This is a genomic window from Flavobacteriales bacterium, from assembly GCA_016779935.1.
GTDB lineage: Bacteria > Bacteroidota > Bacteroidia > Flavobacteriales > UBA7312.
Map to the genome: position 1 here is coordinate 1 of JADHMQ010000001.1, position 115343 is coordinate 115343.

Here is a 115343-nt window from a genome sequence, read left to right on the forward strand (position 1 = left end):
TGGACAGACCTCTAGTGTATCTGTTGTGACGCCAGTTGCATTGCAGAGTAGCTATGTCTGGATGAGATAAGCGCTGAAAGCATCTAAGCACGAAACTCATCTCAAGATTAGATTTCTTTTAAGGGTCGTTATAGACGATAACGTTGATAGGTCATAGGTGTAAAGGCAGAGATGTCATAGCCGAGTGATACTAATTACCCTTTAGCTTTTTGTAGTTGATTTACTCTAACTAAATTGTTTTCTTTTTTACAATATATCATAATCTTATTTTGAGTTTATGGTGGCTATTGCAGTGGTGTTCCACCTCTTCCCATTCCGAACAGAGAAGTTAAGCCCACTAGCGCAGATGGTACTAGGTTAATCCCTGGGAGAGTATGTCGCCGCCAACCTTTTACAAGCCCCGTTTCTTTCGATTCGGGGCTTTTTTTTTAGCCTTTTTTGAACGTTATTTGTCCTATGAAAAAGACCCTTTTCATTTTTCTCATATTTCCCCTGTTTTCTTATTCACAATGGAGAGACTCAGTCTCTTTTCCCAATAAATTATATTTCATTGATTTTTTAAACCCAACGGAGAGCCCATTTACTTTGGACACCTCTAAACTTGGAAGTACTATACTTCAGTATCAATCGTTTTCAACCAAAGGACAATGGATTGATGTAGAGCATACTCAGTCTTTGACAAACTATTTAACATACAATTTAGACATAAGAAAATTTTCTCAGGAAGGGGTATTCAGTAGAGAAGCTCTTAAGTTTCATGATGTAAAGTCCAATATCTCATTTCATAATAAGAAATCTACTTATAACTTTGACGCTAATTTATCTTATCAAAAAATTCGAATGGATGAGAATGGAGGAGTAATTGATTATAATATTGAAGATTATGATGATCCTTTACTTTATCTGACTAATTTAGCTTCCGCAGAAAATTATTCAAAAAATAGATTTCATTCCTTTTCTCAGAATTTCAATTTTACGGACAAATGGTCAGTTGTTAATGAATTCTCAATTCTCAAGACTCATAGAATTTATAATGATAATAATATATCTACACCCTTTTACCAAAATAACTTCATTGATACCATTTCTACAAATGATTCATTATCATATTCATTATTTACCAATGTTACTGGATTAAAATATTCTGAATTTTGTTTATCTCATATTATACAAAAACGACATAATTTTATTCATCTTATAGACTCTACGGATTTTGATAATGGGGTACAATTATCATATGATAATTCAGCTAATGGATTAGCTGCAGAGTTTAAGTATTTTGAGTCTTCACAATATGAATTTTTAGCTTCAAAATTAATTCGCACTCTTCAATCAAAACACCTTTTAGGTGTTGAAATACAAAGACTTAGGGTGCCTATTTTTTACAACAGATTTTATTCTAACCACTTTGTTTATGAAAATGATTTTAATCAAAATAGTCTACAAAGGCTTAATTATCAATTAAGTTCCAAAAATTTTACACTTCATACTTCCTTGAATAATTATACTAACTATATTTATTTGAATGAGAATGCATCATATTCTCAATATACCTCATCAATTCTTCATTTTAATAATGTTGTTTCACTAGACTGGAAGCTATTAAATTTACATGCTTCAAATAGCTTTCAATATCAATGGTCAAACAATACTGAGGTTTTAAGGTATCCTGATATTAATACGAGCTTTTCTCTTTGGTTTCAAAATACATTTTTTGAAGACTTATTAGATTTCAGATTAGGAGCTAGAGTTAACTATTTTACGCCTTATTTTGCTAAGCTTTATAATCCAGCTTTAGCTTCTTTTCAATTACAAAACAATCAGGAAGTTGGCGGTTTACCATTTATTTCTACATTTATAACTTTTCAAGTTCATTCGATGAATATAAATATTCAATTTTTGAACCTGAATGAATTAATTTCTAATTCACCACACTATTTTATGCCTAACTACCCAAGTCAACCGACTAATGTTAAATTTTCGTTATTATGGAAATTGAAAAATAGTTGATATTGTTTCCGACTAATTCAAGCATATATTAGGATAAATATCGGTTTCACCTTACTTAATCGCCTTATTATTTAGATAAATGTTTTTTATCTAAATAATCATTCACTAGGTTAATATATAATTTCGCATCACTGAATTTTTCTAGCTGAAAAAGAAGATTTGCTAGAGAGTATACGATCGTGATTATGAAAAAACAAGCTTTATTTATAATAGTATTTTCGTTCTTGTGGGGTATCTTATATTCCCAAAACAAGGATGATTTGAATAAAGGTGATGATTCCTACCTTCTTTTTGAGTTAGGGATAGTCTACCCTGAACTAGAATTCATTGATTCTAAGGGTGAGCAGAGTTTGAATACTGATTTGACTAATATCTCTAGTAATAGAATTGCTATAGGTGGCGGTGGTCCAATAGTTAATAGATTAGGCTATTTACTCACTCTTTCCAGTAATCGTTATGACTTGAGGACGTATTATACCGAGTCAAATTTTGATTATTACGTACATTACTCCTTTGATTATCTAGCATTAGATGGAGGTTTAACCTTTCGATTTTTAAAGCCTACAGTAAAGTGGTCTCCATTCTTGAAAGTTGGTGCGTCTTATAATTATCTATTGTCAGGTTTTCAGGAGATGAACAATTTAACTGTTGATCTTAAAAAGAATGAAGATTATACTAATGAACATATTGACCTAAATTTTGGGCTAAACTTGAGAAGAAAGCTAGGTCGGTTTAGCCATTTTTGGTTAGGGTACAATTATAAACTTGGATTAATAGAAAATGAAAATATATCTCAACAGCAATACAATATAAACGCACATAGTGCAACATTGGGTTTTTCCATCAGCCCTGATGCATTTAAGAAAAAGGATGATGATTTAAAGCGTATCTTAAAAAAGTGTAATGATAATATTGATGATTTACGTGCGGAATTATTGTTGTTGATGGAGCAAGATGCAGATACAGCAGCAAATGAATTTAGGCAGTTTGTCACACCTGACGAAAATGAAAACTCTCCATTAAGAGATGAAATAAAAGCTTATGTAACCACTCTTTTTCCTGAAGATTCATTAGATATAAATAGTGATTCAAAGACAGTTATATTATTCCCTACAAATAAGACTGACTATTACGAAATTTTTCAGCAAGATTTAGATGATTTGATAGTGACATTAAAAAACAAAGCTGCTAAATCGATAAAAGTCGTTGGTTATGCCGATTTACGAGGGTATGACGATGACAATTTAACTCTTTCCAAAAATAGAGCAAAAACAGTTATTAATTTTTTAATTAATAATGGTATAAGTTCTGAAATAATTTCATACGATTTTAGAGGAGCAACTACTAAATTCGATGATATTGTTTTGATGAGTAATAGAAGAGTAGAAATTTTTATTGAGCGATAATTAATCCTAGAATTTGTAAGTATCAAGCCCCTTTTAACATGAAAAAAATAATTAAGTTATTACTATTGCTATTCATAAGTAAATTTGCATTAGCTCAGACTCCAGGTATTCCGTATCAGGCTGTGATAATTTTCTTAATAGTGGTGATTAGACTCCTCGGCAAGCTCGGAGTGACTATGGTAAAGAGTCAAATGAATAGACAATAAATACCCCTACATCTTGAAGAATTACTTTACCTACATATTAACAAACAAAAACAAGACAGTACTCTATACAGGTATGACGAATAACATCAGCCGCAGACTTCTTGAACATCAGCAAGGTGTAGGAGGGAAGTGCAGTTTTACATCGAGGTATAATTGTTATTATCTAGTTTATTACGAGATATTTTTTCGTCCAATTGATGCTATTGATAGATAAAAACAAATCAAAGGATGGCGGCGACAAAAGAAACTGGATTTAATAAATGAGTTTAATCCCGATTGGCGTTTCCTAAATGAGGAGGCTAGTGATGGATTCTAGTCATTGATTAGACTCCTCGGCAAGCTCGGAATGACTATGGTAAAGAGTCACTCTGAATGTAATGAAGAGTCTTTCATTAATGGTGATGATTAGACTCCTCGGTAAGCTCGCAGTGACTATTGAGAAGAGTCTATCAAGTCTTCTGCTTCTTTTTCTTAGCAGCAGGAAAGAGGACATTGTTTAGAATAAGGCGATAGCCGGGTGAGTTGGGGTGTAGCTCCAATTCCGTTTTAGGGTCACCCACTTTATGTTGGTAATCTTCAGGGTCGTGACCACCATAAAATGTCCAAGTACCTTTACCAAATTCACCATGAATGTATCTGGCTTCATTAACAGAAGCTGTTTCACCCATTATCAGCACATCGGATTTAATGTATTCTTTTTTGAAAGCGGTGGTTTGCCCCATAAAGCCTTTAATCACTTGCTCGTGGTTTTGGCACAACATTGTAGGAACGGGATCCCATTTGGCAGAGAATTCAAAAAGTGTAAAAAAGTCTAAAGACTGATTAAGCCGTCGTGATCGTGTGGCATCAATACTAGAGTATTCGTAGGTGTTGGGATTTTTTTCAATAGAAAAGTCTTTGAAAGCAAAGGTGTTGTCATAGTTCAATTTCTCTTGAGCTTGAGGGTCGGCACCATCGCCATCAAACATATATTCGCAAATATCTACGTCTTTTGCAGCAAGAGCAATGTCGTACGTATCAGTTGCCGAACACATGGCAAAGAGAAAGCCACCACCAGCAGTAAACTCTCTTATCTTTAATGCGACTTCTAGCTTAGCTTGTGATACTTTTTGGAACCCCATGGTCTGTGCTGATTTTTCAAAGTCTTGTTTTTGCTTTCTGTACCATTCGGCATTTTTATAGGCTGCATAAAATTTACCATACTGTCCTGTAAAATCCTCGTGGTGAAGGTGTAGCCAATCGTATAGGGGTAAAGAGCCTCCAATCACTTCCTCATCGTAGACAATATCATAAGGTATTTCGGCATAGCTTAGAGCCAGTGTCACAGCATCGTCCCAAGGCAATTTACTTTTGGGTGAGTAGACCGCTATTTTAGGCACTTTTTCCAACTTTACCACATCTTGATTAACTTCTGGACTGGCAATTCCTCTCAGTATTTGGGTGGATTGCACATCGGCAATGACTTCATAGGAAACACCTCTAATTTTACATTCTCTTTCAATGGCTATTTGGTATTTCAAGAGGAAGCTACCCCCTCTGTAGTTGAGTAGCCAATCGACTGTCTGTTCTTGCTCCAGTGCCCAATAGGCTATGCCGTATGATTTGAGGTGGTTACTCTGACTCTCATCCATAGGAATAAGTAAATAAGAAGCAAAAGCATTGATTTGACTAAAGCCAAGAAGAATAAGTAAAATGTATTTGTACATCTTAAAAAGGAGCATCGTTGTTCATACTAGATGGCATAACATCATCATTACTGAATCCGAAGGCATCCAAATCGGTAAATTTAGCCAAGTGAGAAATAAATCGCAGTCTGATGTTTTCCAAAGAACCGTTACGGTGCTTAGCAATAATGATTTCTCCTTGTCCTTGGCAGTCTGGGTCTTGACCTGGTGAAGTATCTGGCCATTCTGTAAAGCCATAATAGTCTGGTCGGTAAATGAAGCATACAATATCGGCATCTTGCTCAATAGCTCCAGACTCTCTAAGGTCGGATAGCATAGGGCGTTTATCGCCCCCTCTAGTTTCCACCGCTCTACTCAACTGTGATAGGGCAATGATGGGGATATTTAATTCCTTAGCAATACTTTTTAAGGAACGAGAAATGGTACTAATCTCTTGCTCTCTGTTTCCACTCTTATTGGAATTTCCAGCATGCATAAGTTGTAAGTAGTCAATAATTACCATTTCCACACCATTGTTTCTTACAAGTCTTCGGCATTTGGCTCGAAGTTCAAAGACCGTTAGGGCAGGGGTGTCGTCAATAAATAATGGCGCTTCTGACAAAGAAGATATTTGCTGGTTTAGCTGTATCCATTCGTGGTCTTCGAGGTTACCTTTTCTTAACTTTTCGGCTGGAATTCCTGATTCGCTAGAAATAAGACGGTTAACCAACTGTACGGATGACATCTCCAAAGAGAATACCGCTACGGGCTTATTGAATTGTACGGCAGTGTTACGAGCCATTGACAGTACAAAAGCAGTTTTACCCATACCTGGACGAGCCGCCAGAATGACTAAGTCGGATTTTTGCCATCCGGAAGTTACTCTATCAAGATCAGAAAAGCCTGATGGAATACCACTCAGTCCGTCTTCCTTATTTTTAATTTCTTCAATTTGCTCTAGAGCCTGACGAATTAGTGTACTCATCTTATCGTAATTCTTACGGATGTTTCCTTCAGAAATTTCGAATAAACCTTGTTCGGCAGCATTTAATAAATCAAAGACATCCGTAGTATCGTCATAGGCGTCTCTAATGGTGCTTGATGAAATTCGAATGAGTTCACGTTGAATAAATTTTTGAGCAATAATTCTGGCGTGTGTTTCAATATTGGCTGCTGATGCCACACGCTCAGTCAACTTAGAGACAAAAGCGGCACCGCCGACGTCTTTTAAATCGCCTTTTTGTTTTAGTAAATTGGTGACAGTTAGGATATCAACGGGTTGAGTGTTGTTAAATAAATCTTCAATTGCTGAAAAGATTTTTTGGTGTTCTGTTTGGTAAAAACTTTCAGGTTTTAGCAACTCAATGGAATTGGATAAAGCGTCATTATCAATCATTAAGGCTCCTAGAACGGCTTGTTCTAACTCAATGGCCTGAGGGGGTAATTTTCCGTCAGGGGAACTTAATACTGGTTTACTTATTTTTGCTTTCTTCTTTTCCATAATCTATCACTACTCCTTAAACACTCCCATGTTTCCAAATTTATCTATTCGTTCATTAACACGCTGTTCAGCAGTTTTAGTTTCTAACTGTGTTGTTAGTTCAAGAATAGATTTTTTAATTTCCCTACTCATGAAGTTGCTATCTCTGTGAGCACCTCCAAGAGGTTCGTTTATAATTCCGTCAATTAGACCGTTTTTCAGCATATCGTGTGAAGTCAGCTTCAAAGCATCTGCGGCTTGTTCTTTATAATCCCAACTTCTCCATAAAATAGAGGAACAGGATTCAGGTGATATCACCGAATACCAAGTGTTTTCGAGCATCATTACCTTATCGCCAATTCCAATGCCTAAAGCACCACCAGAAGCACCTTCGCCAATTATAATGCAGATAATAGGCACTTTTAACTGAATCATTTCAATTAAGTTTCTGGCAATAGCCTCGCCTTGCCCTCTTTCCTCTGCTTCTAAACCTGGGTATGCGCCAGGCGTATCAATAAAGGAAATGACCGGTCTATTGAATTTTTCGGCCATTTTCATTAGCCTCAATGCTTTTCTGTAGCCTTCGGGATTCGCCATCCCAAAGTTTCTATACTGTCGCATCTTGGTATTTTTTCCTTTTTGCTGACCAATAATCATAAAGGTTTTTCCATCAATCTTTGCCCAACCGCCTATCATAGCCTTGTCATCTTTCACTGACCTATCGCCGTGTAGCTCAATAAAGTCATCGGTAATGGCTTCAATATACTCTAGGGTATACGGACGTTGAGGGTGGCGTGATATCTGTACCCTTTGCCATGCTGAAAGGTCAGAATATATTTCCTTCTTTTTCTCTTCTAGTTTCTTTTTGAGGTCGGTAACGGTTTGGTTTATTTCAATGCCCTCTCTGCCCAATTGCTCGGCTTGTTTGAGATTGTGCATTAAATCCTCAATAGGTTTTTCAAAATCTAGGTATTCTATATCTGTCATTAATCGAGTAAATTTCGAATTTTAAAATAAATAAAAAGAATTTCAAGTTTAGAAAAATTTATGTGATTACTTTTGTCTTTTGACAATTAAATTTTTCAACAGTGTTATTTTTTCCAAACGCGAAAATAAATATAGGGCTAAATATCTTATCAAAACGAGAAGATGGCTATCATAATTTAGAAACTATTTTCTATCCTATTGGTTGGAAGGATGTTTTGGAAATAATACCTTCGTCTTCTCCTGGTTTTAATTGTACTGGTATTACCGTAGAGGGTGGTGAGAATCTGTGTGAAAAAGCCTTAAAATTATTGAAAGCCGATTTTGACATTCCTGATGTATTTATTCATCTTCATAAAAATATTCCAACTGGAGCAGGTTTAGGAGGGGGGTCTTCGGATGCTGCTTTTACCCTTATGGGACTTAATCAGCTGTTCGATCTAGGAATTTCAAAGCATGACTTAAAGTCTTATGCTCTACGTTTGGGTGCTGACTGTCCATTTTTCATTGAAAATACGCCTTCTTTTGCCAGTGGTGTAGGCGAGGAGCTAAAGCCAGTTCATCTTGACTTAAAAGGGCATTTTTTAGTAGTCGTTAAGGCCGATGTTTTTGTATCTACTTCTGAAGCTTTTTCTGGTGTTACGCCAAAGCCATCTGACTTTTCTTTGGTGAATGAAATTCAAAAGCCCATATCGGATTGGAGACTTAAAAATGACTTCGAAGAAAGTATTTTTGCTCATCATCCTAAATTACTAGCCATAAAAAACACCCTTTCTGAGGCTGGAGCCTTATATGCTTCAATGAGTGGTAGTGGGTCTTCAATTTATGCTTTATTCTCTAGTAAACCTTCTTTGTCTATTAATGATGAATTAGTCTTTTCTCAGCAGCTTTAAATAGTATTTTATTCTCTCGATAAGCTAATCAAGAAAAAAAGCAGTTCGAACAGTATATTTTTATACATTTGCAAACCTTTTGCGAATAATTGAGGATAAAGGATAAAAACTAAACTAATACACTTTCACGTATTTGTTCGCTAACCTCAAACAACTACAGTGAAATACAAACTGAGACATTACATTATGTCAGAAGAGAAAAAAACAGAAGCAGAAAAAACGACTAATAAAGCCGCTGCTCCTAAAAAAACTACTGCTAAAAAAACTGCAGCCAAAAAATCAGAGAAAGTAAAACCAGCCGAAGAAGTAAAAGTCACTGAAGAGGTAAAGACGACTGAAGAAGTTGTTCAGGAAGCACCAGCTAAAGAAGAAGCTGCTGTTGAAGAAACACCTGCCGCTGAGAAAGTTGTTACTGAAGAAGTAGTAGCTGAAGAGTCTAAAGCTACTGAAGAAGAAACAGTAGAAGAGGCTAAAGAAGTTGAACGTATGACTTCTGCTGAAGAAGATAAAGACTTCGATTGGGAAGTTTATGAAATGGGTACTGAAGAGTACACCAATGATGAGAGAAGTGATTTAGAGAAGGACTACGAATCGGCTCTTAGCACTATTGACACTGAACAAGTATTAGACGGCTCAGTAGTATCTATTACTGATAGAGAAGTTATTGTAAACATCAATTACAAATCTGATGGTATCATTTCTAGAAATGAATTTAGATACAATGAAGACCTGAAAATTGGTGATTCTGTTGAAGTACTTGTTGAGAAGAAGGAAGACAAAAAAGGTCAACTAATTCTTTCTCACAAGAAAGCAAGAGTATTCCGTTCATGGGAAAAAGTGAACGAAGCTCACGACAAAGATATCGTTCTTGAAGGTCTTATTAAGTGTAGAACAAAAGGTGGTATGATTGTTGAGGTTCTAGGATTAGAAGCATTCTTACCAGGTTCTCAAATTGATATTAAGCCTATCCGTGATTATGACGATTACGTTGGAAAGAAAATGGAGTTTAAAGTGGTGAAAATTAACCACGAATTCCGTAATGTAGTAGTATCTCACAAAGCTCTTATCGAGGCTGACCTTGAAGAGCAGAAGAAAGAAATTATGTCTAAACTAGAAGTTGGACAGATTCTTGAGGGTACTGTTAAAAACATTACATCTTACGGAGTCTTTGTTGACTTAGGTGGTATTGACGGATTAATCCACATTACTGACCTATCTTGGGGAAGAGTTAACCATCCAGATGAAATCGTTGAACTCGACTCTACAATCAATGTTGTAATCTTAGAATTTGATGATGACAAGAGAAGAATTCAATTAGGACTAAAACAACTTACATCACACCCTTGGGATGCTCTTGATGAGAAAATTTCTATTGGTGACAAAATCAATGGAAAAGTGGTTGTTGTTGCTGACTACGGTGCTTTTGTTGAGGTTCAACCAGGTATCGAGGCATTGGTTCACGTTTCAGAAATGTCATGGTCTACTCACCTAAGAAGTGCTAGTGACTTCTTAAAAATAGGACAAGAAATTGAAGCTCAAGTATTAACACTTGACAGAGAAGATAGAAAAATGTCATTAGGTATGAAGCAATTGCTTCCAGATCCATGGACAGAAATTATGTCTAAATTCCCTGTAGGAAGTAATCAAAACGTTATTGTACGTAACTTCACTAACTTCGGCATCTTTGTTGAACTTGAAGAAGGTGTTGATGGATTGATTCACATTTCTGACCTTTCTTGGGATAAGAAAATTAAGCACCCATCTGAGTTTACTAAAGTAGGCGAGAAGATAGATGCTAAGGTATTAGAAATCGATATGGAATCTAGAAAGCTGAGCTTAGGTGTTAAGCAATTGCTAGATAACCCATGGGATGGCTACGAAACTATTTTCGGAGAAGGTAAAGACCTCGAAGGAGAAGTTAAAGACCTTACTAAAAATGGTGCTACAATTATTCTTACTCACGGTGTAGAAGCATTTGCTCCTAAAAGACATCTTGTGAAAGAAGATGACAGCAAAGTTGAAGTAGGTGATAAGTTGAACTTCCGTGTGCTTGAATTCTCTAAAGATTCACAAAAAATTATTGTGTCTCACACCGTAATTTTCAAAGAAGTACAGATGGAAGAAGTGAAAAGCACTAAGAAAAAAGTTCAAAATGTTCAGAAATCTCAACAAAAGAGTACTCTTGGAGATATGGATGAGCTAATTGCTTTGAAAGAAAGCATGGACAAAAAAGAAAATAAAGGGAAGTAATTTTCAAATTTTCATAAAAATAAAAAAGGCCTTATGTTTCATAAGGTCTTTTTTTTATTCAGTACGATTTTTTAATTTATATTTGCTTTTTGAAATGAGCAAGCCCAAAAGCATACTCGATCATCAACAACTACAAATCATAATCAATAGATTGTGCCATCAGCTAGTTGAGAATCACAACGACTTTTCTAATACTGTACTTATTGGTTTACAACCTAGAGGTATTCATTTGTGTCAGCGCATAAAAGAATCCTTGCAAAGTAGTTTTCCAAATTATTATTTTGAAGTTGGTAGTTTGGATATTACCTTTTACAGAGATGACTTTAGAAGACGAGAAGACCCACTAGTAGCCAATAGCACATCTTTAAGCGCATCAATAGAAGGTAAAAAGATTGTCTTGATTGATGATGTCCTTTATACAGGACGATCTGTAAGAGCAGCTTTAGATGCACTACACGATTATGGTCGCCCACTATCTGTTGAGCTAATGGTGTTAATTGACCGTAGACTTAGCAGACATGTACCAATACAACCTAATTATGTGGGACACACTATTGATGTGGTAGCCGATGAAAGAGTAACCGTTGAATGGGGAGAAGATAACGAACGTGTAATTTTGAAAAGTTAATGAGTACGCTAAGTGTTAAACACCTATTAGGAATTAAAAATCTTCAAAAAGAAGATATTGAACTTATATTTAACACTGCCGACAACTTCAAAGAAGTTATAAATCGACCCATTAGAAAAGTTCCTTCATTACGTGACATAACGGTAGCGAATTTATTCTTTGAAAATTCCACTCGAACCAAGCTGTCATTTGAATTGGCAGAAAAACGATTATCAGCCGATACATTAAATTTTTCAGCATCCTCCTCATCGGTTAAAAAGGGTGAAACACTAGTTGATACAGTCAATAATATTTTAGCAATGAAAGTGGATATGCTTGTCATGCGTCACCCAGATGCTGGAGCAGCGACTTTCTTATCGAATCATATTGATGTACCTATAGTGAATGCTGGTGACGGTGCTCATGAACATCCTACACAAGCATTATTAGACGCTTATTCTATAAGAGAAAAGTTAGGCTCTGTAAAGGGTAAAAAAATTGTTATTGTTGGTGATATCCTTCATTCAAGAGTAGCTTTATCAAATATTTTTTGCCTTCAAAAATTAGGAGCTGAAGTCAAAGTTTGTGGTCCATCTACACTAATGCCAAAATATATAGAATCTTTAGGGGTTGTGTACGAGCCAGACTTAATGAAGGCCTTGGAATGGTGTGATGTAGCCAATATGTTACGTATCCAGCTTGAACGCCAAGACACTAAATTCTTTCCTTCCAAGAAAGAGTATTCTATGATGTATGGCTTAAATAAAGAACGCTTAGATTCAATTTCTAAGCAAATTACAGTCATGCACCCTGGTCCAATAAATAGAGGCGTAGAAATTACTTCTGATGTTGCCGATTCCAAGCAGTCCATAATTTTACAACAAGTAGAAAATGGGGTAGCTATTCGAATGGCTGTATTGTATTTATTAGCTAATTCTATAAAAAAGTAGAACATGCACTCTCAACGAATAGAACACGACTGTTTGATAGTCAAATTATCTGAAAATAGCGACGATTTATCCTTTTTAGTATCATTATTTAATGGTAATGCAAAGCATTTGATTTTAGACTTGCACGATATTTCTGAGCTGAATTCTTCACATTTATCAAAGTTTACTACAATTGGTAAAAATATTGTCAAAGACAATTCTTTTGTAATGATTTCAAATCAACCCCCTCAGGAAGAGTTTATGATTGTTGCTAGTATTCAGGAGGCATTTGATATCATAGAAATGGAAGACATTGAAAGAAAACTTAACATCTAAAATCCATATTTATGAAAAATATTTTACTCTTAACAATCTCATTAGTTTTCGGCTTTTCTGCATTAGCACAGCAAAACCCTTGTGAGCCGCAAGCAAACTTACAAGATTCAACGTATGGTTTGTGGCCAGATACCACTCAAAACCTCCCTTTAGCTGTTAAAGAGGTATATTATGAAGAGCATATTCAAATTAAAACACCTAACACTGTTGGTGAAGTAATGGGAGATCCATTTTATGTTGATGATGTACCCTTTGTAAACTTGGCACCTCTGAATATAGATATCATTAAGCTGATAAGTATAGAAGGCTTACCAGAATCAATGTCTGCTTATTTATCTAACCAAGACTCTATTTTTGAAGGAAATACAGTGGCATGTGTTACGCTTTACGGGACACCCACTGCTGATGAAGTGGGACAGCATGATATTGTTTTAAATATAGATGGTTGGATTAGTATCCCCTTATTTGGAACACTTTCTTTATTTGAGTCTTTAGGAGATTATGAAAAAATAGATGGGTATAAGTTAATTGTTCAATCATCAGCTTCTTTGGAAGAAGGTGAAAACACTACATTTACCTTATCACAGAATGCACCTAACCCATTTTCTAATACAACAACTATAGAGCTTTATTCTAAGGATTATTCTAATTATGAGTTTTTAGTTGTTGACCTTATGGGTAAGGTCGTTCACAAAGAAACTATCAATGCTGTTGTCGGATTAAATACAATTGAAGTAGTTGCTTCTTCCTATGAAGCGGGAATGTATTTTTACAGCATAAGAAACGGGCAAGACGTACTTACTAAAAAGATGATAATTCAAGATTTTTAATGCCTTTTGATTTAACCATATTAGGGTGTAATTCGGCAGTACCAACAAATCAAAGAAAGCCTACCGCTCAGCTATTGAATGTAGCTGGGCGTTTCTTTTTGATTGACTGTGGAGAGGGCACCCAACTGCAATTACGGAAGTATAAAATCAGGATGCAAAACATCCACCACGTTTTTATTTCCCACCTTCATGGTGACCATTATTTCGGACTTATTGGCTTCATTTCTACCATGCATTTACTAGGTAGAGAAAAGGAATTACACGTTTATGGTCCGGCCGAGCTGAAGGAGATTATTTACATTCAACTCGAGGCTTCAAAAACAACACTTTGTTTTCCATTATTTTTTCATGAATTTGGTTTCGATAGCCCCGAACTTTTATTGGAGAATAATGATGTGACTGTACAGACTATTCCTTTAAAACATTCCTTGCCTTGCTGTGGCTTTCTTTTCAAAGAAAAACCAAAGCCTAGACGTATGCGTAAAGAAAAAATTGAAGAGTTTGATATACCACTCGAAGCTGTGCCTGACATCAAAGAGGGCGGAGGCTATTTGTCTAAAGATGGAGAACTTATTCCACATCTTGAGCTGACACGTTCGGCACAAAACCCACGTTCCTTTGCATTTTGTAGCGATACTATGTATAACGAATCAATCATACCGCAAATTGAAGGTGTTGACATCTTATATCATGAAGCTACCTTCTTAGACGAATTAAAAGAAAGGGCAAAGCAAACCATGCATTCAACGGCCAAAGAAGCAGCCACTATTGCCAAAAAAGCTAATGTGAAGCGTTTGATTATTGGACATTATTCCCAGAGGTATTTTGATTTAACACCCTTACAAGATGAGGCGCAGTCGGTCTTTCCAAACACCCTATTAGCACATGAAGGTGAAACGCATGAAGTAAAACGTACTTATGATTCTGATAGCTGATAGTGGAAGTAGTAAAACTGATTGGCGTTTAATTGATGGTGAAAACATCAGTCAATTTGAATCCATTGGCTTAAATCCATTTGTAGTCAGTACCGAAGTTATTGTTGAGACTGTTCGTCAGCTTAATATTGACTTTCATTCTGTAAAACAGGTGTTTTTCTATGGTGCTGGTTGTGGAAATGTTGAAAAAGCGAATTCCTTAAAAACTGTTTTGAATACTGTATTTACAAATGCTGTCATTGCTATAAAATCAGATGTCTTGGCAGTTGCTCATGCTTTACTTCACAACAAAAGTGGAGTAGTTGGCATTTTAGGGACTGGTTCTAATGTGGCTTACTTTGATGGGAAAAATATTGAGCCTGTTATTACTAGTCTTGGTTATTTACTTGGTGATGAAGGGAGTGGTAATCATATAGGTAAGCAATTTTTGAAATTGTATTTGACCGATTCTTTAGATGCCGACTTAGAGGAAGAAATTAACCTTAACAAAGACACTTTACTAGCTGAATTGTATGCGCATTCTTTTCCTAACCGTTTTCTAGCGTCATTTTGTAAAATACTTTTCCCCTATAGGAAGCATCCGCAAATTGCAACTATTATTTCTAATGTTTTTGACGAATGGATAAGGGTGTATTTATTACCTCAAAACATAATGAATATTCACATGTGTGGCTCTATTGCATATTACTATAGTGCTGAGCTCAAAGACTGCTGTTTTAAACATGGAATAAATGTTGAATCTATAATTGAAAAACCTATTTCGGCTTTGACCTTATACCATTTAGAAAATCAATAGAAAAAAGATTATCTTTGCTCGATATGAAAAAACTAGTTGTCATACTACTTACTATAATCTGTACGAATGTCGTATTTGCACAGACTTCTACAATGAACTTGAACTTCAATCAAGGAAATTTGATTTCTAGCACTGATACATTCAAGTGTGAAGGATTATACACCTATTTTACGATAACCATAACACCTGCGGATACACCTTACACAGTTACTCTTTTAAAAAATAATCAACTCTTTGAGCAAGGGGTTTACTCTCCTTTGAATAGCCAAGCACCCGGAATATTTACTCTTGATTCCTTGATTTATGCAGGTGATTATGAGTTGACAGTTGTTACAGCTTTAAACGATACCCTCCAAGAGTCATTTTCGTTTTATGACCCAAATCCACTATCATTTTCATACACTACCGTTGGTCCAGAATCTTGTGAGCCATCAGGTGAAATTTCTATTACCAACATTTCTGGAGGAACACCACCCTATAGTTTAGGTAATATTGATGCTCTAGGAAATTTTTCAGCCGATTTTTTTCAGAATTCTTCACAGACAAATTACACAATATCGGATGTTCAGGCAGGGTATTATACGGTTTCTTTGCAAGATTCTTACGGTTGTGTTTTTACAGCTGGAAATGACACTCCTATTGAAGTAGAGCAAGGTGCAGACCCTATAAATATTGTTTCGGCTACACAAGAGGATTCCTTTAGAATTTGCATACAAGGTGGTTTAGCGCCATTTGGTTTTGTTATTGAATCAGATACTACTTTTACAAATGATTCATGCGCTTCTTTTTACTTATGTCCAGATGACTATACGGTTATTGTGTTTGATGCGGTACAATCTGTGAATTGCTCAGATACACTAGATTTTACTATTGATGATATGCAAGGCTATATTGATCAAGAAGAATCGGCAATGGTCGTTGAAAGTGGTGGATTACGCCCTTTTAGTTATTCGTGGGAGAAAGACGGAGTATTACAAGATGGTCAAACCGATTCAATTTATTCTGGTGGCTTGTGCCCTGGAGAATATATCTGTAATATTTTAGATAGGTCTAACTGTTCCTTCTTTTTCGACTTAACGATTGAAGAAATGGCTTCTGGAATGGTTGAAGAAGTAGATTGCTTTGAAGAAGGTTTTGCATCATTAGATGCAGATATCAGTGGTGGCACGCCGCCGTATGAATATTTATGGAGTAATGGCGAAACAACATCTACTATAGAAAATTTAAGTCCACAAGTGTATAAAGTAGAAGTAACCGATAATAATGGGTGTGAATTTTCTGATGAGCTTGAAGTACCTGTTCTTTTGGACAGCTGTTTGTTTAATGCCTTTAGTCCAAATGGCGATTTGGTAAATGATACCTGGAATATTAATTCTTCCTTTTTGTACGAGAATTCAGAAGTTATTATCTACAACCGTTGGGGAGCAAAAGTATTCCAATCATTGGGTTATAAAAATCCATGGGATGGTAAAAATGAATCTGGAAATATTGTAAAAGAAGGAGTTTATTTTTATTCAATCTTACTGAATAATGGACACGATAAGATAAAAGGTTCATTATCAGTCTTCCATTAACTTTCTACCCATTTAATTGGATATCGATTTAGCCAAGTCAATTGTCTTTTGGCATATCTTCTAGTATTTTGTTTGATTTGATCTACGGCTTGCTTAAGAGTAAGTTCATTATTGAGGTGCGAGAACAGTTCTTTATAGCCAACCGTTTTAAGAGCATTGAGATGTTGGAAATTCTTTAGACTCTCAACTTCACTTAGTAGTCCTTTGTCCATCATTATATCAACACGTTTATTAATTCTGTTGTACAATGTCTCTCTATCCATTTTTATAGAATAGTATTCTACTTCAAATGGGCGTATATTTTTTTGAGCCTTTTTAAAACTGCTATAACTTTGGCCACTCTGTCTACAAACTTCCAAGCACCTTAGAAGACGTTGATGATTGTGAATATCAGCAGACTTAAAGTATTCGGGGTCAAATATTTTAACCTCATTTTGTAACCATTCTAGACCATTTTTTAAATAATCTTGTCTTAGGTTTTCTCTCAGTGTCGGGGTTATCTCAGGGAATGAGTCCAAACCTTTACACACACCATCCATATATAAACCTGATCCACCAACCATAATTAATGTATCGAAGCGTTTAAATAGTTCATCAATTTTATTGATAGCATCGCGTTCAAAGAGGCCAACATTATAGTCCTCATGAATACTTTTGTGTTGAATAAAATGATGTTTTACCGACTCTAGCTCTTCTTTTTCAGGCACTGCAGTTCCTATTTTCATTTCTTTGTAAAACTGCCTAGAGTCAGCGGAAAGTATTTCAGTATTTAGTTCTTGTGCTAGTTTAATTGCATAAGTAGTTTTGCCTACAGCTGTGGGTCCATAGATTACTTTAAGTGTTTTAGTAATCGTCATAACTCTCGAACTCATTAAACTCATCGTGTTCTTCATAAAAGATGTCCTCTTCAGATGAATATGGGTCTTTTTCTGAGACAAATTGAACCTGAGGAGTTTCTTCAGGCATTTTTCCAAATGAGAGGAATAGTTCTGCTTTGTCAATTGTCTTTGACTCGTCTTTTTCGACAACTTCAATCATGAAACGCCACATGACTAAAAAGTCGTTAACATATAACAGTCTATCGTGCCCTGCGAAAATATCACTTATGGACAGCTTACCCATCTCCATAGAAGAATTAGCATCCATGGCAATTAATGGAATTTCTTCGTTTTGTTCCCAATCTTCATTTGTCAAGTAAAAAGCTGCCATTTCATCTGTTTTCAATTCAAACACTTGAACAATAAAATCATGCAATTCTTGCAAGGAAGAAGATGAGTCTACTTTTACTTCTCTAAATACATCGGATTGATGGTCCAAAATAATACTCAGTTTTACAATCATTTTTTTTATCGTTTTGTTTTGATACCCATTTCCGCTGCTTTCTTAATCAGAAAAGTATGGGCTTCTTTTTTGTTATTTGATATTTCGCCGTCTAAAATTGCCTCTTTTATGGCAGACTTTAATTGTCCAATTTCTCGGCTAGGCTTTAAGTCGAATAGTTCAATGATTTCTTCACCACTGATAGGAGGTTGCATATTTCTGATATGGTCTCTCTCTTCTACGTCTTTAATTTTTTGTCTTACGATTTTAAAATTTTCTAGGTATCGTTTTACTTTTTGAGGGTTTTTTGAAGTGATATCTGCATCGCACAAAGCCATAAGGTCGTTAATGTCTTCTCCTGCATCAAATAGTAAACGTCGGACTGCTGAATCACTTACAATTTCTTGAGCTAAAACAATGGGCCTGAGATGAACTCGAACTAGTTTCTGTACATATTTCATCTTTTCGTTAAGAGGAAGTTTCAGAGATTTAAATATTTTAGGAACCATTTTAGAACCTAAAAATTCATGACCGTGAAATGTCCAGCCATGATTTTCTTCAAACCGTTTGGTGTCAGGTTTGGCAATATCGTGTAATATAGCTGCCCACCGAATCCATAAACTGTCGGATTCTAGACTGATGTTATCTAGTACTTTTAGAGTATGGTAAAAATTATCCTTATGTCCTTTGTTATCAATAACCTCTACACCATGAAGCTCTACCATCTTTGGGAAAAATTGATGGAGTAGTTGTGTATTAAATAATAATTTAAATCCGATGGATGGCTTTTTTGACAGAATGATTTTGTTGAGTTCATCGGTAATTCTCTCTTGGGAGATAATGCTAAGTCGATGGGCATTTCCTTTAATTGCCTCTAGAGATCCTTCTTCAATGGTGAAATTTAACTGGCACGAAAAACGTATGGCCCTCATCATTCGTAATGGATCGTCAGAATAGGTTTTATTAGGCTCTAGCGGTGTTCTTATTATTTTATTTTCTAAATCCTTCAATCCATCAAAAGGGTCAATAAGCTCGCCAAAATGAGAGGCATTTAGTTGAATTGCTAGTGCGTTAATGCTAAAGTCTCTTCTGTTTTGGTCATCTTCTAGAGTTCCATTTTCTACAATGGGTTTTCTTGAGTCTGTTCGGTACGATTCTTTTCTAGCTCCAACAAACTCTAATTCTAAATCATTGTGTTTTAGCATAGCCGTACCAAAGTTTTTAAAGACCTGAACTTTGCTTTCGACATCTAAGATTGTTTTTACTTTTTGAGCCAACTCTATTCCACTTCCTACACATACAAAATCAATATCTTTAGGTTCGTTAGATTTAAGTAGTAAATCTCTAACATACCCTCCAATTACATATGTTTCATAGCCCAATTCGTCTGCAGCTTGAGAAACTATCTTGAAGATTTTATTATTTAAATGTTTTTTGAGATTCACTTATCTGATGATTTTGATTGCTCCATTGTTTTGGAGTTTTATGATGTTAGATGCTGTTTTTTTGTTGTTCTCATTTTGTCGGAAATTTACTACGAAATCCACTCCTTTCAAAATATGTTCGTCAATCTCTGAAAATGTCATAGGCGTAGGCTGTCCACTCTGATTTGCTGAAGTAGAAATTATTGGTTTTCCAAAGCGCTGAATGAGTTGTTTACAAAATGAATCATCGGTAAGACGAATACCACACGTGCCATCTTCAGCAATAGCGGCATCTGAAATTCCTTTAACCTTGTCGTAGATAATAGTTAGTGGACTTGTAGCCGCATCTATCAAATCCCACGCTATACTAGGAATATCTACAACAGTTCGTTCTAACATCACTTCAGAAGATACTAGAGTTATTAAGGCTTTAGAAGTTATCCTACCTTTCAAATCATATATTTTTTTTATGGCATCAGAATTTGTGGCATCACATCCAATTCCCCATACAGTATCGGTAGGGTATAAAATAAGCCCTCCATTCTGTAAAACTGTTAAGCATTTTGTTAAGTCTTCCTTCATTATATACTTTGGTATACTTTCATTAACTGTTCTGCAATTTTATCATCCGTAAATTTTTGAGCATGATTTTTCCCTTCTTCAATCATCTTTTTACGTCGTGTAGGATTTGAGCAAATATCTACTATTTCACTTTTCATTTCTTTGATGTTGGAAGGGTTTATGTATGCTGTGCTTGGCCCTCCTGCTTCTGAAAAACAACCGCCTAATGTTGTGATTACTGGCACTTCTGAAAATAATGCTTCAAGTATTGGAATGCCAAAGCCTTCAAAAAAGGAAGGGTAAATTAATAGTTCAGCTTTCTGGTAAATAGCTGCCATTTCCTTTAAATCTAACTTACTTAAAAAAGTGACTTGACTTGCTAGATTATGTTTTTTGATATAGCTTAAACATTTTTGCTTGTACTTTCCACCAGAACCAATAACTACTAAATTGTAATTTGGAAGTTCTTTTAAGCATTTGAGAATAGTTAAGAGGTTTTTACGATCTTCAATAGTACCAACGTATAAAAGGTATTTTGCGGCCAATTGATGTTTAGTAACCACTTCATCTTTATAGCTGTTTGGTAATTGACTTTGAAAAATAGTATTGCACCCTTGATATACAACATCAATTTTCTTTTCATCAATTTCAAAAAATCGAACAATATCTTCTTTAGTTTGTTGACTTACTGCTATTATTTTATCGGCATGCTGACAAGCATATCTGCTTTTGTTGATGTATGATATTCTATCAAAACGTTTGAAATATTGTGGAAACCTAATAGCTATCAAATCATGTATACTTACGATTGACTTAATATTTGTGTTGTGGATTCCTAACGGAATTTCGTGGCTTAATCCATGAAAAAGTGTTATGTCATCTTTTTCTAAATCATATTTTAAAGTAAATGTTCTCCAAAAGGATTTAAATGTTTTAGAAAGAAAAGTATGGGGTTCGTGTATGTGGTATTGTGATTGATTATTAAGAAAATCAAGTCGATTGTTATGAATATTCTGCGGGGTATAAAGGTGGTATTCGTTTTGATTAAAATACTTTCCTAAAATACGAATAGTGTCTCTGGAATAATTTCCGAGACCTGTATTGTTAAAGAAAGCTCTTTTAGCATCAAAACCAATTTTCATTATACAGCTACATTATATTCTCTGAGGGCATCGTTAAGAGAGGTTTTTTTATCGGTGCTTTCTTTTCTTTGTCCAATAATTAATGCACAGGATACTCCATAATCTCCAGCACCAAATGTTTTATTGTATGTTCCTGGTATTACGACAGATCGTTTAGGTATTCTCCCTTTATATTCTCTAGGTTCTTTTCCTGTAACATCAAATATTTTAGTTGATGCAGTAAGAACAACATTTGCTCCAAGAACAGCTTCTTCTTCGACTTTAACGCCTTCTACTACAATACATCTTGAGCCAACAAAGGCACCATCTTCAATAATAACTGGTGAAGCTTGTAAAGGCTCTAATACGCCTCCAATTCCTACACCACCACTAATGTGTACATTTTTACCGATTTGGGCACATGATCCGACTGTTGCCCATGTATCTATCATAGTCCCTGAGTCAACATATGCACCAATATTAACGTATGACGGCATCATAATAACTCCCTTTGCTAAATAGGCGCCATATCTTGCTACTGCGTGAGGGACAACTCTAACACCCAGTTTGCTGTAGTTAGTTTTTAGTTTCATTTTATCATGAAACTCCAGTGGTCCCGCTTCTAGGGTTTCCATTTTCTGAATAGGAAAGTATAGGATAACGGCTTTTTTTACCCACTCGTTTACCTGCCATTTATCTTTTATTTTTTCGGAGACTCGAATTTTTCCCTTATCGAGATCTTCAATTATAGAGCGTATAGCTTCTTGAGTGTTATTGTCGCTTAGTAGATTACGATCTTCCCAAGCTTGTTCAATAATTATTTTTTGTTCGTTATTCATGCAGCAAAGATAGTTAAATGCTTTATTTTCGCATCATGTCAAGGTTGTTAGCAATAGATTATGGTCAAAAGCGAGTAGGGATAGCCGTGACTGATAATGAGCAGATTATTGCTTCTGGATTGACAACGGTCCATTCAAAGGATGTTTTATCATTTTTGGAGGACTACCTCAAAGCTGAAGAGGTGGAGTGTTTTGTCATTGGAGAGGCTAAAAATTTAGATAATTCTCCATCAGAAAGCGCTCGCTTTATAGAGCCTTTTGTCAAAAGACTTTCAAAAACTTTTCCCGATATTAATATTGTAAGAGTTGATGAACGCTTTAGTTCTAAAATAGCTTTTCAGACTATGATTGATGCGGGACTAAAGAAGAAAACGAGAAGAGATAAAGCTCTTGTGGATAAGGTAAGTGCCACTATTATTTTACAATCTTATTTGGAGTCAAGAGCCTAATTTTTGCAGTAGGTGTTCAGCTGTATGTGATTTTTTATTCTTCAAAATGTCTTCAGGCTTTCCTTGAAACATCAATTGGCCACCGTCATCTCCACCTTCAGGACCTAAATCAATAATCCAATCGGCACATTTTATGACATCTGAATTATGTTCTACACAAACGATGGAGTGTCCATTATCAATTAGAGCATAAAACGAATTTAATAGTTTATTGATATCGTGAAAATGTAAGCCTGTAGTTGGTTCATCAAAAATAAATAGTGTCTTTTCTGATTTATTGCCTTTGCTTAGGAAAAAAGCAAGTTTAATTCTTTGTGCTTCTCCACCGCTAAGCGTATTGGATGATTGACCTAATTGAACATAGCCTAAGCCTACCTTTTGTAGTGGAGATAATTTTTCAACGATTTTTGATGTATCATTTTCTTTAAAAAAGTCAATGGCTTCGTCAATGGTCATATTTAGGATATCGGAAATATTTTGATTAGAAAACTTGATATCTAAAGTTTCCTTTTTGAAGCGTTTACCATTACAATTATCGCATTTAAGATAGACATCCGCCATGAATTGCATTTCAATTTTTATTTCGCCTTCACCTTCGCAATGTTCACATCTTCCTCCAGGAATGTTAAATGAAAACTGTCCGCTTTTATATCCTCTTGCTTTTGCTAATTCTTGTCTAGAAAAAAGAGTTCTGATGTCATCATACACTTTTAGGTATGTGGCGGGGTTTGAGCGCGATGAACGTCCTATAGGGTTTTGATTGATGTATTCAATGTGTTGAATACTATTGTAATCGCCTTCAATATTATCGTGAGCCCCTAATTTTGAGCAGTAGCCTTGTATTGTTTTTTGAACTGCTGGAAATAGTATCTGTTTTACTAGAGAACTTTTTCCTGAACCACTAACTCCAGTAACAACGGTTAATGTCTCTAGTGGAAAAGTGACATCGATATTTTTTAAATTATTTTCTCTAGCCCCTTTTATTTGAATAGACTTGTTTACTTTTCTTCTGATTTTAGGTGTTTCTATGCTCTTCTTTTGAGATAAGTATTGAGCCGTAAGACTGTTTTCACTAGACTCTATTTCCTTTAATTTCCCTTGAAAAACAACAGTTCCACCGTTTTTTCCAGCATATGGTCCAATATCAATAATTTCATCAGCAGCCATCATTATTTCTTCATCGTGTTCAACAACGATAACTGTGTTGCCAAGTTCTTTTAAGGATTGTAGAATTTTAATAAGTTTTTGCGTGTCCTTGGAGTGAAGACCTATACTTGGTTCATCGAGAATGTACATCGATCCTACTAAACTACTAGCAAGTGAGGTAGCTAGGTTAATTCGCTGAGATTCTCCGCCAGAAAGGGTAGAGGATAAACGATTTAAGGTTAAGTAACCTAAACCTACATCTACTAGAAAATTAAGACGATTTTTAATTTCTTTGAGTATTCTTTCTGATATTTTTAACTCTTTTTCATTCAGTTTTAAGCCGTCAACAAGAGTTAACACTTTTTTCAGAGGTAAATGGACAATATCATTAATTGTTTTCCCACCAACTTGAACGAAAAGTGCTTCTTTTTTTAGACGAGAGCCATCACATTCAGTACATTTATTTTTACCTCTAAATCTAGCTAACATCACTCGGTTTTGAACCTTGTAATTTTCCCTTTCTAAAAGTTGAAAAAACTGACGGATACCTTTCACTCCTTTAGCGCCATTCCATAAAAGTTTCTTTTCTTCTTCTGATAACTCAATGTATGGGCGGTGTACAGGGAAATCATGTTCGGCTGAATTAAGTATAAAGCGTTCACGCCATCTTCCTAATTTTTCCCCTTTCCAACAGTTTATGGCCCCATCATATACTGATAGAGATTTATTAGGTACTACTTTTTCTTCGTCAATTCCTAATACCGATCCAAAACCTTCACACATTTTACATGCCCCAAATGGATTGTTGAAACTAAATAAATGTTCGGTTGGGAAGTCGAAAACCAATCCGTCTAATTCGAAAAGATTTGAAAAATGAATGAGTTCGTCTTTACCAAAATCTAAGGTACATCTTCCTTCTCCTTCATAAAAAGCAATTTCCACACTATCTGCCAAACGGCTGAGGTTGTCACTATCATGGTTAGTGGTTAGCCTATCTACGACTATCCAAATATTGTCTTCTTTGCTGAATGAACTAAAATCTGTTAACTCATCAATTCTTACAACATCGTTATTGATTTTAACTCTTGTAAAGCCTTTGAGTAGAATCTTATTTAAGGTGTTTTCTATAGGTGAATTTAATTCAACTTTTGAAAGAACCATTATGCGATGTCCTTCATTTTGTTCCCTTATATAATCAATGACGTCACTAACTTGGTGTTTTTTAACTTCTTTGTTGGAGATAGGGGAAATGGTTTTACCTATTCTTGAAAATAAAAGTTTTAGGTATTCATAAATTTCTGTAGATGTCCCAACTGTAGAACGAGGATTTTGTGTATTTACTTTTTGCTCTATGGCAATAGCAGGTGAAAGTCCATCAATTCGTTCAACATCTGGTTTTTGAAGCTTACCAAGAAACTGCCTAGCGTAGGAGGATAGACTTTCTATATATCTTCTTTGACCTTCAGCAAAGAGTGTGTCAAAGGCTAAAGACGATTTTCCAGAGCCTGAAACTCCCGTGATAACAATCAGTTTTTTCTTAGGAATACTAATATTCAAATCTTTAAGGTTGTGCATTTTTGCACCCTTTACGTGAATGAATTCTTGTTGGTTGTTTTTTTTCCTATTGGATTGCATTAATTTACCTTCGATTTATGGGAAGAGCGCAAATTTAAGTTTTTATAATTTGGATTTTTACAAAATCCGGCATATATTTGAAATAACAATACCGAATAGGTATTTCAAATTTTGTGTAATAAAATAATCTGCCTATAGAATACATATCTACTTTTTAATTATTAGTTTTTAATTTAAATTGTTTAGATATGTTATTACACAAGTCCACCGACAAAGATTTAGTTACTGCATACATTAATGGAAATCCAAATGCTTTGGATGAATTAGTTGTTAGACATCAGTCAAGAGTAATTAGCTTCATTAATTCCAAAGTTAAAAATCAGCAATTAGCTGAGGATATTTTTCAGGATGCTTTCTTTAAAGTAATCAAATCTCTAAATGCAGGTAAGTATAATGAAGAAGGAAAATTCCTTCCATGGTTAATGCGTATTTCTCATAATTTAGTTATCGACTATTTTAGAAAAAATAAGAGAATGCCTAAGGTAGCTCAATCCAAAAGTTTAGAGAGCTTTAATATTTTTGATGTTATAGGAAATGGTGAAAAATCCAAAGAGGACGATATTATGGAAAGCGAACAAGTTGATACGCTTAAACGATTAATTTCTGAATTGCCGAAAGAGCAACTCGAGGTTTTAGTAATGCGCCATTATGAAGACTTAAGTTTTAAAGAAATCTCTGAAAAGACAGGCGTTAGTATTAATACTGCTTTGGGAAGAATGCGTTATGCGCTAATAAATATTAGAAAACTGATGAAAGAGAATAATGTTGATTTGATTATTAATTAATTTTTAGGTTTATGCAATAATCGAATTAAAGGTTGCGTTACATCTATGTAACTTTAATAATTACTGTATGTATAAAACCTTTACTCACAACGATTTAATTAGATTCTTGTACGGCGAAATGGATAATAATGAAGCTCTCATGTTAAAGAAAACACTGCGTTTTGATGATGATTTGAATGCTTCATATATTGATTTTAAAAAGACTATTAATAGTATTGATTCATTAGTTTACAACACTAATTCTTCGGAATTAACCATCGCTAAAATAAAATCTTTTGCTAGAGGCTATTCCTCTACTTCTTCTAAAGTCATTAATACAATCGATCTAATATTGAATTAGTTAATAACAAGCTTTGAAGAAGACCCTTCTTAGAGATAAGAAGGGTTTTTTTATTTAAATTTGTACATGAATAAAAAAGAACGTTTTAAGTTATTTGTTGACTACTTTGATGAGTATATGCCAATAGCTGAAACTGAACTTCTTTATTCAAATGGTTTTGAGTTGTTGGTTGCTGTTATATTATCTGCACAATGCACCGACAAACGTGTAAATCAAGTAACACCAGCTTTATTCCAAGCCTTTCCTGTTCCAGAAGCGATGGCATTGTCTTCGAAGGATGAAATTTTTCATTACATACGTTCTGTAAGTTATCCCAATAACAAGTCAAAACATTTAGTTGGAATGGCTAATATGCTTGTTAATGACTTTAATTCAAAAGTGCCTATGACTGTTGATGAACTTCAATTGCTTCCAGGAGTAGGTCGTAAAACAGCAAATGTTGTCGCTTCAGTTTTGTATGATGTTCCGACTATGCCTGTAGATACTCATGTTTTTAGAGTTTCTGAAAGAGTAGGGCTTACAACTAGAGCCAAGAACCCTCTAGAAAGTGAAAAGCAATTAGTTAAGGGCTTCCCTAAAGATAAGTTGAATATAGCCCATCATTGGCTCATCTTGCACGGTAGATATGTCTGTTTAGCAAGAAGACCAAAGTGTAATGAATGTGGTATTTCATCTTTTTGCTCCTACTTTAAAAAGAATAGCTGATTTGTTAATAAAACAAGCCCTTCAATCTTGTTATTTCTGAGAATTTTTTGCTCTTTTGTTAGTCAAATATCATTATTCAATGAAAACATTATGCGAAGGCGACAATGCACCAGATTTTGGGGTCGTAAATCAAGATAACAAGTTGGTTAATTTACAGTCATTTAAGGGGAAGAAAGTCATATTATACTTTTACCCTAAAGACAGTACTCCAGGATGTACAGTTGAAAGCTGTAATTTGCGTGATAGCTATTCAGAGTTAACCGCTTTAGGTTTTGAAGTAATAGGCGTTAGTGCTGACAGTGTAGAGTCTCATCAAAAGTTTATTGCAAAAAATGACCTGCCTTTTGATTTGCTTTCTGACACAGATAAAAAAGTAATTGATGCCTACGGAGTGTGGGGTCCAAAAAAGTTCATGGGTAAAGAGCATGAAGGAATTCACAGAACAACTTTTGTAATTGATGAAAATGGAGTCGTTGAGCGGGTTTTTAGTAAGGTGAAAACCAAGGAGCATACTCAACAAATTTTAGAAACATATAAAAAATAATAAAATGAGCGATAAGGAAAAAGATGCGAAATTAAAGGCTTTACAGCTAACTCTTGACAAAATGGAGAAGTCTTACGGAAAAGGTACTGTAATGAGACTAGGAGATAAGCCAGTTGAAAATGTTGAGGCAATTCCATCAGGCTCTTTAGGTTTAGATTTAGCTTTAGGAGTAGGCGGTTACCCTAGAGGAAGAGTCATTGAAATATATGGCCCTGAATCGTCAGGTAAAACAACTCTAGCAATACACGCTATTGCTCAAGCTCAGCGTCAAGGTGGCATAGCTGCTTTTATTGATGCTGAACATGCTTTCGATCAAGTATATGCCGCTAATCTTGGTGTTAACATTGATGATTTATTGATATCTCAACCTGATAATGGAGAACAGGCTCTAGAGATTGCTGATAATCTTATCCGATCTGGAGCTATCGATATTTTAGTGGTAGACTCTGTTGCTGCTTTAACGCCTAAAAGTGAGATTGAAGGCGAAATGGGAGACACATCAGTAGGTCTTCATGCTCGATTAATGTCAAAGGCACTGAGGAAATTAACAGGTACTATTAGTAAAACGGGATGTACGTGTATCTTCATTAACCAGTTAAGAGAGAAGATTGGAGTCATGTTTGGTAATCCTGAAACAACTACAGGAGGAAATGCGCTTAAGTTTTATTCTTCAATTCGTTTAGATGTCAGAAGAAGTACAGCCATTAAAGATGCAGATGGTACTATAGGAAATAAAACTAGAGTGAAGGTTGTGAAAAACAAAGTAGCACCCCCATTTAAATTAGTTGAATTTGATATCATGTATGGTTTAGGTATTTCAAAATCTGGTGAAATACTTGATAAATCTGTTGACTTAGAAATTGTTCAAAAAAGTGGTTCATGGTTTAGTTATGAAGGTGAAAAGTTAGGGCAGGGAAGAGATGCTGTGAAACTTGTTTTACAAGATAATCCTGAATTATCAGAAGAGCTTGAAAACAAAATAAAAGATCATATTAATGGTAATAGCTAAGATTTATGCTTAGGTATGTCTTACTCTTAAGTATAATTTTTATTATTTCATGCAATAGTAATTCGTCTGAAAGCAAGCAGAAGAGAACGATTAGTCAAATAAGTAAAGAACTTTTAGATAACCCTAAGGATACAGTTCTTTTAAAAGAAAGAAGAGATTTATATTTACAAGATGATAATTGGTCTCAAGCCTTATTAGATCAGATTGAATTATTCGAACTAGACTCTTTAAACCTCAATCGTAGGTTTGATTTAGCAAATTTGTATTTTAATCAAGCTGATACTGAATCATCATATTACCTAAAAAGTTACTTATTGCTAGAGGGTAAAGATTTCGCGGCCTTTCCTAAGGCTTTATTTTTGAGAGCTAAACTCAATTATCTTTTTCAGAATTATTCAGAATCTTTGAATGATATTAATGCCTATTTACCTTCTTATCAGTTTGATTCAGAAGCTTATTTCTATCGTGGGTTAATTTACAAGGAACAAGGAGATTTAGAAATGGCACAATCACAATTTCAAACAGCCGTAGAGCAAAACCCTAACTATATTGAATCTTATGAACAGTTAGCATTTATATATTCATTTTATGGCGATACTTTAGCCGAGTTTTATTTTGATAACGCATTATATATTGATTCGTCAATCATAAGTTCATGGTACAATAGGGGAATGTATCATCAATCTTTAGGTAACTTTGAGAAAGCAAAATATAATTATATGGGTATTTTAAGAAGAGATTCTGTAAACATAGACGCAAACTACAATTTAGGTTATATCGGCTTATTGGAGAGTGACTTTGAGTCTTCTATTTCATATTTTACCTCAGTGATCATTTCAGATTCTACTAACCCTTCGGCTTATTTTTCAAGAGGACTTTCGTATAAGTTAAATGGAAATTATGAAAATGCTAGGGAAGATTTTTTAACTACATTGAATTTAGATAGTAGTTTTGAAGAAGCCAAAACAGAATTATCTAAGCTTATGCCATAAAAAAAAGGCCTCATAAAATGAAGCCTTTTTAAAATTTGAAATTTTAGTAAATTTATGCTAATCTAACATTTGTAGCGTTTAAACCTTTACGGCCTTCTTCTAAGTCAAATGTAACTTTGTCATTTTCACTAATTTTGTCGATTACTCCAGAAACGTGTACGAAGTATTCGTTGTCTGATTCATCTTCTTTAATAAAACCATAACCTTTGGTGTCATTAAAAAACTTTACTGTTCCAGTATTCATATTTGTTAATTTAATTAATTTGGCCAAAGATACAAAAAAGGTAAATCAATACTGATTTACCTTTTATAAATATTGAAAAGATTGAAGTTTTATTTTTTTACGGCGTTAACAACCGCTTTAAATGCTTCAGGATGATTCATTGCTAAATCAGCCAATACTTTTCTGTTTAATTCAATTCCCTTTTTAGAAACAGCTCCCATAAATGTTGAGTAGCTCATTCCGTATTCTCTAGCTCCAGCGCTAATTCTTTGAATCCATAGAGAACGAAAGTTTCTTTTCTTTTGTTTACGTCCTATGTATGCATACTGCATTGCTTTTTCAACAGCATTCTTTGCTACAGTATGTACATTTTTTCTACGGCCGAAATAACCTTTTGCGGCTTTTAAAACCTTTTTTCTTCTAGCTTTTGCAGCTACAGCGTTTACCGATCTTGGCATAGTTTTACAGTTTTTTGGTAGTTAGCGCCTCAATTTTTGAGAACTTGTTTGGCTAATTACCTGGTTAATAAATAATTATAGACAAAGTTGTTGCTTGATGTTTTTCTCATCAAATTCATGAACTAAGCCTGTTTTTGTCAAGTTACGCTTCTGTTTAGTCTCTTTCTTTGTAAGAATGTGACTTTTGAAAGCGTGCTTTCTTTTAATTTTACCAGTACCCGTTAGTTTAAAACGTTTTTTAGCACTGGATTTTGTTTTCATTTTTGGCATAATATATGTCCTTTTGTTGTTTTACTTCTTCTTTTTTGGAGCAATGAACATTGTCATTCTTTTACCCTCTAATTTTGGCATTTGCTCTACAACGCCATACTCTTCTAAAGCTTGAGCGAATTTTAATAAAAGGATTTCACCTTTTTCTTTAAATACTATACTTCGCCCTCTGAAGAAAACGAATGCTTTTACTTTTGCACCTTCATCTAAGAATTTTAGTGCGTGTTTAGTTTTAAAATTCAAATCATGCTCCTCAGTATTAGGGCCGAATCTTATCTCCTTAATAACTGTTTTGCTAGCGTTTGCTTTTATTATCTTTTGTCTTTTCTTTTGATCGTATAAGAATTTCTTATAATCAATAATTTTACAAACTGGAGGACTTGCTTTTGGAGAAATTTCCACTAGGTCAAGCCCCATCTGTTTAGCAATGCTTTGAGCTTTGGATAAAGGGAAGATACCAGGCTCTACACCTTCACCAACTAAACGTACTTCTTGAGCAGTAATATTATGATTTATTCTGTGCTTCATTTTCAGGTTTTCTCCTTTGAAAGTTATTTCTTCTTTTTATTGCGATATCCTTTTGTTTTAAATAAAATTAGTTATTCAAAATTACTTATTAATTTTTCAATTTCTAGGTTAATATGTTCAATAAACTTGTCCGTTTTCATACTACCCATATCTTCACTTCCGTGCTTTCTTACGGACACTTTGCCTTCGCTTTCTTCTTTTTCACCAACAATAAGCATATACGGAACTTTACTTACTTCAGCATCTCTTATCTTTCTCCCCGCCTTTTCCGCTCTCGTGTCAATGAGCCCGCGAATATCGTAATTATTTAGCAGATTTAAAATATTTTCTGCGTATTCGTGGTATTTTTCACTTATAGGTAAAATAATTACTTGGCTTGGTGTTAACCATAGAGGGAAATTTCCTGCACAATGTTCTAGTAAAACGGATACAAAACGTTCCATTGAACCAAATGGCGCACGGTGTATCATAACCGGCCTGTGTGTTTTATTGTCAGAGCCAATAAATTCTAATTCAAATCTATCAGGTAAGTTATAATCGACTTGTATAGTTCCAAGTTGCCATTTTCTTCCTAGAGCATCTTTCACCATAAAGTCCAGTTTTGGTCCGTAAAAAGCGGCTTCTCCATACTCAATAGTAGTGTCAATTCCTTTCTCCTCAGTAGCTTCTAAAATCGCTTTTTCAGCTTTTTCCCAATTTTCAATAGAGCCAATGTATTTTTCAGGAGTATTGGTATCTCTTAGAGATATTTGAGCTGTAAATTGTTCGAAACTAAGCGTCTTGAAAATATATAATACTAGGTCTATAACTTTTATAAATTCACCTTTTACTTGTTCTGGTGTACAGAAAATATGAGCATCATCTTGAGTAAATCCTCTAACTCGAGATAATCCGTGTAGTTCACCGGATTGTTCGTATCTGTAAACGGTTCCAAATTCTGCAAATCGAATTGGTAAATCTTTGTATGATCGAGGTTTCGTTTTATAAATTTCACAATGATGTGGGCAATTCATTGGTTTTAATAGAAACTCTTCTCCTTCAGCAGGTGTATTTATTGGTTGGAATGAATCAGCCCCATACTTTGCATAATGACCAGAGCAAACGTATAACTCTTTGCTGCCAATGTGTGGTGTAATTACTTGTTCATATCCAGCAGTTTTTTGTGCTTTTTTTAAGAAGTTTTCTAAACGTTCTCTCAGTGCTGCTCCTTTAGGAAGCCATAGAGGGAGGCCTTGACCTACTGTTTGGGAGAAAGCGAATAATTCCATTTCCTTTCCAAGTTTTCTATGGTCTCTTTTTTTAGCTTCTTCAAGAAGGTTTAGATATTCGGTAAGTTCCTTTTGTTTTGGGAAACTAATACCGTAAATACGAGTTAGCTGCTTATTGTTTTCATCACCTCTCCAGTAAGCACCTGCAATGTTTAGCAACTTTGTAGACTTAATGAATGAAGTATTTGGAATGTGTGGCCCTCTACACAAATCTGTGAAGTTTCCTTGAGTATAGAAAGTTATATTTCCGTCTTCTAAACCTTCTAATAATTCAAGTTTATATTCGTCACCTTTTTCTTTAAAATAGCTGATGGCGTCGGTCTTTGAAATTTCTTTTCGACTGTATTCGTTTTTCAGCCTAGCTAATTCAAGCATTTTATCTTCAATTTTCTTGAAGTCGTCAGATGAAATGTTTTGATCTCCAAAGTCAACATCGTAGTAGAAACCATTCTCAATGGCTGGTCCAATACCGAGCTTAACTCCTGGGTATAAGGCTTCTAATGCCTCTGCCATAAGGTGTGCAGACGAGTGCCACATGGTTTGTTTACCCAAATCATCGTTCCAGGTTAGAAGTTTTAGTGAGCAATCTTTCTCTAGTGGTCTGTTAGCATCCCAAACATCTTCGTCAATCTGGCACGCTAGCACGTTTCTTGCTAATCCTTCACTAATATCCTTAGCAATGTCCATTGCTGTAGTTCCTTTAGCAACACTTCTTGAAGAACCGTCTGGAAGAGTTATTTCTATCATTATATATTTTTATATACTCAAATGAGTCTGCAAATATAATCAAATGACTGATAAGATAGTAGGCATTGAAAGATGTCTTAAACCTGTATAATTCCTGGGTTATATTTGCTAGTAATTGGGGAGTGATTTGCGGCTTCTATACCCATTGAAATTATTTTTCGTGTTTCTCTAGGGTCAATGATTGCATCTATCCAGAGTCTAGAAGCAGCATAATAGGGTGAGGTTTGCTTATTGTATCTTTCAGTGATTGTTTTTAAGAGTTCTTCTTCATCTTTTTTAGCTATTTTTTTGCCTTTACTTTTTAATGATGATTTCTCAATTTGTAAAAGAACTTTAGCGGCTTGTTCGCCTCCCATTACGGCTATTTTTGCAGATGGCCACGCTACGATAAGTCTAGGGTCGTAGGCTTTTCCACACATAGCATAATTTCCTGCTCCGTATGAATTTCCCATTATTATCGTAAACTTTGGAACGACAGAATTACTCATGGCATTTACCATTTTTGCACCGTCTTTTATAATTCCTTGGTGTTCTGATCTTGAACCTACCATAAAGCCAGTAACGTCTTGTAGAAAAACAAGAGGGATTTTTTTCTGATTGCAATTAGCTATAAATCGAGCTGCTTTATCAGCTGAATCTGAATAAATTACACCGCCAAATTGCATTTCTCCTTTCTTGTTTTTGACCAGTTTTCGTTGATTGGCAACTATACCTACTGACCATCCATCAATTCTAGCATAGCCACATAATATGGTTTCGCCGTATCCTTTTTTGTACTCTTGAAATTTTGATTCATCGACTAGATGCTCTATTATTTCAATGGTATTGTATGATTTCTCTCTGCTATCTGGTAATATTCGAATTATATCATCACTGTTTTTTTGTGGCTCTGCTGGCTCTTCTCTGTTGAAACCTGCTTTTTCAAAATGGCCTATTTTATCCATTATTTCTTTGATACTCTTTAGGCAGTCTTCATCATTTTCTGATTTATAATCTGTAACGCCAGAAATTTCACAATGTGTTTCTGCTCCTCCTAGTGTTTCGTTGTCAATATCTTCTCCAATTGCTGCTTTTACCAAATAACTTCCAGCTAAAAATATTGTACCCGTTTTATTGACTATCAATGCTTCATCACTCATTATGGGTAGGTAAGCGCCACCGGCTACACATGAGCCCATTACAGCCGATATCTGTGTTATTCCCATTGAAGACATTTTTGCATTATTTCTAAAAATTCTTCCAAAATGTTCTTTGTCAGGAAAAATCTCGTCTTGTAATGGGAGGAAAACTCCTGCACTATCTACCAGATAGATAATTGGAATTTTATTTTCCATAGCAATTTCTTGTGCTCTTAAATTTTTCTTAGCTGTGATTGGGAACCATGCACCTGCTTTGACTGTAGCATCGTTGGCAACAATTACACATAGTTTTTTACTTACGTAAGCTAAAACAACAACAACTCCTCCTGAGGGACATCCGCCGTATTCTTGATACATGCCATCGCCTACAAAAGAGCCTATTTCTATAGTTTCTGATTCATCATCTACTAAAAAGTCAATTCTTTCCCGTGCTGTAAGTTTGCCCTGTTTATGTTGTTTTTCAATTTTTTCTTTTCCACCACCAATTTTGATTTTATTAAGCTTTTGATTCATTTCTGAAATCATTAGCTTCATTTTGTCTTCATTTTTATTTAATTCTAAGTCCATGCAAATTAAATTTAGTGGTTATAATTTTAATGATTCTAGATAACGTTTTGCGTTATTTCCTTCGTTAAAAAGTAAGTCCAATATACTTAGGTTTGAGATAAAGCCATGCTTTTTTTCAAAAACTTGAATGTATCGTGGAAATTCAGAGGTGACGAACTTGTGGTTTCTAAGATCATTTTGTTCAACCTCTTTGTTGTAAGTGTTTGTGAAATTAAATTCGGTTGAAATGCCAACTTTTGATGAAATAAAGTGTAGCATTTCTAGATTGAGGTCAATGAGATTTGTATGTTTTTTTAGAAACACATCTTTCATTTCGTCTTCAAAATATTCGAAAAAAGGAGAGGAGCGATAGGAACTCATTAAACTTTGCCAATGTTCCTTTTGCCACTTATGGTCGTAGTTTATTTTTATGTCTTTTAAAGCTGTTTTTGAGCTGCTTTTCCTTTCTTTTGGAACGGTCAGGTGTAATTTACCATTTGCTCCGTATACAGCACATCGATTTCTAATAGTTTGTTTGATATAGAAGTCATGTAATTCAATAGTGCAGTCAAACTGATGCAAATATGCATAGTATTCAATCGGTGCCATATAGCTACATGGCAAAAGGTATTGTTTAGTGGACGGCATTGAATAGTCTATTCCATCTGATTTTATTTATTCCTTTTTTGTTTTTGTCCCAACTCATCCAAATAAATAAGGCTTTTCCAACAACGTGATCTTCAGGAACGAAACCCCAATATCTTGAATCTAATGAATTGTGTCTGTTATCACCCATCATCCAATAGTAGTTCATGTCAAAAGTGTAGCTTGATGCTAGATTATTATTGATGTAAATTTCATCATCAATTATCTCTAATTTATTGTTTTCATAGGTTTCTATAATTCTTCTGTATAGTTCTATGTTTTCAGTATTAATTTCGACTTGACTACCTGCTTGAGGAATTTTAATTGGTCCAAAATTATCAAGATTCCAATTGAATTTGTCTTCTGGAAATATTAATTCAGGTGAGTTAACTTTTACTCCTTTATCAATAACGATTTTATCTACTTTCTTTACGTATGTAAAGCGTTTTATTGCAGCTAGGCTCTCATCATTTAACATCAGCTCGTAGTCACCATTTCTAGAGAGTATTTGCCCTTCGTAAATGTTGTATTTGTTCAGTGTTCTTTCACTAAATAGTGTGCCGTCTGTTTTGACGTAGTACCTAAACTGATTTCTCATTTTTTCAGTAATGGTCTGAGGTTCTCCATTCACATATAAATCAGTGTTTTTAATTTCTATGACATCTCCAGGAATACCTACACACCTCTTAATATAGTTCTCTTTTTTATCAATAGGTCTTTCTGGGTGTAGTGCATCATCGGCGGGATAATTAAAAACTACACAGTCGTTTCTTTCTACATCACCTAAACCTTTCATTCTGTAATAATTAAGCTGTATCCATTTTAGGTATGCAGGGGTATTTTTAGTGAATGGTAGGGTATGATGAACGAGTGGGAATGCAATAGGAGTCATAGGTACTCTTGGTCCGTAGCTTACTTTGCTTACAAAGAGAAAATCACCAATGAGTAATGATTTTTCCATAGAAGAGGTAGGGATTGTATAGGCTTCAATTAAGAATGCTCTCAGAATTGTTGCTGCAACAACAGCGAATAAAATTGCGTTGAACCAACTTTTAATCTCGCTTTTTTCTTTCTTTTTCTTTTCTTTCTTTTTCCAAAATTGCCAACTAATAGTTTCCCAAAACAAAATATCACCTACTATTAAAGGGAAAAAATAAAGCCATTCTCCTTCGATAAGGTAAACGAACAAAGACCAAAGGATAGTAAAGACTATAAACATTACGACCTTAAATGATTTGCCTAATAATTCTTTTAATTTTTTCATATTTTTTTTAAAGTTTTAATATGTCTGACATTTTAAAAATACCCTTTTTATCAACTATCCATTCGGCAGCCATAATTGCTCCTTTTGCAAAACCATTTCTATTATGAGCTTCGTGGGATATAGAAATAGTATCTATATCAGAAATATAATTTACAATATGAGTGCCTGGAACATCTTTAATACGTTGGCTATCGATGGGTGTATTTTTATCAATTTGAAACTGTAAAGAAAGTGCTGTGCCACTTGGTGCATCTAGCTTCTCGGTATGATGAATTTCTTTTATGTTAGATTTGTATTGTGGGTGAGCTTCCATTATCCTTTTTAACTTTTTATTCAATTCAAAAAAGAGATTTACGCCTATACTAAAGTTTGAAGCGTATAAAAAAGCAGTGTCGTGTTTTATGGCAAGCTTATTGATGTTCTTCATTTTTTCTAACCAGCCTGTTGTTCCACAAACTACGGGTACGCCATTAGTTAAAGCAGTTGAAATGTTATTGAAAGCTGTTTTTGGTGTGCTAAAATCAATAGCTACATCTACCTTTGAAAAGTCGATATCATACACAGTATGTTTAGAATTTGCAATGTAACTTATAGAGTGACCACTCTGAGTTGCAATTTTTTCGATGAGTTTTCCCATCTTCCCATATCCAAGTAAAGCAATGTTCATATCCTCAAAGTTAAAAATTCATTTTTAATGATAAGGAGGTATTCTTCCCATATGGAGTGTTTATAAATGAAGGTGAGTATGATAGGGTTAATTCATCGCTTATATCGAAGTCCAGTAGATGGGCATCTACACTAGCATCAACAATATTTAACAAATATATGGCTGCGGTAATTATATATGAAACGTCTCTATTTCTTTCATAATAGTCCATAATTGTGATGAGCTGACTATTATTATAAAGTTCAGAGTATTCGTCTATCTCACCATTTTCTCTTTGCAAATAGGCATTTTTATAGCTTGTGTATTTCTTTTGGTTTTCATTTATAAAATATATGCTTGTTCCTAGAGAAGTATATATAATTGGGACTTTCCAATACTTTTTATTGTAGACTTGTCCAGCACCGGGGATGATTGTAGAAAGTACTGATGCTTTATGTGCAGAATGAACTCTTGGATTCTCTGATTTTTGAGCTATGCAGTTAATGGATAAAAACAAGCAGATATAGAGTATTATAGTTTTCAACTTTCTAGCCTAGTTTTTTTATAATTTCATCTAATTCTTCTGCAGAATTGAATTTAATTTCCACTTTACCTTTTCCAGATTTTAACACTTTTAACTTCACTTCTTTTCCAAGACTATGGGATAAATCATTTGAAATTTTTTGATGTTCAAATGTAGGTATAGATTTTGTTCGATTTCTGCTAGTCTTGGTGTAATTTGTGTTGCCAAAATCTTTTACAATTTGCTCGATTTCTCGCACTGTAAATTTATTTGAAATGGCATCTCTGAAAATATTAAGTTGAGTTTCAGGATTATTTACATTAATAAGCGCTCTTGCATGTCCCATACTAATTTCTTCATTTTTTAAAGAGGATAATATTTCTGCTGGGAGTTTGAGTAGCCTCAAATAGTTTGTAATGGTTGATCTTTTTTTGCCAACCCTTTCACTCATTTTTTCTTGAGTGAGCTTACATTCATCGATTAGTCTTTGATAGCTTAGTGCAACTTCTACTGGGTTAAGTTGTTCTCTCTGGATGTTTTCAACCAAAGCCATTTCTAGCATTTCTTGGTCATTAGCAATCCTAATGTAAACAGGTATACTGTTTAAACCAGCTATTTGAGATGCTCTATATCGTCTTTCTCCAGAAATGAGTTGGAATTTATCGTAACCAAGTTTTCTAACTGTAATGGGTTGAATGACGCCGAGTTCCTTTATTGAAACTGCTAATTCTTGTAGTGTATCTTCATCGAAGTCAGTTCTTGGTTGAAAAGGGTTTACTTCAATTTGATTTAATGGAAGTTCCGAAATAGAACCTACAATTTTTGTTGAATTTTCAATTGATTCGGCGCTAGTTATGTCAGTATCAGGATTTTTTAATAATGCCGATAAGCCTTTTCCTAATGCTCTTTTCTTTTCTGCCATTTTTTTAGATTCTTTCTAATGATTTTTGCTTATTCTTTTCAAGAATTTCCTTAGCAAGATTTAAATAGTTGATAGCTCCTTTACTGCTTGCGTCATGCATTATGATAGTCTCGCCAAAACTAGGAGCTTCACTAAGTCTTACATTACGTTGTATTATTGTATCAAATACCATCTCTTGAAAATGGGTTTTAACTTCCTCAACAACCTGATTTGAAAGTCTTAAACGAGTGTCATACATCGTAAGTAGCAAACCTTCAATATCAAGTTCTTTGTTTAAACGACTTTGTACAATTTTGATTGTATTCAATAATTTCCCTAAACCTTCAAGAGCAAAGTACTCACATTGAATAGGTATTATTATCGAGTCAGCAGCTGTAAGAGCATTAGTTGTTACTATACCAAGCGAGGGTGCACAGTCAATAAAGATATAATCGTATTGCCCTTTAATCTGATCAATCATTTTCTTTATGATAAATTCTCTGTTCGGCTGATTGATAAGTTCTAATTCTGCACCAACTAGATCAATATTTGCAGGCAATAAATCTAGGTTTGGACTTTTTGTTTTTACAATTACATCACTTGGGTTAATATCATCAACAAGACATTCGTATAGACCGTTTTTGACATCTCTTGGGTCAAAGCCCACTCCTGAAGTTGAATTTGCTTGTGGGTCAGCATCAATTAGTAAAACTTTTTTTTCTAGCACGCCCATACATGCCGCCAAATTTATGGCTGATGTAGTTTTTCCAACTCCTCCTTTTTGATTTGCAATTACAATTGTTTTGTTCATAAGTATAATGTAATGTTTGATTAAATAGCTTTTAAGGTATAGCTAGCTTTTTGTTGTTCATAAAGCATAACTATTTTGTTTATATTTATGCTTTCAAAAGTAGCCTATTTTCTCGACTGTTTAAGAAGAAAAAAGGCCGTTTTTTTAACATTTACAGAAAAATGTTAATAGCTACTAACTTAAAATATTCCCTTCAAATGATTTTATCAAATTTGTCTTTAATTAATTTAGAAATTCAAGATAATGTTCTAATTATCACTCAGCTTTTAACAACCATATTTTTAGCTATTCTTTTTATTCAGTCTGGAATAGATAAGGTTACAGATAAAGAAGGGAACTTAAGTTGGTTGAGTAGTCATTTTTCAAACTCTCCACTTAAAAATTCAGTTCCTTTTTTATTGTTTACGATTACAGTACTTGAATTACTAGCCGGTTTTGGGAATTTAATTGGGGCTTTTTACATACTATTTTTGGATAATGCTATCGTTGCTTTCTTTGGCACATTGTTTTCGTCGATAAGCTTAATTATGCTATTTTTTGGACAAAGAGTAGCCAAAGACTATGCTGGTGCCCAATCTCTAGTAAGTTATTTTATATTGACTATTGTAACCCTAGTGTTACTGTGCTGGTAAGGAGGTTTAAATATCTTCGAAGTTAACGTCAGTAAAGCTGTTTTCTTCAGTTTTTGTTTCGCTACTCTCTTCCGATTCAGAAGATATAATGTCAAGACCTTTATTTTTAATAATATAGTCTAAAGTATCTCCTAAAGCATTTTTAAATTTTTCAAAATCCTCTTTATAGAGGAAAATTTTATGCTTTTTGAACGAGTGATTACCGTTATCATCGAAAATCTTTTTACTTTCAGTAATAGTTAGGTAATAATCGTCAGCTTTTGTTGCTCTAACATCAAAAAAGTAAGTCCTTTTACCAGCCCTCACTTTATTAGAATAAATTTCTTCTTGGTCTTTGTAGTTTTCCATATTTTAAAATGATTTGAATTCAAATCTATGAATATTAATCTAAGATAACAAATCAATTACTGAGAGGAAAGCTGTTGTTCGTACATGTCGAAATACACTTTTTTGTTATGGATTAGCTCTTGGTGTGTTCCTTTTTCAATAACTTTTCCGTTTTCTAAAACAATAATTTCATCAACGTGTTGAATAGAGGATAATCGATGGCTTACTACTATAGAAGTTTTATTTTGATTCTGCTTTTTTATTTCTTTTAAAATCTGTTCTTCAGTTTCATTGTCAACGGCAGACAAACAATCGTCAAAAATAAGTATTGAAGATGGCTTGATAAAAGCTCGTGCAATTGAAATTCTCTGTTTTTGTCCACCTGAAAGAGTTACTCCCCTTTCTCCAATTTTTGTATTGTATTGTGCTGGGAAGCTCATGATGTTATCATGTATTGCCGCTTTTTTAGCAACATCTTCTATTTCTTCTTGGCTTGTATTTTTGTCTGTTCCAAAGGAAATATTGTTGGAAATGGTATCAGAAAATAACAAGGCTTCTTGAGGCACTAGGCTTATGGCTGATCTGAGGCTTTTAGTACTATAGTTTTCAATAGATTTATGGTCAATTTTAATAAGTCCCTCACTCGTATTGTACATTCTGGTGAGTAACTGAATTATTGTAGATTTCCCAGCACCTGTACGCCCTACAATTGCGATTGATTTTCCTTTCTCAATTTTAAAAGAGATATTACTCAATGCATTTACATTACTATCTGGGTATTTAAAACTTACATTCTCAAACGATATATCGCCTGAAATAGTTTCTACTAAACCATCTTCGTTATCGACCTCCACTTTGGTATTTAAAAATTCATTAATTCGTTTTTGTGATGCAGCTGCTCGTTGAATGATTGATGTTACCCATCCAATTGACGCCATAGGCCATGTGAGCATATTAACGTAGATGATAAACTCTGCAATATTTCCTGTTGTAATATTTCCAGCAATGGCCTCCTTGCCACCTACATATATGGTTAACAACGTGCTTAAACCAATTAGTAAGAGCATAAAAGGGAAAAAGGCAGCATTTGTTCTAGCTAGTGAAACATTTCTTTTAAGGTATTCATCAGTTTCAGTATTAAACACATTGAAGTTCATTTTTTCATTAACAAATGACTTTAAAATTCTAATACCTGAAAAAGACTCTTGGGAAATCGTTGATAATAATGACAATTGCTTTTGTACTTTTTCGCTTTTTGAGTGAATAATTTTACTGATAAAAAATATGCTTATCGACATTATTGGTAGTGGCGCCAGTACAAAAAGACTTAATTTAACATTAATACTAAACATATGATACATCACTAAAGTAAATAGCGATATCATATTAATAGGATACATAGTAGCAGGCCCTAAGAACATTCTTACTTTACTAACATCTTCACTAATTCTAGCCATCATGTCACCAGTACGGTTTCTTTTGTAGAAGGCTCTGTCAAGTTTCTGGTAGTGGTCGTAAATTTCATTTTTTATATCGTACTCAATCAATCTAGACATTACGATTATAGTTTGTCTCATGAAAAACATAAATACTCCCTTTAGTAGAGCAAATAAGATGAGCATCATTCCAAAATAGAGTAATGTTGAGGTTAATGAGTCAAAATCAACAGTCCCATTATTTTGAGACAATTCAATGGCTTCCTTTGCAGTATCAAACGCTTTTCGAGTAAATACGGCAGGATAGAGAGCAAATAGATTAGAAACGACAACAAATACGACTCCGATTAAAAATCGCCATTTGTATTTTTTATAGAACTTAAGAAGATATTTGAGCTCTTTCATAAAATAGAAGACGTTAATTTAAATAACATAAATAAAATTGTAGATTTGCGAACTCAAAATTTTATCTTTTTTTAGGATAAATTGGGTTACAAAGTTAATTAACTTTCTTATCTAATTATGTTAGTAAAATCAAAATCTATGTTTGAGCTTAAAAATGCTAAAGATTCAAGTCAAAGTTTTCAGGTACTTGAGATGATGGATTCTATGAATCATGAACAATTGGTATTCTGTAACGATAAAGAAACTGGTTTGAAAGCAATTATTGCTATTCACGATACTACTTTAGGCCCAGCACTTGGTGGAACTAGAATGTGGCACTACGATAATGAAGTGGATGCTTTAATAGATGTGCTAAGATTATCTAGAGGGATGACTTTTAAAGCGGCAATAACGGGTTTGAATCTTGGAGGAGGTAAAGCTGTTATTATTGGCGATGCCAAAAAGCTGAAATCTGAAGCACTTATGAGAAAGTTTGGACAGTTTGTAAATAGTATTGGTGGTAAATACATTACTGCTGAGGATGTAGGTATGAGTGCCGAGGACATGAAATTTGTGAAAATGGAAACCGATTTTGTAACTGGAATTCCAGTCGAAATGGGAGGGAGTGGAGACCCTTCACCAGTTACTGCATACGGTGTATATATGGGAATGAAAGCTTCTGCCAAATACAAATGGGGGAGTGATGATTTAAAAGACAAAAAGGTAGTTGTTCAGGGTGTTGGTCATGTCGGTGAAAACCTTGTGAAACACCTTTCTGAAGAGGGAGCTAAAGTGATTATTAATGACATTAATAAGGAAAACGTAAAAAAAGTTTCTGAACTTTACAATACTGATATTGTTGATGGTGAAAGTGTTTATGACATTGATATGGATATCTACTCGCCATGTGCATTGGGAGCAACTGTTAATGACATTACAATAGAAAAGTTGAAATGTGAAATAATTGCCGGTGCTGCCAATAATCAATTAAAAGACGAAAATAAACATGCAAATATCTTGAAGGAAAAGGACATACTTTATGCACCTGACTTTTTAATTAATGCTGGAGGTTTAATAAATGTATATTCAGAGCTTAACGACTATGACAGAGAAAAAGCTCTTGAAAAAACTAGAAAAATATATGACACAACTCTAGAGATATTTGTTAGGGCAGAGGAAGAGAATATTACTACAAATGCAGCAGCGTTGAAGCTAGCAAATGAAAGAATCCAACAAGCTAAAAACTAGCTTAAAATAATTTTATGTTAAATCGAAGACATTTAAGAATTCGTGTTTTGCAGTTCGTATATTCTTGGCACAAATCCAAGGATACTGATATTGTTAAAATTGAAAAGCAATTTCTTAAATCACTTGAAAAGGTAGAGGAATTATACATTCTTTTGTTGCTTATTCTTGTAGAGATTCGTGATTTTGCCGAAGACTTTCAAGAAGATGCTAAGAAAAAGAAATTGCCATCTGATGAGGATTTAAACCCGAAAACTAAATTTATAGACAACCTATTTATTCAGAAGATTAAAGATGATACTTCATTGATGAGTAAAGCAAATGAATTGAAGTTGTCTTTTTCAGACAGTCGTTCTCTTATAAAAGCGATTTATTTAGAAGTTATTAAAACGTCTTTATTTGAAGAGTATATGGCTTCAGAAGAAATAGGATTTGAGGTTGATAAGAAGTTTATGCTGAAGTTGTTTAGCAAGCATATAATTGAAGTATCTGCTCTTCAAGATTTTCTTAATGAACAGCATATCTATTGGGATGATGATTTGCCTTTCGTCTCAAGTATGATTGTAAAAACAATAAAAGAGTCATCTGATACAAACATTTCTTTGTTAGATTTATTCAACAATAAAGAAGAAAAAGAGTTTGCATTAGACTTATTGAGGTTTTCAATAATTCATTCCGATGAGTATACTGACTTGATATCCTCCAAAACTAAAAACTGGGAGATTGATAGGGTAGCTTTGATGGACTTAATTTTAATGCAAATGGCCCTTACTGAATTACTGAAAATGCCACAAATTCCTGTTAAAGTAAGTATTAACGAATATTTAGAATTAGCTAAATATTACAGTACACCTAACAGCAAGAATTTTGTGAATGGTATTCTCGATAATTTACACATTGAGTTAAAGCGAAAAGGCTTAATCAAAAAAACAGGTAGAGGGCTTATAGAATAATTATTATTTTTGCCTTAACTAAATTTATATTTTATGTACAGACTAATTATCTTACCAGCAGTATGTTTTGTCTTCGCCTCATGCGGTGATATGGCTAAAAAAGTTGACGCAGAGGAAACAACAGTAGTTCAATCAGAAGAAACAGCTGTAAAGCCAACGCTTTCTTCGAACTTAGTAATGAATACAAATACTGCTGAATCTTCTTCTGAAAAACAGTCTGGACCAAATTTTTCATTTAACAAAGAGCTTCATGATTTTGGTCAGTTAATCGATGGTGAAAAAGTATCTTATTCGTTTACATTTACTAATTCAGGAGATGCACCATTAATTATTTCAAGTGCCAAAGGCTCTTGTGGATGCACTGTGCCAGATTGGCCTAGAGACCCTATAGCACCAGGAGAGTCAGGCTCAATTGATGTTACGTTTAATAGTTCAGGAAGATCAGGAAAACAAAATAAAGCAGTTACTCTAACAGCTAATACTAACCCAAGCAGAAAGGTGTTAAACATCACTTCTGAAGTAATCTCAAAATAATGACTTTAATAACAATATTTTTACAAGCAGAATCAAGCGGTAACCCATTAATTTTCTTTGTACTTGTTTTTGGTGTGTTCTGGTTTTTTATGATTAGACCTCAAGTTAAAAAGCAGAAGCAAGAAAGAAAGTTTAGAGAAGAAATGAAAAAAGGTGACAAGGTTGTTACTACAGGTGGTCTTCACGGAAAAATAGTAGAAATGTCGGAGAAAACAGTCAAAATTGATGTTTCAAACGGTACTATTTTGAAGTTCGAAAAAACGTGTGTTTCTGCAGATTTGTCTCAAACCAAAGACTAGTGTTGTTAGGGTTCTAATCCCTTTTTATGTTGAGTAAACTCACATTTGTACTAAATCAGTTGTTTTTACTGCTGAAAATAGAAAGAAGACATCTTCCTGTTTTCGCTTTTTTATTGACACTATCTACACTGTTTTGGATACTTACAGTTTTATCAAAAGATTACACAACTACTGTACATTATAAAGCTGATTTTGTTGATTTACCTGATGATAAGCTGCTCATTAATGAGAAGGAGGTAGATTTACACCTTCAGGTTAGTGCACCTGGATTTACAATCTTAGCACATAGATTAAGCTTTAGCAGAGAACTGCCACTTTCTGTCTCCTCATTTATTCCAAAGAAAAAGGGAAGTTATTGGAATTATTTTTTGTTGGGAGAGCAGTCCATCTCTCAAATTCAAGAAGTAATCCCTACCAGTATGCAATTATTGCATATCCAACCAAATCGAATTGATTTATTACTTGATGAAAAAGCGGAAAGAGTTGTTCCTGTAAAACTTAAATCTAATTTTTCATTTAAAGATTTATTCAGACAAAAAGAAGCCGTAAAACTAGAGCCATCTACTGTTGTTATATCAGGGCCAAAAGCAGTTGTTGAGGTGTTTGACGAAATAAATACAGAGTTGCTGTCGCTAGAAAATATTGACAATAATAAAGTTGGAGAAATAGAAATTCAGTCATTGAATCATTCTGAGATAAATTATTCTGCTAAAAAAATCAAATGGGAATTAAAAGTAGAACAATTTACTGAAGGTGAAATAAAGTTACCAATTGAAATTAAAAATATCCCTAAAGGGTATGAGATAAAATTATTTCCTGATGAAGTAACAGTAAATTATTTGATTTCTTTGGATAAGTTTGACTTAGTGAAGCCGGATATGTTTGCCACTCAAGTTTTATTTGATAAAGATTTTAAGCGACAATCAGTAAGTCTAATCAGACAAGCAGATTTTGTTGAAAATGTTCGTATTTTCCCCTCTAAAGTTGAATATTTTCTCATTAAAAAATAAAATGAAAAAAATAGGCTTAACAGGTAATATCGGAAGTGGAAAGACTACAGTTTCATATGTATTCAGAACTTTAGGTGTACCTGTATTTTATGCCGATGATGAAGCCAAACGCCTTATGCTTGAAGACGAAATTCTCAAGAGTAAACTTATCAATGCATTTGGAAGAGATACTTACAGTGATAATCAGTTAAATAAAAAATACCTTTCTGAATTAGCCTTTAAAGATGAAGGTGTTCTTATGAAATTAAATGCTCTAGTACATCCTGTTGTATTGAACTATTTTGATGACTGGTGTGTTCAACAATCCTCTGAATATGTGATTAAGGAAGCAGCTATTCTTTTTGAAAGTGGTACTGATATAGGAATGGATGCCATAATCTGTGTAAAATGCCCTAAAGAAAAACGTATTGAGCGACTAACAAATAGGGATTCGGTATCTGTTGAACACATAGAATCAAGAATGAGCAAGCAATGGGAGGAGGATAAGAAAGCTTCACTTTCTGATTTTATTATTGATAATGATGGAGTTACACTTGTGATACCTCAAGTATTAGAAATTCATAAAGAATTATTAAAATAAATCATCGATTTTGCCCAAGCCTTGGCGTATTAGTTCCATGTTTCCATTTGAACAATCTATTACTGTTGAAGGCACTAAAGAGCCAATTCCGCCATCAATAACTATGTCAACCTTATCTTTATAGCGTTCGTAAATTAATTCTGGATCAGTGCTGTACTCTATAATAGTGTCTTCGTCATGCACAGAACTTGTTAGTATTGGGTTACCAATTTTCTCAACTAATAATGGTGGGATACTATGATTTGGAATTCGTATTCCAACAGTTTTCTTTTTGCTTTTGAATAATTTTGGAACACTATTATTTGCTTTCAAAATAAAGGTGTAAGGGCCAGGAAGAGCTCTTCTCATACCTTTATATACATTTCTATTAATAGGCAAGCTGTAGTCTGATAACTGACTTAAACTTGAACAGATAAAGGAAAAGTTTTGTTTTTTCAAATCTATATTTTTGATTTTTGCAATACGTTCTACCGCCTTCTGTTGGAAGATATCGCAGCCAATTCCATAAATAGTGTCAGTAGGGTATATTATTACGCCACCGTCCTTTAGACACTCAACAACTTGAGCTATACCTCTAGGATTTGGATTGTCAGGATGAATAGATACTAGCATTATGAATTATTTGCAGAATGGTCAGCAAGAAACTTTTTTAAGCCAACTTCAGTCAATGGGTGAGGAATTAAACCTTTAATGGCATTTAAAGGAGCAGTTACTACATCTGCCCCAACTATTGCACAATCTTCAATATGTTTTTTATTTCGTATTGAAGCCGCCAGTACTTGAGTGTTATATTTTTGGACTTTAAACATTTCTACAATATCGGCAACAATATTAATTCCATCTTCACCACTATCGTCCAGCCTTCCAATAAAAGGGGAGACATAAGTTGCACCTGCCTGTGCTGCAATTAAGGCTTGACCAACAGAAAATATTAGTGTACAATTTGTTTTTATTCCTTTATCAGAAAAGTATCGAATAGCTTTAATTCCCTCCTCAATCATTGGAATTTTAATGACAATTTGAGGGTCTAGCATAGCCAATTCTTGACCTTCTTTAATCATTCCCTCATAGTCAGTTGCAATGACTTCAGCACTTACATCACCATCAACAATATCACAGATGTCTTTGTAATGTTTTAAAATATTTTCTTTTCCCTTGATGCCTTCTTTTGCCATTAGAGAAGGGTTAGTTGTAACACCATTGAGAATGCCTAGTTCTTGTGCTGATTTGATGTCGTGAAGGTTTGCCGTATCAATAAAAAATTTCATTTTTAGGAAAAGTAATAGGTTTTAAGGTAAAGGTAATAAAAAAAGGGCAAGCTACTTACATCACACCGCTCAACCACCTACCCTTGCTACCTTCCGATCCTGGGGGAGTTCAGCAGGAGCTGGTTGTGTAAGACTTGCCCAATGCAAATATATGTTAATTGCAATGTTTATCCATTACTTTAGGCTAAAAAAAGCGGCTTAAAAATTTGACTATATTTGCCTGGACTTCTTATACTAATGATATGAAAGATTACATCCTTAGCAGTGGACTAAAAATTGGTGCACTATATATTTTCCTAACCGTTTTTGCATACGTCATGGGTGTCGATTTTCACCTTAATGAAAGCTGGTCGATTATTAAGCCAATCCTACCTTATTGTTTGCTTTTCTTTTTTGTAATACGATATAAAAAGCTTGTCGGTGGGTATTTGTCATTCAAGGAAACATTTACAGTTACCATTGGAAGTATAGTGGCAGGAGCATTTATAAGCACCTTTTTCACCATTTTACTATTTAACTTCATTGATCCAGAATTTGCAATAATGCTTAAAGATGCTACCATTGAAAAGATGGTTGTTCAATTAGATGAACTGCCTGAGTCAAACGCTATGTATGGCATTATGGAGACTTTAATTGAGCAGACAGAAAAAGAAGATATATATTCTATTTCTAATTTAGCTTCTGCATTCTTTTACAGTATTTTATTCCACATTATATTTTCTTTGATAATTGCTGCATTTGTAAAAAAAGATAAACCCATTGAAATTTCTGAATAAATGAATATTTCCATAGTAGTTCCATCTTATAATGAATCTGAATCTCTTCCAGAACTGTGTTCTTGGATTGATAGGGTTATGCAAGCAAATGACTTTAGTTATGAAGTTATTATTGTTGACGATGGAAGTACGGATGACTCATGGAATATCATTCAAAAAATCAGAGAAGAGAATCCTTCCATAAAAGGTGTAAAGTTCAGAAGAAATTATGGAAAGTCTGCTGCTCTTAATATTGCATTTGAAAGGGTAGAAGGTGATGTGGTTATTACCATGGATGCTGATTTACAAGATAGTCCAGAAGAAATTCCTGAACTATACAGTATGATTGTAGAACTTGGAAATGATTTAGTGTCTGGTTGGAAGAAAAAACGCTATGACCCAATTACAAAAACAGTACCAACAAAATTATATAACTGGGCAGCACGTAAAGCTTCAGGAATCTATTTACACGACTTTAATTGTGGATTAAAATCTTATAGGAGAGCGGTAGTTAAAAATATTGAAGTATATGGCGAGATGCATCGTTATATACCTATTCTAGCCAAAAGAGCAGGTTTTCCAAAAATTGCTGAAAAAGTAGTCGAACATCAATCTAGAAAATATGGCGTTACTAAGTTTGGTTTAGAACGTTTTATAAATGGTTTTTTAGATTTAATGACGGTTACCTTTGTTTCTAGATTTGGAAAAAAACCAATGCACTTTTTCGGTGTTCTTGGAACCTTAATGTTCATTTTGGGTTTTATATTGTTTTCTTACATAGGAGGGCAGAAGCTCTATTATATGTACTTTGAAATAAATGCTACTAACATTGCAGATAAAAGTAGTTTCTATATTGCCCTGACATCCATGATAATGGGACTTCAGCTTTTTCTAGCAGGTTTTGTAGGCGAGATGATTTCTAGAAATGCTCATGATAGAAATCAATACCATATAGAAGAAGAATTATAAGTTTTGTTCCTTAATTTTAAGGTATAACTCATTTAGATTATTTAAGCAGTAGTAGTTGTTACTTTTGCCTATAAATAGACCTCTAATTCCAACATTTTCTGCAAATTCCATATCGCTAATTGAATCTCCTACCATTATGCTTTTCGAAAAATCAATTGAGGGGAATTCCTTTTTAGCTAAGTATGCCATGCCCGTATTAGGTTTTCTCATTTTAGAGTTTTCAGATTCAAGTTGTGGGGCGTGGTAAATAGCATCAATTTTTCCATTAAGATTTTCTACTTCTTTCAATAAGTGATTGTGAACTTTAGATAAATCATTCTCTGTCATTAATTGCTTACTAATTCCTTGCTGATTTGTTACCACAATAATTTTGTGAAAATATTTGGAAAAGCCTACTATCGCTTCAAGTGAATTGGGTAAAAACTCAAATTCATCAATTGTTTTGACATAATCGCCTTCAAGTTTTTTATTAATGACACCATCTCTATCTAGAAATAAAGTCCAATCATTATCTATTTTTGATATAAAATCAATCATAGTAGACTTATGAAAACAGATTTTTTTCTACTAATTCACAGATGGCATGGCCAATCATCAAGTGCGATTCTTGAATTCTTGGGGTGTCAGATGAAGGTACTTTAACAAGAACATCACAGTATTGATTAATTATCCCACCATTTTCGCCCGTAAAGCCAATAGTTGTTAATCCCGATTCTCTAGCCTGTTTGAGTGCATTTACAATGTTCTGAGAGTTTCCTGAGGTGGATAAACCTATAAGTATATCGCCTTTTTTACCAATGCCTTTTACGAGTCTTGAGTATACATTATCGAAAGAGTAATCATTAGCAACAGCCGTCATAAATGAGGTGTCAGTATGTAAAGCTTCGGCGTGAAGGGGCTCTCTATCAATATAGTATCTTCCTGAAAATTCTGCGGCTAAATGCTGTGCGTCAGCAGCACTTCCACCATTTCCACATAGTAAAAGTTTACATCCGTTTTCAAATGATTTTTGAATTAACGATGAAATATCTATTATCTGATAAATCATAGACTCATCATTAAGGATACTATTTTTTACACTAATAGAATTAGAAATACTGTTGGTTATTACTTCTCTATTTTTCATAATTAATTTTTCACTTTATCAATTAAAGAAAAAAGAACATTTGTGAAATTCGACCAACTGTAATTTTTCTTTTCTTCTTTGATATTTTCTATCATCTTCTTTTTATCCGTTGACTCATAGAACTTCAAAATAGCATCTTTTATTTTATCTGATTTAGGAGGCACTACATATCCTACTTTACCATCTGGGCACATCTCTTTAAGTCCGCCAACATCCGTTACTATCATAGGTTTATCAAAATGGTAAGCAATTTGAGTAACTCCACTTTGAGTAGCAGACTTGTAAGGTTGTACAACAATGTCACAAGCACTAAAGTAATAGTTTACTTCAGAATCGGGAATAAACTTGTCAACTTCAATTATTTTCTCTTCTAATTTAAGGTTATGAATAAGTTCTTTATAAGGTGCTTTATCGGAGTAATATTCGCCAGCAATAATAACTTTAATCTTTTTGTTTTTAATCTCAGCAAAAGCTTCTAGTAAAAGGTCGAGTCCTTTGTAGTCTCTAATAAGACCGAAGAAGAGCATATAACTGTAAGAATTATCAAGTTTTAAATGTTTTAGGGCTTTATTTCTGTCAATGCTTTCACCAAAGTTATCGTAGATAGGGTGTGGCGACAACACTTTTGGGCAAATTGTATTGAAAGATTCTAAATCTTTCATAACATTTTTCGTCATAGCCAAGAATCCATCAACATGATTTGTGAAATATTTTGTTAGCCATTTATCACCAAGTCGAGATTCGTGAGGAATGATATTATGTGCAATACTTAAGATTTTAGAGTGCTTATTCTTCTTAATGATTCGCGCCAAAGTACCAAGCGACGGCCCCATTAATGGTAGCCAAAAGGGAATAATGACAATATCGTATTTTTTCTTTTTAATTTCATTTCCAACACTTATCCAATTTAGGGGATTGATAGAGTTAACACATCTGTGAATGGTTAAGTTTTTTGGTGGATTATCAGTTGAGTATTGTGTTTTTCCAGGAAATAGAAAGCTAGGGTATTGAACGGTAAAAGTATATAAAGTTAAATCATGTCCATTTTGAATTAACTCTTTAGCCAAGCGTTCGTTGAATGCTGCTATTCCACCTCTGAAAGGATATGTTGTTCCAATAAGAGCTAATCTCATTTTAAACGTTTGATTTTTAGTCCTAAATAGCCATAGGTTATGGTCATTAGCGGACTTATAATATTAAAGAAACAATATGGCAAATAACTTAATGTAGCTACGCCTAATATTGCAGATTGTGTTGCACCACATGTATTCCACGGAATAAGTACTGAAGTTACCGTAGCACTATCTTCTAAAGTTCTACTTAAATTTTCTGGAGCTAAGCCTTTTTCTTTGAAAGTGTCGGCGTACATTCTTCCAGGAACTACAATGCTTAAATATTGGTCACTTGCAGTAAGATTGAAAAATATACACGTACAAGCAGTAGTAGCTATCACAGAGCCAGTATTTTCAGCATACTGTATAATTGATCTGCTGATTTTTTGAAGTTTTCCTGTTGATTCCATCACTCCACCAAAACACATTGCACATATGATTAGCCAAATAGTATTTAGCATACCATACATACCTCCAGTTGATAGTAGGTCATTTATTACAACGTTAGATGTTTCTATTGTCGTTTCTCCACCCATTGCATTTATAACGGTTGTATAACTTGATTGAATGAAATTTCCTTCAATTCCTGAAAGCTCAATAATTAATTGTGGCTGAAAGATAATAGCAAAAATACCTCCTAATAAAGTGCCGGCTAATAGTGAGGGTAAAGCAGGTACTTTTTTGAATATTAAAATAAGCACTCCAATTGGTACTAGGAAAAGCCATGGACTTATTACAAATCGGTTTTCTATTGCTGAAAGTAAACTGTTTACACTATCGATGTTTTGGTCATTTTCAAATGAAAGTCCTATAATTAAAAATATGATTAGAGTAATGATAAAGGTTGGAACAGTAGTATACATCATGTAGCGAATATGTGTGATTAAGTCTGTTCCCGCCATTGCAGGTGCTAGGTTTGTAGTGTCTGAAAGGGGAGACATTTTATCGCCAAAGTAAGCGCCAGAAATAATAGCGCCAGCCACTAAGCCTTCAGAAATATCTAAGGCGTTTCCTATACCTAACAGTGCAATTCCTACGGTCGCTATTGTTGACCATGAGCTTCCGGATGCAAGAGATACAATAGCACAAATTACACATGCAGCAAAAAGAAATATTTTTGGACTTATGATTTGTAAACCATAGTATATCATTGTCGGAACAATACCACTGATTAACCAAGTTCCTGCCAAGGAGCCAATAAGTAGTAAAATCAATATTGCTGGTGTAGTGGATGCTATACTTTTACTAACTCCGTTAAGGATTTCTTTCCATTTAAAGCCATTTCTTACGCCAATAATTGCAGCTAATGAAGCCGCTAATAAGAGTGCTAATTGGTTAGCGCCCCCTAAGGCATTATCGCCATACAGAAAGACGTTATATGACAGCAGTCCAATGAGAAAAATAATAGGTGTTAATGCACTAACAAATGATTGCTGTTTCATGATAGGAGTTTATTTGTGTAAATATAGTAATCCTTAGGAAACAACTCTAAAATATCTCTTAAGAGAGAATTTTGGTTTTTTTCAAGCAGTTTGTCATCTTTTCCAGCGTTCTTTCTATGTCATTGTCAAGACCAATAGACATACGAATCATTCCTTGTGAAATACCCATTTCATCTTGTTCGTCTTCTGGAATTTCAGATGATGTACTTGCGCCTGGAGCAGAGAATAGAGTTTTATAAAAACCTAGACTAACGGCTAAATATCCAATGTTTTCAATTTGCATTTCTTCCATTAACTTATAGGCATTTTCCATAGTGTCAACATCCAAAACCAACATGCCGCCAAAACCAAATTCTTGATTCATGCTTTTTTTCATCAACTCATGTTGCGGATGATTTTTAAGACCTGGGTAATGAACTTTTAAGCCAAGTTCTTGAAATTTTTGTGCTAGATAACTTGCGTTAAAGCTATGCTGTTTTATTCTTACAGGTAGTGTTCGTAGATTCTTTAAAATTCCGTTAGCTCTTATAGCATCCATAGTAGGGCCTAAGAGCATTGCAGCTCCGTCATTTACATCAATTAATTGTCCGATAAACTCTTTATCAGAACAAATGATTCCACCCAATGTGTCACTAGCACCATTGATAAATTTTGTTAATGAATGTATAACGATGTCTGCTCCTAGTTCTTTAGGTGAAAACACTAAAGGGGTGAAAGTGTTGTCAACTACAAGTTTTAGATTATTTTTTCTGGCTATTTCTGCTAATTGTTTAATGTCAGATACCTCTAGTAATGGATTGCTTACCGTTTCGCAGTAAATGATTTTTGTGTTTTTAGTAATAGCAGACTGTACAGCGTCAAGATTTGTTGTGTCTACAAAAGAGGTGCTAATTTGAAGTTTTGGAAGAAAATTTTTCATGAATGCATATGTCCCTCCATAAATTGTTCTACTACTGATAATATGATCTCCTGATTTACATATCTGTAGAATAGTTGAGCTAATAGAACCCATTCCAGAGGCAGAAACATGAGCAGCTTCAGTGTTTTCCATTTGAGCGATGGCTTCAGCCAAATAGCCTGTGCTAGGATTCATGTGTCTAGAGTAGAGGTAGCATCCTTCTCTTTCTCCGCCAAATACCATCTCCATAGTTTTACCTGCCATGTATGTAAATGTTGACGAGTCGGCTATGGAAGGGTTTACACCGCCATATTCTCCAAAATATTGAATGTCTTGTATATTATCTGCTGGCTTATGTTTTTTCATATCGTAAAATTAACTTTTTTTCCACCATTTTTTGGAAGATAAATTACTTTCAGATTCATTGTAATAACCGTATCCGTAAGTATCGCCATATCCGTATCCGTAACCGTGTGAAGATTTATCGGTTGAAATATCATTAATGATAAGGTTTATTTTTTGGAGATTGTTATTTGTGACTAAATCATTGAAACCTTTTAGCATCTCTTTGGTCGTATAATTTTGTCTAACAACATATATGTTAATATCTGAGTGCTTCATAAGAATTAGACCATCGGTAACTAATCCAATTGGTGGGGTGTCAATGACAATGTATTTGTATTCTTTTTTTAATTCTTTTATGAAGTTGCTCATTTTCTCATTATTCAGCAACTCCGATGGGTTTGGCGGAATTGGTCCTGAAAGTATGATGTCTAAATTTTCGAACTGGGTTTTATTGATAATCTCTTCCTTAGTCTTTTGATTACTTAAATATGAACTTAAGCCTACAGTATTTTTTAAGTTGAAATCATCAAAAATCTTGGGCTTTCTCAAATCGGCACCAATTAAGATTGTTTTTTCGCCAGTCAGACTGATTATTGAAGAAAGATTTATGGCAATAAACGTTTTGCCTTCCCTACTAATACTAGAGGTTATACATATAACTTTTTCAGCTTTTTCTGCAGCCAAATACTGAATATTTGTTCTGATTGCTCTAAATGATTCTGTAATGGCCGACTTAGGACTGTTTACGGTTACAATATTATTTTCGCTTTCATTGGTCATAATTTTTCCAATGACTGGAACATCAGTAATTTGATCAATATCTTTTTTATCAATTATTTTATCGTTTAATACGAAATATAAAGTAATGCTAATTATCGGAACGAATAAACCAAGTAATAATGAAAATGCATAGACTATCATTGTATTAGGCTCTACTGGTTCGTTTGAGATAAGTCTGGGGCTATCAATAATTTTATGATCAGACACATTACTCGCTTTGGTAATCGATGCTTCTGCTCTTTTTTCTAGAAGATAGTTGTAAATAATTTCATTTAAGTTGAACTTTCTTTGAATATTTAGTAAAACCCTTTCTTTACGTGGTAGTTTATTTATTTCAGTTTCTATTTGTTTGATTCTGGTATTGATATCAACGAGAGAAAGTTCAGAGTTTGAAATAATATTTTCTATATTTTCATTTAAAATATTTTTTGTGTTCTGAATTTGATTCTGAAGCGATTGTACAATTGGATGCTCGCTTCTTGAGTTAATGCTGGCAACTTCCAGTTGAGAATATAATCTGGTGAGTTCACTAATTAATTCGTTAAGAAGAGGATCATTGATGCCCATTGCTGAGGGCGCTACAATATTATCGATGTCATTATTTTCTGATAAATATTTTTGAACAGACAGGTAATATTTGTTGTTTAATTCCAAAATTGCTTTTTCTTCCTCAAGTTTTTCAATTTGAAAGTATGTGCTGTATTCATCTTTAGACAACTGAATTTTTGGATTTGATTGTTTAAAGTTTTCTAAATCATTTTCAACCTTGTTCAAAGAGTCGGAAATAGAAGTGAGTTGATCATTGATAAAGAAAATAGTGTTTGAAGCAATCTGGTTTTTTTCGTTTAGACCAATTTGTAAGTAGTGAAAATTAAATTTCTCTAAAAAGTCGTTTATTTTCTTTGGGTTTGAACCTTCATGAGTAATCTTTAAAATAGAAGATTCTTTGTCAGTTTCAATGATGTTTATTTTCTTCATGTAGGCTTGGGTAAGGTCATTGTAGTTGTTTACAATAAAATAATATGTATCCCATTCGTTTTCTACAAATAAACTTAAATCGTTTTTCTCCAATTTAAATTCAAAAAAGTCAGTTGAAACTAGCTCCCCAAACTTGTGGGTATTTTCGTATTCAAAATCGTATTCATCGTTAGAAACATAATTCTCTTCCTTTAAATCAAATAATTTAGCATCCTTAAAATCAACCTCTAATTGGTATTCATTTTCAGAAATTATTTTCACATAATATTTTTGATCTATCAGAAGAGGTGTGCTATTGATTAGATTTACTGTAAATGGAGTTTTGTCATAAATATCTTTTGAAACTAAACTGCCAGAATGAAAATAACTGATTCTTAGATTTAAATCTTCTAACGTTTTTCTAGTTAATGAAAATGATCTAAGAATTCCAATTTCATTTTTTATGTTTTTTTGTCCGCCAAATAAATCAAGTCCGCCAAACAAATCTTCTGAGCCTAAACCAGAGTTACTATCTTCCTTTATCAAAATAGTTGTTGACGATTTATAAATTTTTGTTGAATACCAATTATATAAAAAACCAATGGTTAGAAAAATGAGGATTGATAAAGCTGTTTGTTTCCAAAATACTAATAGCCTATCAAATAAAACTTTGATTTCAATTTTTTCATTTTGAGTTGAAGAATTCAAATTATTCATAATAGACTTAGTTAGAATTTAATATTCCGAATAAAATATTGGCAATTAGGGCTATACTAGATATCGCTGAAATATAAATTTGAGCATTTGAGCTTCTCAACTTCACATTTCTTAACGGTTCAATGTACAAAACATCATTTGCTTTCAATACAAAGTTTTCAGAGTATAAGGTTTCTATTTTTGTGAGGTCAATATAAATTATCTGATTGTCTCTAATGAGTTTGATTTTTTTACGATTTGCATAATCGGTTAAATCTCCTGATAAACCTAAAGCTTCTATTATGGTGATATTATCTTTGTAAACAGTATAAGTACCAGCATTTTTCACTTCACCCAAAACAGTAATTTCAAAATTTATGTGTTTAACTCTTACTGTTGAATTAATTAAATAATTGTCGGCCTCAATTTGAATTTTATCTTTTGCTTCCTCAATTGTAAGCCCTTTAATTGAAATTTTTCCAAGAGTTGGGATTTCTATAAAACCTTGACTGTCAATTGTAAAACCATTTAGGAATAAATTTGCAGAAGTAGTTTGAATGTTATTAGTGTTGGTTTCCAAATTAAAAATTTCAAACGACTCTTTTTGAACACCAATAATTTTAACGTGTAGAATATCGCCCTCTTGAAGTTTATGTTTTTGATACTTTGAAAGTGAAATTTGTTCACCTTCAATTTGTTTTTCAAACAAAACAATGTTGTTCATTGAAGAGCATGATGCTAATAATAAAACTGCTAATGCAAAATAAAGAGATTTCATAAGTTGCTCTTGTTTTTGGTGTATTGCAAAGTTACTAAAGATTTACCAGAATACTATAAAGTCTTGCCAGAGGAAATCCAACAACGTTATAATAGTCTCCTTTAATTTCTTTTATACCCACTTTGCCAACCCATTCCTGTATGCCATAACCTCCAGCTTTATCAAAAGGTTGGTAATTGTCAATGTAAAAATCTATTTCCTCTGTTGTTAGAGGTTTAAAATAAACTTCAGTTTTTTCAGAAAAAGACACTTGATTTTCAGATGAATTGATACAAACGCCAGTTACTACTTCATGTTTATTATCAGACAAAAGATTTAGCATTTTTTCAGCCTCATCTTTGTCTTTAGGTTTATTGAGTATTTCCTCATTACAAATCACTACTGTATCAGCTGTGATGAAAATTTCATTTTCCTTAGGCTCAAAAGCATTTGCCTTTTTTGTTGCTAGAAATTCTGCAACCTCATAAATATCCATTTTTGATGGAAAATCTTCGTTGATATCTTTCAACTTTATTTCAAATGAAATGCCAAGAGATTCTAGCAATTCCTTTCGTCTTGGAGATTTTGAGGCTAAAAAGATAGATTTAGAATGTAGGTTTTTTAGCATATTCTAGAAAAGAAGAGTAAAAACAAGAATAGACAGGGTACCAGTTAGCATTATTAATTTTATGAGCTGACTAAGTTGGTGGTATGTCTTTTTATCATTCGCATTTCTAAGTTTTATGAAAAAATAAATTAGAGGCAGTTCTATGCTTAGCCAAACATAAATGGCGGCATATAACCCATCGTATTGTATTTGGAAGTAACTTATCACTGCGATACTAAGAATAAGCAATATACTGATAGTTTGGACCGTGATTTTTGCTGTTTTGGCAGAAACTATAGCAAATGTATTGTAACCCATTTTACTATCTCCAAACTGGTCTTCAAAATCTTTAATAATTTCTCTAATAAAGGTTGTTACAAAAGCAAAAATTGAATAAAAACAAATGAGATAAAAAGCACTTTGTCCGTTCACTTCCGGATTAGGTATAATCTCATACATAGGAACAATAAACAGTGTCAATGCTGCCAATAAACTAATGATGATATTACCACTTAAGTAGCCTTTTTTCATGTTAGTGGAGTAAAACCACAAAGCTGTTGAGCTAAATAAATTGATAAAACCTAAATTAGCTATACCAACTCTCCATCCTAAATAAAAACCTAGAAAAACACCAATACCACTTAAGACAAAATGCAGCAAAATTGCTTCTCGTCTTTTAATAGTGTTATCAATTATCACTTTTCTTTCATTAAGTCTATCTACTTGAGTATCGAAATAGTCATTTATAATATAGCCTGCTGCTGCAATAAATAATGTAGAAAGCACTAAATAAAAAAACTGTAAATCGCTCAAGCTTCTTGAGTCCGTCATTGGAATAATGAGGGCATACCTAACTAGATACTGGCTAAGAGCAATGATTAATAAATTCTTAAATCTTATAAGGCTAAAAAAATCTACTAGTTTTACCATTTTCCTTGTACTTTTAGTGTTTGTTCAATAACATCCCTTACGCAACCTGATCCACCATTTTTATGAGATATGTAATCAGCAATAGATTTAATTTCAGCAACAGCATCTTGAGGGCATGACCCTAAACCAACTTCTTTCATTACTTCCAAATCATTGATATCGTCACCCATATACAGTATGTTTTTTGAGTCAATATTATGAATGTGCTTAAAATCTTCTAAAGCATCTTTTTTATCATCACATCCCAAATATACGTCATCAATTTTTAAGTGTTTAAAACGCTCAATTAAACCTTTGCTTTTCCCACCAGAAATAATAGCAATTTTATAACCTTTTTTAAGTGCAGTCCTTATTGCCATACCGTCTTTTACGCTCATAGTTCTTAATTGTTCGCCGCTTGGATGAAGAATTATTTTACCATCTGTAAGTACTCCATCTACATCAAAGATAAATGTGGAGATATGGTGTAATTTTTCTTTATAATTCATGAGTGTTTTTTAATACTATTACTTAGTGTTTCATAAATACGTTGTAATTCATCATTACCAACAAGAGCTGCAATATGTTTCTTTATTGTCAATTCATCACCCCTTTGGGCAGGTCCTGTTTGTGCCTTTGATGGTGGCAAGGATTGAATTTTGTTTGCAGTTTCGATGATTAGTGGCTGCAATATTTCAAAAGGAATGGAATGTTCCTTGCAAATATTTTCAGAAAAACGATACATGAGGTTGCTAAAATTACATGCAATTACAGCAGCTAAGTGTAACTGTTTTCTTTGTTCGCTATCCAATTTATAAACGCTGCTTGTTATGGAACAAGCCAGGTTATTAATTAGTTTATAAAAAGAGGAGTCGTTTGCTTCAATACATATCGGGATGTTTTTAAAATCCATATTACTATTCTTAGAAAATGTTTGAAGCGGATAAAAAACACCAATTTTACTATTACTTAGGCTGTCCATATCTTTTGTTCCTGAAGTATGAACCTTTGGGAAATAAATATGTTTTTCAACTTCTTCAATGGCATCATCTTTAACGGCGATTATAGCCAATTCTGAGCTGATGATAGAACTTAAGTCAGAAGTATATGGGCATTTTAAATCATTTGCTAGAATTGAAGCGGATTCTTCGGTACGACTGTAAACTTGAACAATTTCATGGTCAGCATGCAATAATGCACGGCTGAGATGTGTGGCTAAATTACCTGCGCCAATCATTGTTATTTTAGTCATGCCGAAATATACTTTTTTTAGATTCAAAAAGCACAAAATTAAGTAATTTTGTACTTCCAAAATAAAACCTAATGTTCGACAAATTACTTTCAGCTCTTTTATCAATGCGACTAATGGCGTTTTTGATATTATTATTCTTTGTTGCTATTGGATACGCTACATTCATTGAAAATGATTTTGGTACTCAAACTGCCAAGGCCTTGGTATACAATGCAACATGGTTTGAAATTATCATTGTATTGCTTACCATAAATATGTTGGCCAACATTAACCGATATAAATTATGGCGAAAAGAAAAATGGCCTGTTTTATTATTTCACATTTCTTTTGTGATAATAGTCATTGGCGCTGGAATTACCAGATACGTTAGTTTTGAAGGAATGATGCCTATTCGTGAAGGAGAGCAATCTGATTTAATTATTTCTGATGGCACTTTTTTACAAATAAAAGTACATGACAATGCTTATCAATATAACTATAATAAGCCGATTTTACTTGATGATTATCAGGGTCTGTTGGAGTTTTTGTCTTCCAATGAATTTAGTCAAACGGTAAAGTTTTTAGATAATGATATCTCAATTGACTATTTAGATTATGTACCCAATGCACAAGATACTCTAATAGTTGGAGAGGGAGTGCCTACACTTACTATTGTACTGGCGGGTGCTAATGGGCGTGAGACTTATTATTTGCAAGAAGGTAGAGCAGAGCGTTATTTAGGACTCAACTTCTCTTTTGGAACACCTTTGCCTGGACATGTTAATTTCTTTTATGAAAATGATGAGTTGATGCTTCAACTTCCAGAAGATGCTCAATTCATGAGAATGGCAGACCAGTTTAAAGGCTCTGTAAAAAAAGATAGTATTCAACCTCTAATGTTGAGGTCTTTATATATGGTTTCTGGTCAAAACTTTGTAGTTCCAATATTAAATGAAAAAGCGACTCTTAGCTATTACAAAGGAGTAAATCAAGAAGGAGAGGAGCTTGAAGATTTACTGAAAGTAAAAGTCAGCAGCAATGGCGAAGAACAGATTGTAGAGCTTTTCGGAGATAAAGGTATGGTTAGCAACAAAAATCATTTTCAATTGGGTGGTTTAAACTTCTCGCTGTCTTATGGCTCAATGTATTATCAAACACCGTTTTTTGTTCGTTTAAATGATTTTCAGTTAGAGCGTTACCCTGGCTCTAATAGTCCTGCATCATTTGCAAGTGAAGTAACTTTGATTGACGGAGAAGAAGAAACGGACCACCGTATTTTTATGAATAATGTTTTGGACTATAAAGGATATCGCTTTTTTCAAGCCTCCTATGATCAAGATGAATTGGGAACGGTTTTATCAGTAAATCACGATTTTTGGGGAACTTGGATAAGCTATCTTGGATATCTAATGATGTCAATAGGAATGATTGCTACCATTTTTTCTAAGAAAACTCGCTTTTCCAATCTTAGAAAAAAACTCGATGAACTAAGAACCAAAAGAACTTCTGCCCTGATGGTGTTGCTGTTCTTATCAATGAATTTAACAGCTCAAGACTCTAAAAGTGTTGATTCTCTTATCTTATCTAATCCAATAAGTATAGAACACGCTGATAAATTTGGAATGTTAGTTGTTCAAGATGAGGGTGGACGAATGAAACCATTTGGAACGACTACTTCAGAGATTCTCAGAAAAGTTAGTCGAAAAAGCAACTATAATGGTCTGAATTCTAATCAAGTAGTGCTAGGGATGCTTCAAAACCCTTACTTGTGGCAGTTAGCACCAATGATAAAGGTAAATAATGATGAATTGAGAGAGAAGTTGGGTTTAGAAGAAAAGTACACTTCTTTCTTATCATTCTTCAGTGATGAAGCTAAATATGTACTTACGAATGACGTGCAAGTAGCATATGCAAAAAAGCCAGCCGAAAGAAGTAAATATGATAAAGAGGTTATGGCTGTAGATGAAAGAGTCAACATTTCTTACATGGTGTACAATGGTTCATTTTTACGCTTCTTTCCAATTCCAGATGACCCTAACAATAAATGGGTTTCACCAGCAATGAGTGAAACTCTATTATTTGGTGACGATTCATTATTTGTGAACTCTATTTTACCAATATACTATAGAAGCCTTCAACAAGCTCAAAAGGACGGTGATTATAAAGTAGCAAATAATACCCTTACAGCAATTGGCAACTATCAGAAAAAGTTTGGAGCAGATGTTTACCCCTCAGACTTGAAATTAAAAACAGAAGTGTTTTACAATAATGCCAAAGTTTTCAATCGCCTGTCTTACTACTATGCCTTAGTAGGTTTAGTGATGATTTTACTACTTATTCAGCAGATATTAAAAGAGCGTAAATGGAGAAATAGCATTATTCGATTTGCATTGATATTAGTTGGGATTGGTTTTGCTGCACATACAATTGGTTTAATGGGGCGATGGTTTATTTCTAACCATGCTCCTTGGAGTAATGCGTATGAAAGTGTGATATATATTGCTTGGGCAACGGTTTTAGCAGGCTTCATATTCGCTAGAAAAAGTTTGATGACCGTAGCAGCAACTGCTATTCTCTCATCGTTACTGTTAATGGTAGCAGCTTTGAATTGGCTTGATCCTGAGATCACAAATTTAGTTCCTGTGCTTGATTCATATTGGTTGCTTATTCACGTAGCAATAATTACAGCAAGCTACGGTTTCTTAGCTTTAGGAGCTTTACTTGGGTTTTTAAACTTGATATTAATGATTATCCAAAATAAGACGAATAAACTAAGAATTAGTAATAGCCTTAAGGAGTTAACATATATTAATGAAATGAGTATAACTACTGGTTTGTTTATGCTTTCAATAGGGACATTCTTAGGTGGTGTTTGGGCAAATGAGTCGTGGGGAAGATATTGGGGCTGGGACCCTAAAGAGACCTGGGCATTAGCTAGTATGCTTATTTATATTTTTGTTTTACACATGCGTTTTGTGCCAAAACTGAAAGGAATGTTCGCCTTTAATTTTGCATCTATTCTTGCGTACGGCTCTATAATCATGACCTATTTTGGAGTGAACTTCTATTTATCAGGCTTACATTCCTACGCTAAAGGTGACCCAATGCCCATTCCAACATTTGTTTATTATTCAATAGCTGTAATAGCGATTGTTAGTGTACTAGCACAGTGGAGGCAAAAGCGATTCATAAAATAATGAAATACTATATTGTATTTCTATTTACTTGTTTAACATCTTGTATGAGTAATATTAACAATTCTGATTCATTTTCTATATATGATTTATCAATTAAAACCATTGATGGAACGGACTTTGATATGTCTTCATTGAAGGGTAAAAAAGTGATGATAGTAAATGTTGCTTCAATGTGTGGATTAACACCTCAATATGAACAGCTAGAGGAACTGTATAATGAGTATAAACATCTTAATTTTGAAATTTTAGCTTTTCCCACTTCAAACTTTGCTAATCAAGAATTTAGTGATAATGAACAGATATCTTCCTTTTGTTCAAGCACTTATTGTGTAAGTTTTACTATTTTTGAAAAAATAACAGTGCTAGGCAAGAATAAACACCCTTTATATCAGTGGCTGACAGAAAAAAGTAAAAATGGCATGAAAAATATTCCAGTTGTATGGAATTTTCAGAAGTTTACTGTTGATGAAGAAGGGAATTGGGTTGATTACTTTTTGCCTACTACCAGTCCTAAATCTAAAAAGATAATAAGATGGATAAACAGTTAGATATTTTAGCTTTTGGTGCACATCCAGACGACGTAGAGTTAAGCTGTAGCGGAACTATTGCCAAACACATAGCTCTTGGAAGTAAAGTAGGAATAGTTGACCTGACTAGAGGAGAATTAGGAACTAGAGGTAGTGCCGAAATTCGAGATAAGGAAGCGGCAAAAGCTGCTCAGTTGCTTGGTGTTGAGATGCGTCACAATATGAACTTTAAAGATGGTTTTTTTCAGAATGATGAAAATCATCAGATGGAGATTATTAAAACTATAAGAGAATATCGCCCTCGAATAGTTCTAGCTAATTCTATTAGTGACAGACATCCCGATCATAAAAAAGCTTCTGACTTAGTATCTCATGCTTGTTTTTTATCAGGATTACCTAAAATTGAAACCGGTCAGGACGCTTGGCGACCAGAAGTTGTTTATCACTATATTCAATTCGAAGAGCTTGAGCCAGATTTTGTTGTAGATATAAGTAATTTTATCGACAAAAAAATAGAAGTTGTAAAAGCCTTTAGTTCTCAGTTTTTTGATGCTAAATCTGATGAGCCAGAAACCATTATCTCATCCAAAGGGTTTCTTGATAGTGTGCGTTACAGAGCAGCAAATACGGGTCGACTTGCTAGGGTCGATTATGGGGAAGGTTTTACAGTAGAGCGCTTTATTGCTATTGATAATCTAGACAAGCTAAAGTAAATTATTCTTTTACTGTTTTAACATAGAATTGACGGTTAGATTTATCCGTTAATTTCACTACATAAATCCCATCTGTCAAATTAGATAAGTCTAATCTTATATTCCCTTGATTCAAAGTGGTTTTTCCGTTATCAATTTGTTGTCCTGCTATTGAATAGAGTGTATAGGAATAGCTTTGATCTTTTGAGGGTAAGGAGATTTCTAAAATTTCTTGAGTTGGTATAGGAAAGGCTCTAAGTTTTTGAAAATCTGGAGAACTAATTCCAGTAGTGTTATAGCAAGCTTTAATATCAAATTCTGCAGCTGATGACCATTCATTTCCATTTACCTCTGATAAAGCTACTAATTTTAAATACCTGCCTATTTTTGGATTATTAAAAATAAGGGTTTGAGGAGCGCCTGTATTTTCAAATTCAGCTATGGTATCGGCTTCCCCATAATCCAGTGAATTGTCGCTAAAGTAAAGTTCAAAATCTTTAATTCTACCATTTTCACCATCTTGCCTAGTCTGATATGTAAATTCATAAATTTTATAGTCTTCACCAAGGTCTATTTCCATTTGATGAGGGTAGGGGTCAGAGCCTGTACTCCATTTAGTATGCCATATTGTTGAAGGGTCGTTGTCAAAAGCCATAGTAGCATAACCTGGATAATTAACCTCTTCACTATCTACGTATTTTAATTCCCAATTTTCTTTTGGTAAAAGTGCAGGGTTATTACAATTACTTACTGAAGGACATTCTTCAGCAAAAATCATATTTTCAATACTCTTTGAATAGGTTTCACCATTTTTAGTTACGGTTAAGGTAACATCATAACTGCCTATTTCTCCAAGTACTACTTTTGGATTTCTAATATTTTCATATTCAATATACACTGGCGATGGTTCAATATTCCATGACCAATTGCAACCTTCATGGTCTATAATCGAATGATCGTTAAGTTGAATAGTATCTAAAAAGCAATTAATGACAGGTCTATTTACCCAAGGTTGAATTATAGGTAAAAAGTCAGTGTTGTCTAAGCCGTTTTCCCATATTCCACCTGTTCCTGCTACTCTAATTTTACTATCTCTGAAAAATGCTAACGCATGATTTATCTTCTTCCCAGCGGGGAAGTCAATTCCATATTGAGACCAATTGTTCTCACCATTTCTTCTTATGTAACAATTACCGTCTTGACCACTTAAGCTAGATGTTAAAAGATATACAATATCATTACCTTGCTCATCTGGTTGAACTATCAATGTTTCGCAATAGGGGTTAAGGTTTGCGGTCCAATCAATCCAACTATCACCACCATCAGTTGATTTGAATACTTTGCCTATATCAGATGACCAAATGCCATTATTTAGACAAGCATATATTGTGTTAGCGTTGTTTGGAGAGATAGCAAACTGAAGCTTACCTTCCCATGAAGATTGTCCGTTAGATCCATCTGTTAGGCTAGGTTTATGTTGCCAGCTATAGCCACCATCTTCTGATTTATATAGCCCTTCATTTACGATGTCTGCATAAATTATATTTGGGTTATTGTAAGATATTTGAAGGTAACGGACTCTTTTTTCAAAGTCGTGTAATAGCTCAAAGTTTTCTCCCATATCGTTGCTTTTCCAAAAGCCATTTCCTTCACCAAGATAAATAACTTCATAATAATTGGGATGAAATACCATATTGCCTCTTCTACCACCATATTCATCCATATTTGGGTATTTATTAAATGGAAAACGCCCTTCAGGTGAAGATTCAGCAGTTTGTGGTAATATCCATCCAGCACCTAAATCATTAAATGCTACATGTCTACTTTTCCCTTTTAACACCCAACCTGTTGGCGATTCAGCACCACCCATGTTTATGGATTTTTCTTGATAAAAGTCAGCTATTGCAGTATTTCCATTGTGGTATCGACCACCTACAACAATATCTTCATTCCAACCTTGGTCGAAGCCCCAAAAGTCAGAGCCTATAAGGTTATTGTTTTTTGATTGTGCGTTATTCGTATTAGTGAAATTATCTGATGAAAAAGTTAATCCGCCATCTGTTGCAAGCCAAGCTTTATTATTTTCTAATAGCATCATATATTGGGCGTCAGGATGTATGGGGAAGTCTCCTCCGTAACCACCAACTAATGAGAAATTATCGCCTCCATTTGTGGTCTTATATAAGCTTGAGGTTCCGGCAAACATAATATCTGCATCGTCAGGAGATACTTCAAAAACAAAATCATAAAACCCTTGCCAATTTTCTAGCGGAAAGTCATCGGTCTGTCCAGTGGCTAGTAATTCCGCGTTTTCTGAGACTAAGTCTATTTTGTATAGAAGGGGAGTTTCTTCACTACTTAGAAGTAGAATAAAAATATTGTCTGGAGAGTCATTAGATACTGCTAAAAGTCCACCAGACTCATTTGTAATATTGGGAAAATTTAAAAAAACACTAAAACTTTGTCCTCCATCATTTGATTTCAAGATTTGAAATAATCCGTTTTGTGTACTTACGGCATATACTTTTTCTAGTTCATTCGGTTTAAAATGTATGTCATAAGCTTGATATTGCCAAGGGTTTGTCCAATTAAGTCCGCCATCTAAAGAACGATATATCCCTGATGAACCAGCTGTAATTATATGGTTAGGATTGGAAGTATTTATGATGATTTTATCAGAGTAAAATGAACCGTCTGAAGGTAGTAAAGGTATCCAGTCTTGTCCTCCATTCGTTGTTTTATGAATTTGTGAATTAGCAGCAACATAGACTATGTTTTCATTTTGAGGATCAATGGCTATGGCTGTAATTCCTCCTCCAAAATTATAATTTTGACCTGTTAATGTCCAAGTATTTCCATTGTCAACCGATTTACTGACAAAAGCTGTTTCAGTACCACAGTATAAAACAGAATCATTACTTTTAGATACGTCAAAGGAGTAAATGTTAACCTGCCAAGGACAACTTGCCGTAGCTAATTCACTACCACTTTCATTCAGCCAAAAGGTTTCTTTGGGTCCTAAGAAACTCCATTGATTATTTGCTTCTGAATTTTGTTCAATTATTTCGGTGTTGCTATTAGATTGCTTTTTGATAAAAATTTCGCCGTTTGGCAATACGTAGGGTAAGGCATTTCTACTCCAAATTTTGTAGTATCTTTCAATAGCTTTGTGTTGGCTTGAGCTTTGTGCCTTCCATTTCTTGTACTTTTTCTTTACTTCATAGAAATTCAAATTCTCAGTATATAGCATCTTAGCCCAGTCTGGGTAATTTTTATTAAAAGTAGGCTTATATGACGGAATGTTCCCTTCAATAAAATCATGTGATTTATACTTTTCTTGTCCAAATAAACAGATGCTAAGTGTTAAAAATATGGAGATTAGAACTTGTTTTTTCATTTGAAAATATTTTTTTTCTTAAGTCTCAGTGAGTTTCCAATTACAATAACATCAGAGAATGCCATAAATAATGCTCCCCACATTGGGTTTAAAAATCCAAGTGCTGCAATGGGAATGGCTACAATATTGTAAGAGAATGCCCAAAATAGGTTCTGTTTTATGGTTATTAGTGTATGTTGACTAATTCTGTATGCTTGTTCTATTTGTTTTAAATTAGAGGTGTTTAGCACTACAATTTGTGCCGATTCAATGGCAACTTCAGTACTTCCTCCTAATGATATTCCAACATGTGCTTTGGCTAGCGCTGGAGCATCATTAATGCCGTCGCCAACCATTGCTGTTAAACCATTTTTATTTAAATACTCAATTTTCTCTAGTTTTTCATGTGGTAGTTGTTCTCCATAAATGGTGTCAATACCTATAGATTGCCCTAAGTCGATACATTTATGTTTTTTATCTCCACTAAGAATTGTTGTTGTAAGTCCATCATTTTTGAGGTTTTGTATGGTACTTGAAAGATTTTCCTTTTGTTCATCACTGCATTTAATAGCTGCTAATAATGAGTCATTTTTGAATAAAAACAATTGGTAGTTTTCATCGGTATAATTAACGAATTTCCCGCTACCCAATTTATAGTGGTCATTTTTCCATTTGGCTTCAATGCCCATTCCTTTAACTTCTTGTATTTCAGAAATTTCTAATAGGGAGGCTTCTTTTTCTAATGATTTACTAATGGATTTAGCAATGGGGTGTGAGGAATGTATTTCGAGAGAATAAAGTAGGTTAGTAACAGTGCTTCTTAGACTTTCTGCACAACTAATTTCATCAATTTTAAATTTTCCATTAGTAAGCGTTCCTGTTTTATCAAAAACAATGTGCTTTATTTTGGCAAATTCTTCTAGAGTACTACCACCTTTTATAAGTATGCCCATTTTTGCCGCACGACCTAATCCTACCATTACTGCTGTTGGTGTGGCTAATCCCATTGCACAAGGGCATGAAATAACCAATACAGCTATTGAACGCATAACAGCTTCTGAAATACTAATTTCAAAAACAAAGTGACTAATTGTGAATGTTAAAAGTGAAATAAGAAGAACTACAGGCACAAAAATACTACTCACTTTATCGCCAAGTCGTTGAATATTTGGCTTATCGTTTTGAGCTTGTTTTACTAGCTTAATAATGTGTGAAAGGACAGTGTCCTCGCCAACCTTTTGGGCTTTCATTTTGATGTTTCCATCCAAAAGTATAGTGCCACCTATGATATTCTCATTCATACTTTTTAGTATGCTTTCACTTTCACCAGTAATCATAGATTCATTAAAGTAGCCTTCACCAGAAATGATAATTCCATCTGTTGGGATTTTATCTCCTGAATTAACGAGTAAAATATCGTTTGCTTGAATTTCATTAAACGGAATATTCTGTATGGTTCCGTCATTGTTTTCTTTTTTGGCGGTCAGATTTTGTATAGCACTCAACTCTTTAATAGCTGAGGTAGTCTGTTTAACTGAACGGTGTTCAAGAACATTACCCAACAATACTAGAGTGATAATGGTAGCTGTTGTTTCAAAAAATAGATAGTTATGAGCCTCAGAAGTTCCATGAAATGCTATTGAACCAACTATGCTGTAAAAAAAAGCTGCAGTTGTTCCCATCATTATAAGCACATCCATATTTGGAACGCCTGTTTTGATTGAATACCATGCACTTCTTCCGAAGTAATAACATCCAATTAGATAAACGGGTAAGGCAAGAAAGAACTGAATTATTGGGTTTTGAAGGATATGCCCTTCATTGAGAAACATATGGCTAAATAACGGAATAGTGAGTATTAAGCTTATTGCAAATAGTTTTTCTACTTTGTTATCTGCTTCGCTTTCTCCTTCTTTTGCTTTGTAGCCAATTGACTCAATTTCATTGATAATTACATTAGTATCATTATGCTCGCTTTCAATAAATCGAGCTTCTGCATTTGGAAAATCAATGATTACATCTGTAAAACCTTTACTGTTAAGATGTTTTTCAATACCCTTAGCACAGTTGGCACAAGTCATGCCAGAGATATGTATGTTTTTAGAGTTGCTCATGGTTATTCAAAGTTAGTTTTTTTGTGTAAAAAACAATGCAGTAGTTTACTAAATTTATATATTTGCCGTCCCAATGGTGGTTGTAGCTCAGTTGGTTAGAGCATCGGTTTGTGGTACCGAGGGTCGTGGGTTCGAATCCCATCATCCACCCATAAAAAAAGGTCTTGTTTTTACAAGACCTTTTTTTGTATCAATACATAATTCTTATTTCTTATTGAAATTCATCAATAGCCTTTTGAATTGAGCAGGCTTTTGAAGTCCAGGAAAGCTTCTAATCTTTTCCAGTTTTGAATCAAGAATAACAGTAGTCGGCCAGTAATACCCTCCTTTATATGGTTCTACCAATTCAGCAAAAAGATTGTGTCTCCATGTTGATTTAGGGTCTTCTTCAATTGAAGCATCATTAACATATGTTACACCTTTGAACGTAATGGGTTCTTTGGTTTTACCATCTAGTAATACGGCATAATAATTATCGTTAATCATTTTAATCACGTCCGAATCTACTAAAGTGGTTTCCTTCATTTCTTTACAGTAAGGACATCCTTTTTTAGTGAATAAGAAAATGACTTTTCGAGGTTCTTTCTGTACTCTTTTCTCAAGTTCTTCTAAAGAAATCCAGTTAATTGAAGAATAAAGATTATTTGCTTTTATAACTTCTTGAAGGTTGGTCTTTTTCTTTTTTGGTTTGCTTTCGTTTTCGTTACAAGAAATTACAGCAAATGGCAAGATGATGACCAGTAAAGTGGTAATTATTTGTTTCATTTTTTAGTTGTTAACATTTTGTTTGCATTGGCGATCCAAGGAGTTGGTCCACCTGCGATATAGCCTGTCTTTCCTAGAGCAGTGATTTGAGTTTTCCCGTCAGCAATACCTACTGAGAACATGTGTAGGGTAGGGTAACCTCTAACTTTAAAGAATTGTTGAAGTTCTCTATTTTGCTTTTTTATTTCTTCAGACTGTTTAGTTCTTCTAGGGTAATCAAGCTCAAGTAAAACTACATTTTCTTTTGCCCACGTTTTAAAAGAAGGCGTATCAAATACTTCACGTTTTAGTTTAATGCACCAGCCACACCAATCGCTTCCAGTAAAGTTAGCTAAAATTGGCTTGTTAGTTTTCATAGATAATTCAGCGGCTTCATCAAAGTTAATAAACCACCCATCGTTTTTTTCTTGTGCAGAAATAGAAGTTACGCAGAATAAAAAACTGCAAATAATAAATATATTTTTCATTGTTTTAGTTTTTAGTGAACGCCGTGCATCCATTTTTTGAGTATTGGTGATATTATAAACGATAAAATTGCCATTCCTATTGCCACAACTCCAACTTGAGTGAAAACAGAAGTATAACTTAATAATGACTGAACTCCTTCGATACTAGATTCTGTGAAGCCACCAGAAAAGCCTGTAACTTTTTCTATCATTGTCGTCATAAACCCAGGTTCTGGAGCAATTCCTGCTTCGTTGCTAGTAGTAAGTTTTGCTATACCACCTGAAATATAGTGTGCATATGAAGATGAAAGGAAATAAACTCCCATCATAAATGCAGTCATGCTTTTTGGTGAAAGCTCAGTTACTTTTGATAAACCAATTGGTGAAATAAATAATTCACCCGTAGTTAATAGCAAATAACCAATCATTAAGAACATAAATGGCGTACGACCATCAGCATCCATATACTGAGCACTCATTGCGAATACAATAAACCCAAGACCTAATTGTAATATTCCCAAGGCAAACTTTACTGGCGTTATGGGGTTACGTTGTGTTTTTGATAAGTATACCCACATTAAAGAGAATGGAATTGCCAAGAAGATTATATATCCAGGGTTGATAGCGTTTGTCTGCGATGCATTAAGAAGAGTAAGATTAACATTTCTTTCAGCAAATAAAGTAATTGCAGTACCAGCCAATTCGAAGAATGACCAGAAAACGGTTATAAGTAATGTGAGTACTAATACACTTACTAATCTAAATACTTCCATTCTTGAAAGCTCCATCATTTTTTTGATGATAATTCCTAAAATAATGACTCCAAGCACTGTTAAAATAGAAGAGTGTAATTGTAGACCTTCTAATACTTCAAGAGCATTGTTCTTTACTAGGAAAGCTGAAATAGGAACCATTAACAAGGCTACTACATAGAAGAAGTAGTCAGTTCTTAGTCCATACATTTTCTTTTCTTGATATTCTTTTGGTTGTTCTCCATTATCTCCAAAGACTCCAGCACTCATACCACGCATGAAGACAACAAGTCCAGCTAACATACCTATACCAGCTGCGCCAAAGCCTGCGTGCCATCCGTATTCGTAACCTAACCAACCACAAGCTAATGGAGCTAGAAAAGCACCAGCATTAATGCCCATATAAAAAATGGTAAAGCCTGAATCTCTTCTAGAATCACCTTCAGGGTATAATCGTCCAACCATAGTAGAGATGTTTGGTTTAAAGAATCCATTACCAACAATCAGTAAGGCAAGAGCAGCGTAGAAAAAGAAATTATTTACACTTGTAACATTCATTCCTAAAACATCTGAATCAAAATAAAATGCCATAAAGAAATGACCTAGTGCCATAAGTATCCCGCCAAGCATTATGGACTTTTTAAAACCGATAAATTTATCGGCAATCATACCGCCCAATACTGGAGTAGCATAGACTAATGAGCCGTAAGCGGCAAAAATTCCAAAAGAAACTTCTTCTCTGTAAGCTTCATCGGTAATATATGTGAAAAACTCATTTACCATGTATAGGGTGAGAAGTGCACGCATTCCATAGTATGAGAATCGTTCCCATAGTTCTGCAAAGAAGAGATAAAATAAACCTCTTGGATGTCCGAAAATTTCTTGATTTTGTTGACTCATTATTTATTGGATATTGGTTATTTTAAAATTGACTTCGAATATAGTAATTTATGTTTATAAATTATCTTCAATGAAATTCGTCATTTTTTTATAAAGATGCAGTCTTGTATTACCACCATATATTCCATGATTCTTATCGGGATATATAAATAATTCAAATTGTTTATTGGCTTTTACTAGAGCAGAAACCATTTCATATGTGTTTTGAAAATGCACATTGTCATCAGCTGAACCATGAATTAGAAGGTATTCCCCCTTTAGCTTTTCAACATGATTTATCGGCGAGTTTTCATCATAACCTTCAGGGTTTTCCTGTGGTGTTCGCATATATCTTTCTGTGTATATATTGTCGTAATATCTCCAATTTGTAACTGGAGCAACTGCAATTGCCATTTTAAAATATTCAGCTCCTTTAGTAATAGCTAAAGAAGAAAGATAACCGCCATAGCTCCAGCCTTGAATGCCAATTCTCTGTTTATCAACATAATCTAAATTTCCTAAGTATTTGTTTGCTTCAATTTGGTCAATAGTTTCATATTTACCTAGTTGCTGGTAGGTGAGTTTTTTAAACTCAGAGCCTCTGCCACCAGTTCCTCTATTATCTACACAAGCTACTATATAGCCTTTTTGAGCTAAATGCTGATACCAGAAATAGTTAAACCTACCCCACGAATTTAATACTTGTTGAGAGCCAGGTCCACCATATAGAAACATAAAAACAGGGTATTTCTTTGTAGCATCAAAATCTGATGGTTTTATCATCCAACCGTTTAGTTCAATATCCTCAGAAGTTTTGAAGGTAAAAAACTCTTTTTTTGATAAATCAAATTCATTCATTGTATTTAATAGCGCAGAATTATCCTCTAGAACTCTAATTTCATTTCCATTGTTGTTGTGTAGACTAATATATGGAGGTGTGTCAGCAGTAGAGTAGGTGTTGGAATAATATTTCATCCCATTACTAAAAGTACTGTTGTGAGTTCCAATTTTAGAGGATAATTTGATTTTATCATTTCCATTAATTCCTATGCTATATAATCCTCGATTAATAGTTCCATCTTCATTAGAAGTATAAAAAAGTCTACTTTTTTCTGTATCCATTCCATGATACTTTGTAACCTCCCAATCGCCAGTAGTAATTTGTTTCCAATTTCCGCTTTCTAAGTTGATGAGATAAATATGGTTGAATCCACTTTTTTCAGATGTCCATATCATGTTTTTTTTATCCTCAGTAAAAGTTGTGTTGTCGTGAATATCAATATAATATTTATCAGTTTCTGTGAACAATAGTCGACTGCTATTTGATGATGTGTTGAAAAGAATAAAATCCAATTCATTTTGATGCCTATTCATTGCCGACACAAACAATATATTTTCATTTTTTGTCCAGCCCATTCGAGGTAAATACTCATATTCTTTATCAAATGTTACAGTATTTATTTTTTGAGTTTTGAGTTCATATAGGTGAATGCTAACTTTAGAATTTTCCTCACCAGCTTTTGGGTATTTAAATTTATACTGACTGGGGTAGAGTTCGTTTTTAAACATGTCCATAGAAAACTCCTTTACATTACCCTCGTCAAATTTATAATAGGCCAATTGTTCTCCATTAGGTGACCATTGAAATGCTTTCACTAAGCCAAACTCTTCTTCATAAACCCAGTCTGATGCACCATTAATAATTTTATTTACTTCTCCGTCAAATGTTATTTGGGTTATCTCTTTAGATTTTAAGTCTTTTATAAAAAGATTGTTCTGGAATACATAAGCCACTTTATCTCCTTTTGGTGAAAAGGAAGCATACATCACCTTTTCAGATTTTAGAGTATCTACTTTTCTTGTTATCAAATCATATATAAAGTACTTAGACTTTGAGCTGTAGCGGTAAATACCTTCTGTTTCTGTGGCAAACAACACCTTTTTTTCATCCTCAGAAAAAGTATAATTGTTAATGCTAAATTCAATACCTCTAGAATCTAGAATCTTGCGGACTTTTTTTCCAGTTCTAAAGCTGTATTTATTAATTTCTGCTATACTGTCTTTGGTGTCAATCTTACTGTAATAGTCGCCATTATTCATCGACTTAAAACCTTTTACTGATTTTGGATAGAAGTCATAAGTCTTCCATATATTTTCAAGTGTAATGTCTTTCTTTTGTCCAAATACGCAGAGCGGAAGAACAAAAAGGCTAAGTAGATATATTTTTCTCATGAATAACTATTTTAAAAGAATAGCGAATTTACTTATTTTTGCCAAAACAACTTTGATGAATTTCAACAAGATAACCCCTTCTCATTTAGACTATTTCAAAAGCATTTTAGACGAAAATTCTGTTCATTTTGATAGTGAAAGCTTAGAACATTATTCTCATGATGAGACTGAAGATTTAGTGTATTTACCTGAGGTAGTTATTAAACCCTCTACAACGGAAGAAGTCTCAAAGGTTTTGGCTTACTGTAATGCTAATAACATTTCAGTAACTCCTTGTGGAGCTAGAACAGGACTCAGCGGAGGTTCTTTGCCTGTTTGTGGTGGTGTAGCTTTAAGTATGGAAAGGTTTAATAAGATTATTGATATTGATGAACGGAACCTACAAGCTACTGTTGAGCCTGGAGTGATTAATCAAGTTTTTAAGGATGCAGTAAAAGAAAAAGGTCTTTTTTACCCACCAGACCCAGCGAGTAAGGGCAGTAGTTTTTTGGGAGGAAATCTTGCTGAAAACTCAGGAGGTCCCAAAGCTCTTAAATATGGTGTTACAAAGGATTATGTGCTTAACTTAGAAGTTGTGTTATCCTCTGGAGATATTATTTGGACTGGAGCAAATGTTCTTAAAAATTCTACTGGATACAACCTCACTCAATTGATGATTGGAAGTGAAGGGACTCTTGGTGTTATTACAAAGATTGTGTTTAAACTTATTCCTCATCCCACTCAGGATTTAACATTACTAGTGCCATTCCGTTCTGCAGAGAAGGCATGTGAAGCAGTTTCTGCCGTTTTCCGAGCGGGCATTACACCGTCTGCATTGGAATTTATGGAAAGAGAAGCATTAGACTGGACTTTAAAATTTTCAGATGTAAATATTTCTATTGACGATGATGTAGAGGCTCATTTATTAGTTGAGGTTGATGGAAATGATATGGATACATTATTCAAAGATTGTGAACAAATAACAGAGGTTATGGAGCAGTTTGATTGTGGAGAAATACTATTTGCTGACTCATCCTTACAGAAAGAGCAACTCTGGAAAATGAGAAGGGCAGTAGGTGAAGCTGTTAAAAGTAATAGCGTTTACAAAGAAGAAGATACGGTAGTGCCAAGAGCCGAATTACCAAAACTTTTAAAAGGTGTAAAAGAAATTGGTCAAAAACATGGGTTTAACTCGGTTTGTTATGGCCATGCTGGTGATGGTAATTTGCATATAAACATCATCAAAGGTAATATGACTGATGAGGCTTGGAATAATGACTTACATATTGGAATAAGAGAGCTGTTTGAACTAACCGTTAAACTCGGAGGAACCATTAGTGGAGAACATGGTATAGGATTAGTTCAAAAAAGCTATATGGATATTGCTTTTACAGATGAAAACCTTAACCTTCAGAAAGGAATTAAGACCTTATTTGACCCAAAGGGAATTCTAAATCCTAAGAAAATATTTGTCTAGCTTTACTCAAGTATAACCTTTTTGATACTTCTACCATAAGTTGAGTTTAATTCAACAAGGTAAAGCCCTTTGCTCAAAGCAGATAAATCAAATTGCTCTACTAAAACCCCATTATCGTAATTCACTTGACGTTGTTCAATTAAACGGCTTTGTAAATCAATGATTCTAATTAGATTGATTTCTTCTTTGGACGACTGGTGTTGAAGAATGAACTTACCATCACTTGGATTTGGGAAAAGCTGAGTGTTAAGGAAGAATTCATCAATAGATGTTTGGCAGTCAATAATTGAAAGTAAAAGAGTATCGACAGAAGAACATCCATTTTCATCAATTCCAACTACCGTGACTTCTTGTTCACCATTCAACAGAAAAATTTGTGAATACTCATTACCTAAATTAACATTATTCCAAACCACATTCATATTTTCAAAACTTGATGATACATAGAAATCTGCACTACTACCCCTGCATATTACTAGCGAGTCTAGGTCGTATTCAATTTCTATTTGACTTGCGGTTATTGACTCAATAGTAATTTCATCGTATAATTCGCAACCGTTTTCATCTTCAGCAGTAATAGAGTATGTGCCTGCTGAATTTATAGATATTACACTACTCGTCTCACCGGTACTCCACATGTATGAATCAAGCCCTATAATAGATTGTAAATAAATACTTGAACCTTCACAAAGAGCCTCGTTCGATGTTATTTCAAAGGAATTAATTAAAGGAATATCTATGGTGGTAGTGGCTGCACAGCCCAAAGAATCATAGGCTGTTACTTCATAAGTGCCTTCTTCATATACAGTAATGGTTTGATTTGTCGATGAAATACCCCATTCAAATGAATCAAAATTACCAGAAGCACTTAATATTAGACTGTCGTAAGGGCAATTGTTAATGATGTCAATACTTAAAGGCTCACTGCTGCCAATTTGCACTTCTACTGGAGTTCGTGCACTAGAGCATATTGTTTTTATTTTCCAGTTATAAAAGTAGTAGTAGTAGTCAGTCAAAAAACTTCCGCCATTTCCATACCAGTAGGATCCATTGACAGATACAATACCATTATATGTATATGGGAAGTTTAAATTGTTAGAGCTTGAACGTTTAAGCTGTGGGTTTTCGCCCCCAAAATTAGCGATGCTTACATCATTATCGGTAGTTAATCTGTAGCTATTTCCAGCACTAATCTGAAAGTTTAATTCAATAGTATGTGCTATATTGTCACTTTCTGGAACATCTTCAGTGTGTTCATGAACGATATTTCCTTCATTATCAAAAAGTACAATTTTTCTTTCGCCAGCTTGGTTAGTGAACACATCAACAGACTCAAGTATAAAACTTTCATTAGCATCAAATTCTAAAGAGCCAACACTTGAAGATGAGCCGCTATAATCTGAATTCCCTGAATGAAAAACTTCACCGATTTGTGCAGAATCTGAAATGGATGCTGATTCAATATAAAAAGTGGTAGTAGAATTTAATTCGTCCGTAGTGAAGCTTTCTCCAATATGAACAAGGTTTCCTCCGAATGGCGCATCGTACCAATTTATCTCGTTTGATGTACCGTTGTTATTGGCAGTAAGTGTAACACTTGTTGGGGTACAACTCTGAGTTGAAGAAGCGGTTGGAGGCTCTACTAGGTTTATATTTATTTCTTGTGTAATGGTATCAGCTCCTAAATTATTTGATACAATTAGTTCAACGGTGTAGTCACCACTTGTAGAATACTGATGAGTAGTGAAGCTTTCCGTTGATACGTTACCATCCCCAAAATTCCATTCTACATTTACGGAGTTTGAAGAGTTATTGTTAAATGAAACCAATCCAGCACATTCATTTGTAGAGCTATAGTTAAAAGAAGCTACAGGCGCTGAAGTAGGAGGTAATGACGTTACCCAAACCCCTCTGCCGTATGTTCCAGCAAATAATTTATTTGAGCTGATATGATACTCTAATTCGTTAACAATTACATTAGGTAAACCTTGGTTAAAGGTTTGCCAATTAGTCATTGAGGAGTCTTTATAAAAAACACCTATATCAGTTCCTAAAAATAGAGTCTCATTAGGACTGTAGAATAGAATAGTGTTTGCAGGTAAGTTTGGGAGATTATCTGAAATATTCAACCAATTATCACCACCATCTGAGGAGTAAAACACTTTATCTCCATCAGAGTATCCAGAAAATGTAGTCCATAACGCATTAGAATTGTCAGGGTGTACAGCAATTGAAGTAATAGTTTTACTCGGTAAGCCACCACTTATATTATACCAATTATCTCCTCCATCATTAGTTTTGAAAATATCTTCACCTTCAGCTATATAAATTAAATCATCATTAGAAGGTGATAAACATATAACGTCAATGTTTTCTGATCCGTTGAAGGTTGTAGAAATAGAATCCCAATTTTCCCCATAATCTAAGCTTTCATATACTACATTATAGCCAATGACTATTCTACTTGGGTTATTTTGGTCAATTTGGTAGGGAGTAATCCATGCACCGTCAGAGTCAGGTGCAATATTATCCCAATTAGCACCTCCGTTGTTAGATTTAGCAATATCTCCATAATATAACTCAGAATACATAATGAGGGGGTTTGTAGGGTCAATAGCACACTCCATGCCATCTCCACCTCTTACGGCATCCCAATCATTTTGTGAATTACACCTCAAGGTGCCGTTATCCTGTGCTCCTCCTAATAAAAGACCATAATCAGTTTGAGATATTCCAATTTTATAGAATTGAGTGATTTGAAGGTCATCACTAATATCTATCCAGTTTTCACCGTTATTTTCACTTTTATAAAGACCACCGTCATTACCAGCATATAAAATGCCATTTTCTGAATTATACTTCAATATATGTTGGTCAGCATGGGCATATTCTATACCTCCACCACCATACCAATGAGAGCTAATATTCCAATCTTGACCACCATTTGTAGATTTCCAAATGTTAATCCCACCAGTGAATATTATATTTTCATTTGTAGGAGATACTGTTAGCGCCAAGTCGTACCAACCTTGACCACCTTCTCCATCACCGTCAGTTTCCCAGCTTAATATATTTGGAGTTTCAGATTGAAGAGTGAAATTATAACCACCATCGACAGACTTGTAGAGACCGCCAAAGCCATCGTCATTAGAACTATACAATACATATACTACGTTTGGATTGGCTTCAGTGACACCAATAATACCTCTGTTATTTCCAGAGTTTGGAAGACCAACATCATTGGTCATGTTGTCCCAAGTTAATCCATTATCGTTTGAACGATAAAACTTACTAGTTCCTGTTGTGACTGCATATACTGTGTTTGGATTGGATACATTATACTCCATTGATATGAAGTTAGGTCCTTGTAAAACCATATCCCAATTTTCTCCACCATCAATTGAACGGTAGGTTTCACCATATCCAGACTTTCGAGTCGAAACAAGTAGAATGTTTGTGTTATTAGGATTGATTAAAATTCTATTTCCTCTATAGGCATTATTTAAGTTGAATGATAAACCGGTCGTGTTCCAGCTTAATCCGCCATCAACAGATTTCATTAATCCATATGCATAAGTATCATCAGCATCTCTATCACCAGTTAAGATGTACATGATATCAGGGTTTGTTGGATCTATTGCAATATCGGAAACACCTAAGTTTGGTAACAAATCGGTGTTACTAGTCCAATTATCACCACCATCAATTGATTTCCAAAGTCCACCACTAGGTGAGCCAACCCAAATTATATTAGGGTTAGTTGGGTTGAATTCTACAATATTAATCCTTCCAACACCTCTTTTTGTGCCATTATTTTGGTATGGCACACTAGTAGGACCAAATGCTTGCCAGTCGGCTTCGATGTCGGTCTGATTTAAGTTTTTAGGTTGGTTTTTAAGTTTACTATATTCTTCATACAGCTTTGCATAAGGGAAAATACCATCAGGATATACTCTTGGTGCCATAAAAGCTTCTCGGCGTTTAAATGGCTTCCAGCCTTTACCTTTGTCAATAGTTTTTCCTTCCCAATAACTTTCAAAACTCTCCTGAACTTCATATAAAGACTTTTCTTCATTATGAATATCATTTACCCAGCTTTTTTGACCGTAGGAATAGAAGCTAAGAAGTGTGAAAGAAAATAAACAAACTATATAACAAGGCATTTATTGGAAGTTATTAATTATAGGTACAAATTTCGTGAATTTATTCCTTATAAATAAAACGAAATAAAAAAAACTTACATAATCTGTAAGGTTTTAAGTGAAGAATTAAATTTTGTTTAGTCTCTGTTGCCCAAGTAAAGCATGATGTAATAAGCCAATTGGGTTAAAGAGGCTAGAGCAGCTACAACATAAGTTCCAGCGGCCCACTTTAGTGCATCCATTGCTAAAGGATGATTCTGTTGACTAGTTATATTTTTTTGTTTGAGCCAAATTAGTGCTCTATTACTTGCGTCAAACTCAACGGGCAATGTTACTAGTGTAAAAAGGGTAATAGCAGATTGGAATACTATAACTACAAGAAGAGCAGTATCAATTCCAAACCATCCAAGAAAGCCTGCACCTAGGAACATCATAATAAAAATGAAATTCAACATTTTTGAGCTAAATGAAACCGCAGGAACAAGAGTAGAACGTAATTGTAACCAAGAATAGGCTTGTGCATGTTGCACGGCGTGTCCGCACTCATGGGCAGCAACAGCAGCAGAAGCAACACTACAACGAGAATATACGTCAGGGCTGAGGTTTACCGTTTTATCAGAAGGATTGTAGTGGTCTGTCAATCGACCAGGAACAGAAACGACTTTTACATCACGAATTCCATGGTCTACTAGCATTTTTTCAGCTATATCTTTCCCTGTCATACCGTTAGCTAAAGAAACCTGCGAATATTTTTTGAATTTATTTTTGAGTCGACTGCTGACAATTCCACCAACAATCATGAAAAATATAATAATTAACCAAATCATAAATAATATCTATTTTAAGTGAGTACAAAATTAATTAATAATCTATAATAAAAACAAAAAAAAAGCGCATCAAATTTGATGCGCTTTAAATGTTTTATCTAAAATTTAGAATCTGTAAGCTAGACCTAATTTTAATTTACCGTTTCTTTCACCAGCAGCATCCTCTTGTACAGAAAACGTGTAGTTTGGCTCAACATAGAAACTTCCGTAAGCAGCAAAACTATAACCAGCTCCTAAACGTAAGTTGTCAGAGAAATCTTCAGTTGAAGTATTTGCAGTTAGGTAAATTGACTCATTCCAGTAGTAACGAGCGAATAATCTGAAATCTTCATCATCACCAGCTGGGATAGTAGCTCCAACTGTCCAAGTGTCATTGATCATGTAACCAAATCCGAAGTCAGTTGTTTCAGTAATACTGTCAGTACTAAAATCTTCAAGATCTAAGTCAGCAGTAACCATAAATTGTGCAGAAGCGATTAAACTAGTAAAAGCGATTGCAGCTGTTAAAAGCATTTTTTTCATAATTCTTTGTTTGTAATAAATAGATTAATTAATTTTTTGCAAATATCTGAAAAAGATATAACCTCACAATACTTTTTTGTTGAATTTTTGAAATAATAATAGCAAAACACGAAGATTACTAGATTATTTTTTTAGATATTTGCTTGTCGATAATCGTAAAAAAATGGCTAAAACACCAACAATTCCAAAGGGAACAAGGGATTTTTCTCCTTCTGATATGAGAAAAAGGAACTATGTGTTTCAAATTTTAAAACAAGCTTTTGAAAAATATGGCTTCGATCAGATTGAAACTCCTGCTATGGAAAATCTCGACACCCTTACAGGTAAATATGGTGATGAAGGAGATAAGCTAATTTTTAAGATTCTTAACTCTGGTGACTTTTTATCTGATACTCAATATAACGCTAACAGTACATATAGATCTATAGTTTCCGATATTTCAAAAAAAGCTTTACGATATGATTTGACGGTTCCATTTGCTCGATATGTTGTTCAAAATAGAAATGATATAACGTTTCCATTTAGAAGATACCAAATTCAAAACGTTTGGAGAGCAGATAGACCTCAAAAAGGGAGATACAGAGAGTTTTTTCAGTGTGATGCAGATATTATAGGTACAGAATCACTCATCTCAGAGCTTGAATTAATTCAATTATACGATGATGTTTTTGATACTTTGAAATTAAATGACTTTTCAATTAAATTAAACAATAGAAAAGTATTAAGTGGTATTGCTGAAGTCATTGGTGAAAGAGATCGACTTATTGATATTACTATCGCTTTAGATAAGCTTGATAAAATTGGGCAAGAAAAAGTAAAACAAGAGCTTATGACTAAGGGGCTTTCAGAACAATCTATTAATAAGCTAGATTTACTTTTTACTTTGAATGGAACTTCTGATGAAAAACTAAATACATTAAAACAGTTTTTGACTAATTCTGAAATTGGTCTAAAAGGTGTAGATGAGTTGGCGTTTATTATCAATTCATTCAAAAAAATCAATTTAAAAGCCGCTAAACTTGAGATAGATGTAACGTTAGCACGAGGTCTTGATTATTACACTGGAGCTATAATTGAAGTAGTTGCCAATCAGGTTAAAATAGGAAGTATTGGAGGTGGAGGAAGATACGATAATCTTACAGGTGTATTTGGACTTGATAATATGTCAGGAGTTGGTGTTTCATTTGGTTTTGATAGAATTTGCTTAGTATTAAACGAACTAAACTTGTTCCCAGAGATATCAAAATCAAATACTAGAGTACTATTTGCTAATTTTGGTAGTGCTGAAGCACTTTACGCCTATAATTTGCTAAATATTTTACGTGACAAAGGTGTAAATTCTGAAATATATCCGTCAAGCGACAAGTTAAAAAAACAAATGCAATATGCCGATAGGAAAGGCGTTGAATTTGTTGTACTCATTGGTGATAACGAGATAAAAGAGAACATATTAACAGTAAAAAATATGTTTGATGGCTCACAAAAAAACATGACCTTTGAAGACTTTATTTTAACCCTTAAACCTAATTAATTATGAAAAATGTATTTAAAATTTTAATTCTATCACTATTATTTGCTGCTTGTAGTCAAGAAAATGAAGTGCCAACAATCAATTCGTTTACACTAGATAATTCCACTATCCAAAAAGAAGAAGGTGCACTACTTAAATTTAGCTATTCATTTTCTGATGATAGCGGATTAAATCAATTTAGAGTCTCAGTAATTGATGATTTTGAAGACGCTAGATTATCTTCTGCACCTTGGAATTACGATAAAGATTATGATTTATCAGGAACATCTTCGTCAGATTCATTATCTATTGCTTTACCTTACCCTGATTTAGAACCAGGAAGATATAAGCTTACTCTTATTGTACAAGATATCGATGGAGAAGAAACGGCAGAAAGCAAAACTTTTTACATTGTCCAGCCATAATTAAGTTTTGTTTAGTTGATTTAAATGAAGGCAGATATAATAACGATAGGTGACGAAATTCTAATTGGTCAGACATTGGACACCAATTCGGCTTGGATTGGTAACGAATTGGAGAGTAACGGAATACACGTTAACCAGATTACTACCGTATCTGATAATAGTGAACATATTATATCTTGCCTTTCAGAATCTCTTAAAAAAGTAGATTTTGTTTTCATCACTGGTGGATTAGGGCCTACTAAGGATGATATTACTAAAAAAACACTCTGTAATTTTTTTGACGATGAATTGATTTTGAGCGAGGATGTTTTGAATCATATAACTCATTATTTTGATAAAAGGAGTAGAGTAGTCAATGATTACACAAGATTACAAGCTTTAGTTCCATCAAATTGTAAAATAATTCCCAATCACAAAGGAACCGCCCCAGGAATGTGGTTTGATTATAAGGGTAAAGTGGTTGTATCCATGCCAGGTGTGCCTCATGAAATGAAAAACATGATGTATAGTGTGATTGACGAACTGAAAGAAAGATATAATCTTTTGGAAATTGTACACAAGACGGTGTATACAAGAGGTATTATAGAGTCTGCTTTAGCAGAAACTATTTCTGATTGGGAAGAAGCGTTACCTAAAGAGATAAAACTCGCTTATTTGCCCTCACTTTCATGTCTAATGTTACGCTTCACCGCTAGGGGAAACGACAAGTTATACCTTGAAAATTTAATAAAAGAAAGTATCCAAAGTTTAAAACCTATCATTTGTAGCTATTATTCTCCAATTCAAAAACGACTCAGTGAAGAAGTTGTTGCTGAGGTTTTATTGGAGAAAAATGCAACAATTTCTACAGCTGAAAGCTGTACAGGAGGTAATATTGCTAAAATGCTAACGTCAATAAGTGGCAGTTCAAACTATTTTGTTGGTTCTGTTGTGGCCTATTCTAACACAATTAAAGAAGAGGTGTTAAATATAAGACCAGAAGTAATTAAAACTTATGGTGTGGTCAGTGAAGAAGTTGCAAGAGAAATGGCATTGTCATCAAAGAAAATTTTTAAAAGCGATTATGCTATAGCAACCACCGGTTTAGCATCTACAGAAGATATAGATGGTGTGACTGGAGGAACAATTTGCTACGCTATAGCTAGTCCAGAGGGTGTATTTAGTCAAAAAGTGATTTTCAACACTTCAAGGAAGGAAAACATACAAAGAGCATCCAACAAAGCACTTAATTATCTCATTAGTTTATTCTAATGATATTGATTAGTTTTTTCAATAAATAAATTTATATTTGCACCCCTAAAATGTTATAAACAAATCAAGATGGCAAGAATTTGCGATATTACAGGAAAGAAAGTAATGGTTGGAAACAACGTTTCTCACTCTAACAGAAAAACAAAGAGAAAGTTTTATCCAAATTTACAAACTAAGAAGTTCTTTATCCCTGAGTCAGGCGAGTGGATTACGTTAAAAGTATCTACAAACGCACTAAGAACAATTGATAAAAAAGGTATAAGTGCTGTATTAAAACAAGCTTTAGAAAACGACAATGTATTGATCTAAATACTGTCAAAACTATTATAGATTTAAAAAAGTTGTTACATTTGGTAACAACTTTTTTTTTAACACTTAACACCTATTGTAATATGAAGCTCAATTACAGAACATTTTTAATCTTATTTGCTACGTTTGGTTTTTTAGCAACAGCCTGTAAGAAAGAAGAGGAAGGAAATAATAACAGTGATAATACTGACCAAAATGGGGGGGATAATGTTGAGTTGGTTTTTGGTTGTATGGTAGATACTGCTTGTAACTTTAACCCATTGGCTAATCAGGAAAATGAGTCCTGTGACTATTCGTGTTATGGATGTACTGATGAAAACGCATTCAATTATAATTCTAGCGTTAACATTGATGATGGTAGTTGTGTTTATTCCAGTCAGATTATGATTGATACTTGGAATATTGATTCAGAATGTGATGGTTTAGTTTTGGGGGCAATTGTACCATCTGAATTTACTGTTGAAGAAGGGGATAATGAGGGCGATTTAATTATTGATTTCGGTATATTTGTTTTAAATGCAACTATAAATAGTCAAGGCTTTATAAATATACCATCACAAGATATTTCACTAATGGAATTTTCACTTGTTACAATTAATGGCAGTGGATTATTACAGGATGAAAATACTGTTGTTGTAAACATAACAGCTTCTGCCTTATTAGTATTAAATGAGAATTGTACATTGACTTTGACTTTATAAACTCATAAAATCTAAGCACATGAAAAAAACAGTTTTATTTTTATTTTTAATCCAATCCTTAATTGGTTCAGCCCAAGAATTTGGTAGAGCCGATAGTTTACGAGGTTATTTATCAGAATATAGAAAGTGCTATGATGTTAACTATTACCACCTTAATATCTCTGTAAAACCCTCTGATAAATCTATAAGAGGTTATTCGGAAATTCACTTTGATGCACTCACAGACTTTAATACTTTTCAAATAGATCTTTTTGAAAATATGACTATTAGTCAGATTCAATTTGAAGGAAGGGAGCAGTCATTTTCTAGAGAATTTAATGCAGTTTTTATTTCACTTGATAGAGAAGTATATGAGGGAGAGAATGTATTTGTAAGAGTGTATTATAGTGGTAATCCCAAAGTGGCAGTATCACCTCCTTGGGATGGCGGCTTTTCTTGGGAAAAAGATGCCAACGGATATGACTGGGTAGGAGTATCATGTCAAGGCTTAGGAGCTAGCGCTTGGTGGCCAAACAAAGACCATCAATCCGATGAGCCAGACAGTATGCTGATAAGCTGCCAAGTTCCAGCAGCATTACAATGTATCTCAAATGGGAATTTAAGGTTTCACGATCTAAGGAAATCAACAAAGCATTATAATACCTTTCATTGGTTTGTGTCTTATCCTATAAATAACTACGATGTTTCAATAAACATTGGAAATTACGCTAACTTCTCGGATAAGCATATTAACGGTAAAGACACTTTAGATTTAGATTACTATGTGTTAACTTACAATGAAGAGAAAGCAAAAAAGCATTTTGAACAAGTAAAGCCTATGCTTAATTGCTTTGAAAAGTATTTTGGACCATACCCATTTAAAAAGGATGGTTATGCTTTGGTAGAAACGCCATATTTAGGAATGGAGCATCAAAGTGCAATTGCTTATGGAAATCAATACAAGCAAGGATACTTAGGCAATACAAGGTACACTGCAGGTTTAAAGTTCGATTATATTATTATCCACGAAACAGGTCATGAGTGGTGGGGTAATAGTATTACAGCAAATGATATTGCTGACATGTGGATACAAGAAACATTTTGCACCTATTCTGAAGTTCTGTTTGTTGAATGTATGTATGGCTATGACGCTATGATTAAATATGTAGAAAATCAAATGTCAATGACGCAGAATAGACGTCCAATTGTGGGTATTCCTGATGTGCACTATAAAGGAAGTACAGATATGTATGCAAAAGGAAGTGCAATGCTTCACACCCTTAGAAGTCTTATTGAAAATGACAGCATATGGTTTGATATCATCAAGTCAATGACTTTAGAATTCGAGCATCAAACCGTTGACGGGAGAGATGTTTTAGATTTTATAAACGACAAAAGTGGGTATGATTTTAATAATTTTTTCGAGCAGTATCTTTATCATTCTAAATTGCCAGTACTAGAGTATGAACTAGTAGGCTGGGGCAAAAGGAAAACATTAAAATACCGATGGAATGCAATTGATGAGTTTGATATGCCAATTAAAGTTACTACCTCTAAAAACACCTATGAATGGATATACCCAAGTGGTGAATGGAAAGAGCTTGACTTTAATATTTGGCGAAAGGATTTTAAAATAGCTAGACATTTATTTTTGGTAGATGTGAAAAACCTTAAATAGTATTTGTAGATAAGATAACTTTAATTAAATTTGCAACCCAATAATTTTAAGCGAACATGGCTAAGAAAGGAAATAGAGTTCAAGTAATTTTAGAGTGTACAGAGCATAAATCATCTGGAATGCCAGGTACATCACGTTATGTAACTACTAAGAACAAAAAAAATACACCGGACAGAATGGAGTTGAAAAAATTCAATCCTATTCTTAAGAAAATGACGGTTCATAAAGAAATTAAGTAAGAAACTAAAGCTAATATACTATGGCAAAGAAGGCAGTAGCATCTTTACAAAAAAGAGGAGCAAAAGATTTTACAAAAGTAATAAAGATGACTAAGTCTGAGAAGACTGGTTCTTATTCATTTAAATCTGAAATCGTACCAAAAGATAAGGTAAACGATTATTTAGCAAAAAAATAATTCCAATATTGGAAATCACATGGGTTTAAGCTTCTTGAAAAAGAGGCTTTTTCTGTTCTAAACATTATCAGTTATGGGGATATTCGGTTTTTTTTCAAAAGACAAAAAAGAAAAGCTTGACAAAGGTTTAGAGAAAACAAAAGAAAGTGTTTTTGAAAAGCTTTCCAGAGCTGTAGGAGGTAAATCAAAGGTTGATGAAGCTTCATTAGACGACATAGAAGAAGCACTAATCACTTCTGATATAGGTGTTGAAACATCCCTGAAAATTATTGAGCGTTTAGAAGAAAGAGTAGCAAAAGATAAATATGTTGACGCTAACGAATTAAACACTATTCTGAAAGATGAAATTAGCCGTTTGCTTGAAGAAAGTCACAATACCAACGAAACAGACTTTGTAGTTCCAGAAAAACAAGTGCCACATGTCATAATGGTTGTTGGTGTGAACGGAGTAGGTAAAACAACAACTATTGGAAAATTAGCCTATCAATTAAAAAAGGCTGGCAAATCAGTGGTTTTAGGAGCTGCAGACACCTTTAGAGCAGCTGCTGTTGATCAATTAGTGATTTGGTCCGAACGAGTAGGTGTAGAGATAGTAAAGCAAGATATGGGTTCTGATCCGGCATCAGTTGCATTTGACACCTTACAGTCTGCCAAAGCTAAAAACGCCGATGTTGTAATTATAGACACCGCAGGTCGTTTACACAACAAGGTTAATCTTATGAATGAGCTAACAAAAATTAGAAACGTGATGGCAAAGGTAATTCCTGATGCACCCCACGATGTAATGCTTGTTTTAGATGCTTCAACAGGTCAAAATGCTATTGAACAAGCCAAACAATTCACTCTAGCTACTAAGGTCGATTCTTTAGCTCTTTCTAAACTAGACGGAACTGCCAAAGGCGGCGTTGTAATCGGTATTTCTGACCAATTTAAAATACCAGTAAGATATATAGGTGTGGGTGAAGGAATGGAAGATTTGCAAGTGTTTAACACCAAAGAGTTTGTGGACTCATTATTTAATTAAATATGAGAACAAAATCACTCAAAAAGAATAAAATCAACGTCATTACATTAGGATGTTCTAAGAACATATATGATTCTGAGGTGCTAATGGGTCAGTTGAAGGCTAATGATATGGAAGTTGAGCATGAATCTACTAATGATGACGCCAATATTGTAGTTGTAAATACATGTGGTTTTATAGATAATGCTAAAGAAGAATCAGTAAATACCATACTCGAGCAAGCAAATCGAAAAGCAAATGGACAAATCGAAAAGCTATTCGTTACAGGATGTCTTTCTGAGAGGTATAAACCAGATTTAGAAAAAGAAATTACCGATGTTGACCAATTCTTTGGCACAACAGATTTGCCTAAATTATTACAAGCTCTAGGTGCCGACTATAAGCATGAACTTATTGGAGATAGGTTAACCACTACACCAAAACATTATGCTTTTCTAAAAATAGCAGAAGGATGTGACAGACCATGTTCCTTTTGTGCTATTCCCTTGATGCGTGGTAAACATAAATCTAAACCCATTGAAGATTTAGTAGTTGAAGCTGAAAACTTGGCTAAAAACGGTGTTAAAGAACTTATTTTAATTGCTCAAGATTTGACCTACTACGGTTTAGACTTGTATAAATCAAGAAGGTTAGCCGATTTATTAACTGCCTTATCACAAGTGGATGGGGTAGAGTGGATTCGTTTGCACTATGCCTTCCCTACAGGCTTTCCGGAAGATGTTTTGCAGGTAATACGAGAAAACGACAAAGTCTGTAATTACATAGATATTCCTTTGCAGCACATCAGTGATTCAGTATTGAAGTCTATGCGAAGAGGAACTACACATGAAAAAACGGATGCATTATTAGAAAAATTTAGAAAAGAAGTGCCGGGAATGACAATTAGGACTTCTTTAATCGTTGGCTATCCAGGAGAAACAGAAGAGGATTTCCAAGAGCTTAAAGACTGGGTTAGCAATACAAAGTTCGATAGGTTAGGTGTATTTACCTATTCACATGAAGAAAATACACATGCTTTTTTGCTAGAAGATGATGTTCCAGAAGGAGTTAAGCATCAAAGAGCAGAGGAGATAATGGAAATACAAAGTGATATTTCATATCAACTAAATCAAGAGAAAGTAGGTAAAACCCTTAAGGTCTTATTTGATAGGAAAGAAGGAGAGTATTTTATTGGTAGAACTGAGTTTGATTCTCCTGATGTAGACAATGAAGTTTTAGTAAAAGCCAAAGACACATATGTAAGAATGGGTGATTTTGCAAATGTCAAAATTACCAATGCCGATTATTATGATTTGTATGGCGAATTAGCCTAATTTTCTTCCTTCAAAAATGTTTTTGGAGTAGGACTGACTTCGTTTATTACTCTAATCTCTGAGCCACTAATTTTTGCGTAGTAAATCAAGCTAATTTCTTTATCTTTATTTGTGAATTCAAGGTTGTAGTAGCTATTATATTTAATATAATCTGATAATTCTAAATCGTTTGCTTTACAAGAGTCAATATAGCTTAGGCTAGTTTTTCCTGTACTTTTAAAACGTTCTAAAATAATATCGTCTTCAGAAACAATCATTTTTTCCGTAACACCAGTAGAATCGGAATAGAGCCAACTGCCAAATAGCCATTCAGGAGGCGTCATGCTAGGTTCGGGTTTTACGACTTCTTTGTCTGGTTTGCAGGAAAAAAGAAAGAAAAATAGTGTTAGTAATGGAAAAAATATTTTCATGGTTAAAATGATTTAAGACTGCTAAGGTATTAAATTATTCAATTTTAACAAGATTAATTTTCCCTTGTTTATCAAATACAAAGTGACCTTTGCAAAATATTTTATTCTTCATCTTTCTATTAAACTCTGCTCTAAGTTTTGGCGGCACTTTGAATTCCATTTTATTATGGTAGCTATATTGTCCTGTTTTTATTTTTGAAATAGATTCCCCCACAGGTTCAGAAAGATAGAATTCATTGATGAGAATCATTTCAAATTTCTCTAGAGATGGTTTCTGTAAAATCACTTCAAGAAGCTCAAACTCCCTATCAGAAACATCCTGTGGTGGGTAAGCAAAAATTGTTTCTTTAACTTTCAGTTGGTAACGATTACCCCATTCAAAATCAAAACCCTTAACATAATCCACATATGGGTTATCGGAAACAAGAGTTAAATCCATAAAAAAAGCACCATTAGATAATTTCATATAGGGTTCAATTATTATGATTTGTTCACTTACTTTATCTTCTTTGTTTTGAGAAAAATTCTCTATTTCTTGAGTGAATGCTGAAAGAGAAATGAGAATCAATAATAAGGTAATGCTCTTTTTCATGATTTAATAACGTTATGTAGTCTAATCTTATTTGAATGTAAATATAAAACTCATTTTATGTACTTTTGCCTCAAGTGAGTTCAGATAACATACCATATACCAAAATTAGTATCTTTAGTAAGCTTGTGCAAGACTATTTAGTTCAAAATGAGAGTCTATCTCCATTTTATAATAGAAATAGTAGTATTGAAAATTTCCTTCCTCAAATACTAGAGAAAGAAAAGGAACTAATTAACAGAGACATATTGGTAGAAGTTTTAAATGATCAATATAAAGGGGTAGAGTTATCAGAAAATACGAAGGATAATATTTCATCCCTTTCTAATAACAAAACTTTTACGATTACTACAGGACATCAATTATGTTTGTTTTCAGGACCACTTTATTGTATCTACAAGATAATATCGGCAATAAACCTATCTCAGCAATTAAAAGAAAAGTATCCTTCCTATCATTTTGTGCCTGTATTTTGGATGGCATCAGAAGACCATGATTTAGAAGAGGTGAATCATATTCATTTATTTGGAAAAAAAATACTGTGGAACACTCCTCAGACTGGTGCGGTAGGACGAATGAAACTTTCAGGAATAGATGCTGTTATTGAAGAATTGATTCTGCTAATGGGTAAAGGAGAAAATGCTGAAGCTATGAGTAGTATGCTTACAACAGCGTATTCTGCTGAGAATAACCTAGCGCAGGCAAGTCGAATTTTTATAAATACTCTATTTAAAGAAGATGGGCTTGTTATCATTGATGGCGATGATGCTAGATTAAAAAAGCAAATAACACCCTTGATAAAAAAGGATGTTATTGAAAAGAAGTTTTATCCGCTTTTACAAGAGCAATCCAATAAATTAGGAAAGGATTATAAAGTTCAAGCATTTGTAAGAGAAATAAACTTTTTTGAATTAAACAAATCTAATAGGCAACGGATAGAAGTGCCAGTAGAAATATCTATTATTGATAAATACCCTGAGAGATTCAGTCCAAATGTATTGATGAGGCCTTTGTATCAAGAGAGCATCCTGCCAAATATTGCATATGTAGGTGGTGGAGCAGAAATAGCATATTGGATGCAGCTCAAAAGTATTTTTGAATCTGAGCGTATACCTTTTCCTATACTGGTTTTACGAAATTCGGCAATAGTGATTTCAGATAAGCATAATGAAAAATTAAAAAGTCTTGGATTTTCTTCAAATGACTTATTTAGTTCTGAACATGAGCTGCATAGTCAATACATTTCCAGACAAAGTGATGCTAAATCTATTGATGAAGTGGTGGAGCAACTAGAAGATGCTTTTGAAAGGATAAAATCTACCTATTCAGATGCTGCATATCAACAAATTATTGAAGCAGAGCAACAACGCCATAGAAAGTCAATAGATGCAATGCGTAAAAAGCTAAATAAGGTAGAAAAGCAAAAGCATAAAAGTGCATTGGATCAACTATCCAAGATTAAAGCACAGTATTTTCCAAATAATGGATTACAAGAAAGGCATGAAAATATCATTGCTTTTTATTTAAATTATGGTGATAACTTTATCAAAAAAATGAAGGTAGAGCTCAATCCACTAGATTCAAATTTTGTAGTTTTAGCCCTTTAATAAATGCACTAGATGGCTCAAGAAAAGATACTAATTTTAGATTTCGGTTCTCAATATACTCAACTCATTGCTCGAAGAGTTAGGGAGTTAAATATTTACTCAGAAATACATCCATTTAACAACCCACCAGAAATTACCGCTGATTTTAAGGGTGTTATCCTTTCAGGGAGTCCTTTTTCTGTTCGTGATGAGAACGCGCCCATACCAAATCTTGAAGGCATTAAAGGTGTCTTGCCGCTTTTAGGTGTGTGTTATGGTGCTCAACATTTAGCTAAGATAAATGGGGGTGAAGTCTTACCCTCAAAGATTCGAGAATACGGAAGAGCAAACCTTTCATATGTAAATAATTCAAACCCTTTATTTGCTAATATTTCTGAAGGGTCTCAAGTATGGATGAGCCATGGTGATACCATAACTTCATTACCAGAATCATTTGAAATAATAGCTTCAACTAAAGATGTTAAAGTAGCTGGTTATCAATGTGTTAATGAAGATACTTTTGCCATTCAGTTTCACCCTGAAGTATATCATTCTACGGATGGTAAAACCTTACTATCAAACTTTTTGCTGAATATCTGTAAGTGTTCACAAGACTGGACGCCAGACTCTTTTGTTCAACGTACAGTTGATGATTTAAAAGCCAAATTAGGTAATGATAAAGTGGTGCTTGGTTTATCGGGTGGAGTAGATTCAACAGTGGCTGGTGTGTTACTAAATAAGGCCATAGGAAAAAACCTTTATTGCATTTTTGTCGATAATGGATTACTTAGAAAAGGTGAGTTTGAAAGCGTTTTAGAACAGTATAAGGGAATGGGCTTAAATGTTAAAGGGGTTGATGCTAAAAGCCGTTTCTATGAAGTTCTTGATGGCATCAGTGATCCTGAAGCTAAACGAAAAGCTATTGGAAATAAATTTATAGATGTCTTTGATGATGAAGCCCATTTAATAAAAGACGTAAAGTGGTTAGCACAAGGAACCATTTATCCGGATGTTATTGAATCCCTTTCTGCTACTGGAGGACCATCTGCGACTATTAAATCACATCACAATGTCGGTGGTTTACCTGATTACATGAAACTAAAGGTTGTAGAACCATTAAACACATTATTCAAAGATGAGGTCAGGAGAATTGGTCGCTCTATGGATATTGATGATGAACTTTTGGGAAGACATCCATTTCCAGGTCCCGGTCTTGCCATTAGGATTTTAGGTGATATTACAGCAGAAAAAGTGAGGATTTTACAAGAGGTTGATCACATTTTTATATCTAATCTAATATCAGATGGTTTATATGATGATGTGTGGCAAGCAGGAGCTATATTCCTTCCTGTTCAATCTGTTGGAGTGATGGGCGATGAACGTACCTATGAAAACGCAGTTGCACTAAGGGCTGTTGCCTCCACTGATGGGATGACTGCAGATTGGGTTCATTTGCCGTATGAGTTTTTAGCAAAGGTTTCCAATGAAATAATCAATAAAGTAAAAGGTATAAATAGGGTGGTATATGATATAAGCTCAAAACCACCAGCTACTATCGAGTGGGAATAATATTTATTCAATAAGTTAGTTACTGAACTATGGGAGTGTTTAGGGTGATTTTAGTTTTTTCTTTTCTCTGTTTGAGTATATTTTCAAATGCACAGACTAAAGATACAATTATTGATGGAAATCCATTTATGATTCACACTGTGGAACCTAGAGAAACACTATATGGAATTTCAAGGCTATACAATGCGGAGTTAAATGATTTAGTTATTTCTAATCCAGTAGTTATTCAAGGCCTTCAAATAGGATACAGATTGTTAGTTCCTGTTAGGAAACCAATATCACAAAAAAAGGAATCCGAATTAGTACCTCCGATAAATGAAGATACGTTCGGAATAAAAAGACCTATCAAAGATTTTTTTGTGACAGATACGCTAATTCACGATAGTAATGCTATTTACATCAGTCCATATATAGATACATCATTAATGAGAGTAGCTGTAATTTTGCCCTTTTATCTTGATTTAAACGATTCTCTAAAATCCAACAACGGAAAGCAAATGATTTACCCCAAGTCTGAAACAGCACTTGATTTTTACTTTGGGTTTAAACTAGCCATAGATTCTCTAGAAAAGTTAGGCTATAACATTGACTTAAAAACATACGATGCTCCAAACGATTCTGTTTTTGAATCTATATTAAATCAAAATTTACTCTACGATAGAGAATATATTTTTGGTCCAATTTACATTAGGCAATTTGAAGAATTGGCAAAATATTACGGTTATGATGCCAATAAAAAGTTAATATCTCCATTGTCTTACAAAAGTGTGCAAGGAAATTATATTAATGTTTTTCAAACTGTGCCATTGTCAGAAGTTCAATTGGATACCTTGATTGAAAATCTATTGTTCAAATACAGGAATGACCAAATAATCATTCTAGGTAATAGCAATGAAGAAAAATTATACTCCTACTCAAAAAATAAACTCAGTAGTTATATATTACAAAAAAGGTGTGAGTCTTATATGTTTAGTGAAGACCAATTAGAAAATCGTGACTTTCTAAAAGATAAATTAAAAGAAGATCGTAACGTTATACTGATACCATCTAACAGCCGTTCTTTTGTAAGTAGAATACTACCAATGCTTGCAAGTATGCAGGATACTTCCTTTACGGTTTTTGGGCTTGATTCGTGGAATAGGTTTAACAACTTAGATTATGACGATTTAGAAAAGCTAAATGTTCATATCCCTAGAAACTTCTCTTATCAAAATAGCGATTTGTATTCGTCTTTTACCAGAAAATTCTACGATTGGTATTTTTCTTACCCCAATAAATATGCATTTTCAGCCTATCAGCAAGCACTTTATTTTTTATCAAATGACTTTCAAAAACTGATGTTCTTCAGTTCATTCAAAAATTCTAATTTGAAATCCAATTTTAGATTTGATATCACCCAATTCCAAAATTACGAGCAAATTTCATCCAATTAGTAGTTGATTTCGCGTCTAACTAACTTAGTAAAAGCTAATAATTGAGTATATTTGTACACGACCATAAGTTAACCTTAACAGTTGAACATTTTCAAATACATAACTATTGCAATGTTTTTTACATTGTCATTTGATGTAAAATCTCAGGTTTTCAGTTCAAGTGAAGTTAGTACTATTCCATATTTAAACTTCACCTATTCTGAAATTGAGGTTACTGGAATTTCTACTGTTAATTGTGATTTTACGGTTTGTATAGATGTTAGCCACGATAGAATTTCAGACGTCGAAGTTGCTTTGATTGCTCCTAGTGGCACTTATGTATATTTAGCCTTCGATAATGGAGGTTTAGGCGATGATTATATTAACACATGTTTTAGCATGGGTGCGTCTGTAAATATAACTGATGGTACTCCTCCGTTTACAGGGGATTATATTCCACAAGAAGACATGTCGGTTTTCAATAATGAATCTGCTGTTGGAACATGGCAGCTAGCTGTTTTAGATAATCAGTCAGGCGTTACAGGTACTCTAGATGGGTGGTCAATTGATTTTAGTTGTGTGACATCAGATTGTGAAGTGGGTGAAGAAGAATTTGTGTTAAATCTATTCGATTCTTGGGGTGACGGTTGGGATCATGGCTCAGGTCATTTAGTTACAATCAATGGTGTTGATTATGGAGGTCTAGAGTTTGTTACTGGAAATAACTTTACTTATGATATTTGCCTTGATACGGCTGAGTGCTATGAAATTTCATTTACTGATGGAGGGCTTTGGGAATATGAGTGTTCGTTTAACATTCAGTCAGCAGATGGAAGTATACTTTATTCTGGAGATTACACTATAGAAGATGAAATCTTTGGAGAAGGTTGTGGGTGTACTGATCCTGCAGCTTGTAATTATGACCCTAATGCCTTGCAAGATGATGGTAGTTGTGTCGTTTCTCCACTTGATGTTTCCTCTTGTGAAGAGCTTTTTTGCGGTTCTCAAGTTGGCGAGCAGGTTGCAAGTCAATACATAGGAACAAATATTAATTACTTAACTATTGAAATTGACGAAGAAGGGGTGTTAAATGAACTTTTCTACGATGTTAATTGGCATAGCCATGGGTGGGGTAGTATTAATTTTAATGTTAATAATGCAACGATTGATTTATTTGATGATAACGGAGTATTTATAGAAAACCTAGCGGTTATTGGAAATAATGTTGCAACCACTGCTTATCAAAATTTCACTTCAACAATATCTACTGCTATTGATGTTTTACCTGGCTATACAATTCAAGTGTTTATAAACAGTCCTAATTGGGGTTTAGGAACATGGGATTCATACGTTAATCAAGCAATTATTTCATTTACAATAGAAACTGAAGAACTTATCAACTTCGGAACAACCTCTGTTGAGATTTGCTCTAATGATGGATTGGTAAACCTGTATGATAACATCCCGGTACCAATGCAGAATACTGGTAGTTGGTCTCCAACATTAGCAAATGGCTCGTTAGGAACATTTAACCCCTTAGTGGATACGGAACAAACATATACCTATGAAGTAGTATCTTCTTGTATAACACAAACAATTGATATTGATGTATCAGTCATTCCATATTTGTTGGCAGGGACTAGTACCGTACTAGAAATCTGTCCAAATGATGAAGAAGTAGATTTATTCGATTTAGTAGGCAGCGATGCCAGTCAATTAGGAAGTTGGTCGCCTGCTTTGTCTAATGGATATCAAGGGACATTCAACCCTGAAACAGATGCAGAAACTCAGTACACATATACTGTAGAAAGCCAATGCGGTGTTTCATCAGCTGATATAGATGTACAATTTTTCGACCTAGCTTTCCCAGATGCTGTTGAAATAGCATTATGTAATGAAAATACTCCAACGGCTTTATTCAATCAAATTTCAACTGTAACTACAACAGGTAGTTGGTCAGGACCCTCTTCCTTATTTGATGCGTCTTCACCACAACATTTTGGATTTTTTAACCCTACTATTCATACAGAAGGCACATATATATATACTGTTGAAAACGTTTTTGGTTGTGAGGAAGACTTTCCGGTAAATGTGTCTATAATCAATGAAGAATTAAACGCAGGAACAGATACCTCAGTCCAAATTTGTTCTAACGGAGAAAGTATTGATTTGTTCGACCTTATCAACGATGCAGATGTAACAGGTATTTGGCAGCCAAATTTAGATAATGGTCATATTGGCACTTATAATCCAGCAACAGATGCCCCTGGAAGTTTCATTTACACTATAACAGGGGAGTGCTCTAGTGTGAATGCTGAAGTTTTTGTTAATCAGATACAAATTGACGCCCCAGAAATTAACTTTGATGAAGTAGGAGATAGTGATAACGTTTGTTTTGGGTCTACTTCTGAGATTTATTCTACACCTAATTCGCCTAACTCAAATTATCTATGGACGGTTTCTGGCGGTGGTATTATTGTTGGAGATGCTAACTCTTCAACAGTGGAAGTAGATTGGTCTAATTCAACTGTAGGAAGTATTTCAGACGCGATTACGCTTACAGAGTCTTACGATGGCTGTTCGTATTCATCAAGTATTGATGTTGAAATTATAGCAAACCCAATTCCTGATTTGAGTATTGACGATAACGAAATATGTATTGGTGAAAGCATTCAGTTTTCAACATCTGCCGGATATGTAGATTACGATTGGTCGAATAATACTCAAAACGTAAATTCGTTTACATACACGCCCTTATCCTTAGCCGACAATCAATTTTCAGTGACTGTGACAGGCGATGCATCATGTACTACCACCTCTACAGTTTCAATAACCATTAATGATTTACCGTTTATTGACATTTCAATATCAGACGACGAAATATGCTCAGGAGAGAGTCTTGAAGTAACAGCAACACCAGCGGCTTATGTAAGCTATGATTGGTTGCCTAATGATATCAATAACACAGGAGGAACATATTTTCCAGATGATAATCAAAATAGCTATTCAGTAACTGTTACTGATATCAATGGATGTGTAAATTCAACTTCTGAAAACATTGTGATTTTTCCTATTGCTGAAATCGGACTTGGTGTTGACCAAGATGAAATATGTATAGGAGATGATATACAGTTATCGGCTAATTTTGGGTTTGATAATTACGATTGGTCAAACACTACTCAAAATACTAATACATTTACATATACACCAAGTTCCTTAATCGATAATCAATTTTATATAACTACAACCGGAATAGGTGGGTGTACTTCAAGCGATTCAATTTTTATTACTATTAATGATTTGCCTGTCGTAGACCTAAGTCTTTCTGAAACTGAAATTTGTTTAGGAGAAAGTATAGAAGTAACATCTACGCCTTCTTTGGCTACATATACTTGGATTCCGGCTTCATTAACTGGCTCTGGAGGAACATTTACCCCTGAACTAAGTCAAACCTTCTATAGTGTAGTTGCTACTGATAATAATGGCTGTATTAACACTAATTCAGCATCTTTAACCATTAATCAGATTGACGAGGTTGATATTTTAGTAAATGGAAGTCCAACACGAACTATTTGTATCGGTGAAGAAATTCAGCTTTCAGCTACACAAGGCTTTACGTCATATTCATGGTTCCCTAATAGTGTGAGTTCAGCATGGACTACCGATTTTGAAGGAACATATGTGCCGCTTAGCTTAACAGATAATCAGTTTACACTGACAGTCACTAATGAGTTTGGATGTCAAAACACATCAAATTTAATTATAACCATAAAAGAAATACCCACTCCAGGAGCTATAGGCTTCTAAAACAAAAACAGATGATTAAAAGAATTGTATTCATAGTATTATTAGCATTTAGCTTACCGATTTTCGGTCAGCAGGCATACTTCTGTGAAGGCGATTCAATCATTGTTTTCAAAGCTTCTCCAAGCGATTCTCAGAACCTTGTAGAATGGGAATTTATTTTGGATAATGGAGCAGAGGTAGTCGGTCTCGTCAATGAGGATAGTTTGATGGTAAAGTTTAGTAATCCAGGGGATTATATACTGCAGTTTAGAGAATATGGTTCTCCAACATGTTTTACTGCAGTTGAGAAAACAATAAAAGTATTTGAAAACCCAACAGCTGATTTCACTTCTGAAGAAGTATGTATTGATGATACAGTTAATTTCATAAATACGTCATCGTATCCTGCTGGATTACAAAATTCTGTATGGAGAATTGGTAATCAAACTTTTGATTCCTTTAATTTTGATTATAGATTTTATGAGTTAGGCGACTATCTTATAGAACTTTCAATTATTGACAATAATGGTTGTTCAGATAGACAATCGTTAACTTATAGCCTACTTGAGCCACCAAGAGTTGACTTTTATTTTTCTCCTGAACATCCAACAACTCTAGATCCTGACGTTTCCTTTGTAAATATATCTTCATCAGGTAATGCTGTATGGACTATTGATGGCGATACTTTATTGACCGATTGGCAGCCAAGCTTTACCTTTGATACTGCCGGTTGGCATACTGTTGATCTTGTAGTTGTAGATGAGCAAGGGTGTATAGATTCAATTTCAAAAAATGTCCTTGTTGAGTCAGAAATTATATTCTTTCTACCAAATACATTCTCTCCTGATGGTGATGGGCTTAACGATACTTATGGCGCAAAAATATTTAATATAGAGCGTTACCAATCCTTTCAGTTTGAAGTGTACAACCGTTGGGGTGAAATCGTATTTTACTCGAATAGTCCTGAAATAGAGTGGGATGGTAAAACTACAAATGGTACTGATGCCATTATGGACAAATACAGTTGGTCTCTGAAGCTAACCGATGAGTTAGGCAAAGAAGTCAGAAGTTTTGGTACTGTAAATTTATTAAGGTAATTACCTTAAATCAATCACGTCAACATCTGGATATTTAGCTAAATCAAATTGAAAAAAGTTAGAGCTAAACGTTTTATTTGGTATGAAAGAGTTTATGATATAAGAATACAAACTTCCTTGCTTATCAACCATAACAAAAGAACTAATTTGCATTTTAGCTTTATCTATAAATAGCTCTACTCTAGAAAAAGCACCGCTTTCTTCTGGGAATAAATTGATTTGATAATTTTTAGAATCTTCTTTTATAAATTGGTATTTGTACCCTTCCTCGTAGATAGTGAAAATTTTGGACGGACTAATTTCATTTTCTTCTTCATCCTCTTCGGTGATGTTTACCTCTTCTTCGTCTTTGAGGTATATCCAATTGGTTTCACCATCAGAAATAATAGTCTGAGCGTCTAGTTCAAGTTTAAAGGCATCACCTTGTAGGTAAATAATTCCGCTTTGTGATTCGTTAATATCGGCTACAGTACTCGAAAAATTATTGGTGAAATGAGCCTCAATTGAAGAATATGCGCTTGTTTTTTCACTTAGCTTGTCAAGAATAGACTTTGCTCTTTGGTCTTGTCCTAAGGATATTATTGGTAAAAGGATTGAAAATAATAGTAGCTTTTTCATAAGTTGGGGTTGTTTATATTTCTTAATACTTCTTCTAACGCCATTTCATCACGAATTAGTACTTGGCGTGCCTTGCTTCCTTCAAAAGGACCTACAATTCTTGCAGCTTCCAGTTGATCAATGATACGGCCAGCACGATTATAACCCAGTTTTAATTTTCGTTGAATGAGTGAAGTAGAACCAGACTGATGCTGTACAATTACTCTAGCAGCTTCCTCAAACATAGAATCTCTATCATCAAGGTCAGCACCTGAAGTTCCACCTTCAGCATCACCCACATATTCAGGAAGTAAAAATGCATTTGGATACGCCCTCTGATTTCCAATATAATCTGTTATTTTTTCTACTTCTGGAGTATCTATAAACGCACATTGCAAACGTATAAGGTCACTACCCAATGAAATAAGCATATCACCACGACCAATAAGTTGATCGGCACCACCAGCATCTAAAATAGTTCGAGAGTCAATTTTAGAAGTTACTCTAAACGCTACTCGAGCAGGGAAGTTAGCCTTAATAATACCTGTAATAACATTTACAGACGGTCTTTGGGTAGCAACAATCAAATGAATTCCAATTGCTCTAGCCAACTGTGCCAAACGGGCAATGGGTGTTTCTACCTCTTTACCAGCTGTCATAATTAAATCTGCAAACTCATCAATTACCAATACAATGTATGGTAGATATTTGTGTCCGTCATTTGGATTTAGTTTTCTAGCAATGAACTTTTTATTGTACTCAACGATATTTCTACATTGGGCATTTTGAAGTAAATCGTAACGCTGATCCATTTCAATACACAATGAGTTTAGGGTATTAATTACCTTTTTGGTGTCAGTAATTATAGCTTCTTCAGAATCTGGTAGCTTTGCTAAAAAGTGTCGCTCAATTTTATTAAACAAAGTCAACTCAACTTTTTTAGGGTCAACCAAAACAAATTTTACTTCAGCAGGGTGTTTGGTGTAGAGCAGAGAGGCTAAAATGGCATTGAGCCCTACGGATTTACCCTGTCCAGTTGCACCCGCCATAAGGAGGTGAGGCATCTTAGCTAAATCAGCTACAAATGTTTCGTTTGAAATGGTTTTACCAAATGCAACAGGTAACTCCATTGATGTCTTTTGAAATTTATCAGATGAAATAACAGCTTTCATAGAAACAGTTGCTGGATTCTGATTAGGTACTTCGATACCAATTGTTCCTTTACCTGGAATAGGAGCAATAATTCTAATTCCCAAAGCAGATAGTGACAGTGCAATGTCGTCTTCTAGATTTTTGATTTTTGAAATTCGCACACCAGCTTCAGGAACAATTTCATAAAGTGTAATAGTTGGACCTATAGTAGCACTAATTGAAGAAATACCAATCTTATAGTTCCCTAGGGTTTCTACAATTCTGTTTTTGTTGACCTCTAATTCACTTTTATCAATTTCAATTTTACCACTTCCATACTCCTCAAGAAGATTGATTTTAGGTATCTTATAATTGGATAAATCAAGTTTAGGGTCGTATTCACCAAGTTCTTCTAATTTATTTGAGATTTCCTTTTGGCTAAGCGTTTCTTCTTCATTAACATGAACTTCTATGTCTAAGTCGTCAGTTTCAGCGTCTTTATTTTCAGTTTTTGGAGTAGCTATAATAGTATCAGTATCAGTTTTCAATTCTATTTTCTCTTCGCTTTGTATTGTAATAGCCTCTTCTTGAGCTTCAGTTATAACTACTGATTCACTCCCATCCTCCAAGTCTATGTTGTTATCAGTATCATTATCTGAATAGGTATTATCTTCAACTTCAATATTGCTTTTGAACTTCGGATTAAAACGTAGAATAACGAAAGAAAGTAATGATAGAAAAATTACAAATCCTGTTCCAATCTTTCCGATTAGAAGTTCAAGGTAGCTGTTCATTTCACTTCCAAAAATGCCTCCTAGTATAGATGGAGAAGTGAAAAATCCAAAAATTAATGAAATCCATGCTATTGAAAGTATGCCAAGGCTGAAGCTCTTAGCTATGCCCATTATCTTTTTATCAAATACTAAAAATACTCCCCAATTGAATAGAAGAAATGGAAATATAAATGATGAAATACCAAACCAATTGTATAAAAATAGATTTGATATTCTATGACCAAAAACACCTCCAAAATTACTAATATCATCAGAGAATTTTCCTAATTTATCTTGGTCAATATTTCCATTGATTAGAAAGGATATAAAAACAACTACTAGGTAAAGTGAAAAGAAAACAAGCAGAAAGCCAATAATCTTTTTAAATCGTTCATCTTCAATTATAAATTTTGAGCCAATGCGTTTAAAAATATTTTCCTTCTTTTTTTTCTTCATCTGCGTTTTACCAATTTAAATTTTCTTTGTTCAAAAAAGCATTAATACCCTTTTTACAATCCACACTTTCTCTAGCTAATGCGTTTTTTTTCACAGCTAAATCTAAGCCATCATCAAGTGAAAGATCTTGGATCTCAGCTAACATTAATTTTGTTGAGCGTAATGAATCTGCAGAGGCAGTCGAACATAGTTTTTGAGCTAAATGAATAACGCTTTGTTCTAGGTTTTCTTTTGCAACACAGCTATTTATTAATCCAATATCAGTAGCTTCTTGTGCTGAAATTGTTTTTCCAGTAAGTAGAAGTTCTTTAGTTTTTCCTTCGCCAATTTTTCTCAGTAAAAATACACTGACAATCGCAGGAATAAAACCAATTTTCACTTCCGAATAGCCAAATTTTGCTGAATCAGAAGCAATAGACAAATCACAAACACTTGCTAATCCACAACCACCTGCAATAGCATGCCCTTGTACACTAGCAATAACGACCTTTTTTAAATGGTAAATTTGTTTAAACAAGCCCATTAGATGGTTTGAATCAGCTATATTTTCATCCCTAGAAAAAGATTGTAAGGATTGAAGATACTCCAAATCCGCACCAGCACTAAAAACGTCACCTTTGGCTTGTAAAACGATTACTTTACAGCTATCGTCCTTTTCTGCCAGTTCGAAAAGCACTTTTAATTCACTAATCAACTGACTGTTCAAAGCATTTCTTTTCTCAGCTCGGTCTAAGGTAATAAAACCTATTCTGTCCTTTACTGAATATGTAACAAATTGGTTGTCCACGTCTTTATTTTATACCTTCCAAATATATTCAAATTTATGGGTGTAAATAATAACCCTATTAAGATTTTATTAAACCCTAAACTATAATTAAATTTGCCATTCAATTATTATTGATGTTAGAAATAAATGTACATAATGAAACCTCAAAACTTGAAGCAGTAGTTTTGGGTTTGCCAGATGATTTTGGAGGTACACCAAAACTTGAAGACTGCTATGACCCAAAGTCAAGAGAATATGTTGCAAAAGGTTTGTTTCCAACACAAGAAAGCATTACCAATGAAATGAATGCCGTTCTAGAGGTGTTCAATAAATATGCAGTGAAAGTATATCGCCCAGAAAATATAGCTGACTTAAATCAGATTTTTTCTAGAGATATAGGTTTTGTTATTGAAGATAAATTCATTGTGCCAAATATTATCTCTGATAGGTTAAAAGAAATTGACGCTTTAAACTATTTACACCGTCAGATTGGAGAAGAAGGTATAGTTAGAATGCCCCAAAATACTAGAGTAGAAGGTGGGGATGTTATGCTTTGCAATGAATATGTATTTGTAGGCTATTCAGAGGCTGAAGATTTTGAAAAATACCAGGTAGCAAGAACCAATAAAGCCTCTATAGACTTTCTACAAGCTACTTTCCCAAATAAACAACTTAAAGGTTTTGAGCTCAAAAAATCTGATATTAATCCAAAAGAGAATGCCTTACACCTTGATTGCTGCTTTCAGCCTATTGGTCGTCATTCAGCAATAGTTTACAAAGGAGGTTTTAAAAATACATCAGACGTTGATTTTTTAATCAATTATTTTGGTGAGGATAATATCATCTTCATTTCACAAGATGAAATGTATCAAATGAATTCAAATGTATTTTCCATTTCACCTGAAGTTATCGTTTCTGAAAAGGGATTTAGCCGATTAAATAACGAGCTTAGAAAAAGGGGCTTCACCGTTGAAGAGGTGCCCTATGTTGAAATATCTAAAATGGAAGGACTACTGCGTTGTTCCACATTACCATTACGAAGAAAATGAGTCAAATTACCAAACATATAATGATGATTGAGCCTGTTGGTTTTCGTTTTAACGAAGAAACAGCTGAAAATAATTATTATCAGAAAGTCATAGACGGTTTAACACCGCAAGGAACTCAAGAAAAAGCATTGTCTGAGTTTACTGACTTTGTTGATAAACTACGCTCGCACGGTGTAAACGTTATTGTTATAAAAGACACAGAATCGCCAGATACACCTGATTCCATATTCCCTAATAATTGGGTATCCTTTCACAATGATGGTAAAATAGGACTTTACCCAATGTGTGCTAAAAATAGACGAGTAGAACGCCGCGAAGATATTTTTGACATACTAGTAGACGATTATGGATTTCACATTGATGAAATTAAAGATTTTACAGAGTTTGAAGAACACGACAAATTTCTAGAAGGCACTGGCAGTATGATTCTCGACAGAGAGAATAAGATTTGCTATGCTGCTATTTCTATACGTACTGACGAGCAAGCCGTTTTACAGTTCTGCGATGAGTTCGACTATACGCCAGTTTGCTTTAATGCCTACCAAAATGTTGGAGAAGAGCGCTTGCCTATTTACCATACCAATGTGATGATGTGTGTTGCTAACGATTTTGTAGTAATTTGTTTAGATACCATTGATCAAATTGAAGAGCGTACTCATGTAATTGAAAGTCTAGAACGTACCAATAAAGAAATCATAGAAATCTCCGAAGAGCAAAAAGAACATTTTGCAGGCAATATGTTGCAAGTAATGGGGGATAAACCTTACCTTGTCATGTCAAAATCGGCATATAAAAGTTTGGATAAAAATCAGATAGAAAAAATAGAAAAGCATTGCTCTATAATTCACAGTTCTTTAGATACTATTGAGGCTTGTGGTGGTGGAAGTGCACGATGCATGATGGCGGAAATATTTTTACCTCAAACAAAATGATAGAGCAAAAGCTACATACCGTTGTTGAACAAGCAATCAAAGAACTGTTTCAGGCAGAAAATCAAACTATACAGTTTCAAAAGACCAGAAAAGAGTTTGAGGGAGACATTACACTTGTAGTATTTCCACTATTGAGAGCATCTAAAAAGTCACCCGAACAAACCGCTGATATTATCGGAGCTTATTTAAAAGAAAATGTTTCACTAGTATCAGATTTTAATTCAGTCAAAGGCTTTTTAAATCTTAGTGTAGATAATTCCTATTGGTTGTCTCAATTTGAGTCCGCTTACAAGCAATCAAATTATGGTGTCGTAGATATCTCTTCAGATGCTCCAAATCATCTAGTAGAATTTTCATCGCCAAACACTAATAAACCTCTTCATTTAGGACATATTAGAAATATTCTTTTAGGTAATTCGGTGGCAGAAATTTTACAAGCTTCAGGTAAGAATGTTAAAAAAGTTCAAATCATCAATGATAGAGGAATACACATCTGTAAATCTATGATTGCTTGGTTGGAGTTTGGTAATAATGAAACGCCAGAAAGTACTGGAATGAAAGGCGATCATTTTGTAGGGAAGTACTACGTGATTTTTGATAAGCATTACAGAGCTGAGCAAGAAAAGCTAGTAGCTCAAGGCATGAGTAAAGAAGAAGCCGAAAAAGAAGCGTCTTTGTTCAAGAAAGCCCAAGATTTATTACGAAAATGGGAAGCTAAGGATGAAGAGGTTATTGCCCTATGGGAAAAAATGAATTCTTGGGTATACAATGGATTTTCACAAACCTACAAGAGAATGGGTGTTGAATTTGATAAAAACTATTACGAAAGTGATACATACCTCTTAGGAAAAAAAGTAATAGAAGATGGCTTAGAAAAAGAAACATTTTACAAGAAAGTCGATGGTTCGGTTTGGATAGACCTCACCGATGAAGGTTTGGATGAAAAGATATTACTTCGTTCAGACGGTACAGCTGTATACATGACTCAAGATATAGGAACTGCCATACAACGACATGATGACTTTGCCTTTTCCCATATGGCATATACAGTAGGCAATGAGCAAGATTATCATTTTAAAGTCTTATTTCTAATACTTGAAAAGCTTGGGTACGATTGGGCAAAAAACTGTTACCATTTATCCTATGGTATGGTGGACTTACCCTCTGGAAAAATGAAATCAAGAGAAGGTACAGTTGTAGATGCAGATGACCTTATGAAGGAAATGGTCGATTCTGCAAAAGAAATTGCTCAAGAGTTAGGTAAATTAGATGGGATGGAAACCGAAGAAGCTAACATCTTATATGAAAATATTGGTATGGGGGCTTTAAAGTACTTCATGCTTAAGGTAGACCCTAAAAAACGTATGCTTTTTGATCCACAAGAATCTATAGATTTTAATGGGAATACGGGACCGTTTATACAGTATACCCATGCACGTATACAAACCATCCTAAAAAAGTATAATAAGGAAGTTATATTTACAACAGAAAATCTTGAATTGTTAGATAAAGAAAAGCAAATCATCAAGATTTTAAATGACTTTCCTGTAACTATTCAAGAAGCAGCAAATTCGTACAGCCCAGCACTCATTGCCAATTACATTTACGATTTGGTAAAGGAGTTTAATGGCTTTTATCAAAACGTGTCTATTTTGATAGGTGAAGACCAAAATCAGATGGCATTTAGAATTGCCTTGTGTGAGTTAGTAGGTCGAGTAAGTAAAACAGGAATGAAATTATTAGGGGTGAATGTTCCCGATAGAATGTAAAAGATATGTTTGAAAATTTATCAGAAAAATTAGAAAAAGCCTTTAAGGTTCTTAAAGGTCAAGGAAGTATTTCGGAAATCAACGTTGCTCAGACGATGAAAGAAATCAGAAAAGCCCTATTAACGGCAGATGTTGATTTCAAAACTGCCAAAAACTTCACCAACAACGTTAAGGAAAAGGCATTAGGTCAGAAGGTATTAACAGCCGTGGAGCCTGGTCAGTTGCTAACAAAAATCATGAAGGATGAATTGACCGAATTAATGGGAAGTTCACATTCAGAGATAAACATTCAAAGCAACCTATCTGTAATTCTTGTTGCCGGATTACAAGGTTCTGGTAAAACCACCTTTTCAGGAAAACTAGCCTTACACCTAAAGGGAAAACACAATAAGAAACCCCTTTTAGTAGCCTGTGATGTCTACAGACCAGCTGCCATTGACCAATTAGGAGTATTAGCAGAGCAAGTAGGTGTAGAAGTTTACAAAGAAGTAGAAAATAAAAACCCAGTAGAAATAGCCCAGAACGCCATTAAGTTTGCCAAGTCAAACAACAACAATGTGGTAATTGTTGATACTGCAGGTCGTTTAGCAATAGATGAGCAAATGATGGAGGAGATAGCCGCTGTAAAATCAGCTATTAAGCCTAGTGAGATTTTATTTGTTGTAGATTCAATGACTGGTCAAGATGCAGTAAACACTGCCAAAGCCTTTAATGAAAAGCTAAATTTTGACGGTGTAGTACTAACCAAACTAGATGGTGATACAAGAGGTGGAGCAGCACTTACAATCCGTTCAGTTGTAGACAAACCCATTAAATTCATTGGAACCAGCGAGAAGATGGATGGCCTTGATGTTTTTCACCCAGAACGAATGGCAAGTCGTATTTTGGGAATGGGAGATGTCATCTCACTTGTTGAAAGAGCTCAGCAGCAATTTGATGAAGAAGAAGCTCGAAAGGTGCAAAAGAAAATTGCGAAAAACCAATTCGGTTTTGATGATTTCCTTAAGCAAATTCAGCAAATCAAAAAGATGGGTAATATGAAGGATTTGATGGGGATGATTCCCGGTATGGGCAAAGCACTCAAAGGAGTAGATGTTGATGACGATGCATTTAAGGGGATAGAAGCTATGATTAAATCCATGACACTTGAAGAAAGAAGCAATCCAAAACTATTGAACGGAAGCCGAAGAAAGCGAATTGCTAATGGAAGCGGAACCTCAATTCAGGAAGTCAATCAGCTAATCAAACAATTTGGTCAGATGGGTAAAATGATGAAGATGATGCAAGGCGGTGGTGCAAAACAAATGATGCAGATGATGAAAAATAATGGCAGTGGAACGCCAAGAATGTAATAGAAGGCTTAACAAGTATGCAAATATTAGACGGTAAACAAACTTCACTTGATATTCAGCAAGAAATTGCTGTAGAAGTAGAAGGTATGCTTCGACAAGGAAAGAAGAAACCCCATTTGGCAGCAATACTAGTGGGAAATGATGGTGCTAGTGAAACCTATGTAGGTGCAAAAGTACGTGCCTGTGAAAAAGTAGGTTTTGATTCTACACTTATTCGTCTAGACGACACCATATCCCAAGAGCAGTTAATTGCTGAGGTAGACAAAATCAACCAAAATAATGACATTGACGGACTAATTGTACAGTTACCATTGCCTTCACACATCGATGAGTTAGCCGTTACAAAAGCCATTTATCCTTCCAAAGACGTTGATGGTTTTCATCCTGAAAATGTTGGTAAAATGACTTTAAATATCCCAACATTTTTACCTGCAACACCAGCGGGAATCATTGAACTTATCAAACGCTACAACATTGAAACAGAAGGAAAGCACTGCGTGGTTATCGGAAGAAGCAATATTGTTGGTTTGCCAATGAGTATACTGATGGCTAGAAATTCCTATCCAGGTAATTGTACAGTAACCCTCACACACAGCAGAACAAAAAACCTTAAGGAAATTTGCCAATCGGCTGATATTCTCATTGTTGCACTTGGTCGTCCAGAATACGTTACTGAAGATATGGTGAAGGAAGGAGCTACCGTTATTGATGTAGGCATTACTCGTGTAAAATCAGATAAAACAAAGAGCGGATGGAAGCTCAAAGGCGACGTTGACTATACAGCGGTAGCCGATAAAACGAGCTTTATAACACCCGTCCCTGGTGGAGTAGGTCCAATGACCATTGCTATGCTATTAAAAAATACGCTCAGTGCAGTTAATGGCTTTGATGTATGAATAAAGAACAACAAACATTAGTTGATAAAGGACTGATGCTTCCACTTATGGAAGCCTTTTATACCGTTCAAGGCGAAGGGCATTATTCAGGTACTCCTGCCTTTTTCTTGAGAATTGGTGGTTGTGATGTTGGTTGCCACTGGTGCGATGTAAAAGAAAGTTGGGATGCTAATTTGCACCCACCCACCCACATTAACGATATGTTGATTAATATACAATCTACACCTGCTAAAACAGTCGTTGTTACAGGAGGAGAACCCCTGATGTGGGATATGGGGCCACTGACAGAATTACTTAAAGAGAATGGTATAAATGTACATATAGAAACATCTGGAGCTTACCCACTCTCAGGAACTTTCGATTGGATTTGCCTTTCTCCCAAAAAAAATAGTCCCCCACAAAAAGCAATAATTCCTTTAGCCAATGAGTTAAAGGTAATAGTACACAACTTAAATGACTTTAAATGGGCAGAGGAGTTTTCTGTGCAGTGTCACGATAGCTGTAAATTATTTCTTCAGCCTGAGTGGAGCAAAGAAAAAGAAATGATGCCAAAAATCATTGATTACGTTATGAATACCCCTGAATGGAATATATCTTTGCAAACGCACAAATACATGGGCATCCCTTAAAGCTTGAATCGACATTATGAAATATATTTTTCTTTTACTTTTCACTCCTTTTATACTCTTTGGACAAAACAACACTAAATCCAAAAAAGCCTATGCCAAGTCCATTGAATTTTTTCAAGAAAATAACGATAAGAAAGCCACAGAATTCGTTCTGTCGGCTATAAGACAAGACCCTGACTTTTTACCCCCATACCTTTTACTCGGTCAAATTAAAGAAGAGGCTGGCAAAACAGAGGAAGCTATTGAGCATTATCTCAAAGGACTTTCTGATAACAACCCAGAAAATGCTTGGGGCTATTGGAAAGTGGGGATACTGTATATGCAAATTCCTAATTATGTAGAAGCAAAACGTGCATTTACCCATTTTTTAGGTTTTAAAAATCAAAGCAGCAAAAAAGTTAATTCAGCCAAACACCAACTCAAAAATTGTGAATTTGCTCTAGAAGCCATCACTAATCCTGTTGACTTCGACTTTAAGAATATGGGTGAAGGTATAAACAGTGAATGGGAAGAGTATTTACCCAGTATTTCGGCAGACGGACAATTGTTTGTTGTTACCAGAAGAGGACCGCATCAAAATAATGTTGTTTCAGAAGATTTTTATCAAAGTACTTTGAAAGATGGCAAATGGTCATTAGCTCAAAATATGGGAACGGTTAATACCTTTGGGAATGAAGGGGCACAATGCCTAGCTCCAAACGGTAAGGTGCTTTTCTTTACCGCTTGCGATAGAGAAGACGGTATGGGCAGATGTGATATTTACATCAGTTTCAAACGCGATGGTAAATGGTCAGAAGCTAGAAATATAGGGCCTAGTATAAACAGTAAACATTGGGATTCTCAGCCTACTATTTCTCCAGATGGGAGAGAGTTATTTTTTGTCAGCAACCGACCAGGAGGTTATGGCAATATGGATATTTGGAAGAGTGTGCTTACCGAAAATGGCACTTTCTCAAAACCAGTGAATTTAGGGGCTACTGTAAATACAGAGTTTGATGAGATGTCACCATTTATACATACAGATAACCAAACTTTATATTTTGCTTCTAACGGACATCCAGGAATGGGCGATTTTGATTTGTTCATGAGTCGAAGAAATTACCCCTCAGCACCTTGGCAACGTCCTATTAATTTAGGTTACCCTATAAACACGCATGGAGTAGAAAACAGTTTAATAGTAGCTTCAGATGGTAAGACGGCTTATTTTGCTTCTGATAAATCGGGTTATGGTCAAGAAGATATTTTTTGGTTTCAATTGTCTCAAGATTTCCAAGCACAACAAGTGGCTTATGTAAACGCTAAAGTTTATGATGCCAAAAGTGAAACACCTCTCAAAGCAAATATTGAAATTGTTGACCTTACTACTGGTGAAGTAATGATTTCCTCTTTTACATACACCAAAACGGGCGAATTGTTTACCTGCTTGCCTGCCAATACTAACTATGCTGTTAATGTTTCTAGAGAGGATTATTTATTCCATTCTGAGAACTTTGAGTTAAATGACCAAAGTGCTTTGCAAGCTTTAAGGTTAGATATACCTCTACAACGTTTGGATAGAGGTAATGCCGTAGTTTTGAAAAACATCTTCTTTGATACGGATGCTTATAGCCTAAAAAAGGAATCCGAAGTAGAGCTCAATACGCTCTTTGAATTTATGCAAAACAACATAGATTTAAGTATAGAGATTGAAGGGCATACCGATAATGTAGGGTCTCAAGAGCATAACCTTACACTTTCAGAAAATAGAGCCAAAGAAGTATTTAGTTTCCTAGTTGATAAAGGCATTGATGCCAATCGAATGACTTACAAAGGTTTTGGAGATTCCAAACCTATCGCTTCCAACGATAATGAAGAGGGTAGAGCCGAAAACAGACGTACTGCTTTTAGGATTAAATAGAGTTTTCTTCTACAAGATCTTTCACGACTACAGTTTCATTCTCATTTACAAAAAACACGCTAAAGCCTAGCTTTTTGACTAAGCTTAAAGCCCTTTTGTTGTCCGGCAGTGTCTTTCCAATGATACGATTGATATCAAAATCTTTCTTTGCTTGATTAATGAGTTCTTGAAAGGTGGTAATCATAATCCCTTTTCCCCAATATTCTGATAAAAGAGTACCACCAATTTCAATCGACTTAGTAATGTTATCATAGTGATGTAGTGAACAAATCCCTAAAAATTGGTTTGAATCATCATCTTTAATGATTTTCCACGTCCAACATCCTTCGGTAGTAATTTGTTGAATAAAATCATCTATCTGCTGAGGCTTTGGCAAGAGGCTTTCTGAATAGGATTGAAGTACTTTTTCATTGGTAAACAGTTGAAGTAATTCTTTGCTATCGTTTTCATTAAGGGGTTGTAGTTTTATTTCAAAGTCCACTGTCAATTATTGAGGAGGTATAGGGTTAGGTACTAGGTTATCAATTGGTTCTAAAGACTGTAAATAGTCGAAAATGTTCTCTATTTCATCATTCGTTAAACTGGCATAGCATACCCATGGCATTGGAGGTAATAACATGCGTCCATTGTCTAAGCCTTTGCTTTTGCCTTCCTTCATGGCTTTGGTGAATTGATTTAAAGACCAATCCCCTAGACCTGTTTCATGAGGCGTAAGGTTAGAAGCGAAAGACGTACCCCAAGGACCTATAGCTGCTGTGCCACTACCGCTAAATAATATCCAAGCACCAGAATTGGGTATACATGGGTCGTATTCCGATAATGGCATACTTTGAGGGTGACCCGATAGCAGTAAGTCTTCATCTGGAACAGGACCAAATTCGGTCATCTTCTTTGGAGAATGGCAGTCGTTACACCCAAGTGCAGTCACGAGCCGTTTACCTTCTTCAATGTTTGATGTTTTTTCATTTGCATCCATTTTTAAAGATGCATTATCACATGCCATAAAAGAGGCAATTGTACAGATTAGAATGAGATTTTTCATGGGTTTAGTTTTATTTTTTAATCATTTACATATTGTAATAAAGCATTGAAATTCAAAAAAAGCTGTAATCAAAGGAAACGGA

Annotated in this window: 107 protein-coding genes, 1 tRNA gene, 2 rRNA genes, 1 other RNA gene and 1 pseudogene (1 of these 112 running past the window's edge); 57 read left to right on the top strand and 55 right to left on the bottom strand. The window is 34.3% G+C overall.

Annotation, left to right across the window (positions count from 1 at the left end; all coding sequences use genetic code 11):
• The 5 genes and pseudogenes from ISP73_00005 to ISP73_00025 all read left to right on the top strand — a co-directional run.
• A 23S ribosomal RNA gene (locus tag ISP73_00005) occupies positions 1 to 214 on the top strand; the annotation flags it as partial.
• Positions 215 to 276: 62 nt separating this feature from the next.
• Positions 277 to 389 (top strand): 5S ribosomal RNA (gene rrf, locus ISP73_00010).
• 67 nt (positions 390 to 456) lie between these two features.
• The gene (locus ISP73_00015) at positions 457 to 2010 is read left to right on the top strand and encodes a hypothetical protein (GenBank protein ID MBL6656973.1); all 1554 of its coding nucleotides are present in this window, start codon (positions 457 to 459) and stop codon (positions 2008 to 2010) included.
• Between the two features lie 185 nt (positions 2011 to 2195).
• A complete protein-coding gene (locus ISP73_00020; protein MBL6656974.1) occupies positions 2196 to 3416 on the top strand; it encodes an OmpA family protein in 1221 nt (406 codons plus the stop codon).
• 216 nt (positions 3417 to 3632) lie between these two features.
• Positions 3633 to 3938 (top strand): annotated as a pseudogene (locus tag ISP73_00025) (GIY-YIG nuclease family protein).
• A gap of 133 nt (positions 3939 to 4071) precedes the next feature.
• On the opposite strand, the gene ISP73_00030 reads toward ISP73_00025, so the two are convergent.
• Genes ISP73_00030 through ISP73_00040 form a run of 3 tightly spaced genes read right to left on the bottom strand, consistent with a single transcriptional unit; the run spans position 4072 to position 7753 of the window.
• On the bottom strand, positions 4072 to 5328 hold the full coding sequence (locus ISP73_00030; protein MBL6656975.1) for an asparagine synthetase B: 1257 nt from the start codon (positions 5326 to 5328) through the stop codon (positions 4072 to 4074).
• Between the two features lies 1 nt (position 5329).
• Complete coding sequence (gene dnaB / locus ISP73_00035; protein MBL6656976.1) at positions 5330 to 6787, bottom strand: replicative DNA helicase; 1458 nt, start codon at positions 6785 to 6787, stop codon at positions 5330 to 5332.
• Positions 6788 to 6796: 9 nt separating this feature from the next.
• Complete coding sequence (locus tag ISP73_00040) at positions 6797 to 7753, bottom strand: acetyl-CoA carboxylase carboxyltransferase subunit alpha (GenBank protein MBL6656977.1); 957 nt, start codon at positions 7751 to 7753, stop codon at positions 6797 to 6799.
• A 101-nt stretch (positions 7754 to 7854) separates the two neighbouring features.
• Here ISP73_00040 and ISP73_00045 point away from each other — a divergent pair, with 101 nt between their 5' ends.
• The 9 genes from ISP73_00045 (at position 7855) to ISP73_00085 (ending at position 16900) form a co-directional block, all read left to right on the top strand.
• Positions 7855 to 8643 (top strand): 4-(cytidine 5'-diphospho)-2-C-methyl-D-erythritol kinase, encoded by a 789-nt coding sequence (locus ISP73_00045; GenBank protein MBL6656978.1) that lies wholly within the window; start codon positions 7855 to 7857, stop codon positions 8641 to 8643.
• Between the two features lie 186 nt (positions 8644 to 8829).
• Positions 8830 to 10893 (top strand): 30S ribosomal protein S1, encoded by a 2064-nt coding sequence (rpsA, locus tag ISP73_00050; GenBank protein MBL6656979.1) that lies wholly within the window; start codon positions 8830 to 8832, stop codon positions 10891 to 10893.
• Positions 10894 to 10987: 94 nt separating this feature from the next.
• The gene (gene pyrR / locus ISP73_00055) at positions 10988 to 11521 is read left to right on the top strand and encodes a bifunctional pyr operon transcriptional regulator/uracil phosphoribosyltransferase PyrR (protein ID MBL6656980.1); all 534 of its coding nucleotides are present in this window, start codon (positions 10988 to 10990) and stop codon (positions 11519 to 11521) included.
• Complete coding sequence (locus ISP73_00060; protein MBL6656981.1) at positions 11521 to 12450, top strand: aspartate carbamoyltransferase catalytic subunit; 930 nt, start codon at positions 11521 to 11523, stop codon at positions 12448 to 12450. The genes pyrR and ISP73_00060 overlap by 1 nt, the downstream gene beginning before the upstream one ends.
• Positions 12451 to 12453: 3 nt before the next feature.
• Complete coding sequence (locus ISP73_00065; protein ID MBL6656982.1) at positions 12454 to 12765, top strand: hypothetical protein; 312 nt, start codon at positions 12454 to 12456, stop codon at positions 12763 to 12765.
• A gap of 11 nt (positions 12766 to 12776) precedes the next feature.
• The gene (locus ISP73_00070) at positions 12777 to 13595 is read left to right on the top strand and encodes a T9SS type A sorting domain-containing protein (protein ID MBL6656983.1); all 819 of its coding nucleotides are present in this window, start codon (positions 12777 to 12779) and stop codon (positions 13593 to 13595) included.
• The gene (locus ISP73_00075; GenBank protein ID MBL6656984.1) at positions 13595 to 14530 is read left to right on the top strand and encodes a ribonuclease Z; all 936 of its coding nucleotides are present in this window, start codon (positions 13595 to 13597) and stop codon (positions 14528 to 14530) included. Before ISP73_00070 ends, ISP73_00075 begins: the two co-directional genes overlap by 1 nt.
• On the top strand, positions 14514 to 15326 hold the full coding sequence (locus tag ISP73_00080) for an N-acetylglucosamine kinase (GenBank protein MBL6656985.1): 813 nt from the start codon (positions 14514 to 14516) through the stop codon (positions 15324 to 15326). Before ISP73_00075 ends, ISP73_00080 begins: the two co-directional genes overlap by 17 nt.
• Positions 15327 to 15349: 23 nt before the next feature.
• Complete coding sequence (locus tag ISP73_00085; GenBank protein ID MBL6656986.1) at positions 15350 to 16900, top strand: gliding motility-associated C-terminal domain-containing protein; 1551 nt, start codon at positions 15350 to 15352, stop codon at positions 16898 to 16900.
• Here the strand turns inward: ISP73_00085 and miaA are convergent.
• From miaA to ISP73_00115, 6 genes are read right to left on the bottom strand one after another with little or no spacing between them, the layout of a single operon-like run.
• The gene (gene miaA, locus ISP73_00090; protein ID MBL6656987.1) at positions 16897 to 17757 is read right to left on the bottom strand and encodes a tRNA (adenosine(37)-N6)-dimethylallyltransferase MiaA; all 861 of its coding nucleotides are present in this window, start codon (positions 17755 to 17757) and stop codon (positions 16897 to 16899) included. The genes ISP73_00085 and miaA overlap by 4 nt on opposite strands.
• Positions 17744 to 18241, bottom strand: coding sequence for a hypothetical protein (locus ISP73_00095; protein MBL6656988.1), 498 nt, complete (start codon positions 18239 to 18241; stop codon positions 17744 to 17746). Before ISP73_00095 ends, miaA begins: the two co-directional genes overlap by 14 nt.
• A gap of 5 nt (positions 18242 to 18246) precedes the next feature.
• Positions 18247 to 19665 (bottom strand): HD domain-containing protein, encoded by a 1419-nt coding sequence (locus ISP73_00100; GenBank protein ID MBL6656989.1) that lies wholly within the window; start codon positions 19663 to 19665, stop codon positions 18247 to 18249.
• Positions 19666 to 20226: a threonylcarbamoyl-AMP synthase gene (locus ISP73_00105; protein MBL6656990.1), complete on the bottom strand. Its 561-nt coding sequence runs from the start codon at positions 20224 to 20226 to the stop codon at positions 19666 to 19668.
• Positions 20226 to 21347 (bottom strand): glycosyltransferase family 4 protein, encoded by a 1122-nt coding sequence (locus ISP73_00110; GenBank protein ID MBL6656991.1) that lies wholly within the window; start codon positions 21345 to 21347, stop codon positions 20226 to 20228. Before ISP73_00110 ends, ISP73_00105 begins: the two co-directional genes overlap by 1 nt.
• Complete coding sequence (locus ISP73_00115) at positions 21347 to 22165, bottom strand: 2,3,4,5-tetrahydropyridine-2,6-dicarboxylate N-succinyltransferase (protein ID MBL6656992.1); 819 nt, start codon at positions 22163 to 22165, stop codon at positions 21347 to 21349. Before ISP73_00115 ends, ISP73_00110 begins: the two co-directional genes overlap by 1 nt.
• 35 nt (positions 22166 to 22200) lie before the next feature.
• On the opposite strand from ISP73_00115, the gene ruvX reads away from it, so the two are divergent.
• Positions 22201 to 22614: a Holliday junction resolvase RuvX gene (gene ruvX, locus ISP73_00120; GenBank protein MBL6656993.1), complete on the top strand. Its 414-nt coding sequence runs from the start codon at positions 22201 to 22203 to the stop codon at positions 22612 to 22614.
• Here the strand turns inward: ruvX and uvrA are convergent.
• Complete coding sequence (gene uvrA, locus ISP73_00125) at positions 22603 to 25395, bottom strand: excinuclease ABC subunit UvrA (GenBank protein ID MBL6656994.1); 2793 nt, start codon at positions 25393 to 25395, stop codon at positions 22603 to 22605. The two genes, ruvX and uvrA, sit on opposite strands and share 12 nt — an antisense overlap.
• Before the next feature lie 188 nt (positions 25396 to 25583).
• On the opposite strand from uvrA, the gene ISP73_00130 reads away from it, so the two are divergent.
• The 6 genes from ISP73_00130 to ISP73_00155 all read left to right on the top strand — a co-directional run bounded on the left by ISP73_00130 (position 25584) and on the right by ISP73_00155 (position 29770).
• A complete protein-coding gene (locus ISP73_00130; protein ID MBL6656995.1) occupies positions 25584 to 26180 on the top strand; it encodes a sigma-70 family RNA polymerase sigma factor in 597 nt (198 codons plus the stop codon).
• Between the two features lie 67 nt (positions 26181 to 26247).
• Positions 26248 to 26520 carry a hypothetical protein gene (locus ISP73_00135; protein ID MBL6656996.1) on the top strand — a complete coding sequence of 91 codons (273 nt, stop codon included), beginning with the start codon at positions 26248 to 26250 and terminating at the stop codon, positions 26518 to 26520.
• A gap of 66 nt (positions 26521 to 26586) precedes the next feature.
• Positions 26587 to 27225 carry an endonuclease III gene (gene nth, locus ISP73_00140; protein ID MBL6656997.1) on the top strand — a complete coding sequence of 213 codons (639 nt, stop codon included), beginning with the start codon at positions 26587 to 26589 and terminating at the stop codon, positions 27223 to 27225.
• Between the two features lie 79 nt (positions 27226 to 27304).
• A complete protein-coding gene (gene bcp / locus ISP73_00145; GenBank protein ID MBL6656998.1) occupies positions 27305 to 27769 on the top strand; it encodes a thioredoxin-dependent thiol peroxidase in 465 nt (154 codons plus the stop codon).
• Positions 27770 to 27773: 4 nt separating this feature from the next.
• Positions 27774 to 28778, top strand: coding sequence for a recombinase RecA (recA, locus tag ISP73_00150; GenBank protein MBL6656999.1), 1005 nt, complete (start codon positions 27774 to 27776; stop codon positions 28776 to 28778).
• A gap of 5 nt (positions 28779 to 28783) precedes the next feature.
• A complete protein-coding gene (locus ISP73_00155) occupies positions 28784 to 29770 on the top strand; it encodes a tetratricopeptide repeat protein (GenBank protein MBL6657000.1) in 987 nt (328 codons plus the stop codon).
• 52 nt (positions 29771 to 29822) lie between these two features.
• Here the strand turns inward: ISP73_00155 and ISP73_00160 are convergent, their stop codons facing one another.
• From ISP73_00160 to ISP73_00215, 12 genes are all read right to left on the bottom strand, one after another.
• Complete coding sequence (locus ISP73_00160) at positions 29823 to 30014, bottom strand: cold shock domain-containing protein (GenBank protein MBL6657001.1); 192 nt, start codon at positions 30012 to 30014, stop codon at positions 29823 to 29825.
• An 89-nt stretch (positions 30015 to 30103) separates the two neighbouring features.
• Positions 30104 to 30451, bottom strand: coding sequence for a 50S ribosomal protein L20 (gene rplT / locus ISP73_00165; GenBank protein MBL6657002.1), 348 nt, complete (start codon positions 30449 to 30451; stop codon positions 30104 to 30106).
• 75 nt (positions 30452 to 30526) lie between these two features.
• Complete coding sequence (gene rpmI, locus ISP73_00170; protein MBL6657003.1) at positions 30527 to 30721, bottom strand: 50S ribosomal protein L35; 195 nt, start codon at positions 30719 to 30721, stop codon at positions 30527 to 30529.
• A gap of 21 nt (positions 30722 to 30742) precedes the next feature.
• Entirely contained in the window at positions 30743 to 31249 is a 507-nt protein-coding gene (locus ISP73_00175) for a translation initiation factor IF-3 (protein MBL6657004.1), read from the bottom strand.
• Between the two features lie 71 nt (positions 31250 to 31320).
• Complete coding sequence (gene thrS, locus ISP73_00180; GenBank protein MBL6657005.1) at positions 31321 to 33264, bottom strand: threonine--tRNA ligase; 1944 nt, start codon at positions 33262 to 33264, stop codon at positions 31321 to 31323.
• A gap of 77 nt (positions 33265 to 33341) precedes the next feature.
• Positions 33342 to 34970: an acyl-CoA carboxylase subunit beta gene (locus ISP73_00185; GenBank protein ID MBL6657006.1), complete on the bottom strand. Its 1629-nt coding sequence runs from the start codon at positions 34968 to 34970 to the stop codon at positions 33342 to 33344.
• 18 nt (positions 34971 to 34988) lie between these two features.
• Positions 34989 to 35558, bottom strand: coding sequence for a WbqC family protein (locus ISP73_00190; protein ID MBL6657007.1), 570 nt, complete (start codon positions 35556 to 35558; stop codon positions 34989 to 34991).
• 25 nt (positions 35559 to 35583) lie between these two features.
• Entirely contained in the window at positions 35584 to 36705 is a 1122-nt protein-coding gene (lepB, locus tag ISP73_00195) for a signal peptidase I (protein MBL6657008.1), read from the bottom strand.
• A 160-nt stretch (positions 36706 to 36865) separates the two neighbouring features.
• Positions 36866 to 37525, bottom strand: coding sequence for a 4-hydroxy-tetrahydrodipicolinate reductase (locus tag ISP73_00200; GenBank protein ID MBL6657009.1), 660 nt, complete (start codon positions 37523 to 37525; stop codon positions 36866 to 36868).
• A 10-nt stretch (positions 37526 to 37535) separates the two neighbouring features.
• Positions 37536 to 38048, bottom strand: a complete 513-nt coding sequence (locus ISP73_00205) for a hypothetical protein (GenBank protein ID MBL6657010.1) — start codon at positions 38046 to 38048, stop codon at positions 37536 to 37538.
• A 4-nt stretch (positions 38049 to 38052) separates the two neighbouring features.
• A complete protein-coding gene (locus ISP73_00210; GenBank protein MBL6657011.1) occupies positions 38053 to 38949 on the bottom strand; it encodes a ParB/RepB/Spo0J family partition protein in 897 nt (298 codons plus the stop codon).
• Positions 38950 to 38953: 4 nt separating this feature from the next.
• Positions 38954 to 39739, bottom strand: a complete 786-nt coding sequence (locus ISP73_00215) for a ParA family protein (protein ID MBL6657012.1) — start codon at positions 39737 to 39739, stop codon at positions 38954 to 38956.
• Between the two features lie 221 nt (positions 39740 to 39960).
• Between ISP73_00215 and ISP73_00220 the strand changes: the two genes are divergently transcribed.
• The gene (locus ISP73_00220) at positions 39961 to 40371 is read left to right on the top strand and encodes a DoxX family protein (GenBank protein MBL6657013.1); all 411 of its coding nucleotides are present in this window, start codon (positions 39961 to 39963) and stop codon (positions 40369 to 40371) included.
• A gap of 6 nt (positions 40372 to 40377) precedes the next feature.
• On the opposite strand, the gene ISP73_00225 is transcribed toward ISP73_00220, so the two are convergent.
• Both ISP73_00225 and ISP73_00230 read right to left on the bottom strand, forming a co-directional pair.
• Positions 40378 to 40719, bottom strand: coding sequence for a PUR family DNA/RNA-binding protein (locus ISP73_00225; protein MBL6657014.1), 342 nt, complete (start codon positions 40717 to 40719; stop codon positions 40378 to 40380).
• A 56-nt stretch (positions 40720 to 40775) separates the two neighbouring features.
• On the bottom strand, positions 40776 to 42539 hold the full coding sequence (locus tag ISP73_00230) for an ABC transporter ATP-binding protein (protein MBL6657015.1): 1764 nt from the start codon (positions 42537 to 42539) through the stop codon (positions 40776 to 40778).
• Positions 42540 to 42677: 138 nt separating this feature from the next.
• Here ISP73_00230 and ISP73_00235 point away from each other — a divergent pair, with 138 nt between their 5' ends.
• The 6 genes from ISP73_00235 to ISP73_00260 are packed head-to-tail and all read left to right on the top strand — an operon-like array spanning position 42678 to position 47139.
• Entirely contained in the window at positions 42678 to 43766 is a 1089-nt protein-coding gene (locus ISP73_00235) for a Glu/Leu/Phe/Val dehydrogenase (GenBank protein ID MBL6657016.1), read from the top strand.
• Between the two features lie 14 nt (positions 43767 to 43780).
• Entirely contained in the window at positions 43781 to 44716 is a 936-nt protein-coding gene (gene nusB, locus ISP73_00240) for a transcription antitermination factor NusB (protein MBL6657017.1), read from the top strand.
• 33 nt (positions 44717 to 44749) lie between these two features.
• Positions 44750 to 45250: a DUF1573 domain-containing protein gene (locus tag ISP73_00245; GenBank protein ID MBL6657018.1), complete on the top strand. Its 501-nt coding sequence runs from the start codon at positions 44750 to 44752 to the stop codon at positions 45248 to 45250.
• Positions 45250 to 45549 carry a preprotein translocase subunit YajC gene (gene yajC / locus ISP73_00250; GenBank protein MBL6657019.1) on the top strand — a complete coding sequence of 100 codons (300 nt, stop codon included), beginning with the start codon at positions 45250 to 45252 and terminating at the stop codon, positions 45547 to 45549. Before ISP73_00245 ends, yajC begins: the two co-directional genes overlap by 1 nt.
• A 29-nt stretch (positions 45550 to 45578) precedes the next feature.
• Entirely contained in the window at positions 45579 to 46559 is a 981-nt protein-coding gene (locus ISP73_00255) for a hypothetical protein (GenBank protein MBL6657020.1), read from the top strand.
• A 1-nt stretch (position 46560) separates the two neighbouring features.
• Positions 46561 to 47139: a dephospho-CoA kinase gene (locus ISP73_00260; protein MBL6657021.1), complete on the top strand. Its 579-nt coding sequence runs from the start codon at positions 46561 to 46563 to the stop codon at positions 47137 to 47139.
• Here ISP73_00260 and ISP73_00265 read toward each other — a convergent pair.
• From ISP73_00265 to ffs, 3 genes are all read right to left on the bottom strand, one after another.
• Positions 47131 to 47751 (bottom strand): threonylcarbamoyl-AMP synthase, encoded by a 621-nt coding sequence (locus tag ISP73_00265; GenBank protein MBL6657022.1) that lies wholly within the window; start codon positions 47749 to 47751, stop codon positions 47131 to 47133. The genes ISP73_00260 and ISP73_00265 overlap by 9 nt on opposite strands.
• A complete protein-coding gene (fsa, locus tag ISP73_00270) occupies positions 47751 to 48407 on the bottom strand; it encodes a fructose-6-phosphate aldolase (protein ID MBL6657023.1) in 657 nt (218 codons plus the stop codon). The genes ISP73_00265 and fsa overlap by 1 nt, the downstream gene beginning before the upstream one ends.
• Positions 48408 to 48448: 41 nt before the next feature.
• Positions 48449 to 48547: signal recognition particle sRNA small type (gene ffs / locus ISP73_00275), an RNA gene on the bottom strand.
• Between the two features lie 66 nt (positions 48548 to 48613).
• Here ffs and ISP73_00280 point away from each other — a divergent pair.
• Both ISP73_00280 and ISP73_00285 read left to right on the top strand, forming a co-directional pair.
• Positions 48614 to 49183 carry a DUF4199 domain-containing protein gene (locus ISP73_00280; GenBank protein MBL6657024.1) on the top strand — a complete coding sequence of 190 codons (570 nt, stop codon included), beginning with the start codon at positions 48614 to 48616 and terminating at the stop codon, positions 49181 to 49183.
• Positions 49184 to 50131 carry a glycosyltransferase family 2 protein gene (locus tag ISP73_00285; GenBank protein ID MBL6657025.1) on the top strand — a complete coding sequence of 316 codons (948 nt, stop codon included), beginning with the start codon at positions 49184 to 49186 and terminating at the stop codon, positions 50129 to 50131. It abuts the gene before it with no gap.
• Here ISP73_00285 and ISP73_00290 read toward each other — a convergent pair.
• The 11 genes from ISP73_00290 to ISP73_00340 all read right to left on the bottom strand — a co-directional run bounded on the left by ISP73_00290 (position 50126) and on the right by ISP73_00340 (position 61012).
• Entirely contained in the window at positions 50126 to 50668 is a 543-nt protein-coding gene (locus ISP73_00290; protein MBL6657026.1) for an HAD family hydrolase, read from the bottom strand. The genes ISP73_00285 and ISP73_00290 overlap by 6 nt on opposite strands.
• 7 nt (positions 50669 to 50675) lie before the next feature.
• The gene (locus ISP73_00295; protein MBL6657027.1) at positions 50676 to 51257 is read right to left on the bottom strand and encodes a D-sedoheptulose 7-phosphate isomerase; all 582 of its coding nucleotides are present in this window, start codon (positions 51255 to 51257) and stop codon (positions 50676 to 50678) included.
• A gap of 2 nt (positions 51258 to 51259) precedes the next feature.
• Positions 51260 to 52390: a glycosyltransferase gene (locus ISP73_00300; GenBank protein MBL6657028.1), complete on the bottom strand. Its 1131-nt coding sequence runs from the start codon at positions 52388 to 52390 to the stop codon at positions 51260 to 51262.
• Positions 52387 to 53811 carry a Na+/H+ antiporter NhaC gene (nhaC, locus tag ISP73_00305; protein ID MBL6657029.1) on the bottom strand — a complete coding sequence of 475 codons (1425 nt, stop codon included), beginning with the start codon at positions 53809 to 53811 and terminating at the stop codon, positions 52387 to 52389. The genes ISP73_00300 and nhaC overlap by 4 nt, the downstream gene beginning before the upstream one ends.
• 58 nt (positions 53812 to 53869) lie before the next feature.
• Complete coding sequence (locus ISP73_00310; protein ID MBL6657030.1) at positions 53870 to 55075, bottom strand: aminotransferase class I/II-fold pyridoxal phosphate-dependent enzyme; 1206 nt, start codon at positions 55073 to 55075, stop codon at positions 53870 to 53872.
• A 9-nt stretch (positions 55076 to 55084) separates the two neighbouring features.
• Positions 55085 to 57508 carry a polysaccharide biosynthesis tyrosine autokinase gene (locus ISP73_00315; protein MBL6657031.1) on the bottom strand — a complete coding sequence of 808 codons (2424 nt, stop codon included), beginning with the start codon at positions 57506 to 57508 and terminating at the stop codon, positions 55085 to 55087.
• 7 nt (positions 57509 to 57515) lie between these two features.
• Positions 57516 to 58211 carry a polysaccharide biosynthesis/export family protein gene (locus ISP73_00320; GenBank protein MBL6657032.1) on the bottom strand — a complete coding sequence of 232 codons (696 nt, stop codon included), beginning with the start codon at positions 58209 to 58211 and terminating at the stop codon, positions 57516 to 57518.
• Positions 58212 to 58299: 88 nt separating this feature from the next.
• Positions 58300 to 58872, bottom strand: a complete 573-nt coding sequence (gene maf, locus ISP73_00325; protein MBL6657033.1) for a septum formation protein Maf — start codon at positions 58870 to 58872, stop codon at positions 58300 to 58302.
• A gap of 3 nt (positions 58873 to 58875) precedes the next feature.
• The gene (locus ISP73_00330; GenBank protein MBL6657034.1) at positions 58876 to 59781 is read right to left on the bottom strand and encodes a geranylgeranylglycerol-phosphate geranylgeranyltransferase; all 906 of its coding nucleotides are present in this window, start codon (positions 59779 to 59781) and stop codon (positions 58876 to 58878) included.
• Positions 59775 to 60269 (bottom strand): HAD-IIIA family hydrolase, encoded by a 495-nt coding sequence (locus ISP73_00335; protein ID MBL6657035.1) that lies wholly within the window; start codon positions 60267 to 60269, stop codon positions 59775 to 59777. The genes ISP73_00330 and ISP73_00335 overlap by 7 nt, the downstream gene beginning before the upstream one ends.
• A complete protein-coding gene (locus ISP73_00340) occupies positions 60266 to 61012 on the bottom strand; it encodes a DUF2520 domain-containing protein (protein ID MBL6657036.1) in 747 nt (248 codons plus the stop codon). Before ISP73_00340 ends, ISP73_00335 begins: the two co-directional genes overlap by 4 nt.
• Before the next feature lie 71 nt (positions 61013 to 61083).
• Here ISP73_00340 and ccsA point away from each other — a divergent pair, with 71 nt between their 5' ends.
• From ccsA to bshB1, 3 genes are read left to right on the top strand one after another with little or no spacing between them, the layout of a single operon-like run.
• Positions 61084 to 64188 carry a cytochrome c biogenesis protein CcsA gene (ccsA, locus tag ISP73_00345; protein ID MBL6657037.1) on the top strand — a complete coding sequence of 1035 codons (3105 nt, stop codon included), beginning with the start codon at positions 61084 to 61086 and terminating at the stop codon, positions 64186 to 64188.
• Positions 64188 to 64736: a glutathione peroxidase gene (locus ISP73_00350; GenBank protein ID MBL6657038.1), complete on the top strand. Its 549-nt coding sequence runs from the start codon at positions 64188 to 64190 to the stop codon at positions 64734 to 64736. Before ccsA ends, ISP73_00350 begins: the two co-directional genes overlap by 1 nt.
• On the top strand, positions 64721 to 65428 hold the full coding sequence (gene bshB1 / locus ISP73_00355; protein MBL6657039.1) for a bacillithiol biosynthesis deacetylase BshB1: 708 nt from the start codon (positions 64721 to 64723) through the stop codon (positions 65426 to 65428). Before ISP73_00350 ends, bshB1 begins: the two co-directional genes overlap by 16 nt.
• 1 nt (position 65429) lies before the next feature.
• Here the strand turns inward: bshB1 and ISP73_00360 are convergent, their stop codons facing one another.
• A complete protein-coding gene (locus tag ISP73_00360) occupies positions 65430 to 68804 on the bottom strand; it encodes a discoidin domain-containing protein (GenBank protein MBL6657040.1) in 3375 nt (1124 codons plus the stop codon).
• A complete protein-coding gene (cadA, locus tag ISP73_00365) occupies positions 68801 to 70897 on the bottom strand; it encodes a cadmium-translocating P-type ATPase (protein MBL6657041.1) in 2097 nt (698 codons plus the stop codon). Before cadA ends, ISP73_00360 begins: the two co-directional genes overlap by 4 nt.
• Before the next feature lie 76 nt (positions 70898 to 70973).
• Here cadA and ISP73_00370 point away from each other — a divergent pair.
• Positions 70974 to 71047: transfer RNA gene (locus ISP73_00370), tRNA-His, on the top strand.
• Positions 71048 to 71101: 54 nt separating this feature from the next.
• Here the strand turns inward: ISP73_00370 and ISP73_00375 are convergent.
• Genes ISP73_00375 through ISP73_00390 form a run of 4 tightly spaced genes read right to left on the bottom strand, consistent with a single transcriptional unit; the run spans position 71102 to position 75971 of the window.
• Entirely contained in the window at positions 71102 to 71662 is a 561-nt protein-coding gene (locus ISP73_00375; GenBank protein ID MBL6657042.1) for a thioredoxin fold domain-containing protein, read from the bottom strand.
• Positions 71659 to 72129, bottom strand: a complete 471-nt coding sequence (locus ISP73_00380) for a thioredoxin family protein (GenBank protein MBL6657043.1) — start codon at positions 72127 to 72129, stop codon at positions 71659 to 71661. Before ISP73_00380 ends, ISP73_00375 begins: the two co-directional genes overlap by 4 nt.
• Positions 72130 to 72140: 11 nt before the next feature.
• A complete protein-coding gene (locus tag ISP73_00385; GenBank protein MBL6657044.1) occupies positions 72141 to 73760 on the bottom strand; it encodes a peptide MFS transporter in 1620 nt (539 codons plus the stop codon).
• A gap of 54 nt (positions 73761 to 73814) precedes the next feature.
• Positions 73815 to 75971, bottom strand: coding sequence for a S9 family peptidase (locus ISP73_00390; GenBank protein ID MBL6657045.1), 2157 nt, complete (start codon positions 75969 to 75971; stop codon positions 73815 to 73817).
• Between the two features lie 55 nt (positions 75972 to 76026).
• Here ISP73_00390 and ISP73_00395 point away from each other — a divergent pair, with 55 nt between their 5' ends.
• Positions 76027 to 77427, top strand: a complete 1401-nt coding sequence (locus ISP73_00395; GenBank protein MBL6657046.1) for an FAD-binding protein — start codon at positions 76027 to 76029, stop codon at positions 77425 to 77427.
• A 2-nt stretch (positions 77428 to 77429) separates the two neighbouring features.
• Here the strand turns inward: ISP73_00395 and ISP73_00400 are convergent, their stop codons facing one another.
• The 3 genes from ISP73_00400 to ISP73_00410 all read right to left on the bottom strand — a co-directional run bounded on the left by ISP73_00400 (position 77430) and on the right by ISP73_00410 (position 82918).
• Positions 77430 to 81590: a PKD domain-containing protein gene (locus ISP73_00400; protein MBL6657047.1), complete on the bottom strand. Its 4161-nt coding sequence runs from the start codon at positions 81588 to 81590 to the stop codon at positions 77430 to 77432.
• A gap of 116 nt (positions 81591 to 81706) precedes the next feature.
• Positions 81707 to 82396 (bottom strand): zinc metallopeptidase, encoded by a 690-nt coding sequence (locus ISP73_00405; protein ID MBL6657048.1) that lies wholly within the window; start codon positions 82394 to 82396, stop codon positions 81707 to 81709.
• A gap of 105 nt (positions 82397 to 82501) precedes the next feature.
• Positions 82502 to 82918 carry a hypothetical protein gene (locus ISP73_00410; protein MBL6657049.1) on the bottom strand — a complete coding sequence of 139 codons (417 nt, stop codon included), beginning with the start codon at positions 82916 to 82918 and terminating at the stop codon, positions 82502 to 82504.
• A gap of 163 nt (positions 82919 to 83081) precedes the next feature.
• Between ISP73_00410 and ISP73_00415 the strand changes: the two genes are divergently transcribed.
• The 10 genes from ISP73_00415 to rimO all read left to right on the top strand — a co-directional run bounded on the left by ISP73_00415 (position 83082) and on the right by rimO (position 91523).
• A complete protein-coding gene (locus tag ISP73_00415) occupies positions 83082 to 84449 on the top strand; it encodes a histidine--tRNA ligase (protein MBL6657050.1) in 1368 nt (455 codons plus the stop codon).
• Positions 84450 to 84451: 2 nt separating this feature from the next.
• Positions 84452 to 84853, top strand: a complete 402-nt coding sequence (locus ISP73_00420; protein MBL6657051.1) for a DUF4625 domain-containing protein — start codon at positions 84452 to 84454, stop codon at positions 84851 to 84853.
• A gap of 24 nt (positions 84854 to 84877) precedes the next feature.
• A complete protein-coding gene (locus ISP73_00425; GenBank protein ID MBL6657052.1) occupies positions 84878 to 86104 on the top strand; it encodes a CinA family nicotinamide mononucleotide deamidase-related protein in 1227 nt (408 codons plus the stop codon).
• Positions 86105 to 86173: 69 nt separating this feature from the next.
• Positions 86174 to 86413: a 50S ribosomal protein L28 gene (locus ISP73_00430; protein ID MBL6657053.1), complete on the top strand. Its 240-nt coding sequence runs from the start codon at positions 86174 to 86176 to the stop codon at positions 86411 to 86413.
• Between the two features lie 83 nt (positions 86414 to 86496).
• Positions 86497 to 87114, top strand: coding sequence for a hypothetical protein (locus tag ISP73_00435; protein MBL6657054.1), 618 nt, complete (start codon positions 86497 to 86499; stop codon positions 87112 to 87114).
• Between the two features lie 19 nt (positions 87115 to 87133).
• The gene (locus ISP73_00440) at positions 87134 to 88771 is read left to right on the top strand and encodes a M1 family metallopeptidase (GenBank protein ID MBL6657055.1); all 1638 of its coding nucleotides are present in this window, start codon (positions 87134 to 87136) and stop codon (positions 88769 to 88771) included.
• A 56-nt stretch (positions 88772 to 88827) separates the two neighbouring features.
• On the top strand, positions 88828 to 89010 hold the full coding sequence (rpmG, locus tag ISP73_00445) for a 50S ribosomal protein L33 (protein ID MBL6657056.1): 183 nt from the start codon (positions 88828 to 88830) through the stop codon (positions 89008 to 89010).
• 20 nt (positions 89011 to 89030) lie between these two features.
• Entirely contained in the window at positions 89031 to 89186 is a 156-nt protein-coding gene (locus ISP73_00450) for a DUF4295 domain-containing protein (protein MBL6657057.1), read from the top strand.
• 73 nt (positions 89187 to 89259) lie between these two features.
• Positions 89260 to 90210: a signal recognition particle-docking protein FtsY gene (gene ftsY, locus ISP73_00455; protein ID MBL6657058.1), complete on the top strand. Its 951-nt coding sequence runs from the start codon at positions 89260 to 89262 to the stop codon at positions 90208 to 90210.
• Between the two features lie 2 nt (positions 90211 to 90212).
• Positions 90213 to 91523: a 30S ribosomal protein S12 methylthiotransferase RimO gene (gene rimO, locus ISP73_00460; GenBank protein ID MBL6657059.1), complete on the top strand. Its 1311-nt coding sequence runs from the start codon at positions 90213 to 90215 to the stop codon at positions 91521 to 91523.
• On the opposite strand, the gene ISP73_00465 is transcribed toward rimO, so the two are convergent.
• Entirely contained in the window at positions 91520 to 91933 is a 414-nt protein-coding gene (locus tag ISP73_00465; GenBank protein ID MBL6657060.1) for a hypothetical protein, read from the bottom strand. The two genes, rimO and ISP73_00465, sit on opposite strands and share 4 nt — an antisense overlap.
• Before the next feature lie 34 nt (positions 91934 to 91967).
• Complete coding sequence (locus ISP73_00470) at positions 91968 to 92525, bottom strand: DUF4377 domain-containing protein (protein MBL6657061.1); 558 nt, start codon at positions 92523 to 92525, stop codon at positions 91968 to 91970.
• 74 nt (positions 92526 to 92599) lie between these two features.
• Between ISP73_00470 and bshC the strand changes: the two genes are divergently transcribed.
• The 5 genes from bshC (at position 92600) to ISP73_00495 (ending at position 101972) form a co-directional block, all read left to right on the top strand.
• Complete coding sequence (gene bshC, locus ISP73_00475; GenBank protein MBL6657062.1) at positions 92600 to 94129, top strand: bacillithiol biosynthesis cysteine-adding enzyme BshC; 1530 nt, start codon at positions 92600 to 92602, stop codon at positions 94127 to 94129.
• A gap of 12 nt (positions 94130 to 94141) precedes the next feature.
• Positions 94142 to 95677 (top strand): glutamine-hydrolyzing GMP synthase, encoded by a 1536-nt coding sequence (guaA, locus tag ISP73_00480; GenBank protein MBL6657063.1) that lies wholly within the window; start codon positions 94142 to 94144, stop codon positions 95675 to 95677.
• Positions 95678 to 95748: 71 nt separating this feature from the next.
• Positions 95749 to 97110, top strand: coding sequence for a LysM peptidoglycan-binding domain-containing protein (locus tag ISP73_00485; GenBank protein ID MBL6657064.1), 1362 nt, complete (start codon positions 95749 to 95751; stop codon positions 97108 to 97110).
• A gap of 111 nt (positions 97111 to 97221) precedes the next feature.
• A complete protein-coding gene (locus ISP73_00490) occupies positions 97222 to 100896 on the top strand; it encodes a proprotein convertase P-domain-containing protein (GenBank protein ID MBL6657065.1) in 3675 nt (1224 codons plus the stop codon).
• A gap of 11 nt (positions 100897 to 100907) precedes the next feature.
• Entirely contained in the window at positions 100908 to 101972 is a 1065-nt protein-coding gene (locus ISP73_00495; GenBank protein MBL6657066.1) for a gliding motility-associated C-terminal domain-containing protein, read from the top strand.
• On the opposite strand, the gene ISP73_00500 is transcribed toward ISP73_00495, so the two are convergent.
• From ISP73_00500 to ISP73_00510, 3 genes are read right to left on the bottom strand one after another with little or no spacing between them, the layout of a single operon-like run.
• Positions 101973 to 102590: an outer membrane lipoprotein carrier protein LolA gene (locus ISP73_00500; protein MBL6657067.1), complete on the bottom strand. Its 618-nt coding sequence runs from the start codon at positions 102588 to 102590 to the stop codon at positions 101973 to 101975.
• A complete protein-coding gene (locus ISP73_00505) occupies positions 102587 to 104929 on the bottom strand; it encodes a DNA translocase FtsK (protein ID MBL6657068.1) in 2343 nt (780 codons plus the stop codon). Before ISP73_00505 ends, ISP73_00500 begins: the two co-directional genes overlap by 4 nt.
• Positions 104930 to 104936: 7 nt before the next feature.
• Entirely contained in the window at positions 104937 to 105716 is a 780-nt protein-coding gene (locus ISP73_00510; protein MBL6657069.1) for an enoyl-CoA hydratase/isomerase family protein, read from the bottom strand.
• A 113-nt stretch (positions 105717 to 105829) separates the two neighbouring features.
• Here ISP73_00510 and ISP73_00515 point away from each other — a divergent pair, with 113 nt between their 5' ends.
• Genes ISP73_00515 through ISP73_00545 form a run of 7 tightly spaced genes read left to right on the top strand, consistent with a single transcriptional unit; the run spans position 105830 to position 114219 of the window.
• Entirely contained in the window at positions 105830 to 106744 is a 915-nt protein-coding gene (locus ISP73_00515; protein ID MBL6657070.1) for an amidinotransferase, read from the top strand.
• Complete coding sequence (locus ISP73_00520; protein MBL6657071.1) at positions 106741 to 107676, top strand: amidinotransferase; 936 nt, start codon at positions 106741 to 106743, stop codon at positions 107674 to 107676. Before ISP73_00515 ends, ISP73_00520 begins: the two co-directional genes overlap by 4 nt.
• Complete coding sequence (locus ISP73_00525) at positions 107673 to 109445, top strand: arginine--tRNA ligase (protein ID MBL6657072.1); 1773 nt, start codon at positions 107673 to 107675, stop codon at positions 109443 to 109445. The genes ISP73_00520 and ISP73_00525 overlap by 4 nt, the downstream gene beginning before the upstream one ends.
• Positions 109446 to 109450: 5 nt before the next feature.
• Positions 109451 to 110797 (top strand): signal recognition particle protein, encoded by a 1347-nt coding sequence (gene ffh / locus ISP73_00530; protein MBL6657073.1) that lies wholly within the window; start codon positions 109451 to 109453, stop codon positions 110795 to 110797.
• Positions 110798 to 110814: 17 nt separating this feature from the next.
• Positions 110815 to 111693 (top strand): bifunctional 5,10-methylene-tetrahydrofolate dehydrogenase/5,10-methylene-tetrahydrofolate cyclohydrolase, encoded by an 879-nt coding sequence (locus ISP73_00535; protein ID MBL6657074.1) that lies wholly within the window; start codon positions 110815 to 110817, stop codon positions 111691 to 111693.
• A complete protein-coding gene (locus tag ISP73_00540) occupies positions 111690 to 112322 on the top strand; it encodes a 7-carboxy-7-deazaguanine synthase QueE (GenBank protein MBL6657075.1) in 633 nt (210 codons plus the stop codon). The genes ISP73_00535 and ISP73_00540 overlap by 4 nt, the downstream gene beginning before the upstream one ends.
• A 16-nt stretch (positions 112323 to 112338) precedes the next feature.
• Complete coding sequence (locus ISP73_00545; protein ID MBL6657076.1) at positions 112339 to 114219, top strand: PD40 domain-containing protein; 1881 nt, start codon at positions 112339 to 112341, stop codon at positions 114217 to 114219.
• On the opposite strand, the gene ISP73_00550 is transcribed toward ISP73_00545, so the two are convergent.
• The 3 genes in view from ISP73_00550 to ISP73_00560 are tightly spaced (at most 52 nt apart) and all read right to left on the bottom strand, a layout consistent with a single transcriptional unit that may run on beyond the window.
• On the bottom strand, positions 114212 to 114700 hold the full coding sequence (locus tag ISP73_00550) for a GNAT family N-acetyltransferase (protein MBL6657077.1): 489 nt from the start codon (positions 114698 to 114700) through the stop codon (positions 114212 to 114214). The genes ISP73_00545 and ISP73_00550 overlap by 8 nt on opposite strands.
• 6 nt (positions 114701 to 114706) lie before the next feature.
• On the bottom strand, positions 114707 to 115261 hold the full coding sequence (locus ISP73_00555; protein ID MBL6657078.1) for a c-type cytochrome: 555 nt from the start codon (positions 115259 to 115261) through the stop codon (positions 114707 to 114709).
• Between the two features lie 52 nt (positions 115262 to 115313).
• A protein-coding gene (locus ISP73_00560; GenBank protein ID MBL6657079.1) for a hypothetical protein crosses the window boundary here: on the bottom strand, positions 115314 to 115343 show its 3' end. It continues 111 nt past the right edge of the window; 30 of the gene's 141 nt are visible here — the last part of the coding sequence; its start codon lies beyond the right edge, outside the window; it ends in the stop codon at positions 115314 to 115316.

What these genes read in the sequence shown, in the direction of transcription:
- ISP73_00015 (MBL6656973.1), top strand. Translation starts at nt 457, where the DNA reads ATGAAAAAGACCCTTTTCATTTTTCTCATATTTCCCCTGTTTTCTTAT.
- ISP73_00020 (MBL6656974.1), top strand. Translation starts at nt 2,196, where the DNA reads ATGAAAAAACAAGCTTTATTTATAATAGTATTTTCGTTCTTGTGGGGT.
- ISP73_00030 (MBL6656975.1), bottom strand. Translation starts at nt 5,328, where the DNA reads ATGTACAAATACATTTTACTTATTCTTCTTGGCTTTAGTCAAATCAAT.
- dnaB (MBL6656976.1), bottom strand. Translation starts at nt 6,787, where the DNA reads ATGGAAAAGAAGAAAGCAAAAATAAGTAAACCAGTATTAAGTTCCCCT.
- ISP73_00040 (MBL6656977.1), bottom strand. Translation starts at nt 7,753, where the DNA reads ATGACAGATATAGAATACCTAGATTTTGAAAAACCTATTGAGGATTTA.
- rpsA (MBL6656979.1), top strand. Translation starts at nt 8,830, where the DNA reads ATGTCAGAAGAGAAAAAAACAGAAGCAGAAAAAACGACTAATAAAGCC.
- pyrR (MBL6656980.1), top strand. Translation starts at nt 10,988, where the DNA reads ATGAGCAAGCCCAAAAGCATACTCGATCATCAACAACTACAAATCATA.
- ISP73_00060 (MBL6656981.1), top strand. Translation starts at nt 11,521, where the DNA reads ATGAGTACGCTAAGTGTTAAACACCTATTAGGAATTAAAAATCTTCAA.
- ISP73_00065 (MBL6656982.1), top strand. Translation starts at nt 12,454, where the DNA reads ATGCACTCTCAACGAATAGAACACGACTGTTTGATAGTCAAATTATCT.
- ISP73_00070 (MBL6656983.1), top strand. Translation starts at nt 12,777, where the DNA reads ATGAAAAATATTTTACTCTTAACAATCTCATTAGTTTTCGGCTTTTCT.
- ISP73_00075 (MBL6656984.1), top strand. Translation starts at nt 13,595, where the DNA reads ATGCCTTTTGATTTAACCATATTAGGGTGTAATTCGGCAGTACCAACA.
- ISP73_00080 (MBL6656985.1), top strand. Translation starts at nt 14,514, where the DNA reads ATGATTCTGATAGCTGATAGTGGAAGTAGTAAAACTGATTGGCGTTTA.
- ISP73_00085 (MBL6656986.1), top strand. Translation starts at nt 15,350, where the DNA reads ATGAAAAAACTAGTTGTCATACTACTTACTATAATCTGTACGAATGTC.
- miaA (MBL6656987.1), bottom strand. Translation starts at nt 17,757, where the DNA reads ATGACGATTACTAAAACACTTAAAGTAATCTATGGACCCACAGCTGTA.
- ISP73_00095 (MBL6656988.1), bottom strand. Translation starts at nt 18,241, where the DNA reads ATGATTGTAAAACTGAGTATTATTTTGGACCATCAATCCGATGTATTT.
- ISP73_00105 (MBL6656990.1), bottom strand. Translation starts at nt 20,226, where the DNA reads ATGAAGGAAGACTTAACAAAATGCTTAACAGTTTTACAGAATGGAGGG.
- ISP73_00110 (MBL6656991.1), bottom strand. Translation starts at nt 21,347, where the DNA reads ATGAAAATTGGTTTTGATGCTAAAAGAGCTTTCTTTAACAATACAGGT.
- ISP73_00115 (MBL6656992.1), bottom strand. Translation starts at nt 22,165, where the DNA reads ATGAATAACGAACAAAAAATAATTATTGAACAAGCTTGGGAAGATCGT.
- ruvX (MBL6656993.1), top strand. Translation starts at nt 22,201, where the DNA reads ATGTCAAGGTTGTTAGCAATAGATTATGGTCAAAAGCGAGTAGGGATA.
- uvrA (MBL6656994.1), bottom strand. Translation starts at nt 25,395, where the DNA reads ATGCAATCCAATAGGAAAAAAAACAACCAACAAGAATTCATTCACGTA.
- ISP73_00130 (MBL6656995.1), top strand. Translation starts at nt 25,584, where the DNA reads ATGTTATTACACAAGTCCACCGACAAAGATTTAGTTACTGCATACATT.
- ISP73_00135 (MBL6656996.1), top strand. Translation starts at nt 26,248, where the DNA reads ATGTATAAAACCTTTACTCACAACGATTTAATTAGATTCTTGTACGGC.
- nth (MBL6656997.1), top strand. Translation starts at nt 26,587, where the DNA reads ATGAATAAAAAAGAACGTTTTAAGTTATTTGTTGACTACTTTGATGAG.
- bcp (MBL6656998.1), top strand. Translation starts at nt 27,305, where the DNA reads ATGAAAACATTATGCGAAGGCGACAATGCACCAGATTTTGGGGTCGTA.
- recA (MBL6656999.1), top strand. Translation starts at nt 27,774, where the DNA reads ATGAGCGATAAGGAAAAAGATGCGAAATTAAAGGCTTTACAGCTAACT.
- ISP73_00155 (MBL6657000.1), top strand. Translation starts at nt 28,784, where the DNA reads ATGCTTAGGTATGTCTTACTCTTAAGTATAATTTTTATTATTTCATGC.
- ISP73_00160 (MBL6657001.1), bottom strand. Translation starts at nt 30,014, where the DNA reads ATGAATACTGGAACAGTAAAGTTTTTTAATGACACCAAAGGTTATGGT.
- rplT (MBL6657002.1), bottom strand. Translation starts at nt 30,451, where the DNA reads ATGCCAAGATCGGTAAACGCTGTAGCTGCAAAAGCTAGAAGAAAAAAG.
- rpmI (MBL6657003.1), bottom strand. Translation starts at nt 30,721, where the DNA reads ATGCCAAAAATGAAAACAAAATCCAGTGCTAAAAAACGTTTTAAACTA.
- ISP73_00175 (MBL6657004.1), bottom strand. Translation starts at nt 31,249, where the DNA reads ATGAAGCACAGAATAAATCATAATATTACTGCTCAAGAAGTACGTTTA.
- thrS (MBL6657005.1), bottom strand. Translation starts at nt 33,264, where the DNA reads ATGATAGAAATAACTCTTCCAGACGGTTCTTCAAGAAGTGTTGCTAAA.
- ISP73_00185 (MBL6657006.1), bottom strand. Translation starts at nt 34,970, where the DNA reads ATGGACTTAGAATTAAATAAAAATGAAGACAAAATGAAGCTAATGATT.
- ISP73_00190 (MBL6657007.1), bottom strand. Translation starts at nt 35,558, where the DNA reads ATGGCACCGATTGAATACTATGCATATTTGCATCAGTTTGACTGCACT.
- ISP73_00200 (MBL6657009.1), bottom strand. Translation starts at nt 37,525, where the DNA reads ATGAACATTGCTTTACTTGGATATGGGAAGATGGGAAAACTCATCGAA.
- ISP73_00210 (MBL6657011.1), bottom strand. Translation starts at nt 38,949, where the DNA reads ATGGCAGAAAAGAAAAGAGCATTAGGAAAAGGCTTATCGGCATTATTA.
- ISP73_00215 (MBL6657012.1), bottom strand. Translation starts at nt 39,739, where the DNA reads ATGAACAAAACAATTGTAATTGCAAATCAAAAAGGAGGAGTTGGAAAA.
- ISP73_00225 (MBL6657014.1), bottom strand. Translation starts at nt 40,719, where the DNA reads ATGGAAAACTACAAAGACCAAGAAGAAATTTATTCTAATAAAGTGAGG.
- ISP73_00230 (MBL6657015.1), bottom strand. Translation starts at nt 42,539, where the DNA reads ATGAAAGAGCTCAAATATCTTCTTAAGTTCTATAAAAAATACAAATGG.
- ISP73_00235 (MBL6657016.1), top strand. Translation starts at nt 42,678, where the DNA reads ATGTTTGAGCTTAAAAATGCTAAAGATTCAAGTCAAAGTTTTCAGGTA.
- nusB (MBL6657017.1), top strand. Translation starts at nt 43,781, where the DNA reads ATGTTAAATCGAAGACATTTAAGAATTCGTGTTTTGCAGTTCGTATAT.
- ISP73_00245 (MBL6657018.1), top strand. Translation starts at nt 44,750, where the DNA reads ATGTACAGACTAATTATCTTACCAGCAGTATGTTTTGTCTTCGCCTCA.
- yajC (MBL6657019.1), top strand. Translation starts at nt 45,250, where the DNA reads ATGACTTTAATAACAATATTTTTACAAGCAGAATCAAGCGGTAACCCA.
- ISP73_00260 (MBL6657021.1), top strand. Translation starts at nt 46,561, where the DNA reads ATGAAAAAAATAGGCTTAACAGGTAATATCGGAAGTGGAAAGACTACA.
- ISP73_00265 (MBL6657022.1), bottom strand. Translation starts at nt 47,751, where the DNA reads ATGCTAGTATCTATTCATCCTGACAATCCAAATCCTAGAGGTATAGCT.
- fsa (MBL6657023.1), bottom strand. Translation starts at nt 48,407, where the DNA reads ATGAAATTTTTTATTGATACGGCAAACCTTCACGACATCAAATCAGCA.
- ISP73_00285 (MBL6657025.1), top strand. Translation starts at nt 49,184, where the DNA reads ATGAATATTTCCATAGTAGTTCCATCTTATAATGAATCTGAATCTCTT.
- ISP73_00290 (MBL6657026.1), bottom strand. Translation starts at nt 50,668, where the DNA reads ATGATTGATTTTATATCAAAAATAGATAATGATTGGACTTTATTTCTA.
- ISP73_00295 (MBL6657027.1), bottom strand. Translation starts at nt 51,257, where the DNA reads ATGAAAAATAGAGAAGTAATAACCAACAGTATTTCTAATTCTATTAGT.
- ISP73_00300 (MBL6657028.1), bottom strand. Translation starts at nt 52,390, where the DNA reads ATGAGATTAGCTCTTATTGGAACAACATATCCTTTCAGAGGTGGAATA.
- nhaC (MBL6657029.1), bottom strand. Translation starts at nt 53,811, where the DNA reads ATGAAACAGCAATCATTTGTTAGTGCATTAACACCTATTATTTTTCTC.
- ISP73_00310 (MBL6657030.1), bottom strand. Translation starts at nt 55,075, where the DNA reads ATGAAAAAACATAAGCCAGCAGATAATATACAAGACATTCAATATTTT.
- ISP73_00315 (MBL6657031.1), bottom strand. Translation starts at nt 57,508, where the DNA reads ATGAATAATTTGAATTCTTCAACTCAAAATGAAAAAATTGAAATCAAA.
- ISP73_00320 (MBL6657032.1), bottom strand. Translation starts at nt 58,211, where the DNA reads ATGAACAACATTGTTTTGTTTGAAAAACAAATTGAAGGTGAACAAATT.
- maf (MBL6657033.1), bottom strand. Translation starts at nt 58,872, where the DNA reads ATGCTAAAAAACCTACATTCTAAATCTATCTTTTTAGCCTCAAAATCT.
- ISP73_00330 (MBL6657034.1), bottom strand. Translation starts at nt 59,781, where the DNA reads ATGGTAAAACTAGTAGATTTTTTTAGCCTTATAAGATTTAAGAATTTA.
- ISP73_00335 (MBL6657035.1), bottom strand. Translation starts at nt 60,269, where the DNA reads ATGAATTATAAAGAAAAATTACACCATATCTCCACATTTATCTTTGAT.
- ISP73_00340 (MBL6657036.1), bottom strand. Translation starts at nt 61,012, where the DNA reads ATGACTAAAATAACAATGATTGGCGCAGGTAATTTAGCCACACATCTC.
- ccsA (MBL6657037.1), top strand. Translation starts at nt 61,084, where the DNA reads ATGTTCGACAAATTACTTTCAGCTCTTTTATCAATGCGACTAATGGCG.
- ISP73_00350 (MBL6657038.1), top strand. Translation starts at nt 64,188, where the DNA reads ATGAAATACTATATTGTATTTCTATTTACTTGTTTAACATCTTGTATG.
- bshB1 (MBL6657039.1), top strand. Translation starts at nt 64,721, where the DNA reads ATGGATAAACAGTTAGATATTTTAGCTTTTGGTGCACATCCAGACGAC.
- ISP73_00360 (MBL6657040.1), bottom strand. Translation starts at nt 68,804, where the DNA reads ATGAAAAAACAAGTTCTAATCTCCATATTTTTAACACTTAGCATCTGT.
- cadA (MBL6657041.1), bottom strand. Translation starts at nt 70,897, where the DNA reads ATGAGCAACTCTAAAAACATACATATCTCTGGCATGACTTGTGCCAAC.
- ISP73_00375 (MBL6657042.1), bottom strand. Translation starts at nt 71,662, where the DNA reads ATGAAACAAATAATTACCACTTTACTGGTCATCATCTTGCCATTTGCT.
- ISP73_00380 (MBL6657043.1), bottom strand. Translation starts at nt 72,129, where the DNA reads ATGAAAAATATATTTATTATTTGCAGTTTTTTATTCTGCGTAACTTCT.
- ISP73_00385 (MBL6657044.1), bottom strand. Translation starts at nt 73,760, where the DNA reads ATGAGTCAACAAAATCAAGAAATTTTCGGACATCCAAGAGGTTTATTT.
- ISP73_00390 (MBL6657045.1), bottom strand. Translation starts at nt 75,971, where the DNA reads ATGAGAAAAATATATCTACTTAGCCTTTTTGTTCTTCCGCTCTGCGTA.
- ISP73_00395 (MBL6657046.1), top strand. Translation starts at nt 76,027, where the DNA reads ATGAATTTCAACAAGATAACCCCTTCTCATTTAGACTATTTCAAAAGC.
- ISP73_00400 (MBL6657047.1), bottom strand. Translation starts at nt 81,590, where the DNA reads ATGCCTTGTTATATAGTTTGTTTATTTTCTTTCACACTTCTTAGCTTC.
- ISP73_00405 (MBL6657048.1), bottom strand. Translation starts at nt 82,396, where the DNA reads ATGATTTGGTTAATTATTATATTTTTCATGATTGTTGGTGGAATTGTC.
- ISP73_00410 (MBL6657049.1), bottom strand. Translation starts at nt 82,918, where the DNA reads ATGAAAAAAATGCTTTTAACAGCTGCAATCGCTTTTACTAGTTTAATC.
- ISP73_00415 (MBL6657050.1), top strand. Translation starts at nt 83,082, where the DNA reads ATGGCTAAAACACCAACAATTCCAAAGGGAACAAGGGATTTTTCTCCT.
- ISP73_00420 (MBL6657051.1), top strand. Translation starts at nt 84,452, where the DNA reads ATGAAAAATGTATTTAAAATTTTAATTCTATCACTATTATTTGCTGCT.
- ISP73_00425 (MBL6657052.1), top strand. Translation starts at nt 84,878, where the DNA reads ATGAAGGCAGATATAATAACGATAGGTGACGAAATTCTAATTGGTCAG.
- ISP73_00430 (MBL6657053.1), top strand. Translation starts at nt 86,174, where the DNA reads ATGGCAAGAATTTGCGATATTACAGGAAAGAAAGTAATGGTTGGAAAC.
- ISP73_00435 (MBL6657054.1), top strand. Translation starts at nt 86,497, where the DNA reads ATGAAGCTCAATTACAGAACATTTTTAATCTTATTTGCTACGTTTGGT.
- ISP73_00440 (MBL6657055.1), top strand. Translation starts at nt 87,134, where the DNA reads ATGAAAAAAACAGTTTTATTTTTATTTTTAATCCAATCCTTAATTGGT.
- rpmG (MBL6657056.1), top strand. Translation starts at nt 88,828, where the DNA reads ATGGCTAAGAAAGGAAATAGAGTTCAAGTAATTTTAGAGTGTACAGAG.
- ISP73_00450 (MBL6657057.1), top strand. Translation starts at nt 89,031, where the DNA reads ATGGCAAAGAAGGCAGTAGCATCTTTACAAAAAAGAGGAGCAAAAGAT.
- ftsY (MBL6657058.1), top strand. Translation starts at nt 89,260, where the DNA reads ATGGGGATATTCGGTTTTTTTTCAAAAGACAAAAAAGAAAAGCTTGAC.
- rimO (MBL6657059.1), top strand. Translation starts at nt 90,213, where the DNA reads ATGAGAACAAAATCACTCAAAAAGAATAAAATCAACGTCATTACATTA.
- ISP73_00465 (MBL6657060.1), bottom strand. Translation starts at nt 91,933, where the DNA reads ATGAAAATATTTTTTCCATTACTAACACTATTTTTCTTTCTTTTTTCC.
- ISP73_00470 (MBL6657061.1), bottom strand. Translation starts at nt 92,525, where the DNA reads ATGAAAAAGAGCATTACCTTATTATTGATTCTCATTTCTCTTTCAGCA.
- guaA (MBL6657063.1), top strand. Translation starts at nt 94,142, where the DNA reads ATGGCTCAAGAAAAGATACTAATTTTAGATTTCGGTTCTCAATATACT.
- ISP73_00490 (MBL6657065.1), top strand. Translation starts at nt 97,222, where the DNA reads ATGTTTTTTACATTGTCATTTGATGTAAAATCTCAGGTTTTCAGTTCA.
- ISP73_00495 (MBL6657066.1), top strand. Translation starts at nt 100,908, where the DNA reads ATGATTAAAAGAATTGTATTCATAGTATTATTAGCATTTAGCTTACCG.
- ISP73_00500 (MBL6657067.1), bottom strand. Translation starts at nt 102,590, where the DNA reads ATGAAAAAGCTACTATTATTTTCAATCCTTTTACCAATAATATCCTTA.
- ISP73_00505 (MBL6657068.1), bottom strand. Translation starts at nt 104,929, where the DNA reads ATGAAGAAAAAAAAGAAGGAAAATATTTTTAAACGCATTGGCTCAAAA.
- ISP73_00515 (MBL6657070.1), top strand. Translation starts at nt 105,830, where the DNA reads ATGTTAGAAATAAATGTACATAATGAAACCTCAAAACTTGAAGCAGTA.
- ISP73_00520 (MBL6657071.1), top strand. Translation starts at nt 106,741, where the DNA reads ATGAGTCAAATTACCAAACATATAATGATGATTGAGCCTGTTGGTTTT.
- ISP73_00525 (MBL6657072.1), top strand. Translation starts at nt 107,673, where the DNA reads ATGATAGAGCAAAAGCTACATACCGTTGTTGAACAAGCAATCAAAGAA.
- ffh (MBL6657073.1), top strand. Translation starts at nt 109,451, where the DNA reads ATGTTTGAAAATTTATCAGAAAAATTAGAAAAAGCCTTTAAGGTTCTT.
- ISP73_00535 (MBL6657074.1), top strand. Translation starts at nt 110,815, where the DNA reads ATGCAAATATTAGACGGTAAACAAACTTCACTTGATATTCAGCAAGAA.
- ISP73_00540 (MBL6657075.1), top strand. Translation starts at nt 111,690, where the DNA reads ATGAATAAAGAACAACAAACATTAGTTGATAAAGGACTGATGCTTCCA.
- ISP73_00545 (MBL6657076.1), top strand. Translation starts at nt 112,339, where the DNA reads ATGAAATATATTTTTCTTTTACTTTTCACTCCTTTTATACTCTTTGGA.
- ISP73_00555 (MBL6657078.1), bottom strand. Translation starts at nt 115,261, where the DNA reads ATGAAAAATCTCATTCTAATCTGTACAATTGCCTCTTTTATGGCATGT.